The sequence below is a fragment of the Gillisia sp. CAL575 genome (assembly GCF_000403785.1).
Taxonomy (GTDB): Bacteria; Bacteroidota; Bacteroidia; order Flavobacteriales; family Flavobacteriaceae; genus Gillisia.
In genome coordinates, this window is sequence record NZ_APHJ01000022.1 from 1 (window position 1) to 115,343 (window position 115,343).

110 protein-coding genes, 1 tRNA gene and 1 pseudogene (1 of these 112 running past the window's edge) are annotated in these 115,343 nt (G+C 33.8%); 66 read left to right on the forward strand and 46 right to left on the reverse strand.

Annotated elements, in window-relative coordinates:
- Positions 1–200 precede the first annotated feature (200 nt).
- Together I130_RS05990 and I130_RS05995 are read right to left on the reverse strand one after the other, a co-directional pair.
- Positions 201–1,415 (reverse strand): site-specific integrase, encoded by a 1,215-nt coding sequence (locus tag I130_RS05990; protein WP_034920518.1) that lies wholly within the window; start codon positions 1,413–1,415, stop codon positions 201–203.
- 212 nt (positions 1,416–1,627) lie between these two features.
- Positions 1,628–1,705, reverse strand: a tRNA-Pro gene (locus tag I130_RS05995).
- A 179-nt stretch (positions 1,706–1,884) separates the two neighbouring features.
- Here I130_RS05995 and I130_RS06000 point away from each other — a divergent pair.
- The 13 genes from I130_RS06000 (at position 1,885) to I130_RS06060 (ending at position 14,579) form a co-directional block, all read left to right on the forward strand.
- Positions 1,885–3,006 carry a PQQ-dependent sugar dehydrogenase gene (locus tag I130_RS06000; protein ID WP_034920519.1) on the forward strand — a complete coding sequence of 374 codons (1,122 nt, stop codon included), beginning with the start codon at positions 1,885–1,887 and terminating at the stop codon, positions 3,004–3,006.
- 3 nt (positions 3,007–3,009) lie between these two features.
- Positions 3,010–3,465: a c-type cytochrome gene (locus tag I130_RS06005; RefSeq protein ID WP_034920520.1), complete on the forward strand. Its 456-nt coding sequence runs from the start codon at positions 3,010–3,012 to the stop codon at positions 3,463–3,465.
- Positions 3,466–3,580: 115 nt separating this feature from the next.
- On the forward strand, positions 3,581–4,189 hold the full coding sequence (gene udk, locus I130_RS06010) for a uridine kinase (protein WP_034920521.1): 609 nt from the start codon (positions 3,581–3,583) through the stop codon (positions 4,187–4,189).
- A gap of 18 nt (positions 4,190–4,207) precedes the next feature.
- The gene (locus I130_RS06015) at positions 4,208–4,522 is read left to right on the forward strand and encodes an FtsB family cell division protein (protein ID WP_034920522.1); all 315 of its coding nucleotides are present in this window, start codon (positions 4,208–4,210) and stop codon (positions 4,520–4,522) included.
- Between the two features lie 41 nt (positions 4,523–4,563).
- Positions 4,564–5,943 carry a methylmalonyl-CoA mutase subunit beta gene (locus tag I130_RS06020; protein ID WP_034920523.1) on the forward strand — a complete coding sequence of 460 codons (1,380 nt, stop codon included), beginning with the start codon at positions 4,564–4,566 and terminating at the stop codon, positions 5,941–5,943.
- A 124-nt stretch (positions 5,944–6,067) separates the two neighbouring features.
- Positions 6,068–8,200, forward strand: coding sequence for a methylmalonyl-CoA mutase (gene scpA, locus I130_RS06025; protein WP_034920525.1), 2,133 nt, complete (start codon positions 6,068–6,070; stop codon positions 8,198–8,200).
- A 126-nt stretch (positions 8,201–8,326) separates the two neighbouring features.
- Positions 8,327–9,211, forward strand: a complete 885-nt coding sequence (locus tag I130_RS06030) for an SDR family oxidoreductase (protein ID WP_034920527.1) — start codon at positions 8,327–8,329, stop codon at positions 9,209–9,211.
- An 86-nt stretch (positions 9,212–9,297) separates the two neighbouring features.
- Positions 9,298–10,062, forward strand: coding sequence for a ParA family protein (locus tag I130_RS06035; RefSeq protein ID WP_034920529.1), 765 nt, complete (start codon positions 9,298–9,300; stop codon positions 10,060–10,062).
- Positions 10,063–10,065: 3 nt separating this feature from the next.
- Entirely contained in the window at positions 10,066–10,968 is a 903-nt protein-coding gene (locus I130_RS06040) for a ParB/RepB/Spo0J family partition protein (protein ID WP_034920531.1), read from the forward strand.
- On the forward strand, positions 10,958–11,548 hold the full coding sequence (locus I130_RS06045; RefSeq protein ID WP_157480506.1) for a DUF5683 domain-containing protein: 591 nt from the start codon (positions 10,958–10,960) through the stop codon (positions 11,546–11,548). Before I130_RS06040 ends, I130_RS06045 begins: the two co-directional genes overlap by 11 nt.
- Before the next feature lie 2 nt (positions 11,549–11,550).
- Complete coding sequence (gene dapB / locus I130_RS06050; RefSeq protein WP_034920533.1) at positions 11,551–12,252, forward strand: 4-hydroxy-tetrahydrodipicolinate reductase; 702 nt, start codon at positions 11,551–11,553, stop codon at positions 12,250–12,252.
- A gap of 121 nt (positions 12,253–12,373) precedes the next feature.
- Positions 12,374–13,936 carry a signal peptidase I gene (gene lepB, locus I130_RS06055; RefSeq protein WP_034920534.1) on the forward strand — a complete coding sequence of 521 codons (1,563 nt, stop codon included), beginning with the start codon at positions 12,374–12,376 and terminating at the stop codon, positions 13,934–13,936.
- A 25-nt stretch (positions 13,937–13,961) separates the two neighbouring features.
- Positions 13,962–14,579 carry a WbqC family protein gene (locus I130_RS06060; RefSeq protein WP_034920535.1) on the forward strand — a complete coding sequence of 206 codons (618 nt, stop codon included), beginning with the start codon at positions 13,962–13,964 and terminating at the stop codon, positions 14,577–14,579.
- A gap of 4 nt (positions 14,580–14,583) precedes the next feature.
- On the opposite strand, the gene I130_RS06065 is transcribed toward I130_RS06060, so the two are convergent.
- The 7 genes from I130_RS06065 to I130_RS06095 form a co-directional block, all read right to left on the reverse strand.
- A complete protein-coding gene (locus I130_RS06065; RefSeq protein ID WP_034920536.1) occupies positions 14,584–15,609 on the reverse strand; it encodes an endonuclease/exonuclease/phosphatase family protein in 1,026 nt (341 codons plus the stop codon).
- Entirely contained in the window at positions 15,610–16,509 is a 900-nt protein-coding gene (locus I130_RS06070) for a rhomboid family intramembrane serine protease (RefSeq protein WP_034920537.1), read from the reverse strand.
- Positions 16,509–17,252, reverse strand: coding sequence for a rhomboid family intramembrane serine protease (locus I130_RS06075; protein WP_034920539.1), 744 nt, complete (start codon positions 17,250–17,252; stop codon positions 16,509–16,511). Before I130_RS06075 ends, I130_RS06070 begins: the two co-directional genes overlap by 1 nt.
- Positions 17,253–19,106 (reverse strand): DNA mismatch repair endonuclease MutL, encoded by a 1,854-nt coding sequence (gene mutL, locus I130_RS06080; protein WP_034920541.1) that lies wholly within the window; start codon positions 19,104–19,106, stop codon positions 17,253–17,255.
- A gap of 12 nt (positions 19,107–19,118) precedes the next feature.
- A complete protein-coding gene (locus I130_RS06085) occupies positions 19,119–19,400 on the reverse strand; it encodes a hypothetical protein (protein WP_157480508.1) in 282 nt (93 codons plus the stop codon).
- 109 nt (positions 19,401–19,509) lie between these two features.
- Positions 19,510–20,007 carry a 6,7-dimethyl-8-ribityllumazine synthase gene (ribH, locus tag I130_RS06090; protein ID WP_034920543.1) on the reverse strand — a complete coding sequence of 166 codons (498 nt, stop codon included), beginning with the start codon at positions 20,005–20,007 and terminating at the stop codon, positions 19,510–19,512.
- A 9-nt stretch (positions 20,008–20,016) separates the two neighbouring features.
- Positions 20,017–20,787 (reverse strand): tetratricopeptide repeat protein, encoded by a 771-nt coding sequence (locus tag I130_RS06095; RefSeq protein ID WP_034920544.1) that lies wholly within the window; start codon positions 20,785–20,787, stop codon positions 20,017–20,019.
- Between the two features lie 145 nt (positions 20,788–20,932).
- On the opposite strand from I130_RS06095, the gene recF reads away from it, so the two are divergent.
- From recF to I130_RS06110, 3 genes are read left to right on the forward strand one after another with little or no spacing between them, the layout of a single operon-like run.
- Positions 20,933–22,012 carry a DNA replication/repair protein RecF gene (gene recF, locus I130_RS06100; protein WP_034920545.1) on the forward strand — a complete coding sequence of 360 codons (1,080 nt, stop codon included), beginning with the start codon at positions 20,933–20,935 and terminating at the stop codon, positions 22,010–22,012.
- Positions 22,009–22,446: a lipocalin family protein gene (locus I130_RS06105; RefSeq protein ID WP_034920546.1), complete on the forward strand. Its 438-nt coding sequence runs from the start codon at positions 22,009–22,011 to the stop codon at positions 22,444–22,446. The genes recF and I130_RS06105 overlap by 4 nt, the downstream gene beginning before the upstream one ends.
- On the forward strand, positions 22,427–22,723 hold the full coding sequence (locus tag I130_RS06110; RefSeq protein WP_034920547.1) for a DUF721 domain-containing protein: 297 nt from the start codon (positions 22,427–22,429) through the stop codon (positions 22,721–22,723). Before I130_RS06105 ends, I130_RS06110 begins: the two co-directional genes overlap by 20 nt.
- A gap of 329 nt (positions 22,724–23,052) precedes the next feature.
- Here the strand turns inward: I130_RS06110 and I130_RS06115 are convergent.
- A pseudogene (locus tag I130_RS06115) lies at positions 23,053–23,473 on the reverse strand (nucleoside-diphosphate kinase).
- Positions 23,474–23,731: 258 nt separating this feature from the next.
- Here I130_RS06115 and I130_RS06120 point away from each other — a divergent pair.
- The 4 genes from I130_RS06120 to I130_RS06135 all read left to right on the forward strand — a co-directional run bounded on the left by I130_RS06120 (position 23,732) and on the right by I130_RS06135 (position 27,912).
- Positions 23,732–24,991 (forward strand): choice-of-anchor B family protein, encoded by a 1,260-nt coding sequence (locus tag I130_RS06120; protein ID WP_034920548.1) that lies wholly within the window; start codon positions 23,732–23,734, stop codon positions 24,989–24,991.
- Between the two features lie 208 nt (positions 24,992–25,199).
- On the forward strand, positions 25,200–26,216 hold the full coding sequence (locus tag I130_RS06125; protein WP_034920549.1) for a DHH family phosphoesterase: 1,017 nt from the start codon (positions 25,200–25,202) through the stop codon (positions 26,214–26,216).
- Entirely contained in the window at positions 26,213–26,782 is a 570-nt protein-coding gene (gene gldI / locus I130_RS06130; RefSeq protein ID WP_034920550.1) for a gliding motility-associated peptidyl-prolyl isomerase GldI, read from the forward strand. The genes I130_RS06125 and gldI overlap by 4 nt, the downstream gene beginning before the upstream one ends.
- 5 nt (positions 26,783–26,787) lie before the next feature.
- Positions 26,788–27,912, forward strand: a complete 1,125-nt coding sequence (locus I130_RS06135) for a peptidylprolyl isomerase (RefSeq protein ID WP_034920551.1) — start codon at positions 26,788–26,790, stop codon at positions 27,910–27,912.
- 127 nt (positions 27,913–28,039) lie between these two features.
- Here the strand turns inward: I130_RS06135 and I130_RS06140 are convergent, their stop codons facing one another.
- Positions 28,040–29,500 carry an aminoacyl-histidine dipeptidase gene (locus tag I130_RS06140; protein WP_034920552.1) on the reverse strand — a complete coding sequence of 487 codons (1,461 nt, stop codon included), beginning with the start codon at positions 29,498–29,500 and terminating at the stop codon, positions 28,040–28,042.
- Between the two features lie 86 nt (positions 29,501–29,586).
- Between I130_RS06140 and I130_RS06145 the strand changes: the two genes are divergently transcribed.
- From I130_RS06145 to I130_RS06180, 8 genes are all read left to right on the forward strand, one after another.
- Positions 29,587–30,660 (forward strand): DUF3810 domain-containing protein, encoded by a 1,074-nt coding sequence (locus I130_RS06145; RefSeq protein ID WP_034920553.1) that lies wholly within the window; start codon positions 29,587–29,589, stop codon positions 30,658–30,660.
- Positions 30,661–30,739: 79 nt separating this feature from the next.
- Positions 30,740–33,715, forward strand: a complete 2,976-nt coding sequence (locus I130_RS06150) for an amidohydrolase family protein (RefSeq protein ID WP_034920554.1) — start codon at positions 30,740–30,742, stop codon at positions 33,713–33,715.
- An 11-nt stretch (positions 33,716–33,726) separates the two neighbouring features.
- Positions 33,727–35,040: an amidohydrolase family protein gene (locus tag I130_RS06155; protein ID WP_034920555.1), complete on the forward strand. Its 1,314-nt coding sequence runs from the start codon at positions 33,727–33,729 to the stop codon at positions 35,038–35,040.
- Between the two features lie 233 nt (positions 35,041–35,273).
- Positions 35,274–36,080, forward strand: a complete 807-nt coding sequence (locus tag I130_RS06160; protein WP_034920556.1) for a TrmH family RNA methyltransferase — start codon at positions 35,274–35,276, stop codon at positions 36,078–36,080.
- A gap of 93 nt (positions 36,081–36,173) precedes the next feature.
- Positions 36,174–37,406 (forward strand): M48 family metallopeptidase, encoded by a 1,233-nt coding sequence (locus I130_RS06165; protein ID WP_034920557.1) that lies wholly within the window; start codon positions 36,174–36,176, stop codon positions 37,404–37,406.
- A 42-nt stretch (positions 37,407–37,448) separates the two neighbouring features.
- A complete protein-coding gene (locus I130_RS06170; protein ID WP_034920558.1) occupies positions 37,449–39,662 on the forward strand; it encodes a RelA/SpoT family protein in 2,214 nt (737 codons plus the stop codon).
- Positions 39,663–39,691: 29 nt separating this feature from the next.
- A complete protein-coding gene (locus I130_RS06175; RefSeq protein WP_034920559.1) occupies positions 39,692–40,150 on the forward strand; it encodes a Fur family transcriptional regulator in 459 nt (152 codons plus the stop codon).
- 6 nt (positions 40,151–40,156) lie between these two features.
- Positions 40,157–41,428 (forward strand): adenylosuccinate synthase, encoded by a 1,272-nt coding sequence (locus I130_RS06180; RefSeq protein ID WP_034920560.1) that lies wholly within the window; start codon positions 40,157–40,159, stop codon positions 41,426–41,428.
- Between the two features lie 82 nt (positions 41,429–41,510).
- On the opposite strand, the gene I130_RS06185 is transcribed toward I130_RS06180, so the two are convergent.
- Together I130_RS06185 and I130_RS06190 are read right to left on the reverse strand one after the other, a co-directional pair.
- Complete coding sequence (locus I130_RS06185; RefSeq protein WP_034920561.1) at positions 41,511–42,332, reverse strand: ferritin-like domain-containing protein; 822 nt, start codon at positions 42,330–42,332, stop codon at positions 41,511–41,513.
- Positions 42,333–42,358: 26 nt separating this feature from the next.
- On the reverse strand, positions 42,359–43,129 hold the full coding sequence (locus tag I130_RS06190) for a ferritin-like domain-containing protein (RefSeq protein WP_083932873.1): 771 nt from the start codon (positions 43,127–43,129) through the stop codon (positions 42,359–42,361).
- A 291-nt stretch (positions 43,130–43,420) separates the two neighbouring features.
- Here I130_RS06190 and I130_RS06195 point away from each other — a divergent pair, with 291 nt between their 5' ends.
- The 7 genes from I130_RS06195 (at position 43,421) to I130_RS06225 (ending at position 52,983) form a co-directional block, all read left to right on the forward strand.
- Positions 43,421–45,223: an OstA-like protein gene (locus I130_RS06195; protein ID WP_034920562.1), complete on the forward strand. Its 1,803-nt coding sequence runs from the start codon at positions 43,421–43,423 to the stop codon at positions 45,221–45,223.
- Positions 45,224–45,228: 5 nt separating this feature from the next.
- Positions 45,229–46,416 carry an aspartate aminotransferase family protein gene (locus I130_RS06200; protein WP_034920651.1) on the forward strand — a complete coding sequence of 396 codons (1,188 nt, stop codon included), beginning with the start codon at positions 45,229–45,231 and terminating at the stop codon, positions 46,414–46,416.
- A gap of 99 nt (positions 46,417–46,515) precedes the next feature.
- Positions 46,516–47,913 (forward strand): tetratricopeptide repeat protein, encoded by a 1,398-nt coding sequence (locus tag I130_RS06205; protein WP_034920563.1) that lies wholly within the window; start codon positions 46,516–46,518, stop codon positions 47,911–47,913.
- Between the two features lie 160 nt (positions 47,914–48,073).
- On the forward strand, positions 48,074–49,021 hold the full coding sequence (locus tag I130_RS06210) for a DUF368 domain-containing protein (RefSeq protein WP_034920652.1): 948 nt from the start codon (positions 48,074–48,076) through the stop codon (positions 49,019–49,021).
- On the forward strand, positions 48,999–50,012 hold the full coding sequence (locus I130_RS06215; RefSeq protein ID WP_034920564.1) for a DUF368 domain-containing protein: 1,014 nt from the start codon (positions 48,999–49,001) through the stop codon (positions 50,010–50,012). The genes I130_RS06210 and I130_RS06215 overlap by 23 nt, the downstream gene beginning before the upstream one ends.
- Positions 50,009–50,749, forward strand: coding sequence for a shikimate dehydrogenase family protein (locus I130_RS06220; RefSeq protein ID WP_034920565.1), 741 nt, complete (start codon positions 50,009–50,011; stop codon positions 50,747–50,749). The genes I130_RS06215 and I130_RS06220 overlap by 4 nt, the downstream gene beginning before the upstream one ends.
- A 107-nt stretch (positions 50,750–50,856) precedes the next feature.
- Positions 50,857–52,983, forward strand: a complete 2,127-nt coding sequence (locus tag I130_RS06225) for a DUF349 domain-containing protein (RefSeq protein ID WP_034920566.1) — start codon at positions 50,857–50,859, stop codon at positions 52,981–52,983.
- Positions 52,984–53,059: 76 nt separating this feature from the next.
- Here the strand turns inward: I130_RS06225 and mazG are convergent, their stop codons facing one another.
- From mazG to ruvX, 4 genes are all read right to left on the reverse strand, one after another.
- Positions 53,060–53,833: a nucleoside triphosphate pyrophosphohydrolase gene (mazG, locus tag I130_RS06230; protein ID WP_034920568.1), complete on the reverse strand. Its 774-nt coding sequence runs from the start codon at positions 53,831–53,833 to the stop codon at positions 53,060–53,062.
- A 269-nt stretch (positions 53,834–54,102) separates the two neighbouring features.
- Positions 54,103–54,558, reverse strand: coding sequence for a DUF5606 domain-containing protein (locus I130_RS06235; protein WP_034920569.1), 456 nt, complete (start codon positions 54,556–54,558; stop codon positions 54,103–54,105).
- Positions 54,559–54,616: 58 nt separating this feature from the next.
- Positions 54,617–55,207 (reverse strand): peptide deformylase, encoded by a 591-nt coding sequence (gene def / locus I130_RS06240; protein WP_034920570.1) that lies wholly within the window; start codon positions 55,205–55,207, stop codon positions 54,617–54,619.
- 36 nt (positions 55,208–55,243) lie between these two features.
- On the reverse strand, positions 55,244–55,651 hold the full coding sequence (gene ruvX / locus I130_RS06245; protein ID WP_034920571.1) for a Holliday junction resolvase RuvX: 408 nt from the start codon (positions 55,649–55,651) through the stop codon (positions 55,244–55,246).
- Between the two features lie 87 nt (positions 55,652–55,738).
- On the opposite strand from ruvX, the gene I130_RS06250 reads away from it, so the two are divergent.
- The 3 genes from I130_RS06250 to I130_RS06260 are packed head-to-tail and all read left to right on the forward strand — an operon-like array spanning position 55,739 to position 58,678.
- Complete coding sequence (locus tag I130_RS06250) at positions 55,739–56,554, forward strand: 2,3,4,5-tetrahydropyridine-2,6-dicarboxylate N-succinyltransferase (RefSeq protein WP_034920572.1); 816 nt, start codon at positions 55,739–55,741, stop codon at positions 56,552–56,554.
- A 31-nt stretch (positions 56,555–56,585) separates the two neighbouring features.
- Positions 56,586–57,644: a glycosyltransferase family 9 protein gene (locus tag I130_RS06255; RefSeq protein WP_034920574.1), complete on the forward strand. Its 1,059-nt coding sequence runs from the start codon at positions 56,586–56,588 to the stop codon at positions 57,642–57,644.
- A complete protein-coding gene (locus tag I130_RS06260) occupies positions 57,644–58,678 on the forward strand; it encodes a CDP-glycerol glycerophosphotransferase (protein ID WP_034920575.1) in 1,035 nt (344 codons plus the stop codon). The genes I130_RS06255 and I130_RS06260 overlap by 1 nt, the downstream gene beginning before the upstream one ends.
- 64 nt (positions 58,679–58,742) lie before the next feature.
- Here I130_RS06260 and I130_RS06265 read toward each other — a convergent pair whose 3' ends face one another.
- From I130_RS06265 to I130_RS06275, 3 genes are read right to left on the reverse strand one after another with little or no spacing between them, the layout of a single operon-like run.
- Entirely contained in the window at positions 58,743–59,588 is an 846-nt protein-coding gene (locus I130_RS06265) for a glycosyltransferase (protein ID WP_034920576.1), read from the reverse strand.
- A 58-nt stretch (positions 59,589–59,646) separates the two neighbouring features.
- Complete coding sequence (locus tag I130_RS06270) at positions 59,647–60,396, reverse strand: lipopolysaccharide kinase InaA family protein (protein ID WP_034920577.1); 750 nt, start codon at positions 60,394–60,396, stop codon at positions 59,647–59,649.
- A gap of 3 nt (positions 60,397–60,399) precedes the next feature.
- Positions 60,400–61,185, reverse strand: a complete 786-nt coding sequence (locus tag I130_RS06275) for a glycosyltransferase family 2 protein (protein ID WP_034920579.1) — start codon at positions 61,183–61,185, stop codon at positions 60,400–60,402.
- 470 nt (positions 61,186–61,655) lie between these two features.
- Here I130_RS06275 and I130_RS06280 point away from each other — a divergent pair, with 470 nt between their 5' ends.
- The 6 genes from I130_RS06280 (at position 61,656) to I130_RS06305 (ending at position 67,567) form a co-directional block, all read left to right on the forward strand.
- Positions 61,656–62,765, forward strand: a complete 1,110-nt coding sequence (locus I130_RS06280; protein WP_034920580.1) for a glycosyltransferase family 4 protein — start codon at positions 61,656–61,658, stop codon at positions 62,763–62,765.
- A complete protein-coding gene (locus I130_RS06285; protein ID WP_034920581.1) occupies positions 62,755–63,327 on the forward strand; it encodes an L-threonylcarbamoyladenylate synthase in 573 nt (190 codons plus the stop codon). Before I130_RS06280 ends, I130_RS06285 begins: the two co-directional genes overlap by 11 nt.
- Positions 63,328–63,330: 3 nt before the next feature.
- The gene (locus tag I130_RS06290; protein WP_034920582.1) at positions 63,331–64,761 is read left to right on the forward strand and encodes a CCA tRNA nucleotidyltransferase; all 1,431 of its coding nucleotides are present in this window, start codon (positions 63,331–63,333) and stop codon (positions 64,759–64,761) included.
- 55 nt (positions 64,762–64,816) lie between these two features.
- Positions 64,817–65,842 (forward strand): COX15/CtaA family protein, encoded by a 1,026-nt coding sequence (locus I130_RS06295; RefSeq protein WP_034920583.1) that lies wholly within the window; start codon positions 64,817–64,819, stop codon positions 65,840–65,842.
- 25 nt (positions 65,843–65,867) lie between these two features.
- Positions 65,868–66,371 (forward strand): IS1096 element passenger TnpR family protein, encoded by a 504-nt coding sequence (locus tag I130_RS06300; RefSeq protein ID WP_034920584.1) that lies wholly within the window; start codon positions 65,868–65,870, stop codon positions 66,369–66,371.
- A gap of 137 nt (positions 66,372–66,508) precedes the next feature.
- Positions 66,509–67,567 (forward strand): nucleoid-associated protein, encoded by a 1,059-nt coding sequence (locus tag I130_RS06305; protein WP_034920586.1) that lies wholly within the window; start codon positions 66,509–66,511, stop codon positions 67,565–67,567.
- On the opposite strand, the gene I130_RS06310 is transcribed toward I130_RS06305, so the two are convergent.
- Positions 67,564–68,628, reverse strand: a complete 1,065-nt coding sequence (locus tag I130_RS06310) for a hypothetical protein (protein WP_034920587.1) — start codon at positions 68,626–68,628, stop codon at positions 67,564–67,566. The two genes, I130_RS06305 and I130_RS06310, sit on opposite strands and share 4 nt — an antisense overlap.
- Before the next feature lie 91 nt (positions 68,629–68,719).
- Here I130_RS06310 and I130_RS06315 point away from each other — a divergent pair, with 91 nt between their 5' ends.
- From I130_RS06315 to I130_RS06345, 7 genes are all read left to right on the forward strand, one after another.
- Positions 68,720–69,622 carry an ABC transporter ATP-binding protein gene (locus tag I130_RS06315; RefSeq protein ID WP_034920588.1) on the forward strand — a complete coding sequence of 301 codons (903 nt, stop codon included), beginning with the start codon at positions 68,720–68,722 and terminating at the stop codon, positions 69,620–69,622.
- Complete coding sequence (locus I130_RS06320; protein ID WP_034920589.1) at positions 69,623–70,459, forward strand: ABC transporter permease; 837 nt, start codon at positions 69,623–69,625, stop codon at positions 70,457–70,459.
- Positions 70,460–70,480: 21 nt separating this feature from the next.
- Complete coding sequence (locus I130_RS16200; protein ID WP_051119627.1) at positions 70,481–73,243, forward strand: T9SS type B sorting domain-containing protein; 2,763 nt, start codon at positions 70,481–70,483, stop codon at positions 73,241–73,243.
- A gap of 64 nt (positions 73,244–73,307) precedes the next feature.
- Positions 73,308–75,311 carry an excinuclease ABC subunit UvrB gene (gene uvrB / locus I130_RS06330; protein ID WP_034920592.1) on the forward strand — a complete coding sequence of 668 codons (2,004 nt, stop codon included), beginning with the start codon at positions 73,308–73,310 and terminating at the stop codon, positions 75,309–75,311.
- A 141-nt stretch (positions 75,312–75,452) separates the two neighbouring features.
- Positions 75,453–76,676, forward strand: a complete 1,224-nt coding sequence (locus I130_RS06335; RefSeq protein WP_034920654.1) for a hypothetical protein — start codon at positions 75,453–75,455, stop codon at positions 76,674–76,676.
- A gap of 201 nt (positions 76,677–76,877) precedes the next feature.
- A complete protein-coding gene (locus tag I130_RS06340; protein ID WP_034920593.1) occupies positions 76,878–78,188 on the forward strand; it encodes a DUF2254 domain-containing protein in 1,311 nt (436 codons plus the stop codon).
- Entirely contained in the window at positions 78,181–79,005 is an 825-nt protein-coding gene (locus I130_RS06345) for an alpha/beta hydrolase (RefSeq protein WP_034920594.1), read from the forward strand. The genes I130_RS06340 and I130_RS06345 overlap by 8 nt, the downstream gene beginning before the upstream one ends.
- Positions 79,006–79,107: 102 nt before the next feature.
- Here the strand turns inward: I130_RS06345 and I130_RS06350 are convergent, their stop codons facing one another.
- The 6 genes from I130_RS06350 to I130_RS06375 form a co-directional block, all read right to left on the reverse strand.
- Entirely contained in the window at positions 79,108–80,937 is a 1,830-nt protein-coding gene (locus tag I130_RS06350) for a DUF885 domain-containing protein (RefSeq protein ID WP_034920595.1), read from the reverse strand.
- A 56-nt stretch (positions 80,938–80,993) separates the two neighbouring features.
- On the reverse strand, positions 80,994–82,847 hold the full coding sequence (locus I130_RS06355; protein WP_034920596.1) for a CocE/NonD family hydrolase: 1,854 nt from the start codon (positions 82,845–82,847) through the stop codon (positions 80,994–80,996).
- 262 nt (positions 82,848–83,109) lie between these two features.
- A complete protein-coding gene (locus tag I130_RS06360) occupies positions 83,110–85,107 on the reverse strand; it encodes a protein-disulfide reductase DsbD family protein (RefSeq protein WP_034920597.1) in 1,998 nt (665 codons plus the stop codon).
- Positions 85,104–86,417 carry a tRNA lysidine(34) synthetase TilS gene (tilS, locus tag I130_RS06365; RefSeq protein ID WP_034920598.1) on the reverse strand — a complete coding sequence of 438 codons (1,314 nt, stop codon included), beginning with the start codon at positions 86,415–86,417 and terminating at the stop codon, positions 85,104–85,106. The genes I130_RS06360 and tilS overlap by 4 nt, the downstream gene beginning before the upstream one ends.
- 74 nt (positions 86,418–86,491) lie before the next feature.
- Entirely contained in the window at positions 86,492–87,799 is a 1,308-nt protein-coding gene (gene pabB, locus I130_RS06370; protein WP_034920599.1) for an aminodeoxychorismate synthase component I, read from the reverse strand.
- The gene (locus I130_RS06375) at positions 87,800–88,336 is read right to left on the reverse strand and encodes an NADPH-dependent FMN reductase (protein WP_034920600.1); all 537 of its coding nucleotides are present in this window, start codon (positions 88,334–88,336) and stop codon (positions 87,800–87,802) included.
- A 165-nt stretch (positions 88,337–88,501) separates the two neighbouring features.
- Between I130_RS06375 and I130_RS06380 the strand changes: the two genes are divergently transcribed.
- Together I130_RS06380 and I130_RS06385 are read left to right on the forward strand one after the other, a co-directional pair.
- The gene (locus I130_RS06380) at positions 88,502–89,851 is read left to right on the forward strand and encodes a DEAD/DEAH box helicase (protein WP_034920601.1); all 1,350 of its coding nucleotides are present in this window, start codon (positions 88,502–88,504) and stop codon (positions 89,849–89,851) included.
- A 230-nt stretch (positions 89,852–90,081) separates the two neighbouring features.
- Complete coding sequence (locus I130_RS06385) at positions 90,082–90,969, forward strand: aldose 1-epimerase family protein (RefSeq protein ID WP_051119628.1); 888 nt, start codon at positions 90,082–90,084, stop codon at positions 90,967–90,969.
- A 182-nt stretch (positions 90,970–91,151) separates the two neighbouring features.
- Here I130_RS06385 and I130_RS06390 read toward each other — a convergent pair whose 3' ends face one another.
- The gene (locus tag I130_RS06390) at positions 91,152–91,598 is read right to left on the reverse strand and encodes a MotA/TolQ/ExbB proton channel family protein (RefSeq protein WP_034920602.1); all 447 of its coding nucleotides are present in this window, start codon (positions 91,596–91,598) and stop codon (positions 91,152–91,154) included.
- Between the two features lie 214 nt (positions 91,599–91,812).
- Here I130_RS06390 and I130_RS06395 point away from each other — a divergent pair, with 214 nt between their 5' ends.
- Both I130_RS06395 and I130_RS06400 read left to right on the forward strand, forming a co-directional pair.
- Positions 91,813–92,889 (forward strand): sensor histidine kinase, encoded by a 1,077-nt coding sequence (locus I130_RS06395; protein ID WP_034920603.1) that lies wholly within the window; start codon positions 91,813–91,815, stop codon positions 92,887–92,889.
- Positions 92,889–93,605: a LytR/AlgR family response regulator transcription factor gene (locus I130_RS06400; RefSeq protein ID WP_034920657.1), complete on the forward strand. Its 717-nt coding sequence runs from the start codon at positions 92,889–92,891 to the stop codon at positions 93,603–93,605. Before I130_RS06395 ends, I130_RS06400 begins: the two co-directional genes overlap by 1 nt.
- Positions 93,606–93,661: 56 nt before the next feature.
- Here I130_RS06400 and lpdA read toward each other — a convergent pair whose 3' ends face one another.
- Together lpdA and I130_RS06410 are read right to left on the reverse strand one after the other, a co-directional pair.
- Positions 93,662–95,065 (reverse strand): dihydrolipoyl dehydrogenase, encoded by a 1,404-nt coding sequence (gene lpdA / locus I130_RS06405; RefSeq protein ID WP_034920604.1) that lies wholly within the window; start codon positions 95,063–95,065, stop codon positions 93,662–93,664.
- Positions 95,066–95,164: 99 nt separating this feature from the next.
- Entirely contained in the window at positions 95,165–95,623 is a 459-nt protein-coding gene (locus tag I130_RS06410) for an Lrp/AsnC family transcriptional regulator (RefSeq protein ID WP_034920605.1), read from the reverse strand.
- 159 nt (positions 95,624–95,782) lie between these two features.
- Between I130_RS06410 and I130_RS06415 the strand changes: the two genes are divergently transcribed.
- The 9 genes from I130_RS06415 (at position 95,783) to I130_RS06450 (ending at position 101,939) form a co-directional block, all read left to right on the forward strand.
- Positions 95,783–97,000: an aminotransferase class I/II-fold pyridoxal phosphate-dependent enzyme gene (locus tag I130_RS06415; protein WP_034920606.1), complete on the forward strand. Its 1,218-nt coding sequence runs from the start codon at positions 95,783–95,785 to the stop codon at positions 96,998–97,000.
- Between the two features lie 105 nt (positions 97,001–97,105).
- Entirely contained in the window at positions 97,106–97,231 is a 126-nt protein-coding gene (locus I130_RS16930; RefSeq protein ID WP_316928445.1) for a hypothetical protein, read from the forward strand.
- Between the two features lie 9 nt (positions 97,232–97,240).
- Positions 97,241–97,765, forward strand: a complete 525-nt coding sequence (gene deoC / locus I130_RS06420; RefSeq protein ID WP_316928446.1) for a deoxyribose-phosphate aldolase — start codon at positions 97,241–97,243, stop codon at positions 97,763–97,765.
- Between the two features lie 328 nt (positions 97,766–98,093).
- Positions 98,094–99,578, forward strand: a complete 1,485-nt coding sequence (nhaC, locus tag I130_RS06425) for a Na+/H+ antiporter NhaC (RefSeq protein WP_034920607.1) — start codon at positions 98,094–98,096, stop codon at positions 99,576–99,578.
- A 159-nt stretch (positions 99,579–99,737) separates the two neighbouring features.
- Complete coding sequence (locus I130_RS06430; RefSeq protein ID WP_034920608.1) at positions 99,738–100,376, forward strand: peroxiredoxin; 639 nt, start codon at positions 99,738–99,740, stop codon at positions 100,374–100,376.
- Positions 100,377–100,387: 11 nt separating this feature from the next.
- Positions 100,388–100,702 (forward strand): thioredoxin family protein, encoded by a 315-nt coding sequence (locus I130_RS06435; RefSeq protein ID WP_034920609.1) that lies wholly within the window; start codon positions 100,388–100,390, stop codon positions 100,700–100,702.
- On the forward strand, positions 100,683–100,931 hold the full coding sequence (locus I130_RS06440) for a DUF6952 family protein (RefSeq protein ID WP_034920610.1): 249 nt from the start codon (positions 100,683–100,685) through the stop codon (positions 100,929–100,931). Before I130_RS06435 ends, I130_RS06440 begins: the two co-directional genes overlap by 20 nt.
- A 130-nt stretch (positions 100,932–101,061) precedes the next feature.
- A complete protein-coding gene (gene tpx, locus I130_RS06445) occupies positions 101,062–101,562 on the forward strand; it encodes a thiol peroxidase (RefSeq protein ID WP_034920611.1) in 501 nt (166 codons plus the stop codon).
- Positions 101,562–101,939, forward strand: coding sequence for a diacylglycerol kinase family protein (locus tag I130_RS06450; RefSeq protein ID WP_034920613.1), 378 nt, complete (start codon positions 101,562–101,564; stop codon positions 101,937–101,939). The genes tpx and I130_RS06450 overlap by 1 nt, the downstream gene beginning before the upstream one ends.
- Before the next feature lie 39 nt (positions 101,940–101,978).
- Here the strand turns inward: I130_RS06450 and I130_RS16600 are convergent, their stop codons facing one another.
- From I130_RS16600 to I130_RS06490, 12 genes are all read right to left on the reverse strand, one after another.
- Entirely contained in the window at positions 101,979–102,155 is a 177-nt protein-coding gene (locus I130_RS16600; RefSeq protein WP_157480510.1) for a hypothetical protein, read from the reverse strand.
- A gap of 227 nt (positions 102,156–102,382) precedes the next feature.
- Positions 102,383–102,832, reverse strand: a complete 450-nt coding sequence (locus I130_RS06455) for a GNAT family N-acetyltransferase (RefSeq protein ID WP_034920614.1) — start codon at positions 102,830–102,832, stop codon at positions 102,383–102,385.
- Between the two features lie 38 nt (positions 102,833–102,870).
- Complete coding sequence (locus I130_RS06460) at positions 102,871–103,416, reverse strand: GNAT family N-acetyltransferase (protein ID WP_034920615.1); 546 nt, start codon at positions 103,414–103,416, stop codon at positions 102,871–102,873.
- A 196-nt stretch (positions 103,417–103,612) separates the two neighbouring features.
- Positions 103,613–104,074, reverse strand: coding sequence for a hypothetical protein (locus I130_RS06465; RefSeq protein WP_051119629.1), 462 nt, complete (start codon positions 104,072–104,074; stop codon positions 103,613–103,615).
- A 359-nt stretch (positions 104,075–104,433) separates the two neighbouring features.
- Positions 104,434–105,102, reverse strand: coding sequence for a porin family protein (locus tag I130_RS06470; RefSeq protein WP_034920617.1), 669 nt, complete (start codon positions 105,100–105,102; stop codon positions 104,434–104,436).
- Between the two features lie 47 nt (positions 105,103–105,149).
- Positions 105,150–105,455, reverse strand: a complete 306-nt coding sequence (locus tag I130_RS06475) for a hypothetical protein (RefSeq protein WP_034920619.1) — start codon at positions 105,453–105,455, stop codon at positions 105,150–105,152.
- Between the two features lie 68 nt (positions 105,456–105,523).
- Positions 105,524–105,646 (reverse strand): hypothetical protein, encoded by a 123-nt coding sequence (locus I130_RS16885; protein WP_262489272.1) that lies wholly within the window; start codon positions 105,644–105,646, stop codon positions 105,524–105,526.
- Positions 105,647–105,714: 68 nt separating this feature from the next.
- Positions 105,715–106,122 carry a hypothetical protein gene (locus I130_RS06480; protein ID WP_034920620.1) on the reverse strand — a complete coding sequence of 136 codons (408 nt, stop codon included), beginning with the start codon at positions 106,120–106,122 and terminating at the stop codon, positions 105,715–105,717.
- Positions 106,123–106,168: 46 nt separating this feature from the next.
- A complete protein-coding gene (locus tag I130_RS16605; RefSeq protein WP_157480512.1) occupies positions 106,169–106,345 on the reverse strand; it encodes a hypothetical protein in 177 nt (58 codons plus the stop codon).
- 357 nt (positions 106,346–106,702) lie between these two features.
- On the reverse strand, positions 106,703–107,146 hold the full coding sequence (locus I130_RS06485; RefSeq protein WP_051119630.1) for a hypothetical protein: 444 nt from the start codon (positions 107,144–107,146) through the stop codon (positions 106,703–106,705).
- 112 nt (positions 107,147–107,258) lie between these two features.
- Positions 107,259–107,414: a hypothetical protein gene (locus I130_RS16610; RefSeq protein WP_157480514.1), complete on the reverse strand. Its 156-nt coding sequence runs from the start codon at positions 107,412–107,414 to the stop codon at positions 107,259–107,261.
- A gap of 35 nt (positions 107,415–107,449) precedes the next feature.
- A complete protein-coding gene (locus I130_RS06490; RefSeq protein ID WP_034920621.1) occupies positions 107,450–107,857 on the reverse strand; it encodes a hypothetical protein in 408 nt (135 codons plus the stop codon).
- A gap of 479 nt (positions 107,858–108,336) precedes the next feature.
- Here I130_RS06490 and I130_RS06495 point away from each other — a divergent pair, with 479 nt between their 5' ends.
- Together I130_RS06495 and I130_RS06500 are read left to right on the forward strand one after the other, a co-directional pair.
- A complete protein-coding gene (locus tag I130_RS06495; protein WP_034920622.1) occupies positions 108,337–111,597 on the forward strand; it encodes a VCBS repeat-containing protein in 3,261 nt (1,086 codons plus the stop codon).
- The gene (locus I130_RS06500) at positions 111,587–112,966 is read left to right on the forward strand and encodes a vanadium-dependent haloperoxidase (RefSeq protein ID WP_034920623.1); all 1,380 of its coding nucleotides are present in this window, start codon (positions 111,587–111,589) and stop codon (positions 112,964–112,966) included. The genes I130_RS06495 and I130_RS06500 overlap by 11 nt, the downstream gene beginning before the upstream one ends.
- Before the next feature lie 160 nt (positions 112,967–113,126).
- Here the strand turns inward: I130_RS06500 and I130_RS06505 are convergent, their stop codons facing one another.
- The 4 genes from I130_RS06505 to I130_RS06520 form a co-directional block, all read right to left on the reverse strand.
- Complete coding sequence (locus I130_RS06505; protein WP_034920624.1) at positions 113,127–113,747, reverse strand: porin family protein; 621 nt, start codon at positions 113,745–113,747, stop codon at positions 113,127–113,129.
- A 98-nt stretch (positions 113,748–113,845) separates the two neighbouring features.
- Positions 113,846–114,280, reverse strand: coding sequence for a hypothetical protein (locus I130_RS06510; protein WP_034920625.1), 435 nt, complete (start codon positions 114,278–114,280; stop codon positions 113,846–113,848).
- A 119-nt stretch (positions 114,281–114,399) separates the two neighbouring features.
- A complete protein-coding gene (locus I130_RS06515) occupies positions 114,400–114,630 on the reverse strand; it encodes a hypothetical protein (protein WP_051119631.1) in 231 nt (76 codons plus the stop codon).
- A gap of 145 nt (positions 114,631–114,775) precedes the next feature.
- Positions 114,776–115,343, reverse strand: partial view of a hypothetical protein gene (locus tag I130_RS06520; protein ID WP_034920628.1) — the 3' portion only. It continues 344 nt past the right edge of the window; 568 of the gene's 912 nt are visible here — the last part of the coding sequence; its start codon lies beyond the right edge, outside the window; the stop codon is at positions 114,776–114,778.

The following is a 115,343-nucleotide window of genomic DNA, read 5'->3' on the forward strand; positions in this document are numbered from 1 at the left end:
AGAATTTCATTTGGAGAAGCAAAGCAAGATGTGTCATTGTCATGACAATCTTGCTTTGCGCCCGGAGGTTGCAAAGATTTTAAAAGACTAATTGCTTTAATTTTCTAAATTAGAATATTAATCTGATTAAATATCCAAACAATTCATAGTATTAGTTCGGTAGATATGGGGCTTGATTTCGTAATTGATCAAAATTAAAATCACGATCCTAGTTTTTCTTTCAATAGCATCATATCTTCACTCAACTTATTTTCTAGAACCCTAGCATAAATCTGCGTGGTAGATAATTTGGTATGTCCTAAAAGCTTGGAAACCGTTTCTATAGGTACGCCGTTCGATAAGGTAACCGTGGTCGCAAAAGTATGCCTGGCAGAGTGAAAGGTAATTGTCTTTTTTATTTTCAATTGCAGCATAACCTCTTTTAGATATTTGTTGACTTTTTGATTGGAAAAGACCGGGAATAAAAAATCGTCTTTTATACTATCGGCATATTGATCCATAATATTTTGGGCTTGGGGTAGAAGTGGCACTTTTACCGTTTCGTCTGTTTTCTCACGTTTGGTATAAATCCAGTTACTACCATCGATTCCTTTAATAATCTGATGAATGGTCAATTCTTTTAAATCTATATAAGAAAGCCCTGTATAGCATGAGAATATGAAAATATCTTTTACTTTTTGTAGACTGCTATACGTAAATTCAGTGCTCTCTACTAGTTGAAGTTCTCTTTTGCTTAGATATTGCCGCTCGTTTTTCTCAAACCTGAATTTAAAATTGTCAAAAGGGTTTTTAACCAGCCATTCCAGTCTAATTGAAAGGTTCAACATTTTTTTAAAACGTTCCAAATGTTTCATCGTGCCATTATTGCCACAAGTCTTACGAGATACCTTAACAGAATACATACGTAGGAACTGTTCAAAGTCGGTTACGAAACGATAGTTGATTTGTTTGATGTCGATATCATTGCTGTTCATTTTCTGCTTTAAAAACTCTTTTAAATAGGTTTCGGTGGTGCGATAATTTTTCATCGTGCCGGGTTTCAACACATTTTTCATGTGGGAATTGTGATAGCTCATTAATTCCAACAAAGTTTTCTGGTGTTCATCATTCCCATAAAACCGAGCTTTAATACTTTGGGCAGATATTACTTTGTTCTCTGAGGAAAGTTGCTTGTGACAATCCAAAAACTTAGTATAGATCTGGTCTAAATACTGATTTAAACTTCTTGATTTTGGAGTAGTACCCTTAGCACGTCCTTTTGAGACGTCCCAATGATTCACCGAAATTGATCTTTTTAGACTGATTTCTGAGCGTTTTCCATCCACGGTAACTCGGGCATAAATAAATAATTTCTTTGTCTCGTTATGGTGTTTACGAACAAAGAATAATACGGAAAAGGTAGTGTAATTAGGCATTTCAAGCGTCTTAAATGAAACAATCAGTTTGCAAAGACGAAAGTCAAATCAGTTAAATGCTCTATGAAGTTACGTATAAATCTGTAATAAAATGATTCACCGAATGATTCACCAGACTTATGTATTTAAATGATATTATTTGATATCATTAAAAACAAAAAACACTGATAATCAAGAGATTAACAGTGTTTTGGTGGGTTTTAATACCCATTTGGTCGGGGTGGCAGGATTCGAACCTGCGGCCTCCTGCTCCCAAAGCAGGCGCGATAACCGGGCTACGCTACACCCCGATGGTTATCTTTTTGGATAAACATTATTTGCTTATCTTCATAGCGGCTGCAAATATAAGAATTACTTTCAATCTACCTGCATGCAATTAAATTAAAATGAATTATTTTTATCTTATATTAATTGCTGTATTTCCATTAAGATCATCATTCGGGATTTATAATCATTAAAAAACATTCTCATGAAATTTAATCTGCTCATAATTAATATTTTACTCTTAGTTTTTTCTGCCTGTGCACAAAAAGACACCACTATAGAACCCAGCACTTATACCTATTCTGTTGAAACGGTAGTAGATGATCTTCAAATTCCTTGGGGAATGGCATTTCTGCCAGATGGAAGTATGCTAATTACTGAAAAAAGCGGGGAATTGATCCATTTTATAGATGGTAAAAAACAACTAGTTCAAGGAGTGCCCACAGTTTATAATAGAGGTCAAGGTGGTTTATTGGATATCGTGCTTCATCCAAATTATGAGCAGAATGGATGGATCTATTTTACCTACGCATCTTCAGAAGGAGATTCTGATGGAGGAAACACAGCGATAGCAAGAGCAAAATTAGATGATAATCAGTTAACTTCTATCGAGGTTCTTTATAAAGCAGGGCCAAATACAACCAAAGGTCAACACTTTGGGTCAAGGATCGTTTTTGATAAGGAAGGTTATTTATATTTTTCAGCTGGAGAAAGAGGAGAAAGAGATATTAATCCGCAGGATATTACCAGAGATAATGGGAAGATCTATAGGTTGAACGATGATGGAAGTATTCCTAAGGATAATCCTTTCGTTGATGAACTAAACGCTAAAAATGCTATTTATAGTTACGGACATAGAAATCCGCAGGGTATGATCCTTCATCCCCAAACTGGAAAAGTATGGATACATGAACATGGCCCAAAAGGAGGAGATGAAATAAACATCATTAAAAAAGCAGCAAATTATGGATGGCCAATCCTGACTTATGGAGAGAATTATAGTGGTACATCAATTACTTCAGAAACCTCCAGACCAGACATGGAAGATCCCATATATTATTGGGTTCCATCTATTGCTCCTAGTGGAATGGTTTATGTAACTTCAGATAAATACCCACATTTAAAAAATAATTTGTTAATTGGTTCTCTTAAATTCCAGTATTTAGAACTTGACATTCTTGAAGGCGAAAAAGTTATAAAAAGAGAAAAATTGCTTGAGGGAATTGGAAGAGTGAGAGATATAAGACAAGCCCCAGATGGCCTTATTTATATAGCTGTAGAAGGACTTGGAATAGTAAAATTAATAGCCACAGAAATTAAAAAATAAATTATGAAATTATTGCCCTTATTCCTTGCTGCGAGCCTCCTTGTTTCTTGTAATTCAGAAAAAAAGAAAGATCAATCAAATTTAGATTCTGAAGAAATTATAATTTCAGACTCCTCTTCTCAAGAAAAAGTTTCTGAAAGTTTTAAAAGAGGAGAAGAAGTTTACTCAAATTTTTGTGTAACCTGTCACCTCCCAAGCGGAAAGGGAATACCAGGTAACTTTCCTCCGTTAGCGGGTTCGGATTGGTTAACAGATAAAAGAAAAGAAAGTCTTAAGGCAGTAAAATACGGTTTATCCGGCCCTATTGTGGTGAATGGTGAGAACTACAATAACGTAATGACCCCTCAAGGTCTAAGTGATCAAGAAGTGGCAGATGTAATGAATTATATTTCTAATTCTTGGGGGAATAGCCATGAAACTGAAGTTACCGAAGCAGAGGTAAAAGTGCTCACTAAATAAAAATTTGATAAATTAATCTAAGCTAGACTTAAAGGTAAATCTAAAATTCAATAAAAATGATGGACCGCTCCCCTATTTCAAACTAATAATTAACTTTGCGTCAAAATATTTATAGATGCTTATTATTGGAATAGCCGGTGGTACCGGTAGTGGAAAAACCACGGTCGTGAGTCAGATAATTGATGAATTAAATAATGAAGATGTAGCTGTTATCTCCCAGGATTCTTATTATCAAGATACCAGCCATTTATCTTTGGAAGATCGTGTAAAGATAAATTTTGATCATCCAAAATCAATCGATTTTGATCTTCTTGTCTCTCATCTTAAAGAGCTTAAAAATGGGAATTCTATAGAAGAACCTGTTTATTCTTTTAAAGAGCATAATAGAACAGGAGAAACGGTAACCATTCAGCCTAAAAAGGTGATCATTGTAGAAGGTATTCTTATCCTTACCCATGCCGATATACGCGATATGTTCGATATTAAGATCTATGTGCATGCAGATAGTGATGAGCGTTTAATTAGAAGATTGAAACGTGATATCAATGATCGCGGAAGAGACCTAGATGAAGTTCTTTGGCGCTACCAAACCACCTTGAAACCTATGCATCAGCAGTTTATTGAACCTACAAAAGAATTTGCAGATATCATTATTCCAACTAATAGATATAACAATGTGGCGGTAGATATAGTTCAAACGATCATCAAAGACAGATTGGCGTAATTTTGTATCTTTAAACCTATGAAACTAAAGGAGCTTCGCAGTAAAAAATGGTTCAAGTTTATTAGCAATAAATATGTGCTGATCTTACTTATTTTTGGTGGCTGGATGCTTTTTTTGGATAGTAACTCATGGTTGATCCATAGAGAACTGAATGAAGAAGTAGATAAACTTCAAGTGAATAAAGAATACTATCAAAAAGAGATCTCTAAAGATAAAGCTATCATAGAAAACCTAAACGATTCGTTTGAATTAGAAAGCTATGCCAGACAGCATTACTATATGAAAAGAGCAGATGAAGATATATATATAATTCATTACGATACCATAGATTAAGCAACTGCTAGTTTCACGAATTATATTTTAAAAAATAAATTATGAGTCACACCTTATTCAACGAATTCCAAGAAGTCTCTGCCAAAGAATGGAAGCAGAAAATTCAATTCGATTTGAAGGGAGCAGATTATAATGAAACTCTTATTTTTCATAGTAAGGATGGAATTTCAGTAAAACCATTTTATAATTCTGAAGATCTAAAAGACCCTATTACAATTACAAGCCCAACTTCATGGAATGTTTGCGAAAAGATTTATGTAGCTTCCGATATTAAAAGCAATAAAAAAGCGCTGGAAGTAATTAAAAAAGGTGCAGAAAGTTTATGGTTTGTTATTTCCTCTAAAGAATCGGACTTTGATATTCTATTCAAAAACATAGCGCTTAGCACTACTCCCATCTATATTTCTTTTGAATTTCTTTCTGAAGAATTCCTTAATACTCTAATTACTTTTTTTGCAGAAAAGGACCATCAGGTAAGTTTGCAAATAGATCCTATTGGTAATCTTGCACGTTCTGGAAACTGGTATCATGATTTGAAAAAAGATCATGAGATTTTGGACAATATTGTAGCTAAAACTGAAGGTTTTAAATCTGTAATTAGCGTTGATGGCACTTTGTATCAAAACGCAGGTGCGACAATTCCGCAAGAATTAGCTTATATGCTTGCACATGCCAACGAATATTTGAATCATTTTGAGAATGATGAGAAAGTTAATACTAAAATTCAGTTTCAAATTTTAACTGCGACAGGATCTAATTACTTTTTTGAGATCGCTAAAATGAAAGCACTTAGATTATTATTTTCAAGTTTAGCTTCAGAATATAAAGTTTCTGAAAAATGCAGCATTTTAGCTCAGCCTTCAAAAAGGGATAAAACCTTATACGATTATAATGTGAACCTGCTTAGAACCACTACGCAAAGTATGAGTGCAGTTCTTGGTGGTGCAGATGAAGTTTATAACTCACCTTACGATGCCATTTATCATAAGAATAATGAGTTTGGGGATAGGATTGCCCGCAACCAACTATTAGTATTGAAGAATGAATGTTATTTCGATAAGGTTTCTAATGCTTCCGATGGGGCATATTATATAGAAACTCTTACACAGCAATTTGCAGAAAAAGCATTGGAGATCTTTAAGGAGATTGAAAATGGAGGTGGGTTTTTAAAGCAATTGAAAGAAGGGATCATTCAGAGGAAGATCTCTGAAACCGCTACTAAAGAACAGGAACTTTTTGATTCTGGAAAAATTACTCTTATTGGAACTAATAAATTCCATAATCCAGAGGATAGAATGGCAAATGACTTGGAGTTATATCCTTTTCTAAAAATGAATCCGAGAAAAACTTTGCTCCAACCAATTTTAGAAAAACGCCTTTCTGAAAAATCAGAGCAAGAAAGATTGAAAACAGAAAAATAATTGTGCTTATTTATAACTTAGCTGCAAAGTGCCCGGTTATAATAAGAAATAGATATAAAAAATTAAGCATCCCGATAATTATCGGGTCCATAATAAAACCCTCAATGAGGGAAGCATAAAAACAATGTCTAGAAAAAATCTTCAACATATAAAACTGAAAAAAGAGATTTCTCCAAGTTCTTCGGATATCAATTCGGATAGCACTTTTATGACGGCAGAAGACATTCCGCTTAAAAAAGTATATTCAAAAAAAGATATAAAAGAAGTTGAACATTTAAATTTTGCAGCAGGAATAGCTCCTTATTTACGTGGTCCTTATAGCACCATGTATGTTAGAAGGCCATGGACTATTAGACAATATGCTGGTTTTTCTACTGCTGAAGAAAGCAATGCATTTTACAGAAGAAATTTAGCCGGAGGCCAGAAAGGTCTCTCAGTAGCTTTTGACCTACCAACACATAGAGGTTATGACAGTGATCATGAACGCGTGGTGGGAGATGTTGGAAAAGCAGGAGTTGCAATAGATTCGGTGGAAGATATGAAGATCCTCTTCGATCAGATTCCATTAGATAAAATGTCGGTTTCTATGACCATGAATGGGGCAGTTCTCCCAATTATGGCATTTTATATTGTAGCTGCAGAAGAACAAGGTGTAGATCTTTCTTTATTATCTGGAACAATTCAGAATGATATTTTAAAGGAATTTATGGTGCGAAATACCTACATCTACCCTCCTACTCCTTCAATGAGAATAATATCTGACATCTTTGAATATACTTCTGCAAAGATGCCGAAATTCAATAGCATAAGTATTTCAGGATATCATATGCAAGAAGCAGGAGCAACTTGCGATATTGAACTGGCATATACCTTAGCTGATGGATTGGAATATATAAGAAAAGGACTGGAAGCAGGAATGGATATAGACAGCTTTGCTCCAAGACTTTCTTTTTTCTGGGCAATTGGAATGAATCATTTTATGGAGATTGCCAAAATGAGAGCTGCCAGGATGCTTTGGGCAAAATTGGTAAAACAATTCAACCCCAAAAGTGAAAAATCTTTAGCTTTAAGAACACATTGCCAAACCAGCGGATGGAGTTTAACAGAGCAAGATCCTTTTAATAATGTTGCCAGAACCTGCATAGAAGCAGCAGCGGCAGCCTTTGGAGGCACACAATCTTTACATACCAATGCTTTAGACGAAGCAATAGCTTTACCAACCGATTTTTCTGCGAGAATAGCCAGAAATACGCAGTTATATCTTCAACAAGAGACCAATATCACCAAAACCGTGGATCCTTGGGCAGGAAGTTATTACGTAGAAAGCTTAACGCATGAAATAGCTCAAAAAGCTTGGAAGCTTATTGAAGAAGTTGAAGAATTAGGTGGAATGACCAAGGCAATTGAAGCGGGAATTCCTAAGTTGCGCATTGAAGAAGCAGCAGCTAATAAACAAGCCAGAATAGATAGCGAAACCGATATTATTGTTGGGAACAACAAATATAGATTAGAAAAAGAAGATCCTCTTGTAACTTTGGAAGTGGATAATCAAACCGTTCGTTTGCAACAACTTGAAAGGTTAAAGCAAATAAAAGAAAGTAGAGATCATGAAAAAGTGACTGCCGCCTTAAAAGCTTTAACTAGTGCTGCCAAAAATAAGGATGGCAATTTATTAGAATTAGCAGTATCTGCTGCAAGAGAAAGGGCTACCTTAGGAGAGATCAGCGATGCTTTAGAGGAAGTGTATGGAAGATATAAAGCGAAAATTCAAACCTTTAGTGGCGTATACTCAAAACAGATGAAAGACAATGTTTCCTTTATTAAAGCAAGAGAGCTAGCCGATAAATTTGCGGAACAAGATGGAAGACGTCCTCGTATCATGATCGCGAAAATGGGACAAGACGGGCATGATCGTGGAGCAAAAGTTGTTGCGACGGGTTATGCAGATCTTGGTTTTGATGTAGATATTGGGCCTTTATTTCAAACTCCTGCAGAAGCTGCAAAACAAGCTATGGAAAATGACGTTCATATCCTAGGAGTATCTTCCCTAGCTGCAGGACATAAAACATTAGTACCACAAGTAATTGAAGAATTAAAAAAGCATGGTAGAGAGGACATTATGGTGATTGTAGGTGGAGTAATTCCATCTCAAGATTATCAGTTCTTATTCGATGCCGGAGCGGTAGCAGTTTTTGGTCCAGGAACCAAAATAAGTGAAGCTGCAATTCAGCTTTTAGAAATATTAATAGACGAATAAATAAGTTGGCAGTAGACAGGATTTGTTCGAAAATATCAACAAAAAATTTGAACTTAAGAAGGAACATAACCAAAATCTGAAAACTAAAAACTGCTAACCGACAACCAATAACTGATAACTGAAATTATGGATTACACTAAAAAAATGCTTCGTGATGATGCCTTGAAAGGGAAAACAATTGTTGTAACCGGTGGTGGTAGCGGACTTGGAAAAGCGATGACCCGATATTTTCTTGAATTAGGAGCCAATGTTGCAATTACTTCTAGAAACCTAGAGAAATTAGAGAATACAGCAAGGGAATTGGAAGCAGAAACTGGAGGCACATGTTTGCCATTGCAGTGTGATGTTCGCCATTATGATCAAGTAGAAGCTATGTTGGAAGCAACAGTGGCCAAGTTTGGAATAGTAGATTCTTTGTTAAACAATGCTGCAGGAAACTTCATCTCTCCTACGGAACGTTTAAGTGCAAATGCATTCGATACCATTATAGATATTGTTTTAAAAGGAAGTAAGAACTGTACCCTAGCTTTTGGAAAATATTGGATAGACAAAAAAGAAGTAGATAAAACCATTTTAAACATAGTGACTACCTATGCCTGGACAGGATCTGCATATGTTGTTCCTAGTGCAACTGCAAAAGCAGGTGTTTTAGCAATGACGCGGTCTTTGGCTGTAGAATGGGCTAAATACGGGATTAGATCTAATGCTATCGCGCCGGGACCATTTCCTACCAAAGGAGCTTGGGATAGATTATTACCGGGAAATTTAAAAGAGAAATTCGATCTTGCTAAAAAAGTTCCATTAAAAAGAGTCGGAGAACACCAAGAATTGGCTAATCTTGCAGCTTACATGCTATCAGATTTTTCTGCTTATATAAATGGTGAAGTTATCACTATTGATGGTGGAGAATGGCTAAAAGGAGCTGGACAATTCAACTTATTGGAAGCAATTCCAGAGGAAATGTGGGATCAGTTAGAAGAAATGATTCGTTCTAAAAAGTCTAATTCATAACAATAATAAAATAGAAGCTGTTAACAAAATCATTTTATTAACCTATAATAAAATGTATTTTTACCTTCTAAAACAGAATACAATTAATGGGTAAAATCATTGCTATTGCAAATCAAAAAGGGGGTGTAGGTAAAACTACTACTTCAGTAAATTTAGCGGCCTCCTTAGGGGTTCTAGAAAAAAAGGTGTTACTAATAGATGCAGATCCTCAAGCCAATGCGACATCTGGTTTAGGGATTGATGTAGAAGCTGTAGAATTAGGAACTTATCAACTTTTAGAACATTCTTGCAAAGCTGAAGATGCTATAGTAAAGACTAATTCTCCTAATTTAGATATCATTCCATCTCATATAGATCTTGTTGCTATAGAAATAGAATTAGTAGATCAGGATGAAAGGGAGTACATGCTTAAAAAAGCGATCACTCATTTAAAAGATAGTTACGATTATATTCTTATAGATTGCGCGCCTTCTTTGGGCTTGTTAACATTAAATGCTCTAACTGCATCAGATTCTGTGATTATTCCTATCCAATGTGAATATTTTGCATTAGAAGGTCTTGGGAAGCTTTTGAATACTATTAAAAGTGTTCAGAAAATACATAATGATAAGTTAGATATAGAAGGACTTTTATTAACCATGTACGATTCCAGATTAAGACTTTCTAATCAGGTAGTAGAAGAAGTTCAAAAGCATTTTAATGAAATGGTATTTACAACAATCATTCAACGAAATGTGCGTTTAAGTGAAGCCCCTAGTTACGGGGAAAGCATTATAAATTATGATGCTGCCAGCAAAGGAGCCAGTAACTATTTAAGTCTGGCACATGAAATAATTAAGAAAAATAGTTAAACGATGGCGAAAGCTACCAAAAAACAAGCATTAGGACGTGGACTTTCAGCGCTTCTGAAAGATCCAGATCAGGATATAAAATCTGCTGAAGATAAAAATGCTGATAAACTTGTAGGGCATATAGTGGAATTGGAACTTACATCTATTGAGGTAAATCCATTTCAGCCAAGGACAAGTTTCAATGAAGAATCATTACGTGAGTTGGCTTCTTCCATAAAGGAATTGGGAGTGATACAGCCAATTACAGTTAGAAAATTAGACTTTAATAAATTTCAATTAGTTTCTGGAGAACGAAGGTTCAGAGCTTCTAAACTTATTGGTCTAAAAACAGTTCCTGCTTACATACGTATTGCGAACGATCAGGAATCTTTAGAAATGGCTCTGGTAGAGAATATCCAACGTCAGGACTTAGACCCTATCGAGATCTCCCTTTCTTATCAGCGATTGATCGACGAGATAAATTTAACTCAGGAACAATTAAGTGATCGTGTTGGGAAAAACAGATCTACGATTGCAAATTATCTAAGATTGCTAAAACTAGACCCGATCATCCAAACTGGAATGAGAGATGGATTTTTATCTATGGGTCATGGTCGGGCAATTATCAATATTGAAGATCCACAGCTACAGTTGGATATTTACGAAAAGATCTTAGAACGCTCTTTATCTGTTAGAGATACAGAGAAATTGGTTAGGGAATTATCTGGCGGAGAAACAAAGAAGACTGTTTCTAAAAGTCCAAGTCTTTCTCAGGAATATAAAAAAGGCATCAAAGAATTCTCTGAATATCTTGGTGCTAAAGTAGATATTAAGGTAGCTTCAAAAGGAAAAGGGAAACTTATCATTCCATTTACTTCAGAAGAAGATTTTAATAGAATTAAAAAAATGATCCAGGGTGAATCTTAAGTATCTATTTACTGCTATTGTCTTTTTTATGGTGACTACTTTCGTAGTAGCTCAACAAGATTCATTGCAGATTAAAATTAATCAAGATACAGTTGTTGAAGCTAAAAAAGATTATAAAGAATATAATCCCCTAGCTCCAGCAAAAGCTGCATTTTTCTCGGCTGTACTACCTGGGCTGGGACAAGCATATAATGGCAAATATTGGAAAATACCCATTGCTTATGCTGGTTTGGGAATTGGAATTTATTTTTATCTGGAAAACGACAAACAGTACGACAGATATAGAAATGCTTATAAAAGTAGACTTGCTGGGAATATAGATGATGAATTTTATGTAAACGGTGTAGCTCGAGTTTCGACGGATGGATTGATACGAGCTCAAAAATCTTTTCAGCGTAACAAAGAGATTTCATTATTAGTCACTGCAGGAATTTATATACTAAATATAATTGATGCTAATGTAGATGCACATCTTCAGCAATTTAATGTAAGCGAAGATCTTTCCTTTAAACCTGCCGTTAATTTTGATGAATACTCAGGGAAAACAGGCTATGGTTTATCTTTAAATTTTAATTTCTAATTATGAAGATCGCACTTTTAGGTTATGGAAAAATGGGTAAGACCATTGAAAGAATAGCTTTAGAAAGAGGGCATTCCATATCCCATAAAATTACAGAAGATATTGAAAATATAGACCTTTCTGAAGCCGATGTTGCAATAGATTTTAGCATTCCAAAGGCAGCGTTTAGAAATATAAAAACTTGTATAAAAAATCAGCTTCCTGTTATATCTGGAACTACAGGCTGGTTGGATAACTACGATGAAGCAGTAAAACTGTGCGAAGCGGAAAATTCAGCATTCTTGTATGCTTCAAATTTTAGCATTGGCGTGAATTTGTTCTTCGAACTAAATGAGAAATTAGCGAAGATCATGGATCCTTTTCAGAATTATTCTGTAGAAATTGAGGAAATACATCACCTTCAAAAACTAGATTCTCCAAGTGGTACCGCCATTAGTTTAGCACAGCAAATTATAACCAATTCTAGAAAAACTGGTTGGCAATTAGATCATGCAGAGAAAAATGAAATTCCTATTACTGCAAAACGAGAAGAAAACGTACCAGGAACACATACCATTTCTTATACCTCTGAGGTAGATTCCATAGAAATTAAGCATACTGCACATTCCAGAGAAGGCTTTGCCTTGGGCGCTGTTATTGCTGCAGAATGGATTAAAGATAAAAGAGGAGTTTTTTCTATGAAAGATGTTCTTCAAAATTTATAAAAAATAAATTACCCACGAGGTCTGTTCCGAAAATACTAGGAACAAGAAATTTAAACCTCATTTAGGGATAAAATGTAACGGTACAGGTTTTTTAAACACTTATACCTTAAACTTAGATTATATGACTATTACGCAGTGGTTCTTATTTTTCCTGATCATTCAGATTGTTCATTTTTTAGGAACTTGGAAATTATATGTAAAGGCTGGTCGACAAGCTTGGGAAGCTGCAATACCGGTTTACAACGCAGTGGTATTAATGAAGATCATCCATAGACCATGGTGGTGGACTATTTTACTATTTATCCCAATAGTAAACCTTATCATGTTTCCAGTAATTTGGGTTGAGACTATTAGAAGTTTTGGAAAACATAGCTTGATTGATACTATTTTAGTAGTAATTACATATGGATTTTATATCTACTACGTGAATTATATGGCAGATGTTACTTATATCCAAGATAGAAGTTTACACCCAAGAACTGCAGCTGGGGAATGGATAAGTTCCATTCTGTTTGCTGTAATTGCGGCCACTTTAGTACATACATACCTTATTCAGCCATTTACTATCCCTACTTCGTCTTTAGAAAAAACATTGTTAGTAGGAGATTTTCTGTTTGTAAGTAAATTCCATTATGGAGCCAGAACTCCTCTTACAGCAGTTGCTTTCCCAATGGTTCATGATACTATTCCGATTTTGGGTATAAAATCCTATTTACCAAAACCACAGATTCCATATTTTAGACTCCCAGGTTTTGAGAAGATAGAACGCTCAGATATTGTAGTATTTAACTGGCCTGTAGACACTATGAATAATATGTATTTCACAGATAAGAATTATTATAAGCCAATAGATAAGAAAACAAATTATGTGAAGCGCGCTGTTGCAGTTGCCGGGGATTCATTAAGTATTGTGGACGGTAAGATATTTATTAATTCAGATCCTCTTAAATTACCAGGAAGGGCCAAATTGCAATATAATTATATAGGAACCTCGAAGGGAAAAGCTTTTGATCCTTACTATTTATATGAACGTTATGATATTACTGATCCATATAGATATGATCAATCTTCAAATAGGTTTGTGATTAACTTAACTGAAGAGTCCTATGATAAATTCAAAAATCATCCAAATGTTGAATCTCTTGAACGCATTATCGACTCTGCTGGAAATAAAGAACAAGGTTTGTTCCCAAAATCTAAAAGCTTATCCTGGAATAAGGATAATTTAGGCCCGATATTTATTCCGAAGAAAGGGGTTACTACTAAGTTAAATCTTGAGACTTTACCTTTCTACAAAAGACTTATAGAAGTGTATGAAGGATCGGAATTAGGTATAGATAATAAATTAAGCGTTAATGGCAATCAGGTGCTACTTAACGGACAACCTACAGAGTCTTACACCTTCAAGATGGATTATTACTGGATGATGGGAGATAATCGCCATAACAGCTTAGATAGCCGTTATTTTGGATTTGTACCAGAAAATCATGTAGTGGGTAAACCTGTATTTGTTTGGTTTAGTTGGGACACTAACGGGACGGGGATTATGAATAAGATTCGTTGGGAGCGATTATTCACTACAGTTAGTGGAGATAAAGAACCTACCTCCTATTTACCATACTTCTTAATTGGTCTACTTGTTTTATTCGGTTATAATTTCTTTAAAAAGAAAAGAGATTCATAACTAGCAAATAGAAATACCAATGCTCATGAAAGAGATCTTAGTAAGTCTTCCATATTTTGGGCCTATCTCTCAGTTTAAAGAATTAATAAATGCATCTAATATTTGGATAGAGAAACAGGATAATTTCCAGAAGCAAACCTATCGCAATCGAATGTATATACTTGGAGCGAATGGAAAGTTAAGCTTGAATATTCCTATAAAGCATTTACCTAAGACCAAGGTTAAGGTGCACCAGAAATATAGTGAGGTTAAAATAGATAATGAAGACAATTGGCAGAGCGTGCATTGGAAATCTTTAAAATCTGCTTATCAGACATCTCCCTTTTTTGAATTTTATGAAGATGAACTCGCTCTTTTATTTAGAAAAGATTATCTAACACTTTTTGAGTTTAATAGAGAATGTTTTGAAACTGTGCTGGAATGTCTTCAGTTAGATCTAAATTTTGAATACACTTCTGAATATAATAAACAACCAGAGAATATAAGTGATCATCGGAATTTGGTCAATGCTAAAAGCAGTATAACCACTCCGGGATACATTCAGGTGTTTCAAGAAAAACACGGCTTTATTTCTAACCTCTGTATTTTAGATCTCCTTTTTAATGAAGGACCAAATGCGGTAACATTTCTAAGAACTATGTAATTTATTACCAGCTAACGGTAGAAAATATTGGATAATGATCTGATAATTCTACAGGAAATACTTCAAAAGTTTGAGTTTTCAATCCCTTATCAATCATCATAAAATCAATACGGAGCGGGAAATAACTTAAGTTAAAGGTTTTTCCAAAGCCGCTACCTACTTCCAAAAAGGCATCTTTAAATCTATCTCCTCTAACAATTTTATAGATATAAGAAAATGCGGTGTTATTAAAATCTCCCATAATAATTGTTCTGTAAGGAGATCTCCTCACTTCAGCCATCATCATTTCTGCTTGTTTTTGCTGAAGCTTAAAACCATGGGCAATTCTTCCAAAGAGTTTCTTTGAATCCTCTTTCTGCAAATCGTTTATTCCTGGTTTAATGTTTAGAGATTGAAAATGAACATTAAAAATACGTAGGGTATCTTCATTCTTAACTATATCTACAAAGATCGCATTGTTATTCCCATCTTCGGGGAAATCTACAGATTGTGACTTTATAATTGGATATTTTGAAAAGATTGCAGAACCAAATTCAGAACCACCATCTTTCAGTTTTATAAATTTATAAGGATAGGTTTTAACCATTCCAGATACGCCAACAAAATGTTCCTGGGTAGCCAAGATCTGTGGGTTTTTTTTAGAAATAAAATCTGTCATCTTTTCTGGAATATTCTTCTCTTCTGTCCATTTATAAGCATTAAACATTCGCACATTATAGCTCATAAGAGTAATATTATTCTCTCCTTTGGTTTCTGGACCACTGGAAAATTGGATCCAAGATAGAACATAGTTATAGCCTAGAGCTAAAATAATCAATGAAAGAAATAGCTGTCTTTTAAAACGAATTGCCCAGAAGAGCAAAAAAATGAAATTACAAAGAATTAGCAATGGCACTCCCAAACTAAGTACAGAAAGTAGAGGAAATGTTTTTGGAGGAACATATGGCAACAGGTAAGAAAGCAATAGCGCAAAGGCCATAATAGAGTTTAGGACAAATATTAGTTTATCCAGCAAGCCAAGATTCTTCATTTATTTGTCTTTACCCGCATGAAACAAGAAATCCTTTTCTTGTTTGGTTAAACTATCATATCCACTAGTACTGATCTTATCTAAGATAGCATCAATTTTTTGCTGTTTTTCATCCTTGTTGATGATTGGAACTTTTGTTTTAAAAGGGCCTGCTCCTTTTTTCTTATAAACTGTTTTCATTGTAGGTTTGGCCTTTTGAGAAGAATCGAATAAGCCAACAAACCAGTTTATAAACTTTTCAAAACCAATTCCTATATCATTTCCATTTGCCAATTGTTTAGTATACATATACCCAAAGAAAGCGCCTCCTAAATGAGCAAAATGTCCACCAGCATTACCAAAAGGGATTTGGATAATATCTATTACTACTAGAAAAGCAGCGATATACCAAAATTTTATAGATCCAATAAACATCAACCTGATCTTCATATTTGGAACCTTTGTTGCAACCCCAACTAGTACAGACATAACACCTGCAGAAGCTCCTATTAAATAAGATTTACCCGTTGCCTCAAAAGCAGGAAATAAATTATAGCTTAACATATAAACCAATGCGCCAATTATAACCCCAAGGAAATAAAAAGTCAGTAATTTTTTTGAAGAAAAATAATTAAGGAAATAGATTCCTGCATAATAAAGAATCAGCATGTTGGATAAAATATGCCAAATCCCTGAATGCAAGAAAGAATAAGTAATTATGGACCAAGGTTTAAATACGAATTCCCCCAGCTCTTTTGGAAAAACCAACCATTCTGTTATAAAGTTGGAAGGAAGATTGAAAAGAAAAGTGATAGTTTTCACCAAGAAAAACAGAATAAATACCAAGACATTTATTGCAATCAGTTTTTCTACAACTGTTGCTGTTTGCAATTTATATCTGAATTTATCTACTGGTCCCATTAATCCCACCTATTTTGTTCAAACTGATTCTTTTTCCAATACCACATCATAATAAAGCCAAACAGAGCTCCACCCACGTGCGCAAAATGAGCTATTCCTCCACCAAATAGGGAGTATCCAGTGACACCAGAGAATAGATCTATTGCAATTAATATAGGGATAAATATTTTTGCCTTGATAGGAACTGGTACGAAGAGTAAAAATAATTCAACATTTGGAAATAACATACCAAAAGCAACTAAAACTCCATAAATTGCTCCAGATGCTCCTACTGCAGGAGTATTATAAGCTGTAAACATGCTTTCTAAAGTATCTTTAGAAACGCTACCTAAAATAGAAGTGTTGTACTGCCCAGTTTCCAATAGTTGCTGAATATCCATTGGATTCATTCCCGCATCTACTAACGCATTATACCCAGATTCCACATGGAAATAGTTAACAAGCGAGTGTATAATTGCAGCTCCAATTCCGCATGAAAAGTAAAAGAAAATAAATTTATTCTTACCCAACATCTGTTCAATAGGACTTCCAAAGGCCCATAATGCATACATATTAAAAAGGATGTGCATAAAACTCCCATGCATGAACATATGAGTAACAACTTGCCAGATCCCAAAATTATCATTTTGGAAAAACCACAATGAAAATAATTGATACACTTGATCACCAACCAGCATAGTTCCTGCAAAGAAGATGACATTTATTATAATAAGTACTTTTACAGTATCTGTAATTCTTCCCATTTACATGAATTTTTTTTCCAGTTCTTCCACTGGCAAGGTAATAAAAACAGGCTTGTTAAATGGCGTTAAACTCGGCTCTTTACAAGCAAATAATCCATTAACAATATGCTGCTGTTCTGTAGTATTTAACAAATTTCCAGATTTAACAGCCATACTCTTTGCTAAAGATTTGGCAAGCAGATCTGTATGAGAAAAATTGTTTTCTGGCACTTCATTCTGAAAGTCAACCAGCAGTTGCTCTAATAACATTTCTACTTCACTTTCTGAAATAGAAGTTGGAATCCCTATAATTTCTGCGGAATTAGATGTTATTTCTGAAAATATAAATCCGGTTTGTTCCAGCGAATCTTTAACCCCTTTCAATAATTCAGTTTCCTGTTGATTAAACTGAAGCACTAATGGAAATAATAACTGCTGACTCACAGCTGCGGAAACTGTAATGCTCTTTAAAAGTTCTTCGTATAAAATTCTAGTATGCGCTCTATGCTGATCTATTACTAACATTCCGTTTTTAAGAGTGCTAATAATAAATTTCTTGTTTAATTGAAAAGTAGAACTTTGAGCCTCCTCTGTCTTGGAAGCACCAAAAAGATTTCCCGTTACCTCTTCACTTTCAAATTCTATTTGGCGAACATCTACATTGTCATTTCCAATAGATTCAGATTGTAATCCGGTATAAAGACTTTCCCAATTAGAAGATTCCTTTTTATAACCACTTTTAAAATTAGAAGAAGTTAATGCTTCATTTTTAAATGGGTTAAAATTTCTATCTACCTCTACTTGTGGAGTAGAAGCTCGCTTATTTTCATAGTTATAAGGTGTGTCCAAATTTGGATCCCTTTCAAAATCCAAAATAGGTGCAACATTAAATTGGCCCAAACTGTGTTTTATAGCGCTTCTTAAAATGGCATATAAAGCATGCTCATCGTCAAACTTAATTTCTGTCTTAGTTGGATGAATATTGATATCTATGCTCTTAGGATCTACCTGAAGGTATAAAAAGTAGCTAGGATAAGCTCTATCCTTTAGAAGTCCTTCAAACGCAGCACTTACAGCATGATTTAAATAAGGGCTTTTAATAAACCTATCATTTACAAAAAAGAATTGCTCTCCCCTAGTACGTTTAGCATATTCAGGTTTACCCACGAAGCCAGAAATTTTCAAAATTTCTGTTTCTTCGTTTACAGGAACCAATTTCTCATTGGATTTTCCTCCTAAAATATTGGTTATACGTTGTCTGTAATTAGAGGCGGGAAGATTAAATAATTCTCCCACATTGTGAACCAGAGAAAATGAAATTGTTGGATGTGCCAATGCTACTCGCTGGAATTCATCTATAATATGACGGGTTTCAACGGTATCTGACTTTAAAAAGTTTCTTCTGGCAGGAATATTATAAAATAGATTCTTAACGCTAATTGAGGTTCCTTTTGCGGTAACGCAAACCTCCTGAGAAGTGATTTCGCTACCTTCAATTTTTATGCAAGTTCCAACCTCATCTTCCTCTCTTCTTGTTTTTAATTCAACATGAGCAATTGCGGCTATAGAGGCTAATGCCTCGCCTCTAAATCCTTTTGTCTGAAGTTGAAAAAGATCTTCAGCAGCTTTAATTTTTGAAGTGGCGTGACGCTCAAAACTTAGTCTGGAATCTGTAATGCTCATTCCAGAACCATCATCTATCACACTAATAAGAATCTTCCCGGCTTCTTTGATGTAAACCTGAATTGTTGAAGCTTTAGCATCTATTGCATTTTCCAGCAATTCCTTAATAACAGAAGCTGGCCTTTGAACTACTTCCCCTGCAGCAATTTGATTAGCCACATGGTCTGGCAGGAGATGAATTACATCGATCATGAAAAATTAATTCTAAAAAATGGATAAATCAAAGTCAATGATCCACAAGAATATTATTACCAAGACGATAATAATATAGATCACACGTTTATTGATCTCTCGATTACCTCTGGTTCTACTAGAACTTCTGGCATCTGCCCATTGAGCACCGAAGTCTATAGAATTTGTGGTGTTTTTATATTTGTTGAATTTAGAGTCGAAGTCGTAAATATTTCCTGTGTCCTTTCCCTTATAATAACGAGGAGTGTAATTATAACGGGTATTCTTTTTGGATTTATAAAGACTGAATTTCAAAATACGCGGTGTTTCTTAATAGAACTTCAAATTTACTTAAAAAGCAAGAGAAAAGAAAGCATGTTGAAGCAAAAAGAAAAGAGCAAGAATAATGCCGTAAGGACTAAGTTTAAAACTTGGCGTCTATTCTTAGTTGTGCCATTTTAATGGCCGTTACTGCAGCTTCAGAACCCTTGTTTCCAAATTTCCCGCCGGAGCGATCTATAGCTTGTTGCATATTTTGATCTGTTAACACACAAAAAATTACAGGAATGTCATTTTTAACGTTTAGGTCTTTGATGCCTTGGGTTACTCCTTGGCATACAAAATCGAAGTGTTTAGTTTCTCCCTCAATCACACTTCCAATGGCAATAATAGCATCCAGCATATCGTAGCTTTGCTGCATTTTTTTACAACCATAAATAAGCTCGAAGCTTCCCGGAACATCCCAACGAACAATGTTTTCGTTGATCACCCCATTTTCCTTCAAAGTATCAAAGGCTCCTTTAAAAAGGCCCTCGGTAATATTCTCATTCCATTCGGCTACAACAAGACCAAACCGGAAGTTCTTAGCTTCCGGCATTTGGCTTTTATCGTATTCGCTAAGATTTTTTCCTTGAGTTGCCATAGAAAATCTTTAGTTCATTGCTTCTGCTCTACCTAAATAGATAGCTACTTGATTTGCTTCTGGAGTATTTGCAAATTCGTCTTTAATTCTATTTAAATATTCAGCAGCTTTCTCACCTTCTCCTAATTGGATAGCAGTGGTTGCCGCTTTTAGTAAAAATCGAGGTGCAGTAAATTCGTTAGTTCGCATTGTTGCAGCCTTCTCGTAATAATTTAAAGCTTCTTTCGGCTGGTCTAATTGAAGAAATGCATCTCCCATTCCACCAACTGCTAATGCAGATAAGATCTCATCTTCACCATCAAAATCCTCTAAATGATCTATTGCTTCCTGATACTTATTAGTATTCAAATAAGCAAAACCAGCATAGTAATGTGCAAGATTTCCTGCATTTGTACTTCCGTAATTATCTATGATATCTAAGAAACCGTATTTTCCTTCACCACCATTTAATGCCATATTATATAAAGAATCGCTCTGAGCACCAGATCCAGCTAAAGCCGAGTCAAAATATTGTTGAGATTGAAACATTTCGTTAGAAGCTTCTAATTCTTTAGGCTCTTGAATAAAACGTTGCCATCCCAAATATCCTAAAGCTACCACAGCTGCCAATGCAACGATAATGTAGATCCATTTTTGATTTTCTGCAACCCACTCTTCTGTTCTTCCAGCACCTTCATCTAGGGTGTTAAAAACTTCTGCGGTTGTAGATTCTTCCTCTACTTGATTTTTTCTCTCTTCTTTAGTAGACGGTTTAGAACCTTTTTTCTTGTACGTTGCCATAAAATTGGTTTAATGAGTCGCAAAAATAAAATTTTTATTCTTATTTGAAAGGGAAATTATTTCTTATTTTTTAATACTTTCGGCGCGTTTCTATTACCTTTATAAAAGTAAAATTAATAATTATTAAGCTGAATAACAGCGTTTTATGTTTTTAAAGTCCCTTTCCCTAGTCAATTATAAAAATTTAGATTCCTCCAGTTTTGATTTCGACTCCAAAATAAACTGTTTTGTAGGCAGAAATGGCGTTGGAAAAACGAATATTTTAGATAGTATCTATCATCTCTCTTTTGGGAAGAGTTATTTCAACCCAATTACGAGTCAGAACATCAATCACGACGCCGACTTTTTTGTTATTGAAGGCTCCTTAGAGAAAAACGAGAGAGAAGAACATATTTTGGTGAGCGCCAAACGTGGTCAAAAAAAGGTGATCAAAAGAAATAACAAAGCTTACGAGAAATTCAGTGAACATATAGGTTTTATTCCTGCCGTCATGATTTCTCCCGGCGATCGCGATCTTATTATTGAAGGCAGCGACACCCGTAGGAAATTTATGGATGGTGTGATCTCCCAAAGTGATCAGCTATATTTAAATTCCTTAATCTCTTATAGTAAAGTTCTCGCCCAGAGAAATGCACTCTTAAAATACTTTGCTGCAAATGCAAAATTCGACAGGGATACTTTGGAGATTTATAATGCTCAGCTTACAGAGTTTGGGAATATCATTTTTGAAAAGCGTAAGGCATTTTTAAATGAATTTATTCCGATTTTCAATAAAAGATATTCAGAAATAGCCAATAATCAAGAACAGGTAAGTCTAGAATATAAGAGCAAATTATTTGAAAGATCTATTTCAGCTTTATTAGAAGAAAATCTACAAAAAGATATGCTCCTTCAATACACCAGTGTAGGTTTGCATAAAGATGATCTTAGTTTCGAGATTGATGGCCATCCTATTAAAAAGTTTGGATCTCAGGGGCAACAAAAATCCTTTCTTATAGCACTAAAATTGGCACAATTCGACTTCATTAAAAAAATGAGCAAGGTTAATCCTATCCTATTATTAGATGATATTTTTGATAAGTTAGATGAACAACGTGTTGCACATATAATAACGCTGGTTGCTACAGATGAACTAGGACAGATATTTATTAGCGATACGCATGCAGACAGAACAGAGAAAGTGATGGAAGAAAGCAACCAAACCTTTAAAATATTTAAACTATGATGAGACTTAGTATAGTATTAATTCTAATGATTCTTTTTACTAGTTGTAATAACAAACCTGGAGAAAATTTAGACCATATTAATGGCTATTGGGGTATTGAAAAAGTTGAATTCACAAAAGATTCTATTCGGGATTTTAAGATCAATGAGATAGTAGATTATATAGAAATCATTGATAGTTTAGGATTTAGAGTAAAAGTTAAACCACAATTTGATGGCACTTATATCCCCGCTGGAGAACCGGAAAAAATAAATGTAACTATTGAAGAAAATAAAGTGTCACTAAATTATTCTACCGCTTTTAATAATTGGAAAGAAGTTATTGTAGCTTCTAAAGAAGATGAACTTAGTTTAAAAAATGAGCGCGGAATTATATACCACTATAAAAGGTATAAACCTTTAAAATTAGATCTGGATGAAAAAGAGAATGAATGAGAATATGAAGTTGAGTGAGGCATTAGAAAATTTTGTCTCTACAAATAAGCTTCAGAAAGGATTAGATAAGGTAAACGTGAAAGATGTTTGGAATGAGCAAATGGGACCTGGAATAGTAAAATATACCACAGCCATAAAGTTGGAAGGAAACACCTTATTTGTTCAACTTAGTTCTTCTGTATTACGGGAAGAGTTGAGTTATGGAAGAGAAAAGATCATTAAGATGTTGAATGAAGCACTTAAGAAAGATTTGATTAGTAAGTTGGTGCTAAGGTAGACTTGATTACAGCATCCAGTCCTGAAGGCCTCCGGGATTGCTTTTTCTTGTCATTCCGACGAAGGGGGAATCTCTTTTAAAACGAAATTCTGGTTCAAATAGATTCTTCATTTCGCTAGGCTACTTTCAGAATGACATATGCTTTTATTGGTTAGGCTTGGTGTTTTCGACAATTGGCCTAACCCTAAACTTGTTTCAGGGATTCCGTATTAAGATTCTGAATCAAGTTGAGAATGACAGGATTTTATTTTGGAATCATTAAGAAAAGTCAAAAACAAAAAAAGCCGCTTTCATATGAAAGCGGCTTTTCAAATTCTACCTAAATATATTTAAAATAATTCTCTTCCTGCAAAGTGAAAAGCAGCTTCAATAGCAGCATTTTCATCGCTATCACTTCCGTGAACTGCATTTTCTCCAATAGAAGCAGCATATTTCTTACGGATAGTTCCTTCTGCAGCTTCCGCTGGATTTGTAGCTCCGATTAGAGTTCTAAAATCTTCTACAGCATTATCTTTTTCCAATACAGCAGCAACAATAGGTCCTCTTGTCATGTATTCTACCAATTCTCCAAAAAAATGGACGCTCATTATGAACAGCATAAAAAGTTTCAGCATCTTTACGAGACATCTGAGTTAATTTCATTGCAACAATTCTAAATCCTGAAGTATTAATAAGTTCAAGGATCGCACCGATATTTCCGTTTTCAACTGCATCGGGTTTAAGCATTGTAAAAGTTCTATTCTTAGCCATGTTATGGTTTTTAAAATTTTTGCAAAAGTACGCATTTGAACACTTTATGCAAGATTATATTTTATTTTATGATTATTATAGGATTTTTTATCTTCACTAACTTGGTATAAAGTATATGCATACCTAAGCAGTATTAATGTTTTCCGCAGAAAGGTATTATTATTGATGCATCACTTTACCCAAAGCTTCTACAATAATTAAAGCATTTATCATCAAAACAAAAGAAGACTTACAATAATTATTAAAAAACCTTAATAAATGAATTTAATAAGCCTAATAAATCGGGTCTCAATCAAAAAATATTATTTGATTTTCTTTCTCAGCTTTTTGTTTTTTTCGTGTTCTAATGATGACTCCTCTATAACTTCAGAAGAAATGGAAGAAAAAATAGACCCTACTATAATTGCAACTTCCCCTTGCGAGAATGGAATGGCAGGAAAATATCCATGTAAGGATTATGATTTAATGGCCCATATAAGTCTTTCTATATTTAATGCCGTCTCTGGAAATGATTCCTGGGGATGGACAGATGCTAGTACAGGAAAAGAATATGTTTTAATGGGGCTTGATAATGGCACTGCATTTATAGATATATCCAATCCTTCAGAACCTATTTATCTAGGAAAATTAGTTTCTCAAACACCTTCCGCTTTGCATCGCGACATCAAAGTATATCAAAATTATGCCTTTATTGTAAGTGAAGCTGAAGGTCACGGTCTGCAGATCTTTGACCTAACGAAACTTAGAAATGTAGCCAATGCTCCTGTTAACTATCAGGCAGATGCAAAATATAATGAATTTGAACATGCACATAATATTGTGATCAATGAATCTTCAGGATTCGCTTATGTTGTAGGTTCTAACACTTTTGCCGGCGGCCCACATATCATCAATATCCAAGATCCAATGAATCCAACTTTCGCAGGAGGTTATTCCTTAGATGGATACAGTCATGACGCACAAGTAGTAACCTATAATGGGCCAGATACAGATTATAGTGGTAAGGAGATCTATATTGGAAGCAATGAAAATAAAGTTGCTATTGTAGATATTACCGATAAATCCAATCCGAAAAATATTTCTACAATCACCTATGAAAATGTTGGTTATACTCACCAAGGTTGGTTCACAGAGGATCAGAAATACTTTTTGGTGGGAGACGAGTTCGATGAAATACAAACTGGAAAAAACACTAGAACTATCATTTTAGATTTCACAGATTTGGATAATCCCAAAACACATACAAATTACACGAGTTCCCTACCTTCTATAGATCATAATGGATATGTAAAAGACAATTTATTCTATCTGGCCAATTATACTGGAGGATTGCGAGTATTGGATATTTCAGACATTAAAAATAAAAACATAAGGGAAGTAGGATCTTTTGATAGTTACCCACTAACTAATTCCAAAGATTTTAACGGAGCATGGAATGTATATCCTTTTTTTGAAAGTGGAAACATCGTTTTAAGCGACATAGATAATGGTCTTTTTATTGTAAGAAAAAAGGAATAGACTTAAATACCACTTTATTATATCTCAATATTAAATCCACCTATTCACATAATTTTATAAAATATATATTTTGTAATTTCACCCTCAAATTTAAAGTCAGAATTACAGTTTCAAATTAGAAAATTTCAGTGTGTTTGAATTTTTTTTTTGAATTTTGAAATAGAATATTTCACCTTTGCTGTTATTTCGCTTTAATTGGAATTAAAATATGATTGAACAAAGCATTTTAGAAATTACCTCAGACCTCTCAAGGGCTAATAACATTGTAATAGTTCCGCATAAAGGACCAGATGGAGATGCTATAGGATCTTCATTAGGTTTATATCATTTTCTGAAAGGAAAAGGTCATCACGTTACCGTAATTGCGCCTAATGATTATCCAGATTTCCTGAAATGGCTTCCTGGACAGGAGGACATCATGATTTATGAAAAGGATTATATTACTTGTAAACCCTTGATCTCTAATGCAGATATTATCTTCACTTTAGATTTTAACGATCTATCAAGAACTGGAGATATGCAGGATTCATTAAAAGAGGCAGATGCTACCTTTATAATGATAGATCACCATCCCGAACCGTCTACATATGCACATCACACATATAGCGATGCTACTATGAGTTCTACCTGCCAAATGGTGTATCAATTTATAGAAAAATTAAGAGCCGTAAAAAGCATCACTCCAGAAATTGCAACTTGTTTGTATACTGGAATAATGACAGATACTGGTTCTTTTAGATTTAGATCCACTTCTAGTAAAACGCACAGGGTAATTGCAGATCTTATAGATAAAGGTGCAGATAATGCTAAAATACATCAACAAATCTATGATACTTCTTCTGAAAGTAGATTGAAATTATTAGGAGTTGCACTTCAGAACTTAAGGGTTAATAAAGAATTAAGAACTGCCTACATTACTCTTTCTCAAGAGGAATTAGATCAAAATAACTTCAGAAAGGGAGATACAGAAGGTTTTGTAAATTATGGATTATCCTTGGAAGGAATTATTTTCGCAGCAATATTTATAGAGCATAAAGTAGATGGAATCATTAAAATTAGTTTCCGTTCTAAAGGGAGTTTTAATGTAAACGAATTTTCCCGAGCGCATTTTCAAGGAGGAGGACATATAAATGCCGCAGGTGGAAAAAGCGATATTTCGCTAGAAGACACCATTGTGAAATTTAATAGCGTGCTTCCAGAATATAAGGAAGAATTAGGTTTATGAAGCTAAAAATTTTATATACAGCAGCGATATTACTAGGTGTAATAGGATGCAAATCTCCGGAAGCCAGAAGGCCTGTTACTCAAAATTCAGGTTCTTTTATCAATGAATCTATCAAAAGAAATAAAAAACTTGTTGCGAAAGAAGAAGCGATCATTCTTAAAATGATCGAACAGGATTCTACTCAAGATTATAAAGCTTCCAGCAATGGGTTTTGGTATTACTACAACAAGAAATCTACAGATTCTTTAAATGTTGAAATGCCGGAGTATGGTGATGTGGTGAGATTTGATTATAACATAAAAGATTTAAATGGTAATTATATCTATGATGTTGGAGAAATTCCCACAAAAAGATATGCCATGGATAGGGAGAATCTTTTTGGAGGGTTGAGAGAAGGTCTAAAACTCATGAAAGCAGGAGAAACTGTCACTTTTATTTTCCCTTCTCACAAAGCATTTGGTTATTATGGTGATAAAGATAGAATAGGAACCAACATCCCTATAATTACAGAAGTAACATTAAACTCGATTACCCAAGAAATAAATACCAATAAATCTGATAATTAATTAATATGAAAAGATTAAGCATGCTTTTAGTTTGTGCCGTTTTACTTGGCCTAGTAAGTTGTAAAGAGGATTATCCAGACCTTAAAGATGGTCTTTATGCCGAATTCAACACTAATAAAGGTTCTTTTATTGCAGAACTTTATTACAAGGAAACTCCTACAACAGTTGCCAACTTTGTTTCTTTAGCTGAAGGTGATAGTCATAAAATGGTTGACAGCACTTCAAAAGGGAAAAAATACTACGACGGACTAATTTTTCACCGGGTTATAAAAGATTTTATGATCCAAGGTGGAGATCCAACCGGAACCGGAAGTGGAGATCCTGGTTATAAATTTCCAGATGAAATTGTAGATTCTTTAAGTCATGCTACAAAAGGTACATTATCTATGGCTAATGCAGGTCCTGGTACTAATGGAAGTCAGTTTTTTATCACCTTGGCTCCTACTCCTTGGTTAGATGGAAAACATACTATTTTTGGTAAAGTACTAGAAGGACAAGCCGTTGTAGATAGTATCGGAATGGTTAAGACTGTTGCCAGAGACAAGCCAGAACAAGATGTGGTTTTAGAAAGCCTTAAGATTATCCGTAAAGGAAAAGAAGCTAAAGATTTTAAAGCTGCTAAAACATTCGAATCTAATTTGGCAAACGCTAAGGTTAAAGAAGAAGAAGCGGAAGTTGCTAAATCTGAGATGAAGAAAGAGAACGCTTCAAAATTCATGGCTCTAAAGGAAGAGGCTAAAGAATTGGAAAGTGGTATTAAAATTCATTACCTAGAAAAAGGAGAAGACGTAAAAATCCCAGAAGGATCTATGGTTATGGTAAACTATGCAGGATATTTTGAAGATGGTACTTTATTTGACACCAGCTGGCAAGATGTTGCTGAACAAAATGGAGCACTAAATCACGTTAAAAGAGATCAAATGGGATACCAGCCAATGGCTACTAAATACGGTCCAGATGCCCCTATGATACCAGGATTTAGAGATGGAATAACTTCTATGAATGTTGGAGATCGTGCAGTTGTTTTCATCCCTTCTCATTTAGGATATGGAGAAAGAGGAGCTGGCGGTGTAATTCCTCCAAATACAGATCTTATATTCGAAATAGAAATTGTAGAAATTCAGAAATAGAAACTGATTTTCATATTATTAAAAAAATCCCGCTCCATATTTGGAGCGGGATTTTTTATGTCTCAATGTCTTATTAAGCTTGTCATAATATAGTTTCTAAGGCTCAACCCAACAATGGTATTTCATATTATTTCTTCGGAATATTTTTAAGGATCTCTAAAACGAATTTCCAATATTTCTGAGAAGAAGAAATACTTGCTCGCTCATCTGGAGAATGCGCTCCTCTTATTGTTGGTCCAAAAGAAATCATATCCATTTCTGGGTAATGACTTCCAATTATCCCACATTCTAATCCTGCATGACATGCAGCCACATCTGCTTTTTCGTTAAATAAATTAGAATATAAATTATCTAATACAGTCAAAATATCTGAATCTCTATTTGGTGCCCATCCTGGATAATCTCCAGACAAGTTTACCTCACAGCCTGCAAGTTCTAAACTCGCTCTTAAAGAATTAGTAAGATCGTCCTTAGAAGATTCTACAGAAGATCTTGTAAGACATTTCAGGTTGATGTTTCCATCTCTAATTTCCACTTTCGCTAAATTATTAGAAGTTTCAACCAAACCTTCAATTTCCGGACTCATTCTAAATACTCCATTATGCAACGCATAGATGGCTTTTAGAATAGTTTCCTGAGTATCTGAATCCATAACCTTTGTTGGAGTCTCAACCTTTACCAGCTCTAATTTCATTTTTGGTTCCAGCTTAGCGAATTCGATTTTTATAGCTTCAAAATCCTCCATTAATTCAGATTCGAATGCCTTGATCTGGAAATCATCTATTAATACCACTGCTTCACTTTCTCTAGGGATCGCATTTCTAAGTCCTCCCCCTTGTATTTCAGCAATACGAATTCCGAAATTTTCAGATGCATTATATAATAAGCGATTCATCAATTTGTTGGCATTTCCCAATCCCTTGATGATGTCCATTCCAGAATGTCCTCCTTGCAAACCATTCAAGGTGATCTTAAATGCGCTCATATCTTCTGGAGCATCTTTCTGAGTGTACTTTCTAATAGCAGTTACATCTACCCCACCTGCGCAACCAATTCCTATTTCATCATCTTCTTCGGTATCAAGATTTAAAAGGATATCTCCTTCTAATAATCCAGGCTCCAAACCTTTAGCTCCCGTCATTCCTGTTTCTTCATCTATAGTAAACAATGCTTCAAGTGCAGGATGTTCTATAGTATCACTTTCCAGAATTGCCATAATAGTGGCAACCCCTAGTCCATTATCTGCACCCAATGTAGTGCCTTTCGCTCTTACCCAATCTCCATCTACATACATTTCGATTCCCTGAGTATCAAAATCGAATTTGGTATCGTTGTTTTTCTGATGCACCATATCTAAATGAGACTGCAATACCACCGCTTTTCTATCCTCCATCCCAGAAGTTGCCGGTTTTTTAATTATAACGTTCCCTACATTATCTACAAGTGTTTCTAAGTTGAGATTATTTCCGAAGTTTTTCATAAATTCAATTACCCTTTCCTCCTTTTTAGAGGGTCTAGGAACTTCATTAAGATCTGCGAATTTATTCCATAAAACTTTAGGTTCTTGTGCTCTTATTTCTTCATTCATAGTATTAATATTTGGTATATTCACAAAGATATTGGTAATTCACAAACCACGAAATTTTTAGCAGCATATTAGAATTTATTTAGGAAGTGAAAAATAGAACAAGCCTCATTTTAGCCATTTTATTGCCAATACAAATTATTGCTATAAAAATAATTTCGGCTTATCCAGATTTTATAGAATCGTGGTATAGTACAGGCTTATATCCTTATATCGCTAAAATAATGCGATTTTCTCTGGGTATATTTCCTTTTTCTTTAGGAGATCTCTTGTATACTTTTTTTATTGTCTCCATATTCCGATGGATCTACTTAAGATTTAAAACGAAGTTTAGAGGTTATAAAAAATGGACTTTAGACCTGCTTGCCACTTTTTCTATTATTTATGCCTGTTTCCATCTTTTTTGGGGCTTTAATTATTATAGACTTCCCCTACACCGAACCTTAAAGATCAAGAATACTTATACTACAGAAGAACTGGTTCTTTTGACAGAAACTTTGATAAAAAAATCTAATCAGGTACACACTGGATTAGTAGAAAATGATTCTTTAAAAGTGGAATATAAATTTAAAAAAACAGAACTATTCAGAAAAACTATTGAAGGTTATGAGAGTTTAAGCATTAAATATCCTAAACTTACATACGAGGGCAAAAGCTTAAAAAGATCACTTTACAGTCTTCCCTTAACATATATGGGTTTTAATGGGTATCTAAATCCGCTCACCAATGAAGCGCAGGTAAATACGCAGATTTTAAAATATAAGATTCCTACAACTGCGAGTCATGAAATTGGTCATCAGCTAGGATTTGCAAAAGAGAATGAAGCTAATTTTATAGCTTGTCTTGCCACAATGAACCACCCCGATCCATATTTTCAATATGCAGGATTTACCTTCGCTTTGCGCTATTGTTTAAATGAACTATATGTGAGAGATCAAGCAAGAGCAGATAAACTTTTAAAAACAATACATCCCGGGGTTTTAGCCAATTATAAAGAAGTCAGGGATTTCTGGGAAACACATAAAAACCCTTTTGAGCCGATTTTTCAAGTTACTTATAATGGTTTTCTTAAAGCAAATAATCAGGCTGAAGGGATGAAAAGTTATAGTTATGTAGTTGCTTTACTCGTCAACTATTTTGATGATGTGGAGAATGCTTTTTAAGCAAATTTATGATTCAACAAATATTCCTTAAATTCCACTTTCTAATTTTCAAAAGCAATTACTTTTAAACAACTATTTTATGAGATTAAAATTTCTACTCTTATACCTGGTCATTTCTTCCGGGTTAAACTTGTACGCTCAAGATTACTTTCCGAATAATGATGGTGTAAATTCTAAAAATACCAATTATACCGTTTTTAAAAACGCTAAAATTCATGTAGATTCTAATACTATTATAGACAATGGAATGATCGCTGTGAGAGAAGGGAAATTAACTGCTGTTGGCAAAAGTATTGCCATTCCTAAAAACAGTATTGTTATAGACTTAAAAGGTAAAGACGTTTATCCATCTTTCATTGAGATCTATAGTGATTTTGGGATGAAAAAACCTGCAAAAGCTGGAAGTGGGAATGGTCAACCCCAATATAATGCAAGCAGGGAAGGCTATTATTGGAACGATCATATTCGTCCGGAAACTAATGCACTAGAGTCTTTTACTTTTGATAAAACTGAAGCTGAAAAGTTTCAGAAGAACGGATTTGGAGCGGTAAACACGCATCTTGCCGATGGAATTATGCGAGGAACCGGAATGCTGGTAAGTTTAAATGCTGAAGGATCTGAAGGAGATCGTATTTTAAAGGACAAATCGGCCAATTTTCTTTCCTTTGATAAAAGCGTACAATCCAATCAATCGTATCCTACTTCTATAATGGGGGCGATGGCCTTGCTAAGACAAACCTATATAGATGCAGCATGGTATGAAAAGGGAAATATTTCAACCAAAGATCTGGCATTAGAAGCATTAAATAGAAATAGCACTTTACCCCAAATTTTTAAAACCGATAATTTATTAGATCAATTAAGAGCCGATACGGTTGGAGATGAATATGGCATTCAATATCTAATTTTTGGTAGTGGGAATGAATTTGAGAGAATTGCTGAAGTTAAGAATACTAACGCCACATTTATTATTCCACTGGATTTCCCGGAAGCTTATGATCTAGAAAATCCATTTATGGCAAATAATGTAAGCTTGCAAGATATGAAACGATGGAATCAGGCTCCATCTAACCTAATGCAACTTGCGAAAAATAATATTCCTTTTATTCTCACTACACAAAATCTAAAGGATGAAAAGAAATTTAGAGAGAACCTTTTAAAAGCGATCTCCTATGGTTTAGATAAAAAGAAAGCACTTGAGGCTTTAACTACAACTCCTGCAAAATTTCTAGGAGAAGAAAATAAACTTGGAGTAATAAAACAAGGTGCTTGGGCCAATTTCTTAATTACTTCAGGAGATATATTTGATAAGGAAACCGTATTATTTGAGAACTGGATACAAGGTCAAAAAGTGGTTTTAGAAAATATGAACACTGTGAATCTTGAAGGAAAATATTCTTTAGCAGTAGATGGAAAGAATTATGATCTGGAAATCACAGGAAAACCAAACTCTCCAAAAGCCGAGGTTAAACTTGGTGACGCAAAGATCAAATCTAAGTTATCTTATACAGATACCTGGATGCAAATATTATTATCGTCACCAGATTCAACCAAAACAGAATACACAAGATTGGTTGCCAAAGTAAATGATGACGTAAATAAAATAAATGGCCGAGCTATATTAAGCAATGGTAAAGAAACCTCATTTACAGTCACAAAATCTTTAGATAAAGCAAAAGAAAAAGACAAAAAAGAGGAAGATAAAAACGACAGTATTCTTCCCATTGTACCCCTAACCTACCCAAATTTGGCATATGGTTTTAAGGAATTACCAAAACAAGAAGATATTTTATTTAAAAATGCAACTGTCTGGACCAATACCGAAAAAGGGATTCTGGAGAAGACAGATGTTCTAATAAAAGATGGGAAAATTGCTAATATAGGTACTAATTTAAGTGCCGGAAAAGCAAAAGTTATCGATGCATCGGGAAAACATTTAACTACCGGAATTATAGATGAACATTCCCATATTGGCGCTTCAGCAATTAATGAAGCAGGGCAAAACTCTTCAGCAGAAGTATCTATGGAAGATGTTATAGATCCTACAGATATCAATATTTATAGAAATCTTGCAGGTGGTGTGACTACAATTCAGTTATTACATGGTTCAGCAAACCCTATTGGGGGACGTTCTGCAATTATGAAATTAAAGTGGGGAGAGAATGCAGAAGGGATGATTTTTCCAGATTCACCTAAATTCATAAAATTTGCGCTTGGAGAAAATGTAAAACAAGCAAACTGGGATAGTAAAAGCAGGTTTCCACAAACAAGAATGGGTGTAGAACAAGTCTTTACAGATTATTTTAGTCAGGCTAGGGATTATGAAACCGCTAAGAAGACTGGCAATTACAGGAAAGATATTGAAATGGAAACTTTAGTTGAAATCTTGAATGGAGAGCGATTTGTAAGTAGTCATTCTTACGTGCAAAGTGAGATTAATATGCTTATGAAAGTTGCAGAATCTTTCGATTTTAGAATCAACACATTCACACATATTCTAGAAGGATATAAGGTTGCTGATAAAATGAAAGAACATGGTGCGGGAGCATCAACTTTTTCAGATTGGTGGGCATACAAATATGAAGTAAAAGATGCTATTCCATACAATGCTGCAATAATGCACAACGCAGGATTAACTGTTGCTATTAATAGTGATGATGGTGAAATGAGCAGAAGATTGAATCAAGAAGCTGCGAAAAGTGTAAAATATGGTGGAATTTCTGAAGAAGAGGCATGGAAATTTGTCACTTTGAATCCTGCTAAATTGTTACATCTGGACAATCGAGTTGGGAGTATTGAAGCTGGCAAAGATGGAGATGTAGTTTTATGGTCTGGTAACCCCCTTTCTATTTACAGCAAAGCTGAAAAAACCCTTATTGAAGGAACGGTTTATTTTGATATTGAAAAAGACAAAGAACTTCGAAAGGAAATTGCTCAGCAAAAAAATATGCTGACGGGACAAATGCTTACTGCAAAGAATGGCGGAGCTAAAACACAATCTGCCACAAAGAAAGAAGATCAAAAAATGGGTTGTGACACATTGGTAACTTACTAATATTGAAAAAGATGAAAAAAATTAAAATAATATATATACTAGGAATTTTAATAATTACTAGTTCACTAAATGCCCAGCAGACTCCTTCGCCGGCTCAAAGCGAGGCAGTTACTATTGTAGGTGCAACAGCTCACATTGGAAATGGAGAGGTTATAAAGAACAGTCTTATAATTTTTGAAAATGGAATCTTAACGCAAGTTTTAGATGCTACCACTACTAAAATGCAATATCGTGGAACTATTATTAATGCTGAAGGCAAGCATGTGTATCCAGGGTTTATTGCGCCTAATACCACACTCGGTTTAGTAGAAATCGCGTCTTTAAGACCTACGGACGACGAAGATGAAATTGGAGAAATGTTACCACATATAAGAAGCTTGGTAGCATATAATGCTGAAAGTCAGATCGTGGAAAGCATGAGGCCAAATGGGGTTTTAATTGGTGAGGTAGTTCCAAGAGGAGGAACTATTTCTGGTACATCTTCTATTGTTCAGTTTGATGCCTGGAATTGGGAAGATGCTGCAATAAAAATAGACAATGGATTACATATTAATTGGCCAAATAGTTTTAAACGTGGCAGATGGTGGTTAGGTGAAGAACGAGGATTAAAGCCAAATGAAAAATATCCTGAAGACGTTTTGAAACTAACACAATTCTTCAATAATTCCAGAGCCTATATTGCTGGTGATCAAAAGCAAGAAAATCTACCTTATAAATCTATGGAAACTGTTTTTACAAATGGAAAAAAAGTGTTTGTTCATGTAGATGGAGAACGTGAAATTGTAGATGCTATTCAGTTTAAAAAAGATCAGAATTTAAGAGATATGGTTATCGTGGGTGGATATGATGCTTTAAAAGTTGCAGATCTAATTAAAGCTGAAAACATAGCTGTTTTGAGTCCTCGCCCTCACAGCACTCCAAATCAGGATGACGAAGACTATGACTATAACTATAAACTCGCCAAATTACTTAGTGATAAAGGAATTTTAGTAGGATTAGAAAGCAGCGGGCAAATGGAAAGAGCTAGTACCCGAAACCTGCCGTTTTACGCAGGAACTGTTGCAGCAAATGGAATGGCTAAGGAAGACGCCTTAAAATTGATCACCTTAAATAATGCAAAAATATTGGGGATAGATGATAGATTAGGAACTTTAGAAAAAGGAAAAGATGCTACTCTATTTATTAGTGAAGGTGATGCCTTGGATATGAGAACTAATAAGTTAACAAAAGCATATATACAGGGAAGAGAATTGAGTTTAGAAAGTCACCAAACTGAATTATATCACCGATATTCTGATAAGTATGAAAATCAGAAAAAAGAATAGTTCTTAAAACCGTTCTGAATTTTCAAAATTAGAAAATGGTTGTCATTCTGAAGGAAACGAAGTGATCTGAAGAGTCTCAATAAATCCCAATCAACATAAAATGAGATCCCTCCTACGTCGGGATGACAAATAGACATCGGGACAGAATTCAAATTAAATTCAAATAGAAAAAACCTCTGATAATTTCAGAGGTTTTTTATTTGTAAGTATCAATAAGTACTTATTTTTACAACATGATCAAACAAATATCTAGCGCTCAAAATCCAGTTGTAAAAAGGCTGCTTCAGCTGCAAGAGAAATCTCGCAACCGAAAAAAAGAAGGAGTTTTTATAGTGGAAGGACTTAGGGAAATTCAGCTTGCCTTTAAGGGAAAATATATCTGCGAAGAATTCTTTTTTTGTGATTCTTTATTTCCTGCTGAAGGTTTGAGGGAACTGAACCCAAATACTGAACACTCCCCTTTGATCACAGAATTCTCTAAAGATGTTTATGAAAAGATCGCATATCGTGGCAGTACAGAAGGCATTATGGCTTTATTTAGATCTAAAGAATTGGCTCTGGAATCGCTTCAGCTAAAATCTGAACAGCCATTAATTTTAGTTGCTGAAGCACCAGAAAAACCAGGTAATATCGGAGCGCTTTTAAGAACTGCAGATGCTGCAAATGTAGATGCTGTAATCATTGCCAATCCCAAAACCGATCTTTTTAATCCTAATATTATTAGATCTAGTGTAGGTTGTGTTTTCACAAGTAATATCGCAGTTGGAACTACTTCAGAAATTATCAGTTTTTTAAAGAAACATAAAATCTCTATTTATACAGCTGCCCTACAAGCGTCAAAAAATTATTCAGATGTAGATTTTAAAAAGTCTTCTGCAATAGTTGTTGGTACCGAAGCAACAGGATTAAGTAAAGAATGGATAGATAATTCTACTCAAAACATCATTATCCCCATGAGTGGAGAAATTGATAGCATGAATGTATCTGTTGCTGCTGGAATTTTAATTTTTGAAGCTAAACGACAAAGAGGTTTTTCCTAGAAAGACTGACAATATGTTCATTTATGCTAAATAGCCTTATTCATTCAATTATAACGCATATATTAATCTTTTCCTTCAAAAACAATATTCTACGTGAGTGCTGAAATCTTATTTTATATAATAATTGCTATCATTTTAATCGATTTTATAATCGACAAAATTCTAGATTCTTTAAATGCAAGCCGATTCAACGATCCAATCCCAAAAGAGTTGGAAGACGTATATGATGATGCAGAATATCGAAAATCTCAGAATTATAAGAAAGATGTTTATAGGTTCGGAATAGTTTCATCCGTTTTCTCATTACTGCTTTTGTTAGGTTTCCTCTTTTTTGAAGGATTTGCTTTTGTAAATGGAATTGCAAGTGATTTTACTGAAAACCCTATTTACAAAGCTTTAATTTTCTTTGGGATAATTATGTTTGCCAGTGATATACTTACCCTGCCCTTTTCATATTACAGCACCTTTGTGATTGAGGAGAAATATGGATTTAACAAAACCACTAAGAAATTATTTGTATTAGATAAATTGAAATCCTGGGGATTAATGATCGTTGTTGGAGGTGGAATTTTAGCACTGATTGTCTGGTTTTATCAATTAACTTCTACAGATTTCTGGTGGTATTCATGGATTATGGTTACCGTTTTTATTGTGTTTACAAATATGTTTTATGCAAAGCTTATTGTTCCACTATTCAACAAACAGTCCCCACTGCAGAATGGATCGCTTCGTTCTAAAATAGAAGCCTATGCCCATGAAGTAGGTTTTCAATTAGATAATATTTTTATAATAGATGGTTCAAAGAGAAGCACTAAGGCAAATGCCTATTTCTCTGGATTTGGCAAAGAAAAAAGGATCACTCTTTATGACACTTTGGTTAATGACCTAAGTGAAGAAGAAATCGTTAGTGTTTTGGCACATGAAGTAGGCCATTATAAGAAAAAGCATATCATAGTAAACTTAAGCGCTTCTATATTAACCACAGGTTTAACTTTGTGGGTGTTGTCCATATTTGTTGGCAATGCCTTACTATCTCAAGCCTTGGGAGTAGAAAACCCAAGTTTTCATATTGGGTTGATCGCTTTCGGAATTTTATTCAGTCCTATTTCAGAAATTACCGGGTTGTTGATGAATTATTTATCTAGAAAATTCGAATATCAGGCAGATGATTTTGCTAAAAACACCTATAGTTCAGATCCTTTGATCTCTAGTCTCAAAAAATTATCTAAATCTAGTTTAAGCAACTTAACCCCACATAAAGCCTACGTTTTTATGCATTATTCGCATCCTACATTATTACAGCGAATTAAAAACTTAAGCTCTTAGTTGGAAGTTGTTTCTTTACAATGTTAATCGTAATTTTAAGTTATGACAGAAGCTGCAATAATAAAAGAAAACAAAGAAATTGCGCGCCAGTATAAGGAATTGCTACGCATAAGTTACAGATCCCTAACTAAGGAAGATAAAAATTTAATTAGATTGGCATTTGATACTTCAGTAGAAGCACATAAAGATCAGCGAAGAAAATCTGGTGAGGCTTACATATTTCATCCTATTGCGGTTGCTAAAATAGTGGCTTCAGAAATTGGATTAGATGCCACATCTATTGCTGCTGCTCTCTTACATGATGTTGTGGAAGATACCACCTACACTATCGAGGAAATTGAGGCCATGTTTGGGGAAACTGTCGCTTTAATTGTAGACGGTCTAACCAAGATCTCGCACTTACAGCAGCAACAAGATAAAAACGTTTCTCTACAAGCTGAAAATTTTAGAAAAATGTTGCTTACGCTTAACGATGATGTTAGGGTAATCATTATTAAAATTGCAGATAGGTTGCATAATATGCAAACTATGGATTCTATGAAACCAGATAAACAGGTTAAAATAGCTTCAGAAACACTCTATATCTACGCGCCACTTGCACACAGAATTGGATTATATAGCATTAAAACTGAACTTGAAGACCTCAGTTTAAAATATACCGAACCTGAGGTTTATAATGATATTCTTCAGAAGATAAGGGAAAGTAAACAAGAGCAAGATGCTTATATTGATGCATTTACAAAGGTTATAAAAGACTCATTAGATCAAGAGCAATTAGACTACACAATTAAGGGAAGACCAAAATCTATTTATTCTATTTGGAGAAAAATTAAGACCCAGAATATCACTTTTGATGAGGTCTTCGATAAGTTTGCTGTTCGTATTATTTATAAAGGTGATTTAGCAAATGAAAAATTTTTAGCCTGGAAAATATATTCCATAGTTACAGATCATTTTAGACCGAATCCAATTCGATTAAGAGATTGGATCTCTTCACCTAAATCTACTGGTTACGAAGCTTTACACATTACCGTAATGGGCCCTAAAGGAAGATGGGTAGAAGTACAAATTAGAAGTGAGCGAATGAATGAAATAGCTGAAAAAGGTTATGCAGCTCATTATAAGTATAAACAAGGTGCAGAGCAGGAAGAAAAGACCATGGAAGAATGGTTAAATAGACTTCAAGAAGCTTTAGAAAATTCTGAAGCCAATGCTGTAGATTTTGTAGAACAATTCAAACTGAATTTATACGCCAAAGAGATCTTTGTATTCACTCCACAAGGAGATTTAAAATCTTTGCCAAAGGGAGCAACTCCATTAGATTTTGCATTTAGCATACATACGGCCATAGGGCTTCATACTCGAGGTGCTAAGGTGAATAACAAATTGGTACCTTTAAGTCATGAATTAAAAAGTGGCGATCAAATAGAAATTATTACTTCAGACAATGCTAAACCTAATGTTAACTGGTTAGACTATGCAAGCACTGCAAGAGCTAGAGCTAAGATAAAATCTTCTTTAAGAGAAGAGAAAAAAGAACTTGCAGAAGAAGGAAAAGCTGTGCTGGCAAGAAAGTTAAAAGCGCAAAAACTCAGTTTTAACGAGAGTATGATCAATGAGTTGGTTATTTACTTTAAATTAAAAACCAGCCTTGATCTTTTTTATAGAGTAGGAATTGGTAAGATTGACAACAAGAATTTAAAGGAATTTACTTCCTCTAGAAGTAATGCTTTTGTGAGCTACTTTAAAAATAAGATTAGAAAAGCACCTGTTGCAGAAGATCTTAATAAAGAAGAGATCACTCATAAATACGATCAGATAGTATTTGGGAAGGAAGAAGAGGTTCTTGATTATAAGTTAGCTAATTGTTGTAATCCTATTCCTGGAGATCGGGTGTTTGGTTTTATTACTGTTAGCGAGGGGATAAAAGTTCATAAAAAAGACTGTCCTAATGCTATTCAGTTTCAAAGCAACTATGCCTATAGAATTATCCAGGCAAAATGGATAGACTCGTCTCAACAGGATTTTAAGGCGGTTATCAGTTTACGTGGAATAGACAATTTAGGATTAGTTAGCGAGATCACTAAAGAAATTTCAAAAAGTATGAACGTAAATATGCGCAGCATTAATTTTGACAGTGCAGATGGTGTGTTTACAGGTAAAATAACGGTAATTGTAAAAAACAATTCCATCTTAGACACACTAATAGAACATCTTAAAAAAATTAGTGGGATAGATAAGGTGTCAAGAGAATAAACCAATACCTTTGCAAACGAAGCAATATTATGAGCAAGAAAAGCGGAAATAAGAATGATCAGGCTGTAGTTAAAAATGTATTTACCAAATTTTTGGAGGATAAAGGGCATCGTAAAACCCCAGAACGTTTTGCTATTTTACAGGAGATCTATAATAATGAAGAGCATTTTGATATTGAGTCGCTATATATTAATATGAAAAATAAGAAATATAGGGTGAGTCGCGCTACTTTATATAATACCATAGAATTACTTTTAGATTGCGGTTTAGTTAGAAGACATCAATTCGGCCAAAATCAATCTCAGTACGAAAAATCTTATTTTGATAGGCAACACGATCACATAATTTTAACTGATACAGGAGAAGTAATAGAATTTTGCGATCCTAGAATTCAAAGTATAAAACAAACGATAGAAGAAGTTTTTAATATTGAAGTTTCTAAACATTCTTTATACTTTTACGGTACAAAAAAACAACCAACAAATTAGATATTTATGGCAGTAGACTTACTACTCGGATTACAATGGGGAGATGAAGGAAAAGGTAAAATTGTAGATGTTTTTACCAAGAAATATGATATAATTGCTAGATTTCAAGGAGGTCCAAATGCGGGTCATACTTTGGAATTTGATGGTCAAAAGCATGTTCTTCACACGATTCCTTCCGGGATTTTTCATAAAGACACCATAAATCTTGTTGGAAATGGGGTTGTTATAGATCCGGTTATTTTCAAAAAAGAATTGGAAAATTTAGATGCTTTCAAAACAGATTATAGAAAAAATCTATATATCTCAAGAAAAGCCCACTTAATACTTCCTACTCATAGGTTGTTGGATGCAGCTTCTGAAGCTTCCAAAGGAAAAGCCAAAATTGGTTCTACACTTAAAGGAATTGGACCAACTTATATGGACAAGACTGGAAGAAATGGAATTCGTGTTGGTGATCTTGAATTGGATAATTGGAAAGAAAAATATAGATTATTGGCAGACAAGCATGAAGCTATGATTAGCTTTTATAATGTAGATGTACAATATGATTTAGCGGAATTAGAGACTGAATTCTTTAAAGCCGTAAAACTACTGAAAACATTGAAGTTTATAGATAGTGAGCAATACTTACAAACAGCGCAAGAAGATGGAAAATCTATTTTAGCTGAAGGTGCTCAGGGATCTTTATTAGATATAGATTTTGGAACATATCCTTTTGTGACTTCTTCTAATACCACTGCAGCAGGAGCTTGTACGGGATTAGGAGTTGCACCGAATAAAATTGGAGATGCTTTTGGAATTTTTAAAGCATACACTACAAGAGTTGGAAGCGGTCCTTTCCCTACTGAACTTTTCGATGAAGATGGAGAGAGAATGGGAAGAGTTGGAAATGAATTTGGCGCTACTACAGGTCGTGCTAGAAGATGTGGTTGGTTAGACCTTGTTGCGCTAAGATATGCAGTGCAAATAAATGGAATCACCCAATTAATAATGATGAAAGGTGATGTACTAAGTGGTTTTAAAACCCTAAAAATATGTACATCTTATATGTATAAGGGAGAAGAAATTAAGCATTTACCATATAACATAGAACCAGAGAATGTTACTCCTATATATACAGAGTTTAAAGGTTGGGAAGAGGATCTTACTAAAATGACTGAAGCCTCTGAACTACCTAAAGAATTTATGGAATACGTGAAATTTTTAGAGGATGAATTAAAGACTCCCATTTCTGTAATTTCTGTAGGTCCAGATAGAAAACAAACGATAAACAGATAATTTTTTTTATAAAATATATTGAATAAAAAAATGCCTTTCATTTCTGAAAGGCATTTTTAATATAAATCAAATCAATCTAGAATTAAGAAACGATGAAATTCGAAGCAATTGCATTTACTTCAGCCATAGTCAAAGGTTCATCAAAAGCTTCCTGAACGGCCTCTGGCCCTCCAAAATTACCAAATAATCCAGAAAGCTCCACACCACCTTGAACAGTGTTAGCTTCTCCAGCGTATATTCCATCAAATACAGATGGTATACCGTTACTTGCAGCAGTTCCGCCAGTAACCCAACCTTTTTGACCTCTCATTCTACGTACTTGTGAAGCATGTCTTGCCTCTACTGAATGAACTTGCAAAGCAAAAGTCAATAAATCATTATCATTTGCTAATGCTCCAGCCTGACCTTTAAATGCTCTTACTCCAGTATCTTCAAAACCTTGAGATAAAGCCATGAAAGTTTCGTAGTTCTCAAAAGTATCTAATCCCAATCCTTTTCCTGTAAAATCAAAAGTTGGTTCCTCTATTGCAGCATCTCCTAAGGCAGCTGCGAAAAAGTCTACGTGGGATTTTTCATGTTTCAAGATTTGTCCAAAAACTGCACGATCCGCTTCTGGAATTAGTCCAGTCGTATCCATTGCAATTTGATAAAAGTTACGCTCCAAATATTCAAGAGTTAAAGCGAAGTTTAATACCTCTTGCGGAGTTGCTTGGAATGCCGCAGCAGACATTGATGCAGTCGCCGCTTTTGCTTTACCACTAGTTGCAGCTAATGCAAAAGGAATAGATGCTAAAGCAAAATTCTTACCTGCATTTGTAAATTGACTTATTGAGCCTCTTCTAGAACTTTTTGTTTTTAAAAGTTCTTCGTTAGAAAGGTTATCTAATATTTTTAATAAATTCATTTTTTTCGTTTTAAATTGATAATTAATTACTCAGTTGGCAATTGATTTGCTGTGAATTCAGTTGTAATAAACCCGCCAGCTGCTGCAAGAACATCACTTGGAGGTGTAGCTTTGTCATAAGACAATCCAGTTCCACCTAAGTCTACTAAAATACCATCTCTAGCAAAAGCAGTAGTACCTGGGTTAATTAAATCTGCAAATGCTGAAGCATGTCTAGCTTCCACAGAAACAATTTTTCCTGCAAGTCCTAAATAAACATCACCGTTTGGAGCAGTAACATCAATTAATTTACCTGCACCATTATAAGCTGATACACCAGTATCTTCTAAAAGAAGAGCGGTTGCCAAAACAGAATCTCTATCATCGAAATTTACATTTCCATAATCAAATGCTAGATCTGGAGTAATATCATCTGGGGCGACAGCAGTAATTGCTGTTTTAAAAAATTCACGGTGTATTACTTCGTGATACCATACATCTTCAAGAAGAGTTTTTTCATCACCATCAGGTAAACCTTTATAATAAGCTCCATCTATTACTCTAGTATAAAAATCTGCTTCTAATTGTTCTAAAGCATAAGCATAGTTTAAGATTCCCAGATTTCCAGCACCTAAATCAAATACACCATCTACTGGTGGAGTAATCGGGTCCATATCGTCGTCATCACTACATCCGTAAAGTAGTAAACTACTTCCTGCGACTGCCAATCCTCCCATTTTTAAAAATTGTCTACGCGAATTGCTTGTTTTTGAGTGGGTTTCTGTAGAAACTTCCACTTTAATCACTGGTTTTTTCATAATTAAGTTTTCTAGATTATATCCAAACTTACGTGAGAAAACGATTTTAGGTTTTAAACAAATGGTTAATTTTTTCTTAAAGGAAATTCTGGAATCTTAAATTATTATAAAATTTAGAAAAGTTTATGAGAATTAGCTAATTCCTAACACTTTCAACGGTTCATTTAGAAATCGATTTATTGATGAACGGTTTTTAAAGAATCATTCATTTAGCTTCAGTTTTAATTATTTTTATTTAAGCAGCTCTTTCATTATATGGCTTTTCCTTACTTTTGATTCAAATTATTCAGTTTGAAAAAATCTACCCATTATATAGTTAGCTTATTGCTATTCCTTTGCTGCATTGGCAACTTCTATGCGCAAACGTCCAAAAAAATTGATTATACGAGTGATCGGACTTTAAAAGATGAGAAAAAATATCCTGGAGCTATTATATTAAGCAAAGTGACCAATCAGGTACATTTTATTCACGAAGGCATAGAAATTTGGTGTGACCAGGCAATTCACTACGATGAGGCAAATTTTTTTAAGGCTTATGGCAATGTGAGAATGCAACAAGGAGATACGGTTACTATGCAAAGTAAGTATGCAGAATATAACGGAACTACTCAATTTGCATTTGCGAGCGGTGATGTAAAAATGAGTAGGCCCCAATCTTCAATAGAAACAGATACTTTATTTTTTGACCGCGTTAAACAACAAGCCTACTATAGAAGTGGCGGAACCGTTCGAGATACTGCAAGTGTACTTACTAGTAGAATTGGTAGATACTATATGGATCAGGATAAATATTCTTTCCTGAGCGATGTAAAAGTGACCAACCCAAAATACACTATAAATTCACAGCAATTAGATTTCTATTCAGACAGTGGCTACGCTTATTTATATGGACCCACTACTATAGAAAGTGAGACAAGTACGGTGTATTGTGAGCGTGGGTTTTATGATACTAGGGGTGACGTTGGGTATTTTGTTAAAAATTCTAGAATAGATTATGAAAACAGAATTCTAGAAGGGGATAGCTTATATTTTAATCGGGCAAAAAGTTTTGCCTCAGGTACAAATAATATTAAAGTAACAGATACTTTAAATCATAGTTTAATAACTGGTCATTATGCTGAAGTTTATCGTGAGAAAGATTCTGTCTTTATAACCAAACGTGCATTAGCTGCAACAATTCAAGATAACGATTCTATATTTATTCACAGCGACACCTTAATGATCACAGGAAAACCTGAAAATAGAATTGTTAGAGGTTTTTATAACGTAAAATTATTTAAGAGTGATTTAAGCGGTAAAAGCGACTCTATATATGTTAACCAGAAAAAAGGAATTACCAAACTTTTGAATATTGGAAGTGGACCTTTAACATCTGTTACTAAGAAACGAACACCAGTAATTTGGTCAGATAATAATCAGATGACTGGAGATACCATTCATATTCTAAATAATCCCGTCACAGAACAACTTGATTCTCTAAAAGTTTTTTATGATGCATTTCTTATTCAGAAGGATAGTATAGAGGGATATAATCAAGTAAAAGGAAAAGAGCTCACAGGTTTATTTGTAAATAATGAGTTATATCAAGTAGATATTATAAAAAATACTGAAACTATTTACTATAGTAGAAATGAGGAGAAAGAATTATTAGGAATAAATAAAACACTATCTAGTTCTATAAAGATCCTTTTTGAAAACAAGACAATTCGGGACATCTATTATTATAAACAAGTAGATGGAACTCTAACCCCACCAGAGGACTTTCCGCCAAATGCGCGAGAACTTCCTGGTTTTAACTGGCGCGGAGAAGAGCAATTATTGCAAAAATCTGATCTTTTTAAGGGAGAAGACCCGCCTAAGTTAACAAAGATCAAAGGGATTCCTTTACCAGAGGAGCAAGAAGACTTTTTTGATGAGAGCAATGGAGAACCTACACTATTGAATGAAAATTCAAGATTAACACCAGATGATCTTAAAGATACCAAGGTGGATAGCTTAGGAGTGCCTATAAAAAAAGTTGATTCTCTTTTAATAGATAAAAAAAAGATATTAGAGAAAAAGAAGAAATCTGAAACGGAAACTAATAAAAATTAAGATTGTTGAAAGAAGATTTTTTAAAATATCAAGCGCAAACTACTCCGCATCCATTAGCTATGGAAATTTCTCATGCTAAAGGATCATACATATACTCTATTCAAGGAAAAAAATATTTAGACTTTGTTGCTGGAGTTTCGGCATGTAGTTTAGGACATTGCCACCCTCGTGTGGTAAATGCAATTAAAGAACAGGCAGAAAAATATTTACACGTTATGGTATATGGCGAATATGCCTTATCCCCTGCTGTTGCTTTAACCAAGCTTCTAGCGAGTAAATTACCAAAGTCTTTAAGTAAGACTTATCTCACTAATTCTGGAACCGAGGCAATAGAAGGAGCGTTAAAACTAGCTAGAAGATCTACAGAAAGATCTGAAATAATCGCAGCTAGAATGGCCTATCATGGAAATACGATGGGCTCTCTTAGTTTAATGAGTTTTGAAGAGCGGGTAGCGCCATTTAGACCTCTAATTGGAGACATTAGTTTTATAAATTTTAATACTGAAGAGGATTTTAAAAGCATTACAGAAAATACTGCCGCAGTAATATTAGAAACAATTCAAGGAGGTGCGGGATTTATAGTCCCAACTGATAATTACTTACAAAAATTAAAATCACACTGTGAAAAAGTAGGTGCTTTATTGATATTAGATGAAATCCAGCCAGGATTTGGTAGAACAGGCAAATTATTCGGATTCGAGCATTTCAATATGGTACCAGATATATTGGTAATGGGAAAAGGTATGGGTGGTGGTTTACCTATTGGTGCTTTTACCGCTTCAGAAAAAGTGATGGATACTTTAATGGATAATCCAAAATTAGGACATATTACCACTTTTGGAGGTAATCCCGTAATTGCTGCAGCAGCTTTAGCAACGCTTCAAGAAATCACAGAATCTGACCTTATGGCAGAAGCGCTTCAAAAAGAAAAACTAATTAGAAAACTCTTGGTGCACCCACTCATTACGGAAATTCGTGGAATGGGACTTATGCTAGCTGCAATTACTATTTCAGAGGAAATGGCAACCACAATAATTTTGAAAGCACAAGAGAAAGGTCTAATTTTGTTCTGGCTTTTGTTTGAAAAAACAGCCATTAGAATAACTCCTCCCTTAACTATTACCACTCAGGAAATTAAAGAAGGATGTGGCATTATTATTGACATTTTAAATGAAATTGAAAGTCAATTCTAACTTGTTAATTACTTTGTTAAAAACAATATAGATACCCTTACAGTTTAGTTGTTATACTTTATAACTTTAATACTGTAGAAATCACGTAATCCCCAGTGTATGCAATTAAGCCATAACGAAGAAAACAATTTCTCACTAACCCGTTTTGAGTCTATGTTGAAAACAAACGATGTTTTGTTTTTTGATTCAGAAGAATTTGAGGATATCATTCACCACTACCTGGAGAATGGAAAAATTGCATTGGCTAAAAAAGCTGTGAAATTAGGACTGGCTCAACACCCCACTTCTACAAATCTGAAACTTTTTAAAGTTGAAATCCTAGTATTTGAGGATAAACTAGATTTAGCAGATGGTCTATTAAATGAGCTTCATACTTTGGAGTCTTCCAATGAAGAAATCTTCATTCAGAAAGCAAATATTTTTTCTAAAAGAGACGATCATATAAAGGCGATCCAAATGTTGGAACTAGCTTTGGAAATCACTTTAGATACTGCAGATGTTTATTCTTTACTAGGAATGGAATACTTATTCTTAGAAGATTTTGAAAATGCAAAGCAGAGTTTTATGCAATGTCTAGAAGCAGATGAGGAAGATTATTCTGCTCTATATAATATTATGTATTGTTTCGATTTTCTTGAGCAAAAAAATGAATCTATAGATTTTCTAAATACATTTCTTAATAAGAATCCATATTGCGAAGTTGCGTGGCACCAAGTTGGAAAGCAATATTTTGACCTGAAACAATTAGATAAAGCTTTAATGGCGTTTGATTTTGCCATTATTAGTGATGATTATTTTATTGGAGCATATCTTGAAAAAGGAAAAGTTTTAGAGAAATTAGGTAGATATAATGAAGCAATAGAAAACTATAAAATCACTTTAGACCTAGATGATCCAACTTCTTTCGCTTATTTAAGAATTGGAAAGTGTTTTGAGAAATTAGGTTTAGATGAATATGCTCTGGAGAATTATTCTAAGACAGTTCATGAAGATCCTTTATTAGATAAAGGCTGGATAGCAATTACAGATTTTTATTTCAAGAAAAAGAATTATCAAAAAGCACTTTATTATATTAATAAGGCAATTAATATAGATGAAGAAAATGTTCTTTATTGGAAGCGCTTTGCAAAGATAAATAGTAGGCTTAATTTCTTTGAAGAAGCCGAACGAGGATATCAAAAGACTATTGAACTCGGGAATTATGAGCTAGAAACTTGGATAAGACGTTGTGATATTCTAACCAATCTTGGGGAATACGAAACTGCTATACAAAACTTAATGCAAGCTGTAGAATTTTATCCAGATTCAGCTGAAATAGAATATCGTTTAGCAGGTTTATATTTTAATCTAAATGAAGGTGATAAAGGTTATTTTCACTTAAATAATGGACTTAAATTAGATTCTGAATACTACATTATCATAGAAGAACTTTTCCCACAGATCTTCAGTAGAAAAAGCGTGAAAGAAATTATTAATTCTTACCTAAAAACGTCCTAATATTTTATTTACTTTTGAAAAAGAATTCTTAATCCTTCCTTGAGGGATTAATTTTTGAGTCCGATCTTTATCGGGATTTGTCATAATTTAAAAGTATTTTCCTCCCGAATTATCGGGAAAACTTTGTGGTCTTATCCCGAAGTTCATAATGATAAAAAAAATGCAGAGAAGCTTAAAAGATTACCTTACAATTACTCTTAAAGGAATGGCAATGGGTGCTGCAGATGTTGTCCCAGGTGTTTCTGGAGGAACTATTGCGTTTATCACAGGTATATATCAAGAACTAATTGCTACCATAAGTGGTATTAATCTAGGCCTTATTAAAATTTGGAAAGAGAAAGGTTTTGCTGCAATGTGGAAAGCAGCCAATGGTGCTTTTCTTGTTGCTCTTCTCTCCGGAATTCTAATTAGTATTTTTACTGTAATGCGTTTGACAAATTATCTTTTGGAAGCACATCCAATAATGATTTGGTCCTTTTTCTTCGGTTTGATCTTAGCAAGCATTTGGTTTGTAGGAAAGCAGATTCCAAAATGGAATTTTAAAATTGTTCTAGCATTGTTAATAGGTGCGGCAATCGCGATTTATATAGTTATGCTTCCCCCTTTAAGTGCAAGCACAAATCTTTGGTTTTTATTTTTAGCAGGCGCTATTGCTGTTTGCGCTATGATATTACCAGGAATTTCCGGTGCTTTTATATTAGTGCTTTTAGGTTCTTACAAAACTGTTACCGAGGCTGCACATGATTTCGAGTTCAAAACTTTGGGAATAGTTGCTTTAGGAGCCATCGTTGGACTTCTTTCGTTCTCCAGAATACTTAAATGGTTATTTGATCACTATAGCAGTATCACTTTAGCCGTTCTAACTGGATTTATAGCCGGCTCCTTAAATAAAATATGGCCTTGGAAAGAAGTTCTGGAATCTGAACAAGTAGGAGAAAAGACAATAGTTATAAGGGATATGTCCGTTTGGCCTACTAATTTTCAAGGAGAATCTCACGTACTTGCTGCTATTGCATTAATTCTTGCAGGATTTACTTTAATTCTTATCTTAGAGCGCGTAGCAACCCAAAAACCAATCGCTCAAAATGCAACAAACCAGGACCTTTAGTGACAAAGTATTTTTAGTACTTAAAGGTTTAGCAATGGGAGCAGCAAATAAGGTTCCCGGTGTTTCAGGCGGGGTCGTGGCGTTTGTTGCTGGCTTTTACGAAGAATTTATATATTCCCTTCAAAAGATCAATTTTAAAGCTTTTAAACTGCTAATAAATGGCAGGTTTAAAAGCCTATATTATTACGTGAATGGCAAATTTCTAAGTTTGCTAATATTAGGGATGGTGATAAGTTATTTTAGTGTTTCCCAGTTATTAGACTATCTAATTGTCCATTTCGAACTCTATGTTTGGGCTTCATTTTTTGGAATGATTATAGGTTCCATTTACTACATCAGCAAAGAATTTAAAAACTGGTCCAGGCGCAGTATTAGCTTTATGATGATGGGTATTGTTGCAGGTATCGCAATCAGTTTTTTAGAACCTGCCCGAGAAAATGATAATCTTTGGTTTGTTTTTATTTGCGGAATAATTGGGGTTTCTGGAATGACATTACCTGGTCTATCCGGCTCCTTTATATTAATCTTACTGGGTAATTATGTTTTACTTCTTGTGGATTCTGTAAATGCCCTGTACGATACAATCAAAGATGTATTACTTATGGATTTCTCCTTTGTAGATAATTCAGAAAGAATACGCTTATTGCAAGTTCTTTTAGTCTTTTCATTAGGTTCTTTAGCAGGACTTGTGTCACTTTCCCATTTATTAGGCTTCGTCCTTAAACGTTATAAAAAAGAAACCTATTCTGTTATCATTGGTTTTATAACTGGTTCTCTGGGAGTTGTTTGGCCGTGGAAAGAAAAGATGTATAAGTTAAATGCTCAAGGCGAATTTAGACTAGATCTTCATGGAAATAAGGTGTTGGATAATTATGATAGATATTTCCCCGTTTTTACTAATTCCGAAACTTGGATTGCAATCTTTTTTATTTTTATTGGTATTATAATTGTCTTGGGCTTAGGCTGGTTTGAAAATAGAGATAAAGCATGAAGAAAATTTTTGGACTCATTGGAAAAAATATAGATTATTCATTTTCCAGAACATATTTTAATGAGAAATTCTCTGCGGAAAAAATAGATGCTACTTACAGAAATTTTGATCTATCCGATATATCCGAATTCCCTAGCTTACTTAAAGACAATCCGAATATTACAGGTATTAATGTTACTATTCCATATAAAGAGGCTATTATTCCTTTTTTAGATGAAGTAGAAAATACTGCTACAGAAATTGGTGCTGTTAATACTATTAAGATTAGTCCCGATGGAAAATTAGTAGGTTACAATACAGATTTTTATGGTTTTTCTGAAGCTCTTAAGCCCTATTTAAAGCCCCATCATACAAAAGCCTTGATCTTAGGAACTGGTGGTGCATCAAAGGCAGTTTCCTATGCACTTAAAAATTTAGGCATTGTAGTTACCAATGTTTCCAGATCCAAATCTTCCCAAAATTATATGTATTCAGAATTAACTCCAGCAATAATGGAGGAATATACATTGATTATTAATTGTACCCCATTGGGAACATTCCCGAATACCGATCATTTCGCACCTATCCCCGTCAAATTACTTACCTCAAAACATTTAATTTTCGACTTAATATATAATCCTTCACATACAAAACTGATGAAACTTGCGTTAAATCAGCACGCGAAAGCTACAAACGGCCTAGCGATGTTGGAGTATCAGGCAGAAAAATCCTGGGAAATCTGGAATCAGAAATTTTAACACGTTTATCCTCTCAAGCCATAAAATGAAATAAAACCTTGTTAGGTTTTTAAGGAGTTGTTATCTTTCAGAAATTAATATTTTGACGAACCTTAACATTGAAAGATATGTCTCAGCAAGAAAATGAAAAAATGAAGAATGACGACCTCCCAAAAGAAGATAAAAATACTTCTGAAATAATTGCTTCTGAAAACGAACAAACTACTTCAGAAAAAAACAAGGAGGACAATGGGGATGAATCCAAAGAAAATTCAGTTTCAGATTCTGACAATTCCGAAGATAAAGTTTCAGAAAAGAAGAAATACGAATTGGAGCACGCAATGGTAGATGAAAGTGAAACTCCTGGCAAGTCGCTTGAAACAAAAGAAAAAGAAGACGAACTTAGTAGGAATCACGATTTGGACGAGGATGAAGATGAGACTCCAGTTTCTACAGAAAAGAAAAGTGTTCAGTCTGAATTTGAAGATTCTGTAGCTGAGGATAGCGAAGATGAAACAACAACAGAACGGCACGGCATTGAAAAGAAAGATTTTCATGCAATGACAAAGGAAGCTTTAGTTGCCGAGCTAGAAGAGCTTATAAAATCTCAGAAAATTCAAGCGATTAAAGAACATGTTGAGGAAATTAAATCTGAATTCAACGCGAAGTTCGATGAAGAACTAGAAGAGAAAAAAGAAGAATTTCTTGCAGAGGGAGGGAATATTATAGATTTCCATTATTCTACACCAATCAAAAAGGAATTCAATTCTATATATTTTGATTATAAAGAAAAGAGAAATAAATATTATCAGCAGTTAAAACAGGATCTTAATAAGAATTTAAATCTTAGGTTAGAAATAATAGAAGAGCTAAAAGGCCTTTTGGGTGTTGAAGAAAATATTAATACTACCTATAAACATTTCAAGGAATTACAAGATAAGTGGCGTACTGCAGGTGCTATTCCAAGAGATAAATACAATACTGTTTGGAACACTTACCATCATCATGTTGAAAATTTCTATGATTTCCTTCATCTCAACAGGGATTTTAGAGATATGGATTTTAAACATAATCTAGAACAGAAGTTAAAGATCATAGATCGTGCAGAGGAACTAACTATTGAAACCGATACCAATCGTGCTTTTAGAGAGTTACAAATGCTGCACAAAATGTGGAAGGAAGAACTAGGGCCAGTTGCAAAGGAATTTAGAGACGATATTTGGGAGCGTTTTAGTGAGGCTACGCGTAAAATTCATGATCTAAGACAATCTTATTATGATGATCTGGAAAAGGGATTCGAGAAGAATCTTGAAGTTAAACAAGAGATTATAGAAAAATTGAAGACCATTGGAGAAACCGAATTTAGTTCTCATAATCAATGGCAACAAAAGATAAAGGAAATTGAAGTATTAAGACAATCCTTTTTTGATGCAGGAAAGGTTCCAAGAGAAAAAAATGAAGCCACTTGGGGTGCTTTCAAGCAAGTTGTAAGACAATTTAATCGTAATAAAAATGCTTATTATAAATCCTTAAAAAAGGAGCAATATGAAAATCTCAATAAGAAAAAGGAGTTAATTCAGGTTGCAGAAGATAATAAAGATAATGAAGATCTTAAGGCGACTATGCCTTTAATGAAGAAGATACAAACCGACTGGAAAAAAGTTGGACACGTACCTCGAAAAGATAGCGATAAAGTCTGGAAACAGTTTAAAGCTGCATGTAATCATTTTTTCGACAGGCTTCATAAAGCAAGTAATGAAGAAAATGAAGATGAAACAAAAGCCTTCGATCAGAAAAAAGAGTTATTAGATTCTTTAAAAGGTCTTGAATTAGAAGGTAATAAGAAAACGGATCTTCCTAAGATAAAGGCGGCTATAGAACAATGGAAGAATATTGGAAAAGTTCCTTATAATAAAAGATTTATAGAAGGTAAATTCAATAAAGTGCTCGATCAATTATTCTCTAAGCTAGATGTAGATCATACCAAAGCTGAGATGATGAAGTATGAAAATAAAATTCAGGCTATTAATGATGCCGATGACGAAAAAAAATTGAGAAATGAGCATTATTTCTTGAGTAAAAAAGTAGAAGAAACGAAGTCAGAAATCCGTCAATTAGAAAATAACTTACTTTTCTTTTCTAATGTAGATGATGACAATCCTTTAGTACAATCTGTGCATAAAAATATTGCAGATCAAAAAGAGCAGTTAATTATCTGGAAAGAGAAGTTACAAAAAGTGAAGTCTTTATACTAACAGAAAATTATTTTTGAATCTAAAAAAGGCGAAGTTTTAAAACTTCGCCTTTTTGTTTTTTTTATAGAAATGCCTTTTAAAGAGATTTTGCCTCTTCCCAAAAAACATCCATTTCTTTCAGACTCATATCACGTAAGGGAGTTTTTCTTTCATCGGCCTTACTTTCCAGATATTGAAACCGCTTAATAAATTTCTTATTGGTGCGTTCCAAGGCCGTTTCTGGATTAATATTGAGGAATCTGGCATAGTTGATCATAGAGAACAAGACATCCCCAAACTCAGCTTCCATTTTATCTTTATCGGCTACATCTACCTCGTGCTGCAATTCTTCTAATTCTTCTTTCAATTTCTCAAAGACCTGTTGAGGCTCTTCCCAATCGAATCCCACTCCAGCTACCTTTTCCTGAATTCTACTAGCTTTTACCAAAGAAGGCAAGGAAACAGGAACTCCTTCTAAAACACTCTTTTTACCTTCTTTAAGTTTAAGTTTTTCCCAATTCTGTTTAACCTCTTCTTCATTCGCAACTTTAACATCTCCATAAATATGTGGATGGCGTTCAATAAGCTTTTCACAAATACTATTGGTGACATCTGCGATATCAAAATCATTCGATTCGCTTCCAATCTTAGCATAAAACACAATATGTAAAAGAATATCCCCAAGCTCTTTTTTAATTTCTTCAGAATCTTTGTCCAATATGGCATCACCCAGCTCGTAGACTTCCTCTATGGTAAGATGACGAAGAGACTCCATAGTTTGTTTTTTATCCCAAGGACATTTCTCCCGTAATTCGTCCATAATGGTTAGCAATCTGTCTATTGCTTCGAGCTGGTCTTGTCTAGTATTCATGATCTTATGCTTTTTGTAAAAATACGATTGTGGATTTATTTCTGAAAAAAATATTTACCGCATATCAGTTTTAGTCATATAGTTTTTTCGTCACCCTGAATTTATTTCAAGGTCTCAATTTATTATACTGATTTTACTATTAGGAGATTCTAAAACAAGTTCAGAATGACGTCCTTTATCAGAACTTGCCACTTTATTTACATATAAATAACATAAAAAAGCAGCTTTAATTACTTAAAGCTGCTTAATAATATATTGAAATCTGGAATCTATTCTTCCTCGTCTGAAGTTGCTTTTTCTTTAGATTCAGTTTTTTCTTCTGAAGGAGCTTTTTCTTCCACAGAAAATTCCGTAAATCCATTACTGATCAATAAATTATACCACTGGATCACTTTTTTAATATCACTTTGATATACTCGCTCTGCATCATAATCTGGTAAAACCTCAGAAAAATAAGCTTCTAATTCTTTCTTTGAAGCTTTAGCGCTAATTGCTTCTTTACCATCTTCTTTTTCAAACATTTTTTGAAAAATAGTACCTAAAGGAACTTCTTCAGTATAGGTGTAAATAGCGATTTCACTCAATAAGCTTACGTTATGACGCACATTCACTGCTATCTTTTTCTGATCTATAATAGATTTAGCTATAAAACCTCCTCTAGTTTGTGCTGATAACTCATATAATCCCGGTTTTCCGGAAATCGATAAAATTTTTTCTAAACCCATATTGTGTTATAAATTTTGGCTGACAAATATCACATCTCTGCTTTTAATATCAAAAGGATTAACGTCCTTTTTTCATAAGAGGAAAACGCATTCTATAATCGGCATGAACTTTTCCTTTGGAAATATTACTCAATTTCCCTTTAATTAAACGTTTCTTTAGACTGGATAGTTTATCCGTAAACAAGATTCCTTCAATATGATCATATTCATGCTGAATCACCCGTGCTCCTATTCCCTCGAAAGTCTTTGTATGAGATTCAAAATTCTCATCTAAATATTCTATTGTGATAGTAGGCTGTCTAAAAACATCCTCCCTAACATCTGGGATACTTAAACATCCCTCATTAAATGCCCACTCTTCCCCTTCTTCAGCAATGATCTTCGGATTTATGAAAACCATTTTCATTTTTTCAAGCTGTGCATTTTCCTCTTCACTAACATTTTCATCATCTGCAAAAGGAGATGCATCAATTATAAACAAACGGATAGCTCTTCCAACTTGTGGAGCAGCTAAGCCCACTCCTGAAGCCTCATACATGGTTTCCCACATGTTAGCAATAAATTCTTTTAATTTTGGATAATCTTCCGAGATCTCAATTCCCTTTTTCCTTAACACAGGATCTCCGTAGGCTATAATGGGTAAAATCATTTTAAAATAAATATTGAAAGTTTGTTGTTCTAAATTTTATGAATATAAATAAGACTGTAAAATAATAGTCGCGCTTATCTCATCTACCAAGGCTTTGTTTTGGCGTTTTTTCTTTTTCAATCCACTATCTATCATGGTTTTAACTGCCATTTTAGAAGTGAAGCGTTCGTCAACTCTTTTTAATTGCATAACTGGAAACTTCAGCGTGAATTTTTTAATAAATTCTGAAATTGCGACTTCACTTTGCGAAGCAGAATTATCCATTTGCTTAGGTTCCCCAACTACTACTAATTCTACATTTTCAGAAACAAAATATGATTCCAAAAACTTCATTAAGTCTCTAGTATCAACAGTAGTAAGACCTGAAGCTATAATTTTCATCTCATCTGAAACTGCAATCCCAGTACGTTTGGTACCATAATCCAAGGCCAAAATTCTTGCCATAGTAAATTTTAAGCAAAGGTAAGGTTTATATCCCTATGCATCCAAAAATTGAAGTGAAGCAGTTATATTTGCTAAAAATTATATACAATGCAATTATTAGAAACTCAAATATCTGAAGCCTGGGAAAACAGGGAACTATTAAAAGAAGAATCTACCATTAATGCCATTAGAAAAGTTATCAATCTTTTGGATGAAGGGGAATTAAGAGTTGCAGAGCCTACAGAAAATGGCTGGCAGGTAAATGAATGGGTTAAAAAAGCGGTGGTACTTTACTTCCCTATTCAAAAAATGGAAACTTTAGAAGCAGGTATCTTTGAATATCACGATAAAATGCCGCTTAAAAGAGGATATAAAGAAAAAGGAATTCGTGTAGTACCAAATGCTGTTGCAAGACACGGTGCCTATATTTCTAGTGGAGTGATCTTAATGCCAAGTTATGTAAATATAGGTGCATATGTAGATGAAGGAACTATGGTAGATACGTGGGCAACTGTAGGTAGCTGTGCGCAAATTGGTAAGAATGTTCATTTAAGTGGTGGTGTTGGAATTGGAGGAGTTTTAGAACCTTTACAAGCAGCCCCTGTTATTATTGAAGATAATGCTTTTATAGGTTCCCGATGTATAGTTGTAGAAGGAATAAGAGTTGAAAAGGAAGCAGTATTGGGTGCAAATGTCGTGCTCACAGGTTCTACTAAGATCATAGATGTTACAGGGCCAGAACCAAAACAGTACAAAGGCTATATTCCTGCAAGATCTGTAGTGATTCCAGGAAGCTATACTAAGAAATTCCCTGCTGGAGAATATCAGGTGCCTTGTGCCTTAATAATTGGTCAACGAAAGGAAAGCACCAATAAAAAGACCTCTTTAAATGACGCTTTGAGAGAGTATAATGTTGCTGTTTAAAATTAGAGGTTTTTCTTAAAAAAATTTCCCAATGAAGATATTAGTGATTCAACAGAAAATGATAGGAGATGTCTTGACATCTTCCATACTCTTTGAGGCACTTAGAAATGAATATCCCAAGGCGAAATTACATTATCTGGTTTATCCCCATACTAATCCAGTTCTGGAACATAATCCTAATATAGATAAGATTCTTCATTGTGATTTCAAAATTAAAAAAGCTATTCAGTTTTCGGCCTTTCTTAATCAGATAAAAAAAGAAGAGTATGACGCGGTTATAGATGTTTATGCTAAGTTAGGGTCTGCAATTACCTCAAAATATTCCAAGGCTGGAATCCGCGTTTCCTTTAACAAATGGTATACAAAGCCCTTTCATACCCATCATTATAGTAGAGAGATCTTATCGCAAACCAATGCGGGACCAGCGATAGAAAAACGACTACGTTTATTAAAACCTATTATTAAAAATATCCCTAAGGAGATTAAACCCAAAATATATCTTACTGTAAATGAAAAAATCAGGGCTAAGAAGCATTTAGAGGCTGAAGGAATTGTTAGTAGTAAACCACTTTTTATGATTTCGGTTTTAGGAAGCAAAGAGTCTAAAACTTTTCCGTTTATTTATTTAGCTGAAATTTTAGATCTAATTGCGGCGAAAACAGATGCTCAATTACTTTTTAATTATATTCCAAAACAAAAGGAAGATGCATTAAAAATATATGAACTTTGCAATAATCATACTCAAGAGTCAATTTTTCTAAAGGTGTTTGGACATGATCTAAGAGAATTTTTGGCATTGACTTCTCATTGCGATGCACTAATTGGAAATGAAGGGGGCGCTATAAATATGGCAAAGGCCTTAGATATTCCGACTTTTGCAATATTCTCACCAGGAGTTCCTAAAGAGAATTGGAGTATGTATGAAAACGGCACTTCCAACGTTTCTGTTCACCTAAATGATTATCATCCAGATCTGTTCATAAAGTACTCTTCAAAAGAGATTAAACAGAAATCGCAGGAATTATATAATCTGTTTCAGCCTTCGTATTTTAAAGCGAAGTTGCTAAAATTTATAAACCCATTTAGTTAATGAATTATCGGTTTTTAATTTATATAAGTCATACTTACGCACTGCCTATAGGCGCTCCCCTGCAAAAAGAAATTTTAAGACAAGGGTTTAAAGTAAAATGGTTTTCTGAACTTGATCCTCCAAAAACCTCTTTTCCTGAACAAGGTGAACTCTTAGAGACTATAGAAGACGTAATTTCTTATAATCCAGATTTTGTACTTACTATAACCAATGATGTGGCCTATTTTATACCTGGAATAAAAGTTCAAATATTTCATGGATTTCTAGCTAATAAGCGAAGTAACAAAAAAGGCCATTTTAGAATTCGAGGCTTTTTTGATCTTTATTGCACTCAGGGGCCTTCAACTACTATCCCATTCAAGGAACTACAAAAGAAATATAAACATTTTGAAGTAATAGAAACGGGTTGGTCTAAAGTGGATCCCTTATTCCCCATTATTCAAAATAGTACTACGAGACCTGTCATATTAATTTCCTCTACTTTTTCCCATAAATTAAGCCTTGCATACAATAATTTAGTTTTAGATGAAATAGAAAGGCTTTCAAGACTCGGAAAATGGGAATTTAAAATTATTTTACATCCTAAATTGGCTATAGAAAGAATAGATTTATTTAAAAAGTTGCAGAATGAAAATCTAACTTATTACGATACTACAGATATAATCCCTCTCTTTAAAAAAGCAGATATTATGTTTGCAGATACTACTTCTGCAATCACAGAGTTTATTCTGCAAAATAAACCCGTGGTGACATTTAATAACAATAAACCTGGGGATCATTTCATTAATATTACTGAAGTATCAGCAATCGAAAAAGCCATTAATAAAGCACTCAGCAGGCCAAAGTATGTAATGGAAGCTATTCAAAATTATGTTGAAATCACTCATCCTTATTCCGATGGAAAATCCAGCGAACGAGTAATAAATAGTTGTATCGAGTTTTTAAAAAGTGATAAATCCTGTTTTAAAAATAAACCACTTAATTTGATTAGAAAATTCAAAGTAAGAAAGCAATTGAATTATTTTGATTTTTAATTAAGTTTAATATCCAAAATGTTTTCTTCTAGTTGAGATATCGAAATTTAAAACAAGTTGAAAGTTATTTTTTATAGACCCCAATAAATGTTTTAAAATCCTTGTAGTGGCGCTTAGAGGTGTACTTTAATCTATTTTTAAAGCTGAGAAATCTCCAGGAATTAAAGTTGACTAAATTATCTATAATCTCTGCAGTTCGACTTTTTGAAATGTGAAACTCATAAAGCTTTTTAGGACTTACATTTCCATAACCAGAGAACCTATTTACCTTATTTTTGGAATGTATAACACTGAGCCAAAGTCTCCGATGTTTAATCTTGGTCATATTTTTTTCGTACTTCCAAGATCCATGACGCTCTCTAAACCATACAGTTTTAAAGTCTCCTTTCTTTTCTATAAGACTCATAAAGGGATTATTCAGCTTCATTAGAACACCCATCCGAGTATTTTTTCCAGTTTCTAAAGTGTACCCGTCAATAATATCTAAGGCATGATGATCTTGTTTTTTAAAATAACTTTGGATAACCTCGGTGTAATTTTCATGAATACAATCGTCATTATCTAGACGAGAGGTAATAATATATTCCTCGTTATCCAGATCCTTTATATTCTTAACGATCTCAGGTAAAAAGTTAGTCATCCCATCAATAAAGAACGGATGAAAATTCTTGTAGGACTTCCTATATTCTTCAACCTTTTGCTTATAAAATTCTGGAGTATTAACATCAAAAAACACCAACCATTTAAAATTTTGGTTAGTTTGATTCTTTACTGAACTAAAGCAATAATTTTCAAAAAGGTCAAAGCGCTCTTCCAACCACTCTTCTGTAAGCACTTTTTCATTATTCTTTGTTGTAGTCCAATTTTCTGCTCTTAAATTAAAGCGAGTAAGAATATAATGTTGAAACATAAATTTTAAATATATACAGATTTATATTATTTGAATAAATCAAAAATTTAGCATCAAGCTAAAGTTTGAATTTTTTCTTTATTCTTTTTTTTCTGAGATGACTTTCTTGAAATTTGTTGGTATAAAACCACATTTTCTCGAAGACATCGCTATTATTCTTATTGATTAATTTAGAATATTCGTCTGCCATAATTTCAACCATTTCCCTTTTTGGGGTCAAACGGGAAAAGTTTTTCATGCGCTCCTCAAAATTCATTTCTTTAAAATTCATCCTGTTTAAATCTACAAGGAAGAATTCATAAGCTTGATCTTTAAGCTGAATAAGCGTATTCCCAGGGGAATGATCCAAAAATTCTATTTGGTTTTCATGTAGTTTAAAGGTGAAACGAGTGAATGCTCTTAAAATTTTTTCATGATTAGGAAATTCAGGTTCTTTGACCAATTCACGAAAAGTAAGATCATAAGGCAAATGTTCACTTATGTAATAACTATCTTTAAAAAACAAGGAAGTGTTAGTTAAGGCATAGGCAATAGGTTGTGGTGTTCCTATTTGAATAGCAATTAAATGTTCAGCATAAATAAAAGAGCGTTCAGCCTTAGATCTTCTGAAAACCTTATATGCCACCTGATTTATAAAATTGGGTACCTTAAAAGATTTTATATTTATTTGTTGACCTGCAAGTTGGAATATCTTGATTTGATTTCGCACACCAGGGGTTATAGCTTCACCAGCATTTTCAAAAGATTTAATTAGTCCAGAAATTTTTTCTTGATGAGCTATATATTTTTCAGAAATATGGATCTTCATTAGTTAAAGGTATTTGGATACGCCATTTTCACACCACACAAGTTTCTCTTGAATAGTCTTCTGCTGAATCTTATCATTTTCCTCAAAATTTTGCATAGAAGATTGCGGATGATAAATATGATAGAGTATTCCACCATATCGCAATCTTTTACCATGAATTTTATTATTTAATATTCTTAAAATTAACTCCGAATCTTCTCTTCCCCAACCTTCAATATCCTCATTATAACCATTCACCTCTAAAAAATCCTTTCGCCAGTAAGAGATATTGCATCCTCTTACTTTAGTTGAAAAAAGAGGGCTGGGTTTATACAGATCTCTAAAAACGGGAATTCGCAAATTTCGTGTTCGTTTCTTAATGTGCCCTGATAAAATTGGGAAATGATGAATCTTTTTTTCAAAGATAGTAGAAAGGGAATTCTGTCTAATATTAACCCGGGAACCGTATAAAAAGACCCCTTCTTCTGCTCTGTTTATATGATCTTTAATAAAATCCTTATGTAAAATGCAATCTCCATCTATTTGAATTATATAATCTGAACTACTCTTAGAAATGGTCTTATTTAAAATTTGTGAACGTCTAAAACCCTCATCTTTTTGCCATATATGTATAATTGGAATAACAAATTTTTCTTTATAAGATTCAATTAAATTCCTGGTATTATCTTTAGAGCCATCATCTGCAATTAAAATTTCATCTGGAGATTGAGATTGTTTCAATACACTTCTAAGAATAAGATCCAAAGCATCTGGCCAGTTATATGTAGAGATAAGTAAAGCTGTTTTCATGAATCTGTTAATTTCTATCTTCCAATTTCAGCTTTTTATAATAAGCCGAAGATTTTTTTTGAATTTTCAATCGGAATAATGCTCTCAAGATTTAATTTAATAGGTACTTTATATTTAAATATTTCACTGTTACAAACCAGAATTATTTCATTTCTTGTGTATATAGTTTATCTTGATAAATAAACTAATAGCAGTTTCTTTCCTCTTAAAACCTGAGTATAAAAACATGAAATGCCTCGATATGTTTTTTTAGTTTGGCACAAAGATAAAATAAGTATAATCAATCCTTTTGAGAATTGTTAAAACATTCTTTAACAGAAATGAAGTTTTTAAAATGAAGTGATCCATTTACTAATTCAATAATGAAATAATAATATGTAAATTTGAAGCGCCACAATTGATATGGTTAATCAGATTTCTAAATATCTAATTTAAACGAAATTCACCTTGCAATTTATAAGCTTTCATTAATGAATATCTTACACGTTTCTGCAGTGAAAAGTTGGGGTGGTGGGGAGAACCATATAGAGAATCTTTGCAATGAACTTCAGCAAATATCTCCTTCTACACAAAATTCGGTTTTATGCGTAAAAAACGGACTCTTTCATAAAAAGCTTCAAAACTCCAGTATTACTTATGAAACTGTTACAATTAACTTTAAAATGGATCTAAGATTCTGTTTTAAATTAATTGAAATTTGTAAAAGGCAACAAATAGATCTCCTACATATCCATGATAGTACAGCCTTAACCTTATGTATTATGGCAGATCATCTATATAATTTGCCATCCTTTATCTTCAGTAAAAAGACCACGTTTCCAATTAGATCTAGAAAACAAACTCTTTATAAATACAATTATAAAAAGATAAAAAAAATTCTTTGTGTTTCTGAAGCTACTAAGGCCATTACAGAAACCAATATCACAGATCCTAAAAGGTTAGTTTCAATATATCATGGTACTAAGGTTAATTCACATAACGCTGATAAACCTATGTGTATAAAAGATCAATTCAATATCGCTGCTTCTACAAAGATCATCGGTAATATTGCAAATCATAACTGGCCGAAAGATCTGGATACTTTTATTAAGGTTGCTTATAACATAGTATACAAAAGAGGGATTACGAACATTCATTTTATTCAGATTGGAAAGTTCACCACCGAAACTCCTGAGCTTATTGATAAAATAGAAAAATTAAAACTTTCAAAGTATATCACCTTGACGAATGTGATTCCAAATGCATCATTTTTAATTCCTCAATTTGATATTTCTCTGGTTACTTCAAAAAGCGAAGGAATCCCTCAATTTATTTATGAATCGTTTTTAAATAAAGTCCCAGTAATAAGTACCAATGTTGGAGGTATTTCAGAAGTTATAGCTCATGGCGCAAATGGCTATTTAACAGACTCCGGAAATCACGAAGTACTTGCAGATCAAATTATAGAACTTTTAACCAACCCAGAGTTGATGAAGAGATTTACAGCTATTTCATTTAAAAATGTGCACGAAAAGTATACAACAGAAATGATGGCATTAAAAACATTACAAGAATATAAATTAGTTCTCAATGGAAAATAATATAAAACAGGAAATAGAAAACACGCTTGAAGTTTTAAAAAAGGGTGGCATAATTTTATATCCAACAGATACCGTTTGGGGAATAGGCTGTGATGCTACAAACCCAGAAGCAGTTGCAAAAGTTTATAAGCTTAAAAAAAGAGAAGAAAAAAAAGCGATGATTTGTTTGGTTAATTCTGTTAAAATGTTGGAACAGTATGTAAACAAAATTCCAAATATTGCTTATGATCTTATAGATTATGCGGTTAAACCGACCACCATTATCTACGATGATCCAATAAAGGTTGCAAACAATTTAATTGCTGAAGATGAAACTTTAGCAATTCGAGTAGTAGACGATAAATTTTGCGAACCATTGATCTATAAATTTAGAAGAGCATTGGTATCAACCTCTGCAAATATTAGTGGAGAGCCAACTCCAAAATCTTTCTCTCAAATAAGCCCGGAAATTTTAAAAGGTGTAGACTATATAGTAAATTTGCAGCATTCAAAAACATCAGACCAACCATCCTCTATTATCAAAATTGGTAAGGACGGAAGCGTTAAAGTGATTCGACAATAAAATATGCCTAAAAACACAAACTACAAATCAGCTTTAAAACATCCCATTTTTAAGATCATCTCTCAAGCAGCAGAGAATCTAAATTTAGAGAGTTATGTGATTGGCGGATTTGTAAGAGATTTTCTGCTTGATCGTGGAGAACCAAAAGATATAGACATCGTTGCAATTGGAAGTGGAATTGAATTGGCTACCGAAGTATCCAAATTATTACCCAACAATCCCAAAATCCAAATTTTCAAAACTTACGGTACTGCAATGCTCAGAGCTTTTGATCTGGAGATCGAGTTTGTTGGTGCCAGAAAGGAAAGTTATACAGAAGATAGCAGAAATCCGGTTGTGGAGGACGGAAGTCTTGAAGATGATCAAAAAAGACGTGATTTCACAATAAACGCCTTGGCGCTGAATTTAATCAAGACAAATTTTGGAGACCTAGTAGATCCTTTTAACGGTATTGATGATCTAAAGCATCAATTAATTCAAACTCCTTTAGATCCAGATATTACTTATTCAGATGATCCTTTAAGGATGTTAAGGGCAATACGCTTTGCAACGCAGCTACACTTTAAAATTGAACCTAAATCTTTGGCTTCAATTTCTAAGAATAAGAAAAGGATCAAGATCATTTCTAAAGAACGAATTATTGACGAGATCAATAAAATTCTTCTTTCAGAAAAACCTTCTATAGGATTTGCTCTATTGCATAAAACAGGCCTTTTGCCAATAATTTTTCCGCAGTTAACCGCATTAGAAGGAATTGAAGAAATAGAAGGGCAAAAGCATAAAGATAATTTTTGGCATACGCTGGAGGTGGTAGATAATATTTCTGAAAACACGAATGATCTTTGGTTGCGTTGGGCAGCACTTTTACATGACATAGGTAAAGCGCCAACAAAAAAATTTCATAAAAAGATTGGGTGGACCTTTCACGGGCACGAATTCGTGGGCTCCAAGATGGTTTACAAGCTTTTTAAGCAAATGAAAATGCCTTTGAATGATAAGATGAAACTAGTGCAAAAACTCGTTTTAATGAGCTCTAGACCTATTGTTATTTCAGATGAAAACGTCACCGATTCTGCAGTTAGAAGGTTGGTTTTTGATGCTGGAAACGATATTGAAGATCTTATGACACTTTGTGAAGCCGATATCACCACGAAAAATCCAAAGCGATATAAAAAATATCATAACAATTTCAAAAAGGTTCGAGAGAAAATTAAGGAAGTAGAAGAAAAAGATCATATCCGAAATTTCCAGCCACCGGTTTCTGGAGAAGAGATTATGACCTTTTTCAATTTGAAACCTTCTCGCGAGATAGGGATTATTAAAGAAGCTATTAAAGAAGCTATTTTAGAAGGAGAAATTCCAAATGAATATGAGGCTGCAAAGTCCTTTATGTTGAAGAAAGGAAAAGAACTCGGTTTGGAAAGTGTAAAATAAAATATTAAAATTTATAAATATTCACAAGTAGCTTTTAGCGCTTAATTTAATCAAGGTGTATAGAAAATTTGCAAAAATATCGCTAATTCTCGTTTATTTGGTAATTATTGCTGGAGCCGTTGTTCGCATGACAGGATCTGGAATGGGTTGCCCAGACTGGCCAAAATGTTTTGGATATTACATTCCTCCAACTGAAATAACTGAAGTTCAATTTCAAGCGGATAGAGAGTATAAAAAAGGACAGGTTATTATTGTAGACGAATCTTTAATGACTGCAGAACAAGATTTTAAAACAGGTTCAACATACAATACTCAAGATTGGGTTAAATACACTAAACACGATTATGCCATTTTTAATCCTTGGCATACTTGGATAGAATATATAAATCGGCTATTCGGGGCATTGGCAGGGATAGCAGTTTTGATCATGGCGTTTTTATCTCTAAAATATTGGCAGGAAAACAAGAAGATTACCTTACTCTCGTGGTTATCTGTATTTCTTATGGGTTTCCAAGGATGGCTTGGCGCAACAGTCGTATATTCTGTCCTCTCCCCTATTAAGATCACTATTCACATGGTAATGGCTCTTGTAATTGTAGCTTTAATTCTATATCTGCTTCATATTTCTAAACCGAAATCTATAACCAAGATTGGCTTAAAAAGTTTTAGAAGTCTTACACTTTTTGCTGTTATTTTCACTTTGATCCAAATTGTTTTGGGAACACAGGTAAGGCAATTTGTAGATGAGCAAATAAAAATTGTTGGTTACAATATGCCAGAACAATGGCTATCCAAACCTTCAATTATATTTTATATACATAGATCCTTTTCAATTTTAGTGCTTATTTTGAATCTGCTCATTTGGTGGCAAAATAAAAAACTAAATCTTGGGTTTAACAAAGTGAATTGGATCTTAGCATTTATCGGTTTAGAAATTATCACCGGGATTGCTATGTATAATTTCGACTTTCCAGCTTTATCTCAGCCTTTGCATCTGGTAATTGCAACCTTATTATTTGGGGTTCAGTTTTATATTTTATTGGAAGCTTTGCGTGCGCCTATTCGCATAAAAAGTTTGTAACTTTGCCCCCACAAAAATTATCATAATGGTTTATAGATTTAGAGTTATTTTGGATGCACAAGATGACGTTTTTAGAGATATTGAAATTTTAGAAGAGGACACTTTGGAAGATTTTCATAACTCTATCGTGAATGCTTTTGGTTTTGATGGAAATGAAATGGCAGCTTTTTATATAAGTGACGATGAATGGAATCAGGGTGAAGAAATTTCTCAGTTTGATCTTGGTGAAGACCTAGGTTCTGTTAGGTTAATGAATGAAACTACTTTAGATAGTGTAGTTTCTAAGAACCATAGAAAGCTTATCTACGTTTACGATTTTCTAAGTATGTGGACTTTTCTTATTGAATTAGCAGATATTGCTGAAATTGAAGATGGACGTGATTATCCTAACTTAATGTATGTTCATGGACAAATACCTACGGATGCTCCAGATAAGGAATTTGTAGCCGATAAGAATGAATTTGATGATGACTCAGATTTAGATCTGGATAATTTTGATGATTTGTCTTATGACGATATTTGGAATTAAGCCTTTGAACTAAGTTCAAGGTGACAGTTTGAAAACTGAATACTGTTTTCGGTTCAGGTTTCAAGTTTACTTTAATTGATTAATTTTTTTCTCTATACTCAATACTATTTTCTCAAATCTAATATCTCAATTGTAAAATGATCAATCTGTATAATGCCCAAATTGAATCCCTATCTATTCATAGAGTTGGGAATAAAAGTAGAAACGAAAATATTTTCCTTTCTGGTGCTCCTTTTGAGCTTAATGATGAAATTGCTCCTTTGATCAAGGAATATTTCCTGAAATCTTTCAGAGAAAAAGAAGAGAATTACTACCAGTTTACTCATGAAACTGATCTAGAATTTAATGAATTATATAATTATGCAAATCAAATTTTTGATGCTCCAGAGTCGGTACATGAAGTTTCTAAAAAAATAACCACTTTTTTATTTGAACAATCTTCTCATCCCCATATTAAAAGTGGAGAAGTGTATGTTGTTTATTTTGAAAACATGCTGTTGGATAATGAAAAGGTATCGGCAATAGGGATTTTTAAATCTGAATTAAAGCATGATTTCCTTCAGTTTCAGGAAAAAGGTTCTTTATTAGAAATGGTAATTCAGCAGGGTATCAATCTTCAGAAAATGGATAAAGGAGCCTTGATCTTCAATAAAAATAGAGCTGAAGGCTACAAGATCCTTTCTGTAGATTCTAATAGATATGATACTAAATATTGGTTAGAAAACTTCTTAGGAGTAGATGTGCTGGCAGATGAAAATTTCTACACCAAGAAATACCTTAAGTTTTGCCAGAATTTCGCTAAAGATGTAGTGCTTCCTGCTGAGGATAAAAAAGAGGAAGTAATGTTTATGAACCGAAGTGTAGATTATTTTGCAAAAAACGACTCCTTTGAAGAGAACAACTTCTTAAGCTCTGTTATAGATAATCCAGATCTTATCCCGGAATTTAAGAATTACAAACAAGAGAAGGCACCAAAATATAAGATCGAAGATCTTACTGAGTTCTCTATTGCAAATGCAGCGGTAACTTCAGCAAGAAAGTCTATTAAGAATACTATTAATTTAGATACCAATATTCAAATTAAATTGGATTTCATCAATCCAGAATCGGCGCAGAAATTCGTTGAAAAAGGTTGGGATGAAGAAAAGCAAATGTATTATTACTTGGTATATTTTAATAAAGAAGAAAAGAGTTAAACTCTTCTCTTCTTTAGATTTACATTTTCGTAATTTCTTTTTACAAATTCTAATGCCGTTCTTAAGATTTGCCCCATGGTTTTAGCTCTCTTAAACTTCATGTCATTTGTGAATAAGTAAAGGTCTTTTCTTAGCATCTTAACATTTGCAGGAGTAGAAACATGATCGTTGATCATACATCTCACCAATTCCTTAAAACGGGATTGAGCATTGATCATACGCTTAGCTAGCAACGAACGTTCTTCTTTTCTATACTGTTCTATAGAACTATGCTCTAATTTTTGGGTAACCAATTCTACCATTTTTAAATTCTCCTTGAAGAACTGCGGACGGTAAACTTTTAAATTACCTTCATAACACTGCTGATCGAAATCTATAGCGCGTATTGTATATTCTACATGGTCAAAATCGTGTGTTGGAATCACCACATAATTGTAAGATCGCATATCTCCTAACAAACGGATGGTGCATCGTTCATTAAATTTCACGAATTGTTTAGCGATTTGGGTTTTTGCACGATCATCACAATGTGGCAATTCATCCTGAATAAAAACATCTCCTGGAATCCCAGCAATATGCTCTTCAATCAAGGTTTCCTTATAAACCAAAAAATTGATCCTATTAGGTGAAAGGATGTGTTCGAATTCTAAACCATAAATTCTGGAGGCATCGGCTATCTTTACATAGAAATAAGTAAAACTATCATTTAGAGTATTTCTCACCCGTATTCTGAAGGGTTTAGAGTTTCCAAAAGTGCAATAATCTATAGCATCTATATTTAAAAATGGCAAAGAATCGTCACTCCCATCGGAATGCAAAATGGTATATATTTGTTTTAAAGATTCATCAATTTCTATACGCTCGCTGTCAGAATAATAGCAACGCACCCAAAGTGTGTCTTCATCATTTTGATCATAAACAACAATGGATCCAGAAAATCTAAGAAGATCATCATAAAAAACATGGATCTTTGTAGCCCTGTTATATTTTTCCAAATATTTATGTAAACGTTCATTTACAGGAAAGGAAGGTTTTTTCCTGGACATTAAGTTTTCTTCCATTCTTAGGGTTTTTTCAAAAATACAGTATCTGTTTCACTTCTGCAGTAACAAAACGTTAACTTCGACGTCCTATTAAAAAATTCAGATTAATTTGGAAACAATTCTTACAATAAATCAGCTTACCAAAAAATATGGAAGTTTAACTGCTGTTAACAATCTTTCCTTTACAATTAAAAAAGGAAATGTTTACGGAATTTTAGGCCCAAATGGGAGTGGGAAATCTACAACTTTGGGAATGGTTTTAAATGTGGTGAATAAGACTAGTGGTGATTTTCATTGGTTCGACGGAACCGATTCTACCCATGAGGCATTAAAAAAAGTAGGTGCAATTATAGAACACCCTAATTTTTATCCATATATGACCGCTTCTCAAAATCTTGCTTTAGTGTGCAAGATCAAAGGAGTTCAGAAAAATAAAATAGACGAAAAACTAGAAATAGTTGGGTTGCTAGACCGAAAGGATAGTAAGTTCAAAACTTTTTCTTTGGGGATGAAACAACGCTTGGCCATCGCCTCTGCCCTCTTAAACGATCCTGAGATTTTAATTCTAGATGAACCTACCAACGGATTGGATCCGCAAGGGATTCATCAAATTAGGGAGATCATTAGAAAGATAGCATCTATGGGAACTACGATTCTCTTAGCATCTCATTTACTGGATGAAGTTGAAAAAGTTTGTTCTCACGTGGTCATCATTAGAAAAGGAATCAAACTTTATAGCGGTAGAGTTGATGAGATGAATGCTAGTCATGGGTTTTTCGAGCTTAAAGCAAATGATCTTGTTAAACTTCAGCAATTATTGGAGCAGCATCCTTCAATTGGAAAGATTACATTAAATGAAGATTTAATAACTGCCATTTTGGAAGAACCTTTGGGAGCTGATGATTTAAACTCATTTCTTCATCAAAGAGGAATGGTAATTTCTTATTTGGTGAAAAGAAAAGAAAGTCTTGAAGAACAATTTTTACAATTAACCAACGAAAATGCTAAGTAAATGTTACGACTATTAAATATAGAATTACATAAATTGAGATATAGCAGATCTGCTAAGATCCTTATAAGCACCTATTTTATCTTAATTACTTTTATCGCTTTGATCGCTTCTATTGAATTTGATTTGGGACCTGTACATTTTAGACTGGCAGATCAAGGGATTTTTAATTTCCCCTTTATATGGCATTTCAATAGTTATATAGCAGCTATTTTAAAGCTCTTTCTTGCAATTGTTATAGTTTCTATGATGTCTAATGAATATAGCCATAGGACACTTAAACAGAACCTTATTGATGGCTTGAGCAAGAAAGAATTTGTCTTGTCAAAATTCATAACCGTTCTATTATTTGCATTGTTATCAACTATCTTTCTATTTGTAGTCTCACTAATACTTGGCTATTCATTTTCAGATTTTACAGAACTTTCCATCGTCTTTTCAGATATGGAATATCTCGTAGGTTATTTTATTAAGCTTCTTGGGTTTTTCACCTTCTGTATGTTCATTGGAATCCTAATTAAGCGCTCAGCATTTGCCTTAGGCTTTCTATTTATTTGGTGGATTTTTGAAGGAATTCTTTACGGGGTTTTAAATTTTAGATTGTTTAGAGATAGTGACCTTCCTGAAAATATTATGCAGTTCTTTCCGCTTACAGCCATGAGTAACATTGTTATAGAGCCGTTTTCCCGATTAAATTTTATTTCAACAGCAGCTACACAAATTGGAGAAGAGATAAATAAGGATTATGCAGTGCATTGGTACCAATTATTAATTGTGATTGCTTGGACAGTTATCTTCGTATATTTATCACTTGCCCTACTTAAGAAGAGAGATTTGTAAATCTTGATCAAAACAGTATATATGAGGCAACCAATTGCGATAGTAACATTTTTACTAATACTATTTTGCCAGCAAGTATTCGCCCAAAAGGAAGCTGCAAACTGGTATTTTGGAGACCATGCTGGAATATCTTTTAAATCTGGCTCTCCCGTCGCTTTACAAGATGGGCAAATTCAAACAATTGAGGGTGCAACTACAATTTCAGATAGAAACGGGAACTTATTATTTTATACTGATGGACTTACCGTTTACGACAGGAATCACAATATAATGCAAAATGGTACTGGCCTAAAGGGAAATGTTTCTAGTACTCAGTCTGCGATAGTTGTCCCAAGACCTTCAAAACCTGGACGATATTACATATTCACTGTAGATAAGCCAGATTATTTTAGAGTCACCGCAGACCCTATAGAAGGCGTGAATTATTCGGAAGTAGATATGTTTTTAAATAACGGTAATGGAGCAATTATCACGGGGCAAAAGAATGTCCATCTTGTAACCTATAACCCCGGAAATTCATTAGAAAAAGAATTTAAGAGTTCAGAGAAAATTTCTGCAGTAATAAGTGGAGATTGCGTATCGTATTGGGTAGTAACACAATTTACAAATAAATTTTACTCATTCAATGTGAGTGCTTCTGGAGTAAATTCTTCTCCAATAATTTCAACTTTATCCAATAATTTCCCACCACTTATTAACGATCAAGATATAAATGTAACCGCTGCTGGTTATTTAAAAATCTCACCTAACGGTAAAAAAATGGCAGCTGCTTATGCCAATACATCCTTGGGTAGTCCAAGAACTGGTGGTGCTAAAAACAATGGAAAAGTCTTTTTATATGATTTTGATGATTTATCTGGAAAAGTTAGTAATGAGCAATTAATTTTATTTAAAACTTATCCTTATGGAGTCGAGTTTTCTTCAGAATCTACAAAATTATATGCCACAGCAAATACTTTTAATGATGAAGATCAATTACAAAGTGGAGAACTCTATCAATTTGATTTAAATAGTTCTAACGTAGCGGAATCCCAAATACTAATTAATTCGTCTAATAATGTTGCAGGTGCTTTACAGCTTTCTATAGATGGTAAAATATATAGAGCTGGATATCCTATGGTTTCTGGTGCTGTACATCACTCCAAACTTTCAGTAATCAATAATCCCGAACTTCTAGGGACAGCAATTAATTATGCACATAATAGTTTTGATATTTCACCCAAAGATGTAAAACTAGGGCTACCTCCATTTGTGCAATCTCTATTTAATAGTGATTTTGATGTTGATGATCTCTGCTTTGGAGATGCAACCTTGTTTACTATTAGTGGTAATAAAGATTATGATACGGTGAACTGGGATTTTGGTGATAACACCAGCTCATTACTAGAAAACCCTACCCATGTATACTCTAATTCAGGTATCTATACAGTAAGTTTAACCAAAACCCTAAATGGTATTCCTTTAGATCCTGTTTGTAAAGAAATTACAATCGTAAAAATACCTCAAGTTGCAAACAATGTTGTTCTTAGTCAATGTGATACACAAGATAATAACCCAAATGATGGGCTAACAGAATTCAATCTTCAATTAGCTAAAGATGATTTAACGAATAATGATCAAACTCTACAAATATTTTTTTACACTTCTCGGCAGGATGCAGAAATGGATACTTTAAATGAAAATGCCTTAAATAATATTTACAGAAACACTTCCCCATCGGAAACTTTATTTGCTAAGGTTTTAGGTTTTGGATCGGAATGCTTTGATATTACTACCATTAAATTAAATACAACCACTAGCGTAGATCTAACTTCTAGTCCGGCAAGTGGCTGTGACCTTGGTGATGGTACGGCAGAGTTTAATTTTTCTGCAATCGAGAGAAATCTTATTCAGGAGTTAAATTTGCCAAATAATATTGATCTTACTTTCCATGAAGAAGAAGCTGATGCAGCTTTAGGAGAAAAACCTTTGCAAGAAAATTATATATCTGCACCTAGAACAATATTTATAAGAGCAAACAATGATGCAGTTTGTTACGGTTTTGGCAAAATAGAATTAGAGTTAACACCATTTCCTCGATTAGCCTTAATAAACGACATAAATGCATGTACATCACAATTTCCTTTAGAAATTGGTAATGCTATAAATCTAAATAATCCTGAAGATTATAATTTTACCTGGAGTACTGGTGAAAACACCCCTACAATTTATATCATTGAGGGAGGTATTTATGATTTAAGAATAGAAGATCCTTTGCTTGGCTGCGGAAGAAAAATATCTTTTAATATAAATGAAGAACAGAGCCCTCAAATAATTGATGTACAAGTAGAAAACAATGGGATTTCCAGTGATGTCACAGTTATTACTGATGCTATTGATACCCAAGTTTATTTCTCTTTAGATAATATGGAAGGTAATTATCAAAATTCTCCAGTTTTTAAAAATGTTCCCGGCGGCACATATACTGTTTATATAAAAGGAGAAAATGATTGTGCTATAGGTCAAACTGAAATTACTCTTTTTGGCTTTCCATCCTTTTTTACTCCAAATAATGATGGAACACATGACTACTGGAAGCCATTAAATTCTAATGACCCAGATGTAAGGATTAGCGGGATTTATATTTACGATCGTTATGGGAAATTATTGAAACAATTAAACCCGAATGGTCATGGTTGGGATGGGACATTTAATGGGAATAATATGCCAAGTGATGATTATTGGTTTAAGATCTTTTTAGCGAACGGAAAAGAATTCGGGAGTCATTTTAGTCTTATTAGATAAGCACATGACACTTGTTTAAATAGGCAAGATATTTGCTTATTTTCGTGAGGCTAAGAAAAGATTCATGAAATTCGAAATAAAATCAGATTACAAACCTACTGGAGACCAACCTCAAGCGATTGAAAAGTTGGTTGCGGGTATAGATAAGAACGAGCAATACCAAACCCTTTTAGGAGTTACAGGTTCTGGAAAAACCTTTACAGTAGCGAATGTTATAGAAAAAATTCAGCGACCTACTCTTATTTTGGCGCATAATAAAACTTTAGCTGCTCAGCTTTATTCAGAATTTAAACAATTCTTTCCTGATAATGCTGTAGAGTATTTTGTGAGTTATTATGATTATTACCAACCTGAAGCATTTATTCCATCTTCTGGAACCTATATAGAAAAAGATCTTTCCATTAATGAAGAACTTGAAAAGCTTCGACTAAGCACTACTTCCTCCCTATTGAGCGGTAGACGTGATATTTTAGTAGTCGCATCTGTTTCCTGTCTTTATGGTATTGGAAATCCTGTTGAATTCAAAAAAAATGTGGTATCGATTGAAAAAGATATGCATATTTCAAGAACCAAGTTATTACACAGGCTTGTGCAGAGTTTATATTCCAGAACTGAATCAGATTTTAATCGGGGTAATTTCAGAATAAAAGGAGATACTGTAGATGTATTTCCAAGCTATGCCGATAATGCCTTTAGAATTCACTTTTTTGGAGATGATATAGAAGAGATTGAAGAATTTGATCCTCAAACCAATGAGGTTTTGGAGAAATATGAAAAGCTAAATATCTATCCTGCCAACATGTTTGTTACCTCTCCAGATGTATTACAAGGTGCCATAAGAGAGATCCAGGATGATTTAGTGAAGCAGGTAGATTATTTCCAAGACATAGGAAAACATTTAGAGGCAAAGCGCTTGGATGAACGAACCAACTTTGATCTTGAAATGATTAGGGAGTTAGGTTATTGTTCGGGGATCGAGAATTATTCTCGATATCTGGATGGAAGACTTCCGGGAACCAGACCTTTCTGTCTATTAGATTATTTCCCAGATGACTATTTAATGGTTGTAGATGAAAGTCACGTGACCATACCACAAGTGCATGCTATGTATGGTGGTGATAGATCTAGAAAAGAGAATTTGGTAGATTATGGATTTAGATTACCAGCCGCAATGGATAACCGACCTCTTAAGTTTGAAGAATACGAGGCCTTGCAAAATCAGGTTATCTATGTAAGTGCAACCCCTGCAGATTATGAATTACAGAAAACCGAGGGAGTTTATATAGAACAAGTTATTAGACCAACAGGACTGTTGGATCCAATTATTGAAGTTCGCCCAAGTTTAAATCAGATTGATGATCTAATTGAAGAAATTCACATAAGAACAGAAAAGGATCAACGAGTGTTAGTGACCACTCTTACTAAGAGAATGGCGGAAGAGCTAACAAAATATCTCACCCGCATTAATGTGAGATGTAGATATATTCATTCTGACGTTGATACGCTTGAGCGTGTCGAAATTATGCAGGATCTTAGAAAAGGTATTTTTGATGTACTTATTGGAGTTAATTTATTAAGAGAAGGGTTAGATCTCCCAGAAGTATCTCTTGTAGCAATTTTGGATGCTGATAAAGAAGGATTTTTAAGAAGCAATAGATCTTTGACACAAACTATTGGGCGTGCTGCGAGGCATTTAGAAGGTAGAGCTATTATGTATGCAGATAAAATAACCAACAGTATGCAAACAACAATAGATCAGACCAATTACAGACGGGAAAAGCAAATTGCTTATAACACCAAACATAATATAACACCAACTGCTTTGGTGAAAAGCATAGGAAGTTCTCTGGTTAAAAACAAGTTAGATCCATACGTTATAGAAACTGCTCCAACCCTAAAGGCAGCGGAAAAAGAAACAGAATATTTTAGCAAGTCTCAACTAGAAAAACGAATTCGTGCGAAACGAAAGGAAATGGAAGCGGCAGCGAAAGATCTGGATTTTATGAGTGCTGCAAGACTTCGAGATGAAATTAAAATGTTACAGGATAAAACCAAGGAATTGAGTTAAAATTATGTTTTGCGTTAATAAATAAACTAATTGAATTAAATAATGTCATAAAATACTCAATATCAATCACTTATTTTAATACCTTTAAATTTCATTCTTCACATTAACCCTATGTCTTGTGGTGGCTTAATTGTGTTACAAATGAAAATTTACTTCTTTTCTATATTCTTTTTACCCGTTTTTGCTTTTTGCCAAGTTGGTATTAATACTTCTTCCCCAAAAGCACAATTAGATATTGTTTCGGTTTCCCCTGATTCTCCATTAGGAATTGATGGGATACTGATTCCAAGAATCCAAAAATTCCCAGCAGATCCTCCCAATAAAGACCAGCATGGTATGCTGGTCTTTTTAAATTCCAAGGTACTCCCTCAAAAAAGTGGATTTTACTATTGGAATAATGATGTGCTAAAATGGGAGGCCTTAACTGGAAATCCTTCTGAAAATTTTTATAAACCTAGCACGACCGCAAGTCCAAATAATATTACAGATGCACTATTTAGAAACGGGAATATTGGAATTGGAACTCAGGATATCAGCTCAAAATTACAAATAGCCTTAAATTCTGCTACAGATGCAGCAATTAAGAAAGGATTGGAAGTAGATAACAATAATCCAACAGTGGATAATCTTACAACCTATGGAATAATTAGTGACAATCGTAGTGCAACCAATGGCAATAAGTACGGGATTAAAAATAATGTAGGTGGTATTGGGATAGGAATCCATTATGGTTTTTTCAATGAAACCTATCAAAATTCCGGAACTAATGATATTTATGGAATTTACAACAGAGTTGGAATAACTTTAGGCGCGAAAAGCAGCAATTTTGGTATTTATTCCATCATAGGTAATGAAACAAGTCTCGGAACCATTTATGGCATTTATAGTGCCGCACAGGGAAGTAGTAATGCAAAAGTTTATGCGGGTTACTTTGTGGGAAAAGTGGGTATTGGACGAACTCCACAGGACGAATATATCTTACCTGAAACTAGAGGGAGCGCCGGACAAACATTAATAATTGATTCCCAGGGAAATGCAAACTGGACTTATCCTCATACAGGAATCTACTCTACTACTGGCGGAGCCACAGGAGATTTTGTTATTCAAGAAGACACTTATCATTTGAGGATCAATGATGGGATTTCAGGACTAGTTATTCCTTCTGCTAATATAAACAAAGGTAGAATAATCACTCTTACTGCATGGAAAGGCACTAAGACAAAACCTTTTATTTTTTCTGGAACAGAAGATATTTATGACCCTATAACGGAAACGTCTCTTCCTTCAATTTCTGGAGCTCAAATGTTGACAATTCAAAGTGCGGGGAATAGGTGGTTGGTTATGAATATCAGAAAAGCCCTATAGACAAATTAAAAATAATCCTATTCTTTAAGTTCTATCTCTCCTTCTCATTTTTGAAAAGATTATCAACCTATTTCAAAACAATTAAAATCCTAAATTTATCAGAGTTGGTTACTATTTATAATATGTATAAAGTCTAAATTATTGTGAAGTATGTGAAAGGCTAATTCTTAAAATGTTATTTTTAAATTCTGAAACCTTTTTATGAAAAAATTATTATTTAGAACTCTCTCTTTTTTTAATATCATTGAAAGTAAAATCGCCTTCTACCCTACCGTTTTAGCCTTGTTTGGGATATTCTTTGCTTTTCTATTAATGTATTTAGAAAGTTTAGGAATTTCAAAATACCTATTAGATAAAGCTCCTATACTTGTTGTAGATAATGGTACTACCGCTATGACTTTACTTTCTGCCTTTATTTCAGGGCTTATATCGGTTATAGTTTTTAGCTTTTCTATGGTGATGCTCTTACTAAGTCAGGCCTCCAGTAACTACTCCCCAAGATTATTGCCCGGATTAATATCAGATAAAAAACACCAGATAATTTTAGGGATCTACTTGTCTACAATCCTATATAACATCTTTATTCTATTTTCGATCCAACCAACCGGAGATAAATATCAGATTCCAGGGTTTTCTGTTCTAGTAGGGGTTGTCGGGACCGTAATTTGTATCTATGCCTTCATCTTTTTTATTCATAATATCTCACAGTCCATCCAAATAAGCAATATCTTAAAGATGATTTATACAAAATCAAAAAATAGGTTGGACGAAGTGATTGAAAAAGAAGGCCCACATTTGGCAACTTTCCCCGATAGTGATGACTGGTATGAATACCAATCAGAAAAAAGTGGTTACTTACAGAATATCTCATACACAAATATGATTGATTTCAGTATAGAAAATAACACTCAACTTCATTTTCTGCCTTTTAAGGGCAACTTTATATTGAATGGGATTCCCATGTTTAGATCTAAAATTAAGCTTGAAAAAGATCAAGTAGATCAAATTTTAAACAATATAAGTTATGCTAGAGAAGAATTGGTGGAAGACAATTATGTTCTAGGTTTCAAACAGTTAAGCGAAATTATTTTAAAAGCAATGTCTCCAGGAATCAATGATCCTGGAACCGCGATAAATGCAATAGATTATCTTACAGAATTATTCGCCCTAAGAATGCAAAAAAAAGATCTCAATATAATTAGAAGAGATGAAATTCCTTATTTAAAAGTTAAAACAATAGATTTTAAGGATCTCCTTTATCAAGTTATGGTGGCCGTTAGAACCTATTGTAAACATGATGTTACCCTGAATCAAAAGCTATTAGTGATGTTGCACTATTTACTTCATCAAAAAACCTATAATAAGGATTACTATGATTACATAAAGGAAGAAGCCTCACTTCTGTTATCTGACGCCAAGGGAGCCATAAAAAATCCTGTAGATATTGAAAGACTTACAAGTTTAGCTGATTCTTTCACATTCAAATTAAATGAGGCTGCTGAAGATGAATAAAGTATTTTACTTAAGTTTCAGTTTTTTAATTGTAATCCTAACTGTACTTCCAACTATGGCTCAATCAACGGCTTCAAAAAATATAAGCACATTTTCTATACAGGCTAAACAACTAGATACTATAAAAAAGATATGGGTGTATTTGCCAGAAAGCTACTCTTCTAATAATAAAAAATTTCCGGTTTTATATCTTCAAGATGCTCAGAATTTATTTGATAAATCCACTTCGTTTGTAGGAGAATGGCGCGTAGATGAATCTTTGGATAGTCTTAATCTTGATTTAATTGTGATAGGAATAGAACATGGTAATGAAAAACGGATAGACGAATTAACACCTTATCCTCATTCTGAATATAAAGGTGGAAAAGCTGATTCTTACCTGGATTTTATAATGAACACTTTAAAACCCCATGTAGATTCACTTTATCATACTTCATCATCTGCTGAAAATACTTTTATTGGAGGCAGTTCTTTAGGTGGGCTTTTCTCTTATTACGCTACGCTAAAACATCCAGATGTATTTGGGAAAGCAATAGTCTTCTCCCCTAGTTTTTGGTATTCTGAAGATATATTTGATTTTACAGAAAGTTTAGAACTAAAAAGCCTATCTAAAAATCAATTCTACTTTAGAGCCGGAGAAAAAGAAAGCGAAAAGATGCTGCCGCTAATGTATAAAATGAAAGAATTGCTTTCTACAAAGCTAGCTTCTAATACACAAATAAATATCGATTCTATTCCGGATGGAGAACATAATGAAAAACTCTGGTCAAAGTCGTTTGCTGATGCTGCAATTTGGCTATTAGAATTGGATAAGTAATTTTAAATCTCTAATACCTTTAATCAAAAAAGCCACAAATTCAGGAATTAAATAGTTTTTATTCCTGAATTTGTGGCTAATCCTTTTTAATATAAGGACAAATTATGCCTTCTTAGATTTTACCCATTCTTGCACCATTTCTTCTAAAACATTCAGTGGTACTGCGCCATTAGTAAGCACAACATCGTGAAATTCCCTGATGTCGAAATCTTCACCTAATTGAACTTTAGCTTCTTCTCTTAATTCAACGATCTTATTCATCCCGATTTTATAAGCCGTAGCCTGTCCAGGCATTACAATATGTCTTTCAACCATTTTCACACAGTCACTTTCTGCATTTGGAGTATTCTCTTTATAATAAGCAATACCTTCTTCTCTAGTCCACTTTTTTGCATGAATGCCAGTATCTACAACCAATCTACATGATCTCCATAATTCCATAGCCAATCTTCCGAAATCTGAATACGGGTCCTTATAGAACCCCATTTCTTTAGGTATTAATTCACTATACAATCCCCATCCTTCGGTATATGCAGTATAAGATGAAAATTTTCTAAACATTGGTACACTATCCAATTCTTGAGCTATTGCTATTTGCATATGATGTCCTGGAATTCCTTCATGAAAAGCCAATGCTTCCATTTGATAGGTTGGCATTGCCGCCATGTCATACAGGTTTGCATAATAAGTTCCTGGTCTGGAACCATCAATAGCTGGCGACTGATAAAATGCTTTTCCAGCACTTTTCTCCCTAAATGCTTCTACAGCTTTCACTACAATATCAGCTTTAGGCTTTGTTATAAAAAGCTCATTTAATTTGCCCTTCATAGTATTTATTAAGCTCGTAGCTTCAGATAAATAACGTTTTTTACCTTCAGGAGTATTTGGATAATAGAACTGTTCATCTGTTCGCATAAATTCAAAGAAATCCTGCAGGGAACCTTTAAATCCAGTAGTCTTCATGATCTCCTCCATCTCTCCATGGATCCTGCCAACTTCACTTAGACCAATTTCATGAATCTCATTAGCTGTTAAACTTGTGGTAGTAATCCTTTTAAGACGATTGTTATAATAATCTTCACCTTTTGGAAACTTCCAAGCTCCATGATCTGTAGTAGCACGTTGTTGTTGATCTTCTAATTTTGCAATTAAATTTTCGTAGCCTTGTCTTACAGATGTATTTAAAGCATTTTCTGCTTTGTTAATAAGAACCAATTGTTCCTTTTCAGGTAATTTCAAGTTTTTCAATTTGCTTTTAAAATCCTCTAGTAAAGCACTTACTTCCTTAGAATTTGTAAAAGGTTTTCCCTTGATAACATTTCGGGAATCCTCGATCACTTTTTCAAACACGAATTTTGGAGGCACAATCCCGTTTTGTTCTCTTACTTTTAAGCCTTCAACAATTTGTTCCATCACCTTTGGAATCCCATTCAATCTTTCTATATACGCTTCAGCATCTGCCACAGAATCTATGCGGTGCATGTTGATTAAGAAAGCTGGAATTTCAGCATGATAGCCATGCATTTGATTAATAGGATAACTATAGAATCTGTAATCGTAATCTGCTATTTCTTCTTTTAAAGCTTGCTTAGCAAGTCTATAGCTTAATTGAGTGCTTTTGTCTAAACTTACCTGATCTACTTTCTTATCAAGATAATCTAAACGCTTTTTAGCTTTCTCCAGATCATCGGTATATTTCTGAGTAGAAAAATCATCCCACTTACCATAATCGGTTTTTCTACCTAACATGGTTTGCATCATCGGAGAATCTGCTACATCCTTTTCAAATTCAGCATCGAAATATGCATTTAATTCTGCTGAACTTTTTTCAATTTCGGAGTCTGATAAATCTTTATCTGAAACATCGTCTTTACACGAAACCATGGCTAAAATGGAGAAAAGAAAAAATAAACTTTTAATTTTAAATTTCATTAAATCGAAGTTAATTTGATTTGTAATTTATTCAATATTTCAAAAAGCCTCGAAATTTACTCTTTCAAGACAGAGAATTCAATATAAGAATCTCCAAAAATGGTATGGGTTTGCTTTTTAAAATCTTCCACTTTTGCTTTGAAAATATTAGGTACAAAAGTTTGAGGATTAAGATCTATTAAAGGAAACCATGTGCTTTGAACCTGAATTTGCAGTTTATGTCCCTTTTTAAAGGTGTGATTTACATCCTGTAATTCAAATGAAACTTCTGTTTTCTTTCCAGCTTCAAAAGGTTCTGGGTTTTCAAAACTATTTCTGAATCTTCCTCTCATCACTTCACTACGCACCATCATATGATAGTTACTCATTTTGAGATAAGCCTGAGTTTCCTCAGTATCTTCAGCATCTTCAGGATATACATCTATCACTTTTACAACCCAGTCTGCATCGGTTCCTGTGGTAGATACATTTAAATGCGCTTGAATAGCTCCAACTAAACTCATATCTTCTTTAAGAACAGGAGTTTCATAAACCATAACATCTGGTCTTCTAGCAGCAAAACGCTGATCATCTGTCATATATTTCCTTGGTGTGAAAACCATTTTAATATCCTCAGAATAAGGAACTGGTTTTTTAGGATCGCTCACAAAAGACACTTCTGTTTCAGAGGCAGTATCTGTTAGCGCTTCATCTACTCCTAAATACATCTTTTTAGTAGTGGTTTGATTTGGAGGCCAAACTTCAAAACTATCCCATTGCATGTTTCCAGTATCATATACATAAGCTTCTGGTAAGCCAGAATCCTTGGTGCCAGATCCTTTTAAGAAATGGTTGAAGAATTTGGTTTCTATATCCTTCTGATAATTCTTAGAAATATCATCTCCAAAATATACATTTCCAATCGCTTGTCTTTTAGAGTCTCTTGCCCAATCACCATGGCTCCAAGGTCCAAAAACAATGGTGTTATAATTATCACTTTTTGCTTCAATATTTTTATAAGATTCAAAAGGACCATAAAGATCTTCGGCATCAAATAAACCACCCACGATCATTACTGCCGGTTTGATATCTTTTAAATGCTGAATTAAACCTCTAGACTTCCAAAATTCATCATAACTAGAATGCTCTTTCAGCTGAGTCCAGAAAACATTGTCTTCTTTATAGTATTCATCTAAGTTGCTAAGCGGACCATTATCTAAAAAGAATTGATATTGATCTTTAGACTTCAACTCTGGAAATTTGTACCAAGCAGTATCAGATGGTTTAGTCTTTTCATATCCAAATAAGGCTGTTGCTCTCCAGTAACTTAATAAATAAGCTCCGTTATGATGAAAATCATCAAAGAAAAAATCTCCAATTCCCGCTTGTGGGGAAACAGCTTTTAAAGCCGGGTGTGCATCTAAAAGAGAATATAATGCATAATAACCAGGATAAGATATGCCCCAAGTTCCAACTTTCCCTGTATTGTTTTTTACATTTTTAACCAGCCAGTCTATAGTTTCATAAGTATCACTTGCCTCATCTACTTGCTTTCCCTTTTTCTTCGGAATGTAAGCACGCATGTTATCATAAACTCCTTCACTCATCCATCTTCCACGAACGTCTTGATAAACAATGATGTTTCCTTCTTTCATCAAGTATTCATTAGGGCCAATCTTGGATCTAAATTGGTCTTGTCCATAAGGTTGCGAGCTATATGGAGTACGCTGCATAATGATTGGATACTTTTTTGAAGTATCTTTTGGAGAATAAATAGTGGTATGAAGTTTAATACCATCTCGCATGGTGATTTCTACTTCTTGTTTGGTATAATTGTCGGCTACTTTATATTCTTCTTCAGTTTGAGAATAAACCGAAATGGATAAAAAAAGACTTATTACAAAAATAAACGGGGAAAGGATTAATTTCATCTGGTTATATAAGTTTATAGTTAATAGGAAATATGCGATTTGCCAATTAGCATTTGCTAAAAAAGCAAATAATACAATGGCTTATTCCATAGTTTCAGAATTTAAAACCTAAAGATATAGAAACAAGAGTCTCGGGACAAGCCTATGAGTTATATATAGGGAATTAATTTCTAAATATTTAAGGCAGCTAGATAATAACTATTCCTAAAAGAAATAAACTCATCATGGGCACTATTATTATTTAAGTCGAAAAAATTAAAAACTATTCAGCTTCAACTTTTTGAAAACCTTGATTCAGCCAAGTTAAATATTCCTTTTCATTTGGAGTATACCCTATTGGAGCATTCAATAAATTTAGATCTGTGTCTAACAACACATAAAAGGGTTGTGAATTATTCTGAAAGTTCACGGTCTGGAAAGTAGCCCATTTATCACCAATTGTCTTAATCTTTTTTATACTTCCATTAGCTCTCACATAATTAAATTGCTCTTGTTCTGGCAGTTCTTCCCTGTCATCAACATACATAGAGATTAGGATATATTTATTCTTTAAAACTTCATAAACTTCAGGATCACTCCAGACTTGCTCCTCCATTTTCCGACAGTTCACACAAGCCCAGCCCGTAAAATCTAGCATTATTGGCTTATTCTCTAGTTTAGCAGCTTCTAAGCCTTTCTCCCAGCTTTTATAAGCCTTTAGGCCTAATGGACCTTGAGTATCCTTTTCATAAACACTATAAAACAAAGGTGGTGGAAAACCACTTAGCAGTTTAAGGTTTGCAAAGGCAGAATTGGTTAAACCTGGAATTAGATATAGTACAAATAAAAAGGTGAGCGAGCCAAAACCAAATCTTGTCTTTGTCAACTTCTTTTTTGGCCCATCATGAGGAAATCTAATTAAGCCGAATAAATAAAGCATTAGTCCAATACCAACTAAAATCCAAATCCCAATAAAGATCTCTCTTTTTAAAATTCCCCAATGCTCTACAAGATCTGCGTTTGATAAGAATTTAAAGGCCAAACCTAATTCCAAGAATCCTAGCACCACTTTCACTGTATTAAGCCATCCTCCACTTTTAGGTAAAGAATTTAACCAATTTGGGAATAAAGCGAACAAGGCAAATGGCAATGCTAAAGCTAGACCAAAACCACCCATACCAAAGGATAACTGGGTTGCTCCTCCATCACTACTTAAAGATCCTCCTAATAAAGAACCAAGGATTGGTCCTGTACAAGAAAAAGATACTAATGCTAGCGTTAATGCCATAAAAAAGATTCCGACAACACCACCTATACTGGAAGCTTTGTCGTCCATCTTACTACTCCAACTGGCTGGAAGAGTTATCTCGTAGTATCCAAAAAAAGAAAAAGAGAAGATTATAAAAATTATAAAGAATACAATATTCAGTGTAACATTGGTAGAAATATTATTTAAGATCTCTGGCGCTAGACTATCCAAAAGATGGAAGGGTAAGCTTAATAATAAATATATTAAAAAGATAAAGAGTCCATATAAAATGGCATTTATTAATCCTTGCTTTCTGGTTTTCGCTCCTTTGGTGAAAAAAGAAACGGTCAAAGGAATCATAGGAAACACGCAAGGTGTAAGCAATGCGATTAACCCTCCTAAGAAGCCTAAAAGGAAGACGGTTAAAAATCCATCTTTCTCTTCTACTTCAGGTTTATAAGCATCCCAACCTTGTAGATCTAATGTTAAATCTTTTGTTTTTTGAATATCTAAAGGTGTAATATTCTCATTAGCATAACCTTTATTTACAGAATTATCTGCAACAGAGAATTGAAACGGCACTACATCTGGAGGTAAACATTTGGTATCATTACATACCATAAACTCCACCTCAACTTCTATTACGGCATCTTTGTCCAGTACTTTAATAGTTTGAAAAAATGTTGCTTCATCTTCAAAATATTTGATCTCCATTCCAAATACCTCATCAAAGATGGTTGGCACATTTGGCTCTGAAGTTTCTCCAACCAATTCAAAGGCTACTCCAGCATTGGCGAATGTAAAATTGGTAGCAATTGGGCCTCCTTCTTCAATATCCTGAGCATACAAATGCCAGCCCTTTTCTAGTTTTGCGGTAAAGCTGATTTTATAAATACTATCATTTTCTTTTTCCAAATGAGAATCCCAAGAAATAGGTTCTTCAACCTGAGAATCTTCGTCTACAGAGGTAAATACTTGAGAAAATGAAAGGGATACAGTTAAAATAAATATTAGTGACCAGAAATATTTCATACAGTGTAGGTAATTTTTAATATTTTTTGAGAAGGATCTGTTAAAGCAAATCTATTGTCTGCTCTTCTATTTACGATCCAAACAATATCATTCCCAGAGCAAAGTAACCAAGTACTTTCCTTCTCGGGCAAAGATAATTTATTGTCATTAAAAAAGTCGCTTAACTTTTTCTTTCCTTTCATACCAAAGGGATAGAAAATATCACCAGTATTCCATTTTCTCAAGACCAGCGGAAAAGTGAGTTTCTCTTTATTTAAATAAACACAATTGGGCGAAGTATTGGAAATTTCTTCAACTTCAGCAAGTGAGAATCTTCCTATTGGTAACATTACGATGTCCTCCCCTTCTTTTATCTGATATTCCATTTTATTCTGTTCAGATTCCCTTTCGGTAAGGATCAAAACATTTCTATCCTTGATTAATCTATGGCTAACAGAATAAACAATCTTCCCAGATTGAGCATCTAATAATTGGTACACATCTTCCCATTCAGAAAACCCAAAGGTCTTCAGCAATTCATACAGCACTGCTTTAGTATTGGGCAATTTCTGCAGAAAATCTATCTTAAGATTATAACCGTACATAGTCTTGGAAACTATTTCAGGATAGATCAAGCCAATATAATCTTCCACAAGTTTTAAACTATCATTTAAATGAGACTGTGTATTGGCAAAACCATCTAATAACTGCGGATTCAATTCTTCCAGAACTGGAACAATATCATGTCTTATTTTATTGCGAAGATATTTGTTAGAAGCATTACTACTATCTTCTCTCCATAGAATTTTATGCTCTACAGCATAGGCTTCAATCTCCTTTCGAGTAGAAGATAATAAAGGGCGTATTACAGAATTATGAACCGATTTGATTCCTGTAAAACCCTCTAAACCAGTACCACGAACAAGATTAATAATAAAAGTTTCAAGATTATCATTGGCATGATGAGCCGTTAAAATATAGTCGAATTTAAAAGCGCTGCTCAATTCTTCAAACCAGTGATATCTCAACTCTCTGGCAGCCATCTGTATAGAGATTTTAGCATCTTCAGCAAAAGTAGTTGTATCAAAATTTTCTATAAAAACCTCAACATCTAATCTTTCAGCAAGATCCAGAACAAATTCCTCATCGGCATCACTTTCAGCATCGCGAAGATTAAAATTACAATGAGCAATGGAAAAATTTAATTTTGCAAGCTTACACAAATGAGCCAAAACCACACTATCTACTCCCCCACTAACTGCCAGCAAGATTTTGCTTTGGCATAAAAAGGGAAAATCAGATTTCAGATGGTTTTTAAAGGCTTTTTCCATAGAAATCAAAGATAGGAAATAAGGCTGTTTTAAATGTCGACATTCCCTAGAACCTTTTAAACAGAGTTTTTAATTTAACTTGTCTCTAGCGCCTGAAGCATAGCTTTTGCTTTTAGCAAGCATTCTTCATATTCTTGCTCTGGAATAGATCTGGAAGTGATCGCGCCACCAACAGAGAAAGACACATAATTTAAATTTGCATTGTAAAGGATACTTCTTATCACCACGTTGAAATCAAAATCACCATCTGGAGTAAAATAACCCACTGCTCCACTATAAAGCCCGCGCTTGCTTTCCTCTAGTTCTTCAATAATTTTCATTGCCGAAATTTTTGGAGCGCCAGTCATGCTTCCCATAGGAAAAGTTGCCTGAAGTACTTCTACGGGAGTGCATCCCAATTCTAATTCTGCTGAAATAGTTGAAATTAACTGATGTACCTGTTTAAAAGAATAAACTTTACAAAGTTCATCTACCTGCACACTGCCTTTTTTAGCAACTCTAGAAATATCATTTCGCACAAGGTCTACAATCATCACATTTTCTGAAAGTTCTTTTGGATCTTTAGCCAACATTTCAATGATCTTGACATCTTCTTCTTCTGTTTCAGCTCGTCTTGCCGTTCCCTTAATAGGTTGAGAAATCACTTTAGCTCCTTCCTTTTTAATATAACGTTCTGGGGAAGCCGAAAGCAAATAAAAATTTTCAAGTTTTAAAAATGAGGCAAAGGGTGGAGAAGAGATTTCATTTAGATTCTGAAATACCTTTAAAGCATTTATATTTCGGTTTTCTGCGAAATATTCCTGACAAAAGTTAGCTTCATAAATATCTCCACGATGAATATGCTCCAGCATTTCTGAAACTTTTGATAGATATTGCTCTTTTGAAATTCTTGGTTGAATCGGGGAAACTTCAGTAATAATTTCAGAAGAAACAGCGTGATTATGTAATTCTAACTTAAGTATTTCTTCATAATCTGAAGCCATTTCGTCATCTACCATATTTAGATATCGAAATTCAACCTTTTCATTTCCAACTAGGATTAATTTCTGGGGTTGAAAGAAATACAGATCAGGAAATTTTAAACCATCAAAATTTTTGGAGCTCAAATTCTCTAGATCATTTTTAAGATCGTAAGACAAATAACCAAAGATCCAGTCTTTAGTGATCTCCTGATATTCTTTTAATTGGTCAAAAGCACCATGATGATCGGTCTTTAAAGCGGTAAAAGCTTCTACTGCAAGTACGGCTTCAAAATTAGAAGCTGTTTGCGGATAATTATTACTATCTAACCAAGCTATTTCTTGGAATTGAGAACCCCATTGGAAAAGCTTCTTTTTGAATGCTATTGGATCTTCTAATAAATATTCTGTTGTAGTACGCACCTATTCTTCAATTTCATGCGCAAAGGTAGTCAAGACATCTTCAATCCCCATATTCAAAACTTCATTTTGAATTTCATCATTAGCAAAATTGTCGTTGAAAGAAGGAAAACTAAAGCTTTCTATTACTTGACCTCCAAATCGCGGCAGAATTCCTTTGGTATATTCCAGTGAAGATGCAGCGCCGCGAGCTCCGGGTGAAGTACTCACCAACAGTATTTTTTTGTCTGCTAAAAAGTTTCTATCTAATCTTGAAAGCCAATCTAAAATATTTTTAAAAAAAGAGGAGACGGCACCATTATGCTCATTTACCGAGATCATTAAAGCATCATGTTCTGAAATTAAGTTTTTAATTACCTGAATATCTAAAGGAAATCCACTGGTATTTTCTTTGTCTACGCTAAAAACAGGAATATCATACTCTCTTAATTCAATAATCTTAATGTCATGGCCATTAATTCTATTCGCTATATGCGTGATAAACTGATGATTGATAGATGTGCTGCTATTAGAGCCAGCAAAGGCCAAGATCTTTTTCATATTAAGTATTTTCAAGATTCTCAAAAATACCTAAATTATTGGAAAAGTTTAAAAATGAACTAGATTAAAAACTGCTTATTATATGTAAAGGCTATTTCCATCACTTTTTTCTCTTATTCCTTATCTGCAAAAGGTATCTTTGCAGCTAATTAAAACAATTTCAAGTTGACTTTTCAGGATCTTAATTTAAACACCCCTCTATTAAACGCGTTAGAAGATTTAAAATTCGATACGCCTACACCTATTCAGGAACAAGCATTTTCGTCTATAATGTCTGGGAAAGATGTAGTTGGGATAGCACAAACGGGAACTGGTAAAACATTTGCTTATATGTTGCCTATTCTTAGAATGCTAAGGTATTCTGAACAAAAAAACCCCAGAGTTTTAATTTTAGTGCCTACCAGAGAACTGGTGGTGCAAGTTAGGGAGGAGATAGAAAAGTTAACAGCTTATATGAATACTCGTGTTACAGGTATTTATGGAGGAACTAACATTAACTCACAGCATTCAGATTTATTACAAGGTTTAGATATTATTGTTGCTACTCCAGGTAGATTATACGATCTTATTTTACGTCGTGCGGTGCAGATGAAATCTATTCAGAAATTAGTAATAGATGAAGTAGATGTGATGTTAGATCTAGGTTTTAGATTTCAGATAAATAACATTATTGAATTGCTTCCGCAGAATAGACAGAACATTATGTTCTCTGCAACCATGACCGAAGCTGTGGAAGAAATTATTGACATTAGTTTTAAGCAACCAATAAAAATTTCAGTTGCAATTAGTGGAACTCCACTAGATAATATAGAACAACGCGGTTATAAAATTCCAAATTTTCACACGAAAGTTAATTTTCTGAGGGATTTATTAAAGGATAAGGAGACATATACTAAGGTGCTTATTTTTGTTGCATATAAGCGTTTAGCAGATAGACTTTTTGAAAGTTTGGCAGAAGAATTCTTAGATGAATGTACTGTAATTCACTCCAATAAAACTCAAAATTATAGATTGAGAAGCATCAAGCAGTTTGGAGAAGGATTTAGTAGAATTCTTGTTGCTACAGATGTAATGGCACGTGGTCTGGATATAGAAAATGTATCTCACGTAATCAATTTTGATACTCCAGAATATCCAGAAAACTACATGCACCGTATTGGTAGAACAGGACGTGCAGAAAAAGAAGGTATTTCTTTCCTTCTATCTACAGAAAAGGAACAAGACAATTTAGAAAAGATCGAAGCTCTTATGAATATGAAGGTGCCTCAATTTGAGTTGCCAGATAATATAGAGATCTCAACTATTCTTATTCCAGAAGAGCAACCTAAGATCTTCGAAATAAACAATCCTAATAAAAGAGGAGATGATGATGCACCCGGGCCTGCTTTTCATGATAAAAGTGAGAAAAATAGCAAGGAGAATCTTGGAGGTTCTTATAGACGAGAGATTGCTAAAAAATATAAGAAACCCCAAACCAGAGGAGATAAAGGTGCAAATAGACGTCATAAAAAATAAGATTTCAACTTTTCAATAACTTATTTAGAGGTCAGTAGATAATTACTTACGATTTTTATAATTTATTTTGTTGATTTTCAAACAGTTAGCATATCTCGTTTTGTCTGTTTGAGCGCAGTCGAGAACTTTTGAGCTTAAAAAGGAGGTTTCGACTCCGCTCAACCTGACATCCCCTAATACATGTTATAATTTTGATATGAAAATAACTATTAACCTTTAAATTTGTTTTTATGAAAAATGTAGTGATACATAAATTAGAAAATGAATTTTTAAGCGTAGGTATAAAATCTATTGGCGCTGAACTTTGCAGCATAGTAAATAAACTTACCGGTAAAGAATATATGTGGCAAGGAGATCCTGCTTTTTGGGCAAGCCACGCTCCTATTCTCTTCCCCATTATTGGTGCTCTTAAAAACGACACCTACTTTGTTGAGGGAAAAGAATATCACTTACCTAAACACGGCTTTTTTCGAAATAATGAAGCGGTGGTTTTAAAACGACATGAAAATGATCATTTGGTATTTAGTCTTAAATTTTCTGAGGAAATTTTAGAAGCATATCCTTTCAAATTCGAGTTTGAGGTTAGTTTTATTTTGAAGGGAAAATCTTTAGAAGTAAAACATGAGGTTTTTAATCTGGACGAAGAGCCTATTTATTTTTCTGTGGGAGGACATCCTGCCTTTAATGTTCCTCTCTTTCCCGGCGAAACTTATGAAGATTATTATCTAGAGTTCGACCAAAAAATGGAGTTAAAAACTGCTGTATTGTCTAAAGATGGTTTGATCTCTAATAAATCTGAAACTATCTTAAACGATGAAAATAAAATCCATTTAAGAAAAGATCTTTTTAATAATGACGCGCTGATCTTCGTAGCAATTCCTTCCAAAAATATAAACCTCGTAAGCGAACATTCAGGCAAGATCTTAACTGTGGAGTATTCAGATTTTGAATATCTAGGAATTTGGGCTAAGCCAAATGCCCCTTATGTTTGTATTGAACCTTGGCTAGGAATTGCAGATTTTGAAGATACCGATCAGGATCTTAAAAATAAAAAAGGCATTAATAAATTAATGCCTAGTCAAATTTTTAGTGCTACCTACACAATTTTGATAGCCTAAGGATATTATTTAACTTTTAGTTTTCTTCTTTGCAGCTTTTGCAGCACGCTTTTCTTTTAAACTCAACACAGGTTCTTTCTTTGCTGAATTTTTTGAAGGGGATTTTTCTTTAGCCATGATTTCTGTTTTATTACAGTTAATGGATTAAATGTATGAAAACTTAAGATACAAAATTCAATTTTTTACATCCTTTGTGCTTCCCTTGTTTCGGATTCATTATCCTTGTAGATCCACGTTAGAATAAACGTAGCAATCCTTCCAATTAGGAAAACCAACCAGCCAAAAAGCGGAGCCAATAATGCAACTTTAATTCCACCTGCGAATGATGCCGGGTTCACCTTATCAAGGCTTTCAAAAGCATCAAATACCTGAATTAATCCGACTAGCTGAGTAAATAAACCAATTACCAATGCAACCAACGCAATTTGATTAACTAATGAAACGTATTTCTTAAATCTGGAATAATTCGATCCCAATTTAACTGAAGCCTTGAAGATTAAAAAGATCATTAGAAAAAAGCTAATTAAGATCAAGCTCATTGGTAACATTCCGCCTTCTGATATTCTATTACCAAGCTCTGACAGAAAACCTGGACGCTGAAAAAAAATAAATAATGTAAGACTTAACATATTGATTGAGTTTTAGGATTATTTCAGCTAAACTACTAGTTAAACACACCTTCCAAATAAATTTGCGACGAACTGCAAATTTAGTACTGGTTTCTACGAATGGAAATTAATTTTCAGCTTTTTAAATTCAGAATTGGTTAAAACCAGTTGTCTACAAGTTATTCATCGCAAAAGTTTGAGGTTTTAAATATAAAGCGGCATATTTAAGAAATATATGAAACTCCTTAGATTTCTTAAATATTTTGGTAAAAAGACCCTCTTTCACGGAATTTTGTGGATTGCGGTTCTTTTATTTTTTAGCGTATTTTTTGGAGTAGAAGGAGCAAGTTTCACCACTGTTATTGAGTTTTCGCTGTATCTTCTGCCTATAACTATTTTTACAACTTATACATTTGTCTATTACATTATTCCGAAATTTTTACTGCTTCAGAAATATGTGGATTTTGTACTCTATTCACTGTGCGCTGTTATATTTTCCTGTGTTTATATAATTATTTCCACCTTTTACGGATTGGTTTTTTTATCGAAAATGGATATTGCCGGTAAATTTCCGATTTCCAAAAGTGTGTTTTTTATTATTACCGCTGTGTATATTGTGGTTCTAATAGCTTGTGCCTTTACCCTGCTGAAGAATTATTACGTTACACTTTCTGTTAATAAAGAATTGAATAATTCAATTTTACAGGGTGAATTGCAGATAAAAGAACAGCAACTGAAATATTTAAAAATGCAGATCCATCCTCATTTTTTATTCAACACGTTAAACACCTTGTATGCTTTTGCTCTTCATAAAAATGAAAAGACTCCTGAAATGATTCTCCAATTATCTAATTTACTGGATTACATTATTTATCAAACCCAAAAACCGCAGGTTTTTCTAACTGATGAAATTAAGCACCTGCAGGATTTTATTGAAATGGAAAAGAACCGGTTTCAGGATAGATTAAAAATTAAATTTACCACCGAAGGAATTTCAGAATACACTCAAATTCCACCTATGTTATTTTTACCATTTTTAGAAAACAGCTTTAAACACGGCAAAGATGAAAACGGCAATCTTATCATTGATATTAAAATCAATCAGGATAAAACCGATTTATCATTCGAAATTATAAATTCTAAAGGTTTGATAAAAAAGGAAGATATATCTATTGAAAGCGAAAATGGAATTGGATTGGAAAATGTAAAACAGAGACTGGATCTTTTATTTAAAGATAAATATGCCTTGAAGATTACTAACCAGCTAGCGCAGTTTAAAGTTAATCTGAAACTTCAGCTAAAAGAACAATGATGAAGGATAAAATTAAATGTATACTGGTAGATGATGAGCCTATGGCAATCGATATTTTAAAAACGCATCTTTCAAAAATTGAAAAGGTCAAAATCATTGGTACTTGCAACAATGCTACTGAAGCTTTTAATATTATTGGTAACGAGCAGATTGATTTAATCTTCCTAGATATCAATATGCCGGGCATCTCAGGAATTTCCTTTGCGAAATCTATACACAGTTCTATCAAAATTATTTTTACCACCGCATATAGAGAGTATGCCATAGACGGTTTTAATCTACACGCAGTAGATTATTTATTAAAGCCTATATCCTATGAGCGTCTACTTGATGCGCTGAATAATTTTTCTGAAACTTATAATCATCTAAGCAACTCAAAAATTCAGAAAGAAGAGCTACCTCCATTTATTTTTATAAGAGTGGATAGAAGAATGGTGAAGTTAATATTTGGAGAAATCCTATACATAGAAAGTTTAAGCGATTATCTAAAGATCCATCTTCTAAAAGGCGGAAACTTAGTGATTAGGGAAACCATTACAAATATTAGCGAAAAACTACCTAGCAAGCAATTTTTCAGAATTCATCGGTCCTTTATTATCAACATAAATGAAATTGAATCCTTTAGTAATGAAGAGGTAATTATTAGAAGTAATTCCCTTCCAATAAGTAGAAGTTATAAGGAGCAAGTGCATAATTATCTGAATAGTTTCAAATAAAAAAACCCTAACAATCAAAGATCAATAGGGTTTTTTTATTAAATAGAGCTTAGCCCTTAGATGTGCATTGCTCTATCATTTGCTGCCATGGCCGCTTCCTTCACAGCTTCAGCGTATGTTGGATGTGCATGACTCATTCTTGCTATATCTTCAGCAGAAGCTCTAAATTCCATTGCTGTTACCGCTTCAGCTATAAGATCGGCTACGCGAGCTCCAATCATATGAACTCCTAATACCTCATCGGTCTTAGCGTCTGTTAAGATCTTCACAAACCCATCGGTATCTCCACTGGCACGAGATCTACCTAAGGCTCTCATTGGGAATTTCCCTTCTTTATAATCTATACCAGCATCCTTCAATTCTTCTTCAGTTTTACCAACTGCAGAAACTTCCGGCCACGTGTAAACAACACCTGGAATAAGGTTATAATTAATATGTGGTTTTTGCCCTGCGATCAATTCAGCAACCATAGTTCCTTCCTCTTCCGCTTTGTGAGCTAACATTGCTCCACGCACAACATCACCAATTGCATAAATATTCTTCACATTGGTTTGTAAATGATCGTTCACTTCTATCATTCCGCGTTCTCCCATTTTCACTCCTGCTGCATCTGCATTCAATCCATCTGTGAAAGGTCTACGTCCTACAGAAACCAGGCAGTAATCTGCCTTGAATTCTACCTCGTTCCCTTTTTTATCATCTGCCTTTATCGTGATCTCATCTCCATTACGCTCTACAGATTTCACTTTATGACTCGCATTGATCTTCATTCCCTGCTTCTTGAGAACTTTATTAAGTTCTTTTGAAAGCGCAGAATCCATAGTTGGGATAATTCTATCCATAAACTCTACTACAGTAACTTCAGATCCAAGTCTTTTATAAACCTGACCTAATTCTAATCCAATTACTCCTCCTCCAATAACAACCAGATGTTTTGGGATTTCCTTAAGTTTTAAAGCTTCAGTTGAAGTAATTACTCGCTCTTTGTCCAAATTGATAAATGGCAAATTAGATGGTTTAGAACCCGTCGCGATAATAGTATGTTTTGCTTCTAAAGTTTCTTGTCCGCCTTCAGTTTTATCTACAAGTATATGAGTTGCATCTTTAAAAGAACCAACTCCCTCAAAAACATCTACTTTATTTTTATCCATCAAGAATTTCACACCGTCGCAAGTTTGAGATACCACAGTAGATTTCCTGCTCATCATTTGCTCTAAATTCACCTTAACCTCTCCAGTGATCTCAATTCCATGCTCTTCAAAATGCTTAACCGCATCATCATAATGGTGTGAAGAATCTAATAAAGCTTTACTTGGAATACAACCTACATTTAAACAAGTTCCTCCTAAAGTGGAATATTTTTCAATGATCGCAGTTTTCATTCCTAACTGTGCGCAACGTATGGCAGCCACATATCCTCCGGGACCAGATCCAATTATTACTACATCATATGTACTCATAAGTGTGTTTTTTATTTTTTGTCAAAAATCGATTACAAAACTACGACTATTATACACAATGTCCAATCGCAGCATGCGCCGTTTTAAGAATTTTCATGCTCATAATGCTATAGCCGTGGTACTTTTAACCGAACTAATTAAAAAGGTACTTTGAGTACTGCCAATATGTTCCAGACTTGTAAGTTTATTCAATAGAAATTCTCTGTATGCTTCCATATCTTTAACTAAGACTTTCAAGATATAATCGTATTCTCCACTCACATGATAACATTCCAAGACTTCGTTTAGTTGTGCTACTTCCTTTTCGAATTTAATAACATAAGCCTTGGTGTGTTGCACCAGTTTGATCTGACAAAAGACCATAAAAGATTTATCAACTTCCGCAGGTTCCACTAAGGCAACATAACTGGAGATCACCATATTACGCTCCAACTTTTTAATGCGCTCAAAAATGGCAGTTACAGATAAGTTTAATTCTGAAGACAACATTTTGTTAGTGATCTTGCTATCAATTTGGAGTTTCTGAAGGATTTTTTTATCTATTTCATCTAAGATCATATAGATTTTTTTTCGGTTTCTAAATCTGAATTTATTAAATTTTAAACTAAAAATCTAATTAAATTAAATATTAATGAATTTTAACCTGAATTAAGTTTCATCTATTGACTAATAATCTGTTTAATCTTAGTTTTATTTAAATATAACAAATCAACTATCATGAAATATAAGCCAGCAAATCACATTCAGGACCTTCAATATTTTGGAGAATTTGGAGGAGTTAATCCTTCTATTTCCGATTCTTCTACCTACACTTTTCTTTCTGCCAAGACCATGTTCGACACCTTCGAAGGAAATCAAGATGGATGTTATTTATATTCCAGGCACTCTACACCTTCTAACCTTTACCTAGGGGAAGCCTTAGCTGCTATGGAAGGAACCGAGACTGCAAATGTAGCAGCATCTGGAATGGGAGCAATTACTGGTGCACTTTTACAACTTTGTAAGGCAGAAGACCATATCGTTTCCAGCAGAACAATTTATGGTGGAACGTATGCCTTTCTAAAGAATTTTACTCCTAGATTTAATATACAAACCAGCTTTGTAGATATTACTAAACTAGAAGCTGTTGAAGCCGCTATCACTCCAAATACTAAAGTGTTGTATTGTGAGTCTGTCAGTAATCCTTTGTTGGAAGTAGCAGATATCGCAGGACTTTCAAAGATCGCTAAGAAGCATGGGCTAACACTTATTGTAGATAACACGTTCTCTCCGCTTTCTATTACTCCAACCGAGTTAGGAGCAGATGTGGTAATTCATAGTTTAACTAAATTCATAAACGGTAGCAGTGATACTGTGGGTGGTGTGACTTGTGGGTCTCAGGAATTCATCAACTCATTAAGAAGTGTAATAGATGGAGCTAATATGTTGTTAGGTCCAACGATGGACAGTTTGCGTTCGGCTTCGATCCTTAAGAACATGAGAACTTTGCATATAAGAATGAAGCAACACAGTAAAAATGCGCTATTCTTAGCTGAAAAATTTGAAGCTGATGGCTTTAGAACCGTTTATCCTGGATTACCTTCGCACCCGAGTCATAAACTTTTCAAGTCTATGATGAATGAGGATTACGGATTTGGAGGAATGTTAACTATAGATGTGGGAAGTCTGGATAAGGCAAATGAACTTATGGAATTAATGCAGGAACGAAATCTTGGATATCTTGCGGTTAGTTTAGGCTTTTACAAAACCTTATTCAGTGCTCCGGGAACCTCTACTTCCTCTGAAATTCCTGCAGATGAACAATTTGAGATGGGACTTACAGATGGACTAATTAGATTTTCTATAGGATTAGATAATGATATTGAACGTACTTATAAAATGATGAAAGATTGTATGGAAACCGTTGGACTATTGGAAAACATTGGCGTAAACTAAAAGTTTTTATGAATAAAAAAGAATGCCTAGTAGAATGAATTTTCTATCAGGCGTTTTTTTTATGGAGAATTTTTACCTTAGAGACTTATTAAAATCATACTCATTATGAAATCTATTAATTCTTATATAGACCACACCCTGCTTAAATCTACTGCGACTATAGAAGACATCACCGCTTTGTGTAATGAAGCCAAGACTTATAAATTCTTTTCAGTATGTATTAATGGGTAATACGTGCCATTGGCGGAAGAGCTTTTAAAGAATTCTCCAGTCAAGATTTGTACTGTAGTGGGATTTCCTCTAGGAGTTATGTCTTCAAGATCGAAAATATTTGAAGCAGAAGATGCTATCGGATATGGAGCAGATGAAGTTGATATGGTAATGAACCTTGGTCTTCTGAAATCTAAAAAATTGAAATTGTTAGAAACTGAAATAGCTTCAGTTAAAAATATTATAGGAATAAAAATATTGAAAGTTATTATTGAAACCTGCTATCTTACTTCTGAAGAAATAAGCGTAGCTAGTAAAATAGTTGAAAATGCTGGTGCAGATTATGTAAAGACGTCCACTGGTTTTGGTCCTAAAGGAGCCAGCTTAGAAGTGGTTTCAGAAATAAAAGCATCTATCTCCTCTAAAATGAAGATAAAAGCCTCTGGCGGGATTAAAGATTATTTAACTGCTAAATCATATATAGACCTTGGAGTATCCCGAATTGGAACTTCCTCGGGTATTGCCATTCTTAATGGAGAAAATAGTTTATTATAATTTCTGTGTGTTTGGTTGAAGATTCAGAAAGGCTGAACGCTAATAAACACATCGATATTATGCTGCAACTAAACTTACAGAGTTTCAGCATTTTTCTGAAATTTTAATTAGATTCTAAGCTTATTTTAAATTTACATAATTATTTCAAGAGAATGAAATGCATAAAAGCTCATATCAAATTTTAAAAACTAATTTACAATTCCCTTCAGAAAAGCCTTGATTTTATCCTTTATAAATTCCTAAATTCCTTCAGCAAGAAGACTTGAAATATTAGGGTTGCAAAATATGTGTTAAAATCGTAACATTACGAACCAAAAAATAAATCTTAATGGAAGGCTCTACGAATCACCAAGAAAACGACCCTATACTTGTAAACCCAGAATTGAATATCTGGGAAGCACTTATCCCAGTATTTTGTTTAATTGGAATGCTTGCATTTAATGTTTTTGTGTTTGGAGATGATGCACTTAGCGGATCTAACCAATTTATACTATTACTTGGAGGGGCAATTGCTGCAATTGTAGGAGTTTTTAATAAGGTGAAGTTTGATACCATGATAGATGAGGTTGCCAATAATGTACAAAGTACGGCTGGAGCAATTCTTATTTTGCTTATGGTGGGCTCGCTAGCCGGGACCTGGATGGTTAGCGGGATTATCCCAACAATGATCTATTACGGACTTCAAATATTAAATCCTACCATATTTTTACCTGCTACGGTTATTATATGTTCTATTATCTCAGTTGCCACAGGTAGTAGTTGGACAACATCGGCTACCGTAGGTATTGCTTTAGTAGGAATTGCAAATGCCTTGGATATCTCTGTTGGAATGACAGCAGGAGCGATACTTTCCGGAGCTTATTTTGGAGATAAAATTTCTCCTTTAAGTGACACTACCAACCTTGCACCCGCAATGGCAGGAACAGATTTGTTTACACACATTAGATATATGTTGCTTACTACGGTACCAACCATAGTGATCACCATAATTATTTTTATCATCATCGGGCTTAATCTGGACGTATCTGGTTCTACCGATACTTCAGCCATTTTAAATACTATAGAATCTACATTCACCATAACACCTTGGCTATTTGTTATCCCGGCGATCGTTATATTCCTTATCGTAAAGAAGACCTCTCCACTTATCGCCTTATTAATTGGGACTCTTTTGGGAGCTGCGGCAGCTGTGATCTTTCAACCAAATATATTAGCGCAGATCTCTGGTGTAGAAAATTTAGATTTTATTTCGGGGTACAAAGCCATTATGAATTCTATGACGGTAGATACCGCTATTGTAACCGACAATGAAACGCTGAATGACTTGTTTTCTTCAGGAGGAATGTCCGGGATGTTGGGAACCATTTGGTTAATCCTTTGTGCAATGGTCTTTGGGGGAATTATGGAGGCTATAGGTGCTTTGGCAAGAATTAGTTCTGCTTTGCTTAATCTCTTCCATACTACATTTGGACTATTTGCCAGTACAGTATTTAGTTGTTTGGCACTGAATGTAACTGCATCAGACCAATATCTTGCAATCGTGGTCCCTGGAAAAATGTTTGCAAAAGCCTATAAAGATAAAGGCTTAGCACCCGAAAACTTAAGTAGAACCTTAGAGGATTCAGGAACTGTAACTTCCGTTCTTGTGCCTTGGAATACTTGTGGAGCATACCATAGTGGAGTATTGGGAGTACCAACTTTAAGTTATGCTGGTTATGCTTTCTTTAATTATTTAAGTCCATTCATGACCCTATTGTTTGCTGCTTTCAGCATAAAAATAAAAGAATTAAACACACAAACGGCTAAGGCTTAACCCCCTACAGCATAGATAATAGAATTAATCTATTGTAATTTTAAATTACAATAGTCAAAATTTATAACGAGATAAGAAATTAAAATTTCAATAGCCCGCTCTTGCGGGCTATTTTAATATTTTTGCACCAGAAATTAATAACAATAAAATATAATTAATATGTCAATAGTAGGAAAAAAGTTCCCAGATTTAAGTGTAAATGCAATGAATGATATGGGTGACACCTTCAAACTAAATATTCTTGAAGAAGCTCAAAAAAGCAATAAAAAAGTATTATTGTTCTGGTACCCAAAAGATTTCACTTTTGTTTGTCCAACAGAATTACATGCATTTCAAGCTGCACTAGGAGATTTCGAAAAAAGAAATGTTATGGTAATTGGAGCCTCTTGTGATACTCCAGAAGCACATTTTGCATGGTTAAATACTCCTAAGGATAATGGAGGAATTGAAGGGATTACATACCCAATTCTTGCAGATTCTAATAGAAATCTTAGTTCTCAACTTGGTATTTTAGACATCACTAACGAAGAGTATAACGAAGAAACTGGAGCAGTAACTGTAGAAGGTGATAATGTAACTTATCGTGCAACTTACTTAATAGATGAAGAAGGAACTGTATTTCATGAAGGTGTTAACCATATGCCACTTGGAAGAAACGTACAGGAGTTCCTTAGGTTAGTAGATGCCTACACTCACGTACAGGAAAAAGGAGAAGTTTGTCCTGCAAATTGGGAAGAAGGAAAAGAAGCTATGACGGCAGATCGTAAAGGTGTGGCTTCATATTTAAGCTTAAACTAAAAAAACAAATCATGGTAAAGGAATTAGAACAAGATAATCTGCAGGAGATCATCGCTGAAAATGGTACTGTAATGGTACAGTATATGGCCGGATGGTGTGGTAACTGTAGAGTGATGAAGCCAAAATTTAAAAAATTGGCTGGAGAGAATGAAAACGCTACATTTTTAATGGTAGATGCAGAAAAATTTCCTGAATCTAGAAAAATGGCAAATGTTGATAATTTACCAACCTTTGCCGCTTTTAAAGACGGAAAATTAGTGAACCAAGTTCAAACCAATAAATTTGAACTACTAAAAGACCTAGTAAATGAAGTTACCAGTAATTAAACATTTGCAACGTAACAATGATGCTGAAAAACTTCAAAATACAATAGATGTATTAGAAAGTTTTACAGAGCACAGATCTGTGACTGATGAGGAAATGGATGTGATTGGTGAGTTGCTTACTAATTTATGTGGTGCCGTAGAAGTACATCAAATGATTAAAAACGGTGATTCTGAAATGGATGCTGCCAACAATTTCGTTAAAAAAGTGATGGGTTCTATAGACCGATAATAAATAAGATTATTTATTAAAGAAGGCTGATTTAAATATTAAATCAGCCTTCTTTGTTTTATGATAATTTTAGTAAAACCCCATTCCATATACATTAAATTTAGCTTTTATAACAAAAGACACGGGATTTATGCCACAGATAACTTTAAGAGAGAATAAGATTACCACTTATGGTAATTTACCTGAAACGGGAGAAAAAGCACCATATTTTGAATTGATCCGATCAGATATGTCCAAAGCAAATTTAAATGATTTCAAGGGCAAAAGAGTGATTATGAATATTTTTCCAAGTATAGATACCAATGTTTGTGCTACCTCTGTAAGAAACTTTAATGAACGTGCTACAGGTTTAAAGAATACTGAAGTTCTTAGTATCTCTAGAGATTTACCATTTGCTTTAAAGCGCTTTGTAGATGATGAAGGATTAGACAAAGTAACAAACCTATCTGACTTTAGACAAGGGGATTTTGGAAAAGATTACGGCGTAGAAATGATGGATGGCCCCCTAGAAGGCTTGCTTTCCCGAGTTGTAATAGTTTTAGACGAAGAAGGAAAAGTAATACATAGTCAGCAAGTTCCTGATATATCTCAAGAACCGGATTATCTTGCGGCCTTAAAATCGTTGTTATAGTGAAGAACAGTTATCTGGGAAAAAGAATACGTGGTGGAGGTTACGCTATTAAAGGAGCATGGATCTTACTAAAAACAGAACCAAGTATACAAGTACAAGCAATAATCTCTATTGTGGTTTGTATCGCTGGTTTTTATTTTAATATAACAAAGACTGAGTGGATATTTCAAGTTTTAGCTATTGGAATAGTGCTAAGTACGGAGGGTCTTAATAGTTCAATAGAAGGAATTGCAGATTTTGTTCATCCAGATTTTCATAGTAAAATTGGATACATCAAGGATGTTGCTGCTGGAGCTGTTCTTTTTGCTGCACTTACAGCGGTTGTAATTGCTTGTTTTATATACCTCCCTTATATATTTCCAACTTTATTTAGTTAGAAATAAGTTGGGTTAGGTTTAGGTTCTTAGAGTTCTTAATTATACGAACATAGCCATTAAGCTGCCACCAATAGCTCCCGAACTTACACCCGTAATTATTCCTAAGACAGGAACTCCAATTACACCACCTAAAATAAATCCAATGCATAATCCTAATATGCAGCCTATGGATAACCCAATAAAAATGTGAAGTTTATTCTTGTAAAATTTTTTCATAATCAAATAAATAATATAAATAAAGGGGTTGGTTAATCCTTTAATTAATACTACTAGATCACTTAATAAATCTTAGGGAATAATTTATTCTTGGGGAGACCTCAAAATAGTAAACAAAAGTGAATTCCATTAATTCATCTTTAAAAAAATCTCGAAGGAAGGGCATTCGTGAATTGAAGTTTAAAATTAGTTTAATTATTTTACCTAACAAAACACAATCAATTATTTTAAAGAGATTTGCTAAAACAAACACTACTCTTTATTCCTAGATATTGGCCGTAATTTTTGGAGATCTCATAGCCAGTCTTAATATATAGGCCAATCGCGTCTTTAAAACTTCCCCCTGTCTCTAAGATACATGTATTATATCCTAACTCTTTAGACCATTCCTCTAATTCTTTGAGCACCCTAGAAGCAATCATCTTACCACGAGCTTCTGGCAAGACGAACATTCGTTTAATTTCTGCTTTTTCTCTATCAAACATTTTTATTGCTCCACAACCTACAGCATCTCCATTATCATAAGCGACTATAATATGATTAATGGTATCTATTTTATTGAATTGATCAAAAAAGGCGTGTTCATCTCCATCCCTAATTGTTAATTCCATATCTAAAATTTTATTTAAATAATTAAAATCTGGATCTTTTGAAGTGGTTCTTTTTAACTCGATCATGTTTTCATTTTAAAGTAATAATGCTAACTATATTTATTTCATTTTGTAAGAGCATCATCTAAATAATTGAATTCCCATACATAAAGCAATAAGGCATCCTTAGTATTAGGTAACCTAATTTCTTTTTCAAACCTAAGATCAAGTTTTTCCAGTAATTTTTGAGAACCTATATTGTTTCTATTAGTTATAGCGCTTAACTTATCCAGTTTAAAATCCTTTAAAGCCACCTCTTTAATTTTAAAAGCACTTTCAAAGGCATAACCTAAGCCTTCATATTGTGGTAAGAATGCAAATCCAATATCGATACCCTCTACTCCTTCCCTATCATACAATCCGCAACACCCAATTTTCAAATCATCAGATTTTCTAAAGACCGTGAAATTACCATATCCATTCTTTTTAATCACTGGTAATATTGTATTTTGGATATATGCTTCAGCATCTTCAATATTTCGAATATTTCTATCTCCAATAAATTGGCTCCATTTGGGTGTATTCAGCAATTCAAAAATAAAATCAGCATCTTCCAAAGTGGTTTTCTTAATTATTAACCGAGCGGTTTCGTATATTAAAGATTGATTCATTTAAAAAAGGATATCAGCTAAAGCTCTAAAGTTTAAAGTTACTTCTTATTTTCCTAAGGTCTTTCTATTCCAATTAGTAGGTTCTGCGGCATTAGTGTAAGTGCTTTGTAAAATGATAGTATCATATTAGAAGGATCTTCAAATTGTTGCACAACCTTATAAGGTAAGCTCAATTTGTGCAATAGTAAATCCCCAATTAATTAATCTCAAATTCTAACTGCTTATTATTTTCAAGTGCTCTTCTATCCATTTCTATTCCAATAACAAGACCTATTGCCATGCCAATTGGAAGTCCTAAGGCGAAAGCGGATATATTATCTAAAATGGAGGTAAAAACTACACCTAAAGAAACTCCAAAAACTAACATTCCAAGAGCTGACCAAAGATTGCGATAATAATTTTTAGGAACAATCTCTAGATCGTTGAGAAGTGAATTGAGGACTTTCTTTTTGACCGATTTCACGTAGAAGTATAACTTTAAATGATGATCTAAAACATCATTTAAGCGTTCTATTTCCTGATTCATTTCCACGACCACTTCGGGAGGTAAATCTCTGTGTTGTAATTCCTGAACAAGCTGTTCAAGCAATGCATATTCCTTACTTATCGCTTTTTTCTTATCCGAAAAAAAACGGGTCTTTAAGCCTTCTAGTTCCATTCTCTAAAATTTTATCACTGTACTTGCAAATAAATTGTAGGGAACTCATTATTGCTTTAATTATAAGACGCCATATTAATTTTTTGTTACTGATTAATTTTTACTTTTTTCTAAAAAAAATATATTCTATTCTAAATTACTTTAGGATTTTAAAAGTACAGAAAAAACAATTACAAGTTATGCTTTAAGGCATAGACATCATTTGTGATAATATCTATAAATTCTTTTTTGTAAAATCATTTAATCCAAATCCCTAATGGAGTCCGATAGGAAGTATCAAAGCGACCATTAACAAAAAAGAGATGCTTTAAATCTCGTTTTACAATTTTCATGATCTTAAAGATTTTGGTTTCTTAAGTTTATAATTTAAATTCTAAACCTAAATTAAAAACTGAAGATTTTAGATTATTATCTCTTTCATTTAAACCTCGAAAATATCTAGCTGATAGTGTCAAATCTTCAGATATTTTATACCCTGTTCCTAGATTTAATCCATATTCAAACTTATCATAATCAAAATTATTTGGGTCATTGGGATCTTCTCTTTCTATAGGAATATCTGGGCTAAGATAATTTCCTTCAGCTTTATATTTTCGATCTACTAAATATCCTAATTGTGGTCCTGCTTCTACAAAGTACTTCTCTGTAAAGTAAAACCTTATTTCAAGAGGAAGTATTATTGTAAGATCACTCACCTTAGATTTAAAATCGAAAAGAACTGGACTACTACCGAACCCACCCTGAGTTTCAACATCTTCAATTACTAATCGAGTTCCTTGCATTGCTAGGAGTAATTCGGGTTGAAGCTCAAATTTTTCAGAGATTCTAATATTTAAAAAACCACCCGCATAATACCCTATCTTTCTCTTGTAATCACCCAATTCATTTCCGTAGAACAGAGGGTTGGGAGTAAATTGAGCAAAATTCGCTCCTGCTTTTAACCCAAATTCAAGTGTATTAGATTGAGCTGATACATTAAAGGAACTAAGGATTATACTAAGTATTAATACAGTTGTTAATTTTTTCATTTTATAGATTCTGATTTCTTAATAAATTATTTTGTGTACCGTCCTACTTATTCGCTTTCAAAGATCAAAGTTCTTCCATAATCTCCCTTTTCTCCAGCAGCAAATAACATTCTATCTTCATCTAGCCCCATGAGTGATAATGTGAAAACCATATTTGAAACAACATCACCAGATATTTTTCTTCTCACCATATCTATGAATACTAAACCAGATTCTTCATATAAACGGTATTCTGAAGCAGCTATTTCTGAATCTCCATAAAAACAATTTTTCATACCGGCAGTTACTTCAACGATCCCCTCGGGTTTAAAAATATAGGTTTCATCTATGAAACAATCATTATTATTATGCAAATATTCTGGATATCTGCTATAATACCCAACTAAATTCCAGGTTTAAGAGCTGTTATTATGTATTAAGTTTAGATCTTCACTCTTATAGGTATATATAAAGTTGTATCGTCATCCATACTACAACCCATAAATACAAGCATCAATAAAGTGATGATCAGCAGAGATTTTAATTCATTTAGGGACTTGATCATTTTTAGTTTTTTATATTCAAAGTTAATTTCCATGTTTGTTTCTCATTGAGAGTAGACTTTAACTCATCTTATGCTTTTGCCACTTTTTTTGTGTTCTTTGTGATGTAAAAGCTTATTAAGAAGTAAGAGAAAATCAAAAGCAATAACTCATAGCTATTTTTCATCTCAAACGAATCCTGTGCATAAAATATCGCAGATAAGGAATCGAAAATCACAACAACAACTCCAAAGCCTAAACACTCAATTAATTTTTGAATTCTAATTTTTTGAATATGTGAAGATTCATTTTTCTCTTTAGAGAATACGAATGCAATTATTGATAAAAGAATAAGATCTTTCAGAACCCAATTCAGTCTGATTTCCTCTAGATTTATGAAATCTGATAATGGAGCTGAAAAAACAAGACCAAGAATTAAAAAAAGCAAAATTGGCAACACGATTTTTCTTATGGAATTGGAGAGTAGTTTTTCGTTCATTTTCTTTTTTAAATATGAGTTTCTTTCAGGCTTCTAAATTTACCTATTAATGACTTAAATTATAAAAGGCTTCTCCAATCGCTTTGCCAAATAAATATATGAACCCAATGCTAAAAATGGCTGCATATATTCTTATAAATAATTTTCTAGCTCTTATAGACTTAGTGGTTTTTATACTGGTATAAGCTGCCAGTCCAAAAACGATGCAGATAAAATAATTCATAATGGATTGTAAGTGAATATTCGCTGTATTGGTAGGGATTTACTCAGAATGTTACAACAAATTACCCTTTTTATCCTTTCTAATAAGCATTAATTGCAGTGATTTTATATAAGGATCGAAGTGAATATCAATATCGAATAGTTTAATACTTACAGAATCTTAAATAGACTTCGAACATATTCTCCATTTTAAAATCCAACCTAAGATAAGCTTACAATATCTTTACGCTTATAACTACCTATTTCTTTCTACAAGATCTTTTCCTTTAAAGTAGCTAGTAACTATTGCATGGGAATTCTAAAAATAAAAAGATCGCGAAATAGAAGGTTTCAAATCAAAACTAATATTTTTGAGAAATCAAGCAGGTAAGATACCTAAGGCATCTATAATAATTACAAATAGAAATAGGAGCACAAAGGTTAATACCAATCCAAGCAACGAGATCCCGATGATCCTTCCCCATCCAAACTCTTCACCTCCAGATTCCACATGAGCTAACATACTTGGACCTTGGTAATATTTAGAATAAAGATAGGCTGCCATTGTATAGGTAACAGGAATCACAATTGCTGGAAAATTTTCAAATTTTGGAATAAGAAGACCCAAAGAAAATATTAAAATAGTTAATGGAATGGTATAGGTCCATGTTGTCTTTGCATTTTCAGGATCGTTAAAGGCTTTATAATTCTCTGCTATAAAATACCCAGCTATTAAGGGTCCACCCACAAAAGAACCTACCCAAATGGCTCTTTCCTTATAAATTTTATCTTTTGGTGTAGAAGTTTCTCCTAGCTTATCCATGTATTTATTTGAAAGAAATTAAAGTTTACAAGATTATTTCCAATTAGGCGAAACCAGTAAACTTAAAGGCGGCAAAAATAAGAATAAATTGTAGAAATCTATGCTTATATCTTCAGCTAAACTTTTTAGATATCCCAATAATTATAAGACTTCCGCCTGAGCCCATAATAGCTCCTATCCAAAATCCATATGTGCTTTTATCTACCAGATAATGAGCAGCAATTCCTGCAAATAAAATTATAATTCCGAGTACTATTAATTTATTCATTTTGTGCATATAATTAAAAAATCAAAAAACTACTTTCAACTCTGTGTAGACTTAAATTGTATCTTATAAAATACATACAGAAAAAAGAGAAAGAAGATAAAGTCATTTATTCCATAAACGGAATAGAATATACCTGCAAACAGATCTTTTTCATAAACATCTATCACATTATTATTAATCATCCACAATAACCAAGCGACCACGTAAATAAACTTTTCAATCACAACGGTAGCAACTACCCATTTCGCACTTCTATAATTGAATGCCAAGGCAATGTATAAAAAACCCCAAACTATAATCATTAATAACCCGAAATTAGACATTACCACAGGGTCTTGTTCAGGAATAACTTCATTTGTGAAAAACCTTGATAATATTAAAACTGCTACAATATTCATGAGCCCCGCAGCTATAAATCCTTTACGTAATGTTTTTTCAGTCATATTTTATTGATCTAAATTCAAGTTTGCTCATTCAAAATCTTAAATTCTATTAATATCGAAAGATAACTCAAAATTTGGCTTATACTTTAATACTCTATAATGATTATAATTTGACCATTCGATTAGTTGAAATTAGAAAATTTCTCATCATTAATTTTTAAAACATTGAATCTGGCGGCTAACCTAATATGATTTTAAGCTTCAATTGTGTCTGCTATAGAGAGTAAAATTAGATAAGTTATATCTACCAAAAACTCTCCAAGCCTTATGTTAACTTTATCTTAAAAATTAAACTTGAAATTTTGTGATTTCTTTCAGAATATTAGTAGTTTTGGCAAAGGGACAATCTGATTAGATTGCTGAAAACCAAGCTTTAAAATAAGTAAATATTTGGAATAAATAATTTACTATCCGTTATAGAATAAAATAAACGTAAGAGAACTCCCTAAGAATTTTAACATTTCTTTTAGATATTATCCATGAGACTAATACTAATCATAGTAGCGATCTGCACTCTTAATATTTCTTGTTCCGATGATAAAGCTCCTATGGAGAAAATTACAGAGGAAAGTGACTATCTTTTAGAATCCATTGCTCCCGAATTATCAGGGTTAAATTTCAGTAATAATATTACTGAAGACGCGGAACATTCTATTATAAATTATATCTACTATTACAACGGTGCAGGGGTGGCAGTTGGAGATGTAAATAACGATGGTCTGCCCGACCTTTATTTCGTGGGAAATTCTATCCCCAATAAACTATACCTGAATTTGGGTGATTTTAAGTTTGAGGATATCACAGAGAAGGCCGAGGTTGCCGGGAAAGCTAGCTGGCAAACCGGGGTTACTATGGTGGATATTAACCAAGATGGCTGGATGGATATTTATGTGAGTGCAGTATCCAACCTTTTGGATTTTACCGGTCATAATGAATTATATATTAATAACCAGGATGGGACCTTTACTGAGTCTTCTGCAGATTATGGCTTAGATATAGCGTCTTATGCAACCCAGGCTTATTTTTTTGACTATGACCATGATGGTGACCTAGATGTTTATATTGTCAATCATAGTGTACACACAACTTATTCTTACGGCCCTGCCGAAACCCGAAATGACAGAAAGCCACTGGTTGGCGATTTACTACTTAGGAATAATAATGGAAAATTTGAGGATGTAAGCGAGATCGCCAATATATATGGGGGTGCAAACAACTATGGTCTCAGCGCTAGTCTAGCCGATTTTAATAAAGACGGGTGGACAGATATTTATGTTTGTAATGATTTTCATGAGAACGATTACTATTATATAAATAATCAGGATGGCACATTCACAGAAAAGGTAGACGAAGCATTTTCTATTATAAGCAATTTCTCCATGGGCAGTGATGCAGCCGATATAAATGCTGATGGACTGCCGGATTTGATAACTTTAGATATGCTTCCGGAAAAGGAGCGTATCCTAAAGGAGACTGAAGGTGATGATGCACTCTATTTCATTCAGCAACGTCTTAGAAAATTGGGATATAAAGACCAATTTGCCCGTAATATGCTCCAAATAAATCACAACGATGGTAAGTTATTCACTGAAAAAGCATTGATGGATGGCGTGGCAGCTACCGATTGGAGTTGGGCCGCATTGTTTGCCGATTTCAACAATGACACACACCAAGATCTTTTTATAACCAATGGGATCTTGCGTCGTCCTAATAGCCTAGACTTTAAGAAATATGTGGCGAGTGCTTTCAAAGGCAGAAACCAGAATGATGGTTTAGCCTGGCTATTCAAATCTATTGACAGTATGCCAAGCGGCAAGGTTTCAAATAAGATCTTTGAAGGAAATTCAGTAACTTTTAATAACCGTTCAGGGAAATGGTTAAATGATGAGCCAAGCCTCTCAAATGGTGCTGCCTATGCAGACTTGAATTTGGACGGTAATTTAGATCTGGTATTAAATAATCTTAACGGAACTGCCTCCATTTATAAGAACATCAATCCATCTCCTTCCAATTATATTTCATTTAAACTTAATTATCTCAAACCTAATCTCAATGGAATTGGGACAACTATAAATTTATACGCTGGTCAAAAATTACAGTCTAAGAGTTTATACAAATCCCGCGGGTTTTTATCGGGTATGACAGATCAATTACATTTTGGATTGGGTAAAAATAATGCTATAGATTCTGTGGTAGTGATATGGCCAAATCTTAAAAAACAGGTTCTTACCAACCTGGAATCCAACCGCCTGCAAGAGGTTAATTATGTTCAGGATTTAGAAGATAATAGTTTTCGGGCAGCAAAACCAGGCAAGGCAGCCTTTCAAAAAACAGATCAAATGGAATTCCAGCATCAGGAAGACCTATACAATGACTTCCTAAACGAAAAGCTTATTCCTTATAAAGTTTCCACTATGGGTCCTGCAGTAGCTGTTGGAGATGTGACGGGGAATGGATTTGATGACCTATATATAGGAAATGCAGCAGGGAAACCTGCAAAGTTCTATTTGAATAACGGTAATGAATTGGTGCTAACTCCCATAAAAGTTTTTTCAAATGATAGTATTTATGAGGATAACACAGCGGTTTTCTTTGATGCAGATGGGGATGGAGACCAAGATCTCTATGTTGGTAGCGGTATAAGTAAACGAGGTGATGCAAATTATTTAGACAGATTATATCTTTTTGAACAGGGAACATTTAAAAGAACCCCAAGTTCTATTCCTGATAATAAATTAGTTACGACAGTTGTAAAGGCTAATGATTTTGATCTCGATGGAGATATAGATCTTTTTGTTGGTAATCTCACAGAATCTAAGCATTTTGGATCCTCCGTAAATTCCTATATATTGGTAAATGATGGTAAGGCCAATTTCTCTAAACTTAAATCATTTAAACTTAATTCCAAAGTGAACGATGCTATATGGAAGGATGTTAATGGAGATGGCAGAAGTGACCTTATAGTCGCAACAGAATGGGATGGGCCCAAGTTGTTTTTTAACACAGTGTCCGGCTTTAAACCAAAAGACTTACCATCCAAGCTTAATGGACTATGGCAAAGCGTATTTGTTTCAGATATAGACCAGGATGGCGATGAGGATATTCTACTTGGTAACTGGGGTTTAAATTCCAAGTTCAAGCCTACCCCAATGACACCCCTTAAAATGTATTATTTGGATTTTGACAAAAACGGTAATACCGAAACAGTGATTGCTTATCATAAAAATGGTTCTTATTATCCGTTACATTCCAGAGACGAACTTGCTAGCCAACTTACTATCATTAAAAAGCGCTATGTGAGGAATAAAGATTATGCTCTTAAAACCATGGAAGATATTTTCACACCTTACACCTTAAATGAAGCACAACTTAATGAAGTACATAGTTTTGCATCTGGATATCTCGAAAACAATAATGGAGAATTTTCCAAATTTGTGGAATTTCCGTACCAGCTCCAACTAGCCCCTATCAATTCATTTCAGAAGATTAATGTAAATAATAAAGAACATATCATTGTAGGCGGAAATTCTTATCGAAGTAATAATTACCAGGGCACCTATTCAGCCTTGAAAGGATTTATGTTCAGCAGTCTAGATTCCATTGTTCCGGTAAGTAATTTTGGAATAGATTCCTTTAAGGAGGAGGTAAAGACAATTGAAACTATTAGCATTAGAAACCACAAGATTCTGCTAATTATAAGTAATGATGGCCCAATAAAAACATACAGATATGAGAATTAGAGCCTTTTTTATTCCTATTGCTTTAGGTATAATAACACTTTTACATTATAGCTGTGAACCAAAGGAAGATATTGAAGTAGCGGCGAGAGATTATCACCTTTTGATAGATAAAGTAACAGCAATAATGGTGAACGATATATTTTCTCCTCCCCAAGCGAGCAGAGTTTACGTTTATCCAAATATTGCAGCTTATGAAGCTTTAAATGCACATTCAGGAAGCTATAAGTCTCTTATCCCGCAACTGAATGGTTTCGATAAGAACACTAAAATTAAGGTTCCAGACGCCGATACTAATCTTAAGCTTGCAGCTTTACTGGCCTATATGCAAGTTGCTGAAAAACTGGTTTTTTCTGAAGACGTAATACGTACCTATCGTGATAGTTTAACCAACCAATGGGCAAGTCAAAATCCTGAAAGTCTCAAAAAAGCAGAAGCATATGCTAATGAAGTCTCTGCAAATGTAATTGCTTGGATGGAGAATGATTTATACAGGGAAACTAGAAGCATGCCCGATTATGATTTTTTTAATCAAGATCCGGGAAGATGGCAACCCACCCCTCCCTCTTATATGAAAGGCATAGAGCCTCATTGGGCAAAGATAAGACCAATGGTCATGGATTCGGCTTCACAATTCAAACCTTTACCACCACCAAGCTTCTCACTGGATAAAGCAAGTAAATTTTACCGCGAGTTAAATGAAGTATACCAAATAAGTGAAGCTATTAGGGCAGACGGAAATGACTCCGAGGAGATTGGAATTGCAAGGTTTTGGGATTGCAATCCTTACGTTTCCATTACGAAAGGCCATTTTATGTTCGCCGAGAAAAAAATAACTCCTGGTGCACACTGGATGGGAATTTGTAAAATAGCCTCATTAAAGTCGGGAGCAGATTTTGACCTAACTGTATTGGCATACACCAAGACTTCTATAGCACTCTTTGATGCATTTATAAGTTGTTGGGATGAAAAATATCGGTCTAACCTTATTAGACCTGAAACCCTTATCGCAGAGTATATAGATCCAACTTGGCAACCAATCTTGCAAACGCCACCGTTCCCGGAATATTCCAGTGGGCACTCCGTTATTTCCAATGCAGCTTCGAAAGTTCTCACTTCTATATATGGTGACAACTTCGGATTCGTAGATGATACTGAAGTCCCTTACAAATTACCGGAGAGAACATTCTCGTCCTTTTATGATGCGGCTACAGAAGCAGCTCTAAGCCGATTATACGGTGGGATTCACTATAGGAGTGCTATTGAAGAAGGGGCTACCCAGGGAGAAAATGTTGGGGATTATGTAAACAATAAACTTCAGTTAAATAAAGAGTCATCTAAGACAAAAGATATGATAACTTCTAATCACTAACGTGGAAGCAAACAAAATATAGCATAACTATTTTAATAATTGTTCTCGTTTATCTCTTCTGCAATAGATTGGGTTATTAATTTTTAAAAATAGCGACAGATGAACCTTTGATCTGCCGCTAGTCAATTAAATATTTTAATAATCTTAATTGTGTTTTAATCTAAAGTTTAAAAAGAATACCTAAATTCAAGCTACTCCTACTATTTCTAACAGCATCACCTGGATTATTCTCAAATACGTCGGTAAAACCAGATTGTCCATCATACTCAATATAAAGTTTCATCCTATCGCTAATTTCAAATTTATATCCAATACCTAGGGCCAAACCAAAATCTGTGCTTTTAAAGTTATCCTTTACATCTAGTCCTAATTCAGAAGCTTCAGCATATAATAAAAGCCCAGCATAAGGACCGAAATTTAGATACCAATTTCTATTGGATCCAAAATGCCAGTTTGCCATAATAGGAATTGTAAGGTAGCAAAGTTCAAAATCGGTTATGACTAAGAACTCAATTTCATCTGCAAGAAATCCATCAGACCAACCTTTATTATCGTAAATCAACTTAGTTTTTATTCCCCATCTATCTGAAAAATAGTATTCCCCAGAAACGCCTCCGTTGATAGAAGTAAGGTAATCTGCATTACTTTGCCCATCTGTTGTAGACACATTAGATAAACTTACACCTACTCCTCCACCTAATTCAATATCCCCATTATCTTGAGAATATCCATTGAAAATTCCAAAAATTGAAATTGATGCAATCCATAATAACTTTTTCATACTCTTACTTTTTTTGTTTTATTGTTTGATTATTAATATTCATCTTCTTCGTTTAATTATGAATTAATTATCTAAAAAATTATCAGTTTGCTAAATGATTACTTTCTAATATAATCTGATTTCGAATTTATTTTTATCGACATTATATATTGAGTTATTCTACTAATGCCAAAAACCAAACCAGCAATAATACCTGAGAAGATCAAACCAGTAATAAATAAAATATTTCTTCCAATGTCAGAAGTTACCTTTCGCATTGCGGCTGATTGTTCGGTTGTAATTTCCTTTCCGCTAAAAAATCCGTCTCTGTTTAAATCGAAAGTTTGTAATGTGATTTTATTTGAAATATCCAAATAAGTTGCACCACTTAGAATAAAAAGATAAAAAGCAAAGAACAACGTTAGACATATCCAAAACAATTTTAATTTTCCAGTTTTAAACAAACTTTCTCTCTTAAATATTATTACTACTAACATTAGGACAGAAAATATTATAGGAATAATCAAATAATAAGGTAAACTTATTTCTTTCATTGATGTGATTAATTAGGCCTAAACAAACATAACGGTATTGGCTAATGTATAACAATTAAAGTCAATTAAATTTCATAGAATTTAAAAATTTTAATTCACTTTTTTAACTAGTTGTATCTCTAAAAAATTACATTCAGACTTTTCAACATCATATTCAGATAAATTATTGATTCTGGGTCTATCATTGCAGTATCTATTCCGAGTTCGGTATTATCAGAAACCAGGATATATTCACCAGTGACCTTTTTAATAAATTTTATTTTTTCAAATTCCATTTTCTTAGAAAATGGAGAATTAAAATATATCACCTTCTCTTCAACTGTTAGATATTGTTTTAAGTATTGATACATATATGTGACAATAAATAAAATAGGTAAAACTAAACCTACGCTCTGTGACCATATATGAAAATGATTAAAAAACATAATTACAATTAGTAATATGAGCAAGATCATAAACTTATCAGTCCAGAGATTCTAATTTTATACATTTCACTTATTTTTCTAAGATCCATTGTATTAAGTTTTCTTTGTCAACTATAGACCAACTGTGAGGATTACGCTCAGCATTCGCTCTATAACCCTTATTCTTAGTTGGAATATATTCCACCTTTTTAAAATTATTCGAATTCAAAAATTCTGATAATCTTTTTATATGAAAAGCATTCATTTGTTCGTAATCCACACCCATATTTTCTTTCCACCAAACCTTATCTGGTTCGGTATAAAAACGAAGTTTAGTGTTCTTTAAAGCCTTTAAATTCTGGAAATTCTTAGTTTCATAGGTAAATGTAGAATACTTTTCATAAGGCGCAATTTCCAAGTCTGGATCTCCAAGTTGATCATTAAAATAATTAAATATAAATGTACTTTCCCCAACTGCTGACTCAGAAAAGTTTTTTTCAATATTCTGTTCTACAACATCATATAAAGCCGCAAGATCAATAGGAGAATCTACGACAAAGATCCCTGAAGGATTGATGTTATAAGCCGGATTTTCAGTAAGAAAATTACCAAGTAAAAGTGCCATATTTCCACCACTAGATAATCCTCCAATATATATA

Coding starts and splice junctions, on each gene's coding strand:
- I130_RS05990 (WP_034920518.1), bottom strand. CDS start 1,415: ATGCCTAATTACACTACCTTTTCCGTATTATTCTTTGTTCGTAAACAC.
- I130_RS06000 (WP_034920519.1), top strand. CDS start 1,885: ATGAAATTTAATCTGCTCATAATTAATATTTTACTCTTAGTTTTTTCT.
- I130_RS06005 (WP_034920520.1), top strand. CDS start 3,010: ATGAAATTATTGCCCTTATTCCTTGCTGCGAGCCTCCTTGTTTCTTGT.
- udk (WP_034920521.1), top strand. CDS start 3,581: ATGCTTATTATTGGAATAGCCGGTGGTACCGGTAGTGGAAAAACCACG.
- I130_RS06015 (WP_034920522.1), top strand. CDS start 4,208: ATGAAACTAAAGGAGCTTCGCAGTAAAAAATGGTTCAAGTTTATTAGC.
- I130_RS06020 (WP_034920523.1), top strand. CDS start 4,564: ATGAGTCACACCTTATTCAACGAATTCCAAGAAGTCTCTGCCAAAGAA.
- scpA (WP_034920525.1), top strand. CDS start 6,068: ATGTCTAGAAAAAATCTTCAACATATAAAACTGAAAAAAGAGATTTCT.
- I130_RS06030 (WP_034920527.1), top strand. CDS start 8,327: ATGGATTACACTAAAAAAATGCTTCGTGATGATGCCTTGAAAGGGAAA.
- I130_RS06035 (WP_034920529.1), top strand. CDS start 9,298: ATGGGTAAAATCATTGCTATTGCAAATCAAAAAGGGGGTGTAGGTAAA.
- I130_RS06040 (WP_034920531.1), top strand. CDS start 10,066: ATGGCGAAAGCTACCAAAAAACAAGCATTAGGACGTGGACTTTCAGCG.
- dapB (WP_034920533.1), top strand. CDS start 11,551: ATGAAGATCGCACTTTTAGGTTATGGAAAAATGGGTAAGACCATTGAA.
- lepB (WP_034920534.1), top strand. CDS start 12,374: ATGACTATTACGCAGTGGTTCTTATTTTTCCTGATCATTCAGATTGTT.
- I130_RS06060 (WP_034920535.1), top strand. CDS start 13,962: ATGAAAGAGATCTTAGTAAGTCTTCCATATTTTGGGCCTATCTCTCAG.
- I130_RS06065 (WP_034920536.1), bottom strand. CDS start 15,609: ATGAAGAATCTTGGCTTGCTGGATAAACTAATATTTGTCCTAAACTCT.
- I130_RS06070 (WP_034920537.1), bottom strand. CDS start 16,509: ATGGGACCAGTAGATAAATTCAGATATAAATTGCAAACAGCAACAGTT.
- I130_RS06075 (WP_034920539.1), bottom strand. CDS start 17,252: ATGGGAAGAATTACAGATACTGTAAAAGTACTTATTATAATAAATGTC.
- mutL (WP_034920541.1), bottom strand. CDS start 19,106: ATGATCGATGTAATTCATCTCCTGCCAGACCATGTGGCTAATCAAATT.
- ribH (WP_034920543.1), bottom strand. CDS start 20,007: ATGGCAACTCAAGGAAAAAATCTTAGCGAATACGATAAAAGCCAAATG.
- I130_RS06095 (WP_034920544.1), bottom strand. CDS start 20,787: ATGGCAACGTACAAGAAAAAAGGTTCTAAACCGTCTACTAAAGAAGAG.
- recF (WP_034920545.1), top strand. CDS start 20,933: ATGTTTTTAAAGTCCCTTTCCCTAGTCAATTATAAAAATTTAGATTCC.
- I130_RS06105 (WP_034920546.1), top strand. CDS start 22,009: ATGATGAGACTTAGTATAGTATTAATTCTAATGATTCTTTTTACTAGT.
- I130_RS06110 (WP_034920547.1), top strand. CDS start 22,427: ATGAAAAAGAGAATGAATGAGAATATGAAGTTGAGTGAGGCATTAGAA.
- I130_RS06120 (WP_034920548.1), top strand. CDS start 23,732: ATGAATTTAATAAGCCTAATAAATCGGGTCTCAATCAAAAAATATTAT.
- I130_RS06125 (WP_034920549.1), top strand. CDS start 25,200: ATGATTGAACAAAGCATTTTAGAAATTACCTCAGACCTCTCAAGGGCT.
- gldI (WP_034920550.1), top strand. CDS start 26,213: ATGAAGCTAAAAATTTTATATACAGCAGCGATATTACTAGGTGTAATA.
- I130_RS06135 (WP_034920551.1), top strand. CDS start 26,788: ATGAAAAGATTAAGCATGCTTTTAGTTTGTGCCGTTTTACTTGGCCTA.
- I130_RS06140 (WP_034920552.1), bottom strand. CDS start 29,500: ATGAATGAAGAAATAAGAGCACAAGAACCTAAAGTTTTATGGAATAAA.
- I130_RS06150 (WP_034920554.1), top strand. CDS start 30,740: ATGAGATTAAAATTTCTACTCTTATACCTGGTCATTTCTTCCGGGTTA.
- I130_RS06155 (WP_034920555.1), top strand. CDS start 33,727: ATGAAAAAAATTAAAATAATATATATACTAGGAATTTTAATAATTACT.
- I130_RS06160 (WP_034920556.1), top strand. CDS start 35,274: ATGATCAAACAAATATCTAGCGCTCAAAATCCAGTTGTAAAAAGGCTG.
- I130_RS06170 (WP_034920558.1), top strand. CDS start 37,449: ATGACAGAAGCTGCAATAATAAAAGAAAACAAAGAAATTGCGCGCCAG.
- I130_RS06175 (WP_034920559.1), top strand. CDS start 39,692: ATGAGCAAGAAAAGCGGAAATAAGAATGATCAGGCTGTAGTTAAAAAT.
- I130_RS06180 (WP_034920560.1), top strand. CDS start 40,157: ATGGCAGTAGACTTACTACTCGGATTACAATGGGGAGATGAAGGAAAA.
- I130_RS06185 (WP_034920561.1), bottom strand. CDS start 42,332: ATGAATTTATTAAAAATATTAGATAACCTTTCTAACGAAGAACTTTTA.
- I130_RS06190 (WP_083932873.1), bottom strand. CDS start 43,129: ATGAAAAAACCAGTGATTAAAGTGGAAGTTTCTACAGAAACCCACTCA.
- I130_RS06205 (WP_034920563.1), top strand. CDS start 46,516: ATGCAATTAAGCCATAACGAAGAAAACAATTTCTCACTAACCCGTTTT.
- I130_RS06210 (WP_034920652.1), top strand. CDS start 48,074: ATGCAGAGAAGCTTAAAAGATTACCTTACAATTACTCTTAAAGGAATG.
- I130_RS06215 (WP_034920564.1), top strand. CDS start 48,999: ATGCAACAAACCAGGACCTTTAGTGACAAAGTATTTTTAGTACTTAAA.
- I130_RS06220 (WP_034920565.1), top strand. CDS start 50,009: ATGAAGAAAATTTTTGGACTCATTGGAAAAAATATAGATTATTCATTT.
- I130_RS06225 (WP_034920566.1), top strand. CDS start 50,857: ATGTCTCAGCAAGAAAATGAAAAAATGAAGAATGACGACCTCCCAAAA.
- mazG (WP_034920568.1), bottom strand. CDS start 53,833: ATGAATACTAGACAAGACCAGCTCGAAGCAATAGACAGATTGCTAACC.
- I130_RS06235 (WP_034920569.1), bottom strand. CDS start 54,558: ATGGGTTTAGAAAAAATTTTATCGATTTCCGGAAAACCGGGATTATAT.
- def (WP_034920570.1), bottom strand. CDS start 55,207: ATGATTTTACCCATTATAGCCTACGGAGATCCTGTGTTAAGGAAAAAG.
- ruvX (WP_034920571.1), bottom strand. CDS start 55,651: ATGGCAAGAATTTTGGCCTTGGATTATGGTACCAAACGTACTGGGATT.
- I130_RS06250 (WP_034920572.1), top strand. CDS start 55,739: ATGCAATTATTAGAAACTCAAATATCTGAAGCCTGGGAAAACAGGGAA.
- I130_RS06255 (WP_034920574.1), top strand. CDS start 56,586: ATGAAGATATTAGTGATTCAACAGAAAATGATAGGAGATGTCTTGACA.
- I130_RS06260 (WP_034920575.1), top strand. CDS start 57,644: ATGAATTATCGGTTTTTAATTTATATAAGTCATACTTACGCACTGCCT.
- I130_RS06265 (WP_034920576.1), bottom strand. CDS start 59,588: ATGTTTCAACATTATATTCTTACTCGCTTTAATTTAAGAGCAGAAAAT.
- I130_RS06270 (WP_034920577.1), bottom strand. CDS start 60,396: ATGAAGATCCATATTTCTGAAAAATATATAGCTCATCAAGAAAAAATT.
- I130_RS06275 (WP_034920579.1), bottom strand. CDS start 61,185: ATGAAAACAGCTTTACTTATCTCTACATATAACTGGCCAGATGCTTTG.
- I130_RS06280 (WP_034920580.1), top strand. CDS start 61,656: ATGAATATCTTACACGTTTCTGCAGTGAAAAGTTGGGGTGGTGGGGAG.
- I130_RS06285 (WP_034920581.1), top strand. CDS start 62,755: ATGGAAAATAATATAAAACAGGAAATAGAAAACACGCTTGAAGTTTTA.
- I130_RS06290 (WP_034920582.1), top strand. CDS start 63,331: ATGCCTAAAAACACAAACTACAAATCAGCTTTAAAACATCCCATTTTT.
- I130_RS06300 (WP_034920584.1), top strand. CDS start 65,868: ATGGTTTATAGATTTAGAGTTATTTTGGATGCACAAGATGACGTTTTT.
- I130_RS06305 (WP_034920586.1), top strand. CDS start 66,509: ATGATCAATCTGTATAATGCCCAAATTGAATCCCTATCTATTCATAGA.
- I130_RS06310 (WP_034920587.1), bottom strand. CDS start 68,628: ATGGAAGAAAACTTAATGTCCAGGAAAAAACCTTCCTTTCCTGTAAAT.
- I130_RS06320 (WP_034920589.1), top strand. CDS start 69,623: ATGTTACGACTATTAAATATAGAATTACATAAATTGAGATATAGCAGA.
- I130_RS16200 (WP_051119627.1), top strand. CDS start 70,481: ATGAGGCAACCAATTGCGATAGTAACATTTTTACTAATACTATTTTGC.
- uvrB (WP_034920592.1), top strand. CDS start 73,308: ATGAAATTCGAAATAAAATCAGATTACAAACCTACTGGAGACCAACCT.
- I130_RS06335 (WP_034920654.1), top strand. CDS start 75,453: ATGAAAATTTACTTCTTTTCTATATTCTTTTTACCCGTTTTTGCTTTT.
- I130_RS06340 (WP_034920593.1), top strand. CDS start 76,878: ATGAAAAAATTATTATTTAGAACTCTCTCTTTTTTTAATATCATTGAA.
- I130_RS06345 (WP_034920594.1), top strand. CDS start 78,181: ATGAATAAAGTATTTTACTTAAGTTTCAGTTTTTTAATTGTAATCCTA.
- I130_RS06350 (WP_034920595.1), bottom strand. CDS start 80,937: ATGAAATTTAAAATTAAAAGTTTATTTTTTCTTTTCTCCATTTTAGCC.
- I130_RS06355 (WP_034920596.1), bottom strand. CDS start 82,847: ATGAAATTAATCCTTTCCCCGTTTATTTTTGTAATAAGTCTTTTTTTA.
- I130_RS06360 (WP_034920597.1), bottom strand. CDS start 85,107: ATGAAATATTTCTGGTCACTAATATTTATTTTAACTGTATCCCTTTCA.
- tilS (WP_034920598.1), bottom strand. CDS start 86,417: ATGGAAAAAGCCTTTAAAAACCATCTGAAATCTGATTTTCCCTTTTTA.
- I130_RS06375 (WP_034920600.1), bottom strand. CDS start 88,336: ATGAAAAAGATCTTGGCCTTTGCTGGCTCTAATAGCAGCACATCTATC.
- I130_RS06385 (WP_051119628.1), top strand. CDS start 90,082: ATGAAAAATGTAGTGATACATAAATTAGAAAATGAATTTTTAAGCGTA.
- I130_RS06390 (WP_034920602.1), bottom strand. CDS start 91,598: ATGTTAAGTCTTACATTATTTATTTTTTTTCAGCGTCCAGGTTTTCTG.
- I130_RS06395 (WP_034920603.1), top strand. CDS start 91,813: ATGAAACTCCTTAGATTTCTTAAATATTTTGGTAAAAAGACCCTCTTT.
- I130_RS06400 (WP_034920657.1), top strand. CDS start 92,889: ATGAAGGATAAAATTAAATGTATACTGGTAGATGATGAGCCTATGGCA.
- lpdA (WP_034920604.1), bottom strand. CDS start 95,065: ATGAGTACATATGATGTAGTAATAATTGGATCTGGTCCCGGAGGATAT.
- I130_RS06410 (WP_034920605.1), bottom strand. CDS start 95,623: ATGATCTTAGATGAAATAGATAAAAAAATCCTTCAGAAACTCCAAATT.
- I130_RS06415 (WP_034920606.1), top strand. CDS start 95,783: ATGAAATATAAGCCAGCAAATCACATTCAGGACCTTCAATATTTTGGA.
- I130_RS16930 (WP_316928445.1), top strand. CDS start 97,106: ATGAAATCTATTAATTCTTATATAGACCACACCCTGCTTAAATCTACT.
- nhaC (WP_034920607.1), top strand. CDS start 98,094: ATGGAAGGCTCTACGAATCACCAAGAAAACGACCCTATACTTGTAAAC.
- I130_RS06430 (WP_034920608.1), top strand. CDS start 99,738: ATGTCAATAGTAGGAAAAAAGTTCCCAGATTTAAGTGTAAATGCAATG.
- I130_RS06435 (WP_034920609.1), top strand. CDS start 100,388: ATGGTAAAGGAATTAGAACAAGATAATCTGCAGGAGATCATCGCTGAA.
- I130_RS06440 (WP_034920610.1), top strand. CDS start 100,683: ATGAAGTTACCAGTAATTAAACATTTGCAACGTAACAATGATGCTGAA.
- tpx (WP_034920611.1), top strand. CDS start 101,062: ATGCCACAGATAACTTTAAGAGAGAATAAGATTACCACTTATGGTAAT.
- I130_RS16600 (WP_157480510.1), bottom strand. CDS start 102,155: ATGAAAAAATTTTACAAGAATAAACTTCACATTTTTATTGGGTTATCC.
- I130_RS06455 (WP_034920614.1), bottom strand. CDS start 102,832: ATGATCGAGTTAAAAAGAACCACTTCAAAAGATCCAGATTTTAATTAT.
- I130_RS06460 (WP_034920615.1), bottom strand. CDS start 103,416: ATGAATCAATCTTTAATATACGAAACCGCTCGGTTAATAATTAAGAAA.
- I130_RS06465 (WP_051119629.1), bottom strand. CDS start 104,074: ATGGAACTAGAAGGCTTAAAGACCCGTTTTTTTTCGGATAAGAAAAAA.
- I130_RS06470 (WP_034920617.1), bottom strand. CDS start 105,102: ATGAAAAAATTAACAACTGTATTAATACTTAGTATAATCCTTAGTTCC.
- I130_RS16885 (WP_262489272.1), bottom strand. CDS start 105,646: ATGATCAAGTCCCTAAATGAATTAAAATCTCTGCTGATCATCACTTTA.
- I130_RS06480 (WP_034920620.1), bottom strand. CDS start 106,122: ATGAACGAAAAACTACTCTCCAATTCCATAAGAAAAATCGTGTTGCCA.
- I130_RS16605 (WP_157480512.1), bottom strand. CDS start 106,345: ATGAATTATTTTATCTGCATCGTTTTTGGACTGGCAGCTTATACCAGT.
- I130_RS06485 (WP_051119630.1), bottom strand. CDS start 107,146: ATGGATAAGCTAGGAGAAACTTCTACACCAAAAGATAAAATTTATAAG.
- I130_RS16610 (WP_157480514.1), bottom strand. CDS start 107,414: ATGAATAAATTAATAGTACTCGGAATTATAATTTTATTTGCAGGAATT.
- I130_RS06490 (WP_034920621.1), bottom strand. CDS start 107,857: ATGACTGAAAAAACATTACGTAAAGGATTTATAGCTGCGGGGCTCATG.
- I130_RS06495 (WP_034920622.1), top strand. CDS start 108,337: ATGAGACTAATACTAATCATAGTAGCGATCTGCACTCTTAATATTTCT.
- I130_RS06500 (WP_034920623.1), top strand. CDS start 111,587: ATGAGAATTAGAGCCTTTTTTATTCCTATTGCTTTAGGTATAATAACA.
- I130_RS06505 (WP_034920624.1), bottom strand. CDS start 113,747: ATGAAAAAGTTATTATGGATTGCATCAATTTCAATTTTTGGAATTTTC.
- I130_RS06510 (WP_034920625.1), bottom strand. CDS start 114,280: ATGAAAGAAATAAGTTTACCTTATTATTTGATTATTCCTATAATATTT.
- I130_RS06515 (WP_051119631.1), bottom strand. CDS start 114,630: ATGTATCAATACTTAAAACAATATCTAACAGTTGAAGAGAAGGTGATA.